The sequence below is a fragment of the Streptosporangium becharense genome, from assembly GCF_014204985.1.
Lineage (GTDB): Bacteria > Actinomycetota > Actinomycetes > Streptosporangiales > Streptosporangiaceae > Streptosporangium > Streptosporangium becharense.
Genome location: NZ_JACHMP010000001.1, coordinates 2,410,628 through 2,525,718, shown reverse-complemented (window position 1 = coordinate 2,525,718; position 115,091 = coordinate 2,410,628). Strand labels below are relative to the sequence as shown.

Annotated in this window: 109 protein-coding genes, 1 tRNA gene, 1 pseudogene and 2 riboswitches (1 of these 113 cut by a window edge); of the genes and pseudogenes, 75 read left to right on the top strand and 36 right to left on the bottom strand. The window is 71.4% G+C overall.

Annotated features, from left to right (window positions below):
* Together F4562_RS10860 and F4562_RS10855 are read left to right on the top strand one after the other, a co-directional pair.
* Positions 1-301: the final stretch of a glycosyltransferase family 2 protein gene (locus tag F4562_RS10860; RefSeq protein WP_184539044.1), read on the top strand. 854 nt of this gene lie to the left of the window's left edge; 301 of the gene's 1,155 nt are visible here — the last part of the coding sequence; its start codon lies beyond the left edge, outside the window; it ends in the stop codon at positions 299-301.
* Positions 298-2,061 carry a glycosyltransferase family 2 protein gene (locus F4562_RS10855; protein ID WP_184539046.1) on the top strand — a complete coding sequence of 588 codons (1,764 nt, stop codon included), beginning with the start codon at positions 298-300 and terminating at the stop codon, positions 2,059-2,061. The genes F4562_RS10860 and F4562_RS10855 overlap by 4 nt, the downstream gene beginning before the upstream one ends.
* Here the strand turns inward: F4562_RS10855 and F4562_RS10850 are convergent.
* A complete protein-coding gene (locus tag F4562_RS10850; protein ID WP_184539048.1) occupies positions 2,045-2,842 on the bottom strand; it encodes an SAM-dependent methyltransferase in 798 nt (265 codons plus the stop codon). The genes F4562_RS10855 and F4562_RS10850 overlap by 17 nt on opposite strands.
* A 94-nt stretch (positions 2,843-2,936) precedes the next feature.
* Here F4562_RS10850 and F4562_RS10845 point away from each other — a divergent pair, with 94 nt between their 5' ends.
* On the top strand, positions 2,937-4,316 hold the full coding sequence (locus F4562_RS10845; RefSeq protein WP_184539050.1) for an MFS transporter: 1,380 nt from the start codon (positions 2,937-2,939) through the stop codon (positions 4,314-4,316).
* 25 nt (positions 4,317-4,341) lie between these two features.
* On the opposite strand, the gene F4562_RS10840 is transcribed toward F4562_RS10845, so the two are convergent.
* Entirely contained in the window at positions 4,342-5,991 is a 1,650-nt protein-coding gene (locus F4562_RS10840; RefSeq protein ID WP_246473403.1) for a glycosyltransferase, read from the bottom strand.
* 170 nt (positions 5,992-6,161) lie between these two features.
* On the opposite strand from F4562_RS10840, the gene thrC reads away from it, so the two are divergent.
* The 25 genes from thrC (at position 6,162) to F4562_RS10715 (ending at position 31,581) form a co-directional block, all read left to right on the top strand.
* Positions 6,162-7,220, top strand: a complete 1,059-nt coding sequence (thrC, locus tag F4562_RS10835) for a threonine synthase (RefSeq protein ID WP_184539052.1) — start codon at positions 6,162-6,164, stop codon at positions 7,218-7,220.
* 236 nt (positions 7,221-7,456) lie between these two features.
* Positions 7,457-8,455, top strand: coding sequence for a homoserine kinase (locus F4562_RS10830; RefSeq protein WP_184539054.1), 999 nt, complete (start codon positions 7,457-7,459; stop codon positions 8,453-8,455).
* Positions 8,456-8,920: 465 nt separating this feature from the next.
* Positions 8,921-10,951, top strand: coding sequence for a transcription termination factor Rho (rho, locus tag F4562_RS10825; protein WP_184539056.1), 2,031 nt, complete (start codon positions 8,921-8,923; stop codon positions 10,949-10,951).
* A 393-nt stretch (positions 10,952-11,344) separates the two neighbouring features.
* The gene (locus F4562_RS10820; protein ID WP_184539058.1) at positions 11,345-12,661 is read left to right on the top strand and encodes a sensor histidine kinase; all 1,317 of its coding nucleotides are present in this window, start codon (positions 11,345-11,347) and stop codon (positions 12,659-12,661) included.
* Between the two features lie 12 nt (positions 12,662-12,673).
* A complete protein-coding gene (locus tag F4562_RS10815; protein WP_184539060.1) occupies positions 12,674-13,318 on the top strand; it encodes a response regulator transcription factor in 645 nt (214 codons plus the stop codon).
* Between the two features lie 246 nt (positions 13,319-13,564).
* Entirely contained in the window at positions 13,565-13,783 is a 219-nt protein-coding gene (rpmE, locus tag F4562_RS10810; protein ID WP_184539062.1) for a 50S ribosomal protein L31, read from the top strand.
* Positions 13,784-13,894: 111 nt separating this feature from the next.
* Positions 13,895-14,947, top strand: a complete 1,053-nt coding sequence (prfA, locus tag F4562_RS10805) for a peptide chain release factor 1 (protein WP_184539064.1) — start codon at positions 13,895-13,897, stop codon at positions 14,945-14,947.
* Between the two features lie 8 nt (positions 14,948-14,955).
* Entirely contained in the window at positions 14,956-15,810 is an 855-nt protein-coding gene (gene prmC / locus F4562_RS10800) for a peptide chain release factor N(5)-glutamine methyltransferase (protein ID WP_184539066.1), read from the top strand.
* A gap of 130 nt (positions 15,811-15,940) precedes the next feature.
* Positions 15,941-16,606 carry an L-threonylcarbamoyladenylate synthase gene (locus F4562_RS10795; protein WP_184539068.1) on the top strand — a complete coding sequence of 222 codons (666 nt, stop codon included), beginning with the start codon at positions 15,941-15,943 and terminating at the stop codon, positions 16,604-16,606.
* 112 nt (positions 16,607-16,718) lie between these two features.
* Positions 16,719-18,536, top strand: a complete 1,818-nt coding sequence (locus F4562_RS10790) for a hypothetical protein (RefSeq protein ID WP_184539070.1) — start codon at positions 16,719-16,721, stop codon at positions 18,534-18,536.
* Entirely contained in the window at positions 18,536-18,916 is a 381-nt protein-coding gene (locus F4562_RS10785) for a hypothetical protein (protein WP_184539072.1), read from the top strand. Before F4562_RS10790 ends, F4562_RS10785 begins: the two co-directional genes overlap by 1 nt.
* Before the next feature lie 104 nt (positions 18,917-19,020).
* Positions 19,021-20,286: a serine hydroxymethyltransferase gene (glyA, locus tag F4562_RS10780; protein WP_184539074.1), complete on the top strand. Its 1,266-nt coding sequence runs from the start codon at positions 19,021-19,023 to the stop codon at positions 20,284-20,286.
* A 57-nt stretch (positions 20,287-20,343) separates the two neighbouring features.
* Positions 20,344-22,245, top strand: a complete 1,902-nt coding sequence (locus F4562_RS34800) for a hypothetical protein (protein WP_184539076.1) — start codon at positions 20,344-20,346, stop codon at positions 22,243-22,245.
* A gap of 152 nt (positions 22,246-22,397) precedes the next feature.
* Positions 22,398-22,823: a Cg1360 family ATP-synthase-associated protein gene (locus tag F4562_RS10770; protein WP_184539078.1), complete on the top strand. Its 426-nt coding sequence runs from the start codon at positions 22,398-22,400 to the stop codon at positions 22,821-22,823.
* A gap of 70 nt (positions 22,824-22,893) precedes the next feature.
* A complete protein-coding gene (locus F4562_RS10765) occupies positions 22,894-23,109 on the top strand; it encodes an AtpZ/AtpI family protein (protein WP_246473402.1) in 216 nt (71 codons plus the stop codon).
* Positions 23,110-23,176: 67 nt separating this feature from the next.
* Entirely contained in the window at positions 23,177-23,965 is a 789-nt protein-coding gene (atpB, locus tag F4562_RS10760) for a F0F1 ATP synthase subunit A (RefSeq protein ID WP_184539082.1), read from the top strand.
* A gap of 64 nt (positions 23,966-24,029) precedes the next feature.
* On the top strand, positions 24,030-24,254 hold the full coding sequence (atpE, locus tag F4562_RS10755; RefSeq protein WP_184539084.1) for an ATP synthase F0 subunit C: 225 nt from the start codon (positions 24,030-24,032) through the stop codon (positions 24,252-24,254).
* Positions 24,255-24,285: 31 nt separating this feature from the next.
* The gene (locus F4562_RS10750; protein ID WP_184539086.1) at positions 24,286-24,831 is read left to right on the top strand and encodes a F0F1 ATP synthase subunit B; all 546 of its coding nucleotides are present in this window, start codon (positions 24,286-24,288) and stop codon (positions 24,829-24,831) included.
* A complete protein-coding gene (locus tag F4562_RS10745) occupies positions 24,831-25,640 on the top strand; it encodes a F0F1 ATP synthase subunit delta (protein WP_184539088.1) in 810 nt (269 codons plus the stop codon). Before F4562_RS10750 ends, F4562_RS10745 begins: the two co-directional genes overlap by 1 nt.
* Before the next feature lie 23 nt (positions 25,641-25,663).
* A complete protein-coding gene (atpA, locus tag F4562_RS10740) occupies positions 25,664-27,313 on the top strand; it encodes a F0F1 ATP synthase subunit alpha (RefSeq protein WP_184539090.1) in 1,650 nt (549 codons plus the stop codon).
* Positions 27,314-27,316: 3 nt separating this feature from the next.
* On the top strand, positions 27,317-28,216 hold the full coding sequence (locus tag F4562_RS10735; RefSeq protein ID WP_184539092.1) for a F0F1 ATP synthase subunit gamma: 900 nt from the start codon (positions 27,317-27,319) through the stop codon (positions 28,214-28,216).
* A gap of 1 nt (position 28,217) precedes the next feature.
* Positions 28,218-29,645 carry a F0F1 ATP synthase subunit beta gene (gene atpD / locus F4562_RS10730; protein WP_184539094.1) on the top strand — a complete coding sequence of 476 codons (1,428 nt, stop codon included), beginning with the start codon at positions 28,218-28,220 and terminating at the stop codon, positions 29,643-29,645.
* Between the two features lie 65 nt (positions 29,646-29,710).
* Positions 29,711-30,115, top strand: a complete 405-nt coding sequence (locus tag F4562_RS10725) for a F0F1 ATP synthase subunit epsilon (RefSeq protein WP_184539095.1) — start codon at positions 29,711-29,713, stop codon at positions 30,113-30,115.
* Between the two features lie 41 nt (positions 30,116-30,156).
* Positions 30,157-30,570 carry a DUF2550 domain-containing protein gene (locus F4562_RS10720; protein ID WP_221206164.1) on the top strand — a complete coding sequence of 138 codons (414 nt, stop codon included), beginning with the start codon at positions 30,157-30,159 and terminating at the stop codon, positions 30,568-30,570.
* A 300-nt stretch (positions 30,571-30,870) separates the two neighbouring features.
* The gene (locus F4562_RS10715) at positions 30,871-31,581 is read left to right on the top strand and encodes a DUF642 domain-containing protein (protein ID WP_184539097.1); all 711 of its coding nucleotides are present in this window, start codon (positions 30,871-30,873) and stop codon (positions 31,579-31,581) included.
* 58 nt (positions 31,582-31,639) lie between these two features.
* Here F4562_RS10715 and F4562_RS10710 read toward each other — a convergent pair whose 3' ends face one another.
* Positions 31,640-32,230, bottom strand: coding sequence for a cob(I)yrinic acid a,c-diamide adenosyltransferase (locus F4562_RS10710; protein WP_184539099.1), 591 nt, complete (start codon positions 32,228-32,230; stop codon positions 31,640-31,642).
* 66 nt (positions 32,231-32,296) lie between these two features.
* Between F4562_RS10710 and F4562_RS10705 the strand changes: the two genes are divergently transcribed.
* The 6 genes from F4562_RS10705 to F4562_RS10680 all read left to right on the top strand — a co-directional run bounded on the left by F4562_RS10705 (position 32,297) and on the right by F4562_RS10680 (position 40,002).
* Complete coding sequence (locus F4562_RS10705) at positions 32,297-35,461, top strand: S41 family peptidase (protein WP_184539101.1); 3,165 nt, start codon at positions 32,297-32,299, stop codon at positions 35,459-35,461.
* A gap of 95 nt (positions 35,462-35,556) precedes the next feature.
* Positions 35,557-36,639: an ABC transporter ATP-binding protein gene (locus F4562_RS10700; RefSeq protein ID WP_184539103.1), complete on the top strand. Its 1,083-nt coding sequence runs from the start codon at positions 35,557-35,559 to the stop codon at positions 36,637-36,639.
* A 166-nt stretch (positions 36,640-36,805) separates the two neighbouring features.
* Entirely contained in the window at positions 36,806-37,603 is a 798-nt protein-coding gene (locus F4562_RS10695; protein ID WP_184539105.1) for an ABC transporter permease, read from the top strand.
* Positions 37,604-37,616: 13 nt separating this feature from the next.
* Positions 37,617-38,834, top strand: a complete 1,218-nt coding sequence (locus F4562_RS10690) for a sensor histidine kinase (RefSeq protein ID WP_184539108.1) — start codon at positions 37,617-37,619, stop codon at positions 38,832-38,834.
* 43 nt (positions 38,835-38,877) lie between these two features.
* The gene (locus F4562_RS10685) at positions 38,878-39,489 is read left to right on the top strand and encodes a response regulator transcription factor (RefSeq protein ID WP_221206167.1); all 612 of its coding nucleotides are present in this window, start codon (positions 38,878-38,880) and stop codon (positions 39,487-39,489) included.
* 195 nt (positions 39,490-39,684) lie between these two features.
* Positions 39,685-40,002 (top strand): STAS domain-containing protein, encoded by a 318-nt coding sequence (locus F4562_RS10680; RefSeq protein WP_184539110.1) that lies wholly within the window; start codon positions 39,685-39,687, stop codon positions 40,000-40,002.
* A 69-nt stretch (positions 40,003-40,071) separates the two neighbouring features.
* Here F4562_RS10680 and F4562_RS10675 read toward each other — a convergent pair whose 3' ends face one another.
* From F4562_RS10675 to F4562_RS10645, 7 genes are all read right to left on the bottom strand, one after another.
* Positions 40,072-41,073 carry a polysaccharide deacetylase family protein gene (locus tag F4562_RS10675; protein WP_184539111.1) on the bottom strand — a complete coding sequence of 334 codons (1,002 nt, stop codon included), beginning with the start codon at positions 41,071-41,073 and terminating at the stop codon, positions 40,072-40,074.
* Between the two features lie 480 nt (positions 41,074-41,553).
* Positions 41,554-42,159 carry a TetR/AcrR family transcriptional regulator gene (locus tag F4562_RS10670; protein ID WP_184539113.1) on the bottom strand — a complete coding sequence of 202 codons (606 nt, stop codon included), beginning with the start codon at positions 42,157-42,159 and terminating at the stop codon, positions 41,554-41,556.
* A 443-nt stretch (positions 42,160-42,602) separates the two neighbouring features.
* Complete coding sequence (locus tag F4562_RS10665) at positions 42,603-43,226, bottom strand: response regulator (protein WP_184539115.1); 624 nt, start codon at positions 43,224-43,226, stop codon at positions 42,603-42,605.
* A gap of 2 nt (positions 43,227-43,228) precedes the next feature.
* The gene (locus tag F4562_RS36275; RefSeq protein WP_184854774.1) at positions 43,229-44,467 is read right to left on the bottom strand and encodes a sensor histidine kinase; all 1,239 of its coding nucleotides are present in this window, start codon (positions 44,465-44,467) and stop codon (positions 43,229-43,231) included.
* A complete protein-coding gene (locus F4562_RS10655) occupies positions 44,425-45,276 on the bottom strand; it encodes an ABC transporter permease (RefSeq protein WP_184539118.1) in 852 nt (283 codons plus the stop codon). The genes F4562_RS36275 and F4562_RS10655 overlap by 43 nt, the downstream gene beginning before the upstream one ends.
* Positions 45,273-46,118, bottom strand: coding sequence for an ABC transporter ATP-binding protein (locus F4562_RS10650; RefSeq protein WP_184539120.1), 846 nt, complete (start codon positions 46,116-46,118; stop codon positions 45,273-45,275). Before F4562_RS10650 ends, F4562_RS10655 begins: the two co-directional genes overlap by 4 nt.
* 177 nt (positions 46,119-46,295) lie before the next feature.
* On the bottom strand, positions 46,296-46,553 hold the full coding sequence (locus tag F4562_RS10645; protein WP_184539122.1) for a hypothetical protein: 258 nt from the start codon (positions 46,551-46,553) through the stop codon (positions 46,296-46,298).
* Between the two features lie 220 nt (positions 46,554-46,773).
* On the opposite strand from F4562_RS10645, the gene F4562_RS10640 reads away from it, so the two are divergent.
* Positions 46,774-47,277: a hypothetical protein gene (locus F4562_RS10640; RefSeq protein WP_184539124.1), complete on the top strand. Its 504-nt coding sequence runs from the start codon at positions 46,774-46,776 to the stop codon at positions 47,275-47,277.
* A 214-nt stretch (positions 47,278-47,491) separates the two neighbouring features.
* Here the strand turns inward: F4562_RS10640 and nucS are convergent, their stop codons facing one another.
* Entirely contained in the window at positions 47,492-48,154 is a 663-nt protein-coding gene (gene nucS, locus F4562_RS10635) for an endonuclease NucS (RefSeq protein ID WP_184539126.1), read from the bottom strand.
* 173 nt (positions 48,155-48,327) lie between these two features.
* Between nucS and F4562_RS10630 the strand changes: the two genes are divergently transcribed.
* The 4 genes from F4562_RS10630 to F4562_RS10615 all read left to right on the top strand — a co-directional run bounded on the left by F4562_RS10630 (position 48,328) and on the right by F4562_RS10615 (position 51,849).
* Positions 48,328-49,806 (top strand): 3-hydroxyacyl-CoA dehydrogenase family protein, encoded by a 1,479-nt coding sequence (locus tag F4562_RS10630; RefSeq protein ID WP_184539128.1) that lies wholly within the window; start codon positions 48,328-48,330, stop codon positions 49,804-49,806.
* On the top strand, positions 49,803-50,123 hold the full coding sequence (locus F4562_RS10625; RefSeq protein ID WP_184539130.1) for an Rv1322 family protein: 321 nt from the start codon (positions 49,803-49,805) through the stop codon (positions 50,121-50,123). The genes F4562_RS10630 and F4562_RS10625 overlap by 4 nt, the downstream gene beginning before the upstream one ends.
* 8 nt (positions 50,124-50,131) lie before the next feature.
* Positions 50,132-50,845: an alpha/beta hydrolase gene (locus F4562_RS10620; protein WP_184539132.1), complete on the top strand. Its 714-nt coding sequence runs from the start codon at positions 50,132-50,134 to the stop codon at positions 50,843-50,845.
* Between the two features lie 212 nt (positions 50,846-51,057).
* A complete protein-coding gene (locus F4562_RS10615; RefSeq protein ID WP_184539134.1) occupies positions 51,058-51,849 on the top strand; it encodes an alpha/beta fold hydrolase in 792 nt (263 codons plus the stop codon).
* Here F4562_RS10615 and F4562_RS10610 read toward each other — a convergent pair.
* From F4562_RS10610 to mce, 3 genes are all read right to left on the bottom strand, one after another.
* Positions 51,809-53,191: an AI-2E family transporter gene (locus F4562_RS10610; protein WP_221206168.1), complete on the bottom strand. Its 1,383-nt coding sequence runs from the start codon at positions 53,189-53,191 to the stop codon at positions 51,809-51,811. The genes F4562_RS10615 and F4562_RS10610 overlap by 41 nt on opposite strands.
* Positions 53,192-53,327: 136 nt before the next feature.
* Positions 53,328-54,641 (bottom strand): DivIVA domain-containing protein, encoded by a 1,314-nt coding sequence (locus F4562_RS10605; RefSeq protein ID WP_184539136.1) that lies wholly within the window; start codon positions 54,639-54,641, stop codon positions 53,328-53,330.
* A 196-nt stretch (positions 54,642-54,837) separates the two neighbouring features.
* Positions 54,838-55,260, bottom strand: a complete 423-nt coding sequence (mce, locus tag F4562_RS10600; protein ID WP_184539138.1) for a methylmalonyl-CoA epimerase — start codon at positions 55,258-55,260, stop codon at positions 54,838-54,840.
* Positions 55,261-55,344: 84 nt separating this feature from the next.
* Between mce and F4562_RS10595 the strand changes: the two genes are divergently transcribed.
* Entirely contained in the window at positions 55,345-56,532 is a 1,188-nt protein-coding gene (locus F4562_RS10595) for an acetyl-CoA C-acetyltransferase (RefSeq protein WP_184539140.1), read from the top strand.
* Positions 56,533-56,737: 205 nt separating this feature from the next.
* Here F4562_RS10595 and F4562_RS10590 read toward each other — a convergent pair whose 3' ends face one another.
* Positions 56,738-57,412: a DUF4230 domain-containing protein gene (locus F4562_RS10590; protein WP_184539142.1), complete on the bottom strand. Its 675-nt coding sequence runs from the start codon at positions 57,410-57,412 to the stop codon at positions 56,738-56,740.
* An 85-nt stretch (positions 57,413-57,497) separates the two neighbouring features.
* A complete protein-coding gene (locus F4562_RS10585; protein ID WP_184539143.1) occupies positions 57,498-58,931 on the bottom strand; it encodes a hypothetical protein in 1,434 nt (477 codons plus the stop codon).
* 288 nt (positions 58,932-59,219) lie between these two features.
* Here F4562_RS10585 and F4562_RS10580 point away from each other — a divergent pair, with 288 nt between their 5' ends.
* From F4562_RS10580 to F4562_RS10540, 9 genes are all read left to right on the top strand, one after another.
* On the top strand, positions 59,220-59,753 hold the full coding sequence (locus tag F4562_RS10580) for a MarR family winged helix-turn-helix transcriptional regulator (protein ID WP_184539145.1): 534 nt from the start codon (positions 59,220-59,222) through the stop codon (positions 59,751-59,753).
* Positions 59,754-59,933: 180 nt separating this feature from the next.
* Positions 59,934-60,860, top strand: a complete 927-nt coding sequence (locus F4562_RS10575; RefSeq protein WP_184539147.1) for a tetratricopeptide repeat protein — start codon at positions 59,934-59,936, stop codon at positions 60,858-60,860.
* A gap of 216 nt (positions 60,861-61,076) precedes the next feature.
* Entirely contained in the window at positions 61,077-62,489 is a 1,413-nt protein-coding gene (locus F4562_RS10570) for an NAD-dependent malic enzyme (RefSeq protein ID WP_184539618.1), read from the top strand.
* Between the two features lie 236 nt (positions 62,490-62,725).
* Positions 62,726-63,304 (top strand): YqgE/AlgH family protein, encoded by a 579-nt coding sequence (locus F4562_RS10565; protein ID WP_184539149.1) that lies wholly within the window; start codon positions 62,726-62,728, stop codon positions 63,302-63,304.
* A 330-nt stretch (positions 63,305-63,634) separates the two neighbouring features.
* Entirely contained in the window at positions 63,635-63,886 is a 252-nt protein-coding gene (locus tag F4562_RS10560) for a DUF3039 domain-containing protein (protein WP_184539151.1), read from the top strand.
* Between the two features lie 96 nt (positions 63,887-63,982).
* Positions 63,983-64,954 (top strand): zinc metalloprotease, encoded by a 972-nt coding sequence (locus F4562_RS10555; RefSeq protein WP_184539153.1) that lies wholly within the window; start codon positions 63,983-63,985, stop codon positions 64,952-64,954.
* Positions 64,951-66,339 (top strand): MFS transporter, encoded by a 1,389-nt coding sequence (locus F4562_RS10550; RefSeq protein WP_184539155.1) that lies wholly within the window; start codon positions 64,951-64,953, stop codon positions 66,337-66,339. Before F4562_RS10555 ends, F4562_RS10550 begins: the two co-directional genes overlap by 4 nt.
* A gap of 98 nt (positions 66,340-66,437) precedes the next feature.
* Positions 66,438-67,301: a hypothetical protein gene (locus tag F4562_RS10545; RefSeq protein ID WP_184539156.1), complete on the top strand. Its 864-nt coding sequence runs from the start codon at positions 66,438-66,440 to the stop codon at positions 67,299-67,301.
* Between the two features lie 94 nt (positions 67,302-67,395).
* A complete protein-coding gene (locus tag F4562_RS10540) occupies positions 67,396-69,147 on the top strand; it encodes a DEAD/DEAH box helicase (RefSeq protein WP_184539158.1) in 1,752 nt (583 codons plus the stop codon).
* 193 nt (positions 69,148-69,340) lie between these two features.
* Here F4562_RS10540 and F4562_RS10535 read toward each other — a convergent pair whose 3' ends face one another.
* The 3 genes from F4562_RS10535 to F4562_RS10525 form a co-directional block, all read right to left on the bottom strand.
* A complete protein-coding gene (locus F4562_RS10535) occupies positions 69,341-69,862 on the bottom strand; it encodes a hypothetical protein (RefSeq protein WP_184539160.1) in 522 nt (173 codons plus the stop codon).
* Between the two features lie 128 nt (positions 69,863-69,990).
* Positions 69,991-70,566 carry a nicotinamidase gene (locus F4562_RS10530; RefSeq protein WP_184539161.1) on the bottom strand — a complete coding sequence of 192 codons (576 nt, stop codon included), beginning with the start codon at positions 70,564-70,566 and terminating at the stop codon, positions 69,991-69,993.
* 4 nt (positions 70,567-70,570) lie between these two features.
* A complete protein-coding gene (locus F4562_RS10525; protein WP_184539620.1) occupies positions 70,571-71,854 on the bottom strand; it encodes a nicotinate phosphoribosyltransferase in 1,284 nt (427 codons plus the stop codon).
* A 46-nt stretch (positions 71,855-71,900) separates the two neighbouring features.
* Here F4562_RS10525 and clpS point away from each other — a divergent pair, with 46 nt between their 5' ends.
* The 6 genes from clpS to F4562_RS10495 all read left to right on the top strand — a co-directional run bounded on the left by clpS (position 71,901) and on the right by F4562_RS10495 (position 74,813).
* A complete protein-coding gene (gene clpS / locus F4562_RS10520; protein ID WP_184539163.1) occupies positions 71,901-72,188 on the top strand; it encodes an ATP-dependent Clp protease adapter ClpS in 288 nt (95 codons plus the stop codon).
* 46 nt (positions 72,189-72,234) lie between these two features.
* Complete coding sequence (locus F4562_RS10515; RefSeq protein ID WP_184539165.1) at positions 72,235-72,759, top strand: DUF2017 domain-containing protein; 525 nt, start codon at positions 72,235-72,237, stop codon at positions 72,757-72,759.
* A 9-nt stretch (positions 72,760-72,768) separates the two neighbouring features.
* Complete coding sequence (locus F4562_RS10510) at positions 72,769-73,185, top strand: M67 family metallopeptidase (RefSeq protein WP_184539167.1); 417 nt, start codon at positions 72,769-72,771, stop codon at positions 73,183-73,185.
* A gap of 83 nt (positions 73,186-73,268) precedes the next feature.
* Positions 73,269-73,406, top strand: a complete 138-nt coding sequence (locus F4562_RS10505; RefSeq protein WP_184539169.1) for a hypothetical protein — start codon at positions 73,269-73,271, stop codon at positions 73,404-73,406.
* A gap of 87 nt (positions 73,407-73,493) precedes the next feature.
* Entirely contained in the window at positions 73,494-73,772 is a 279-nt protein-coding gene (locus tag F4562_RS10500; protein ID WP_184539171.1) for a MoaD/ThiS family protein, read from the top strand.
* 93 nt (positions 73,773-73,865) lie between these two features.
* On the top strand, positions 73,866-74,813 hold the full coding sequence (locus F4562_RS10495) for a PLP-dependent cysteine synthase family protein (RefSeq protein WP_184539173.1): 948 nt from the start codon (positions 73,866-73,868) through the stop codon (positions 74,811-74,813).
* Positions 74,814-75,044: 231 nt separating this feature from the next.
* On the opposite strand, the gene F4562_RS10490 is transcribed toward F4562_RS10495, so the two are convergent.
* A complete protein-coding gene (locus F4562_RS10490) occupies positions 75,045-76,895 on the bottom strand; it encodes a DUF3352 domain-containing protein (protein WP_184539175.1) in 1,851 nt (616 codons plus the stop codon).
* A 190-nt stretch (positions 76,896-77,085) separates the two neighbouring features.
* Here F4562_RS10490 and F4562_RS10485 point away from each other — a divergent pair, with 190 nt between their 5' ends.
* From F4562_RS10485 to F4562_RS10450, 8 genes are all read left to right on the top strand, one after another.
* Positions 77,086-77,877 (top strand): thioesterase family protein, encoded by a 792-nt coding sequence (locus F4562_RS10485; RefSeq protein WP_184539177.1) that lies wholly within the window; start codon positions 77,086-77,088, stop codon positions 77,875-77,877.
* A 160-nt stretch (positions 77,878-78,037) separates the two neighbouring features.
* On the top strand, positions 78,038-78,859 hold the full coding sequence (gene murI / locus F4562_RS10480) for a glutamate racemase (RefSeq protein ID WP_184539179.1): 822 nt from the start codon (positions 78,038-78,040) through the stop codon (positions 78,857-78,859).
* Positions 78,860-78,982: 123 nt separating this feature from the next.
* The gene (locus F4562_RS10475; RefSeq protein ID WP_184539181.1) at positions 78,983-79,735 is read left to right on the top strand and encodes an MBL fold metallo-hydrolase; all 753 of its coding nucleotides are present in this window, start codon (positions 78,983-78,985) and stop codon (positions 79,733-79,735) included.
* 5 nt (positions 79,736-79,740) lie between these two features.
* Entirely contained in the window at positions 79,741-80,457 is a 717-nt protein-coding gene (gene rph / locus F4562_RS10470; RefSeq protein WP_184539183.1) for a ribonuclease PH, read from the top strand.
* Complete coding sequence (rdgB, locus tag F4562_RS10465) at positions 80,454-81,065, top strand: RdgB/HAM1 family non-canonical purine NTP pyrophosphatase (RefSeq protein ID WP_184539185.1); 612 nt, start codon at positions 80,454-80,456, stop codon at positions 81,063-81,065. Before rph ends, rdgB begins: the two co-directional genes overlap by 4 nt.
* A 104-nt stretch (positions 81,066-81,169) precedes the next feature.
* Complete coding sequence (locus F4562_RS10460; protein ID WP_246473401.1) at positions 81,170-82,897, top strand: molybdopterin-dependent oxidoreductase; 1,728 nt, start codon at positions 81,170-81,172, stop codon at positions 82,895-82,897.
* A gap of 120 nt (positions 82,898-83,017) precedes the next feature.
* On the top strand, positions 83,018-83,773 hold the full coding sequence (locus F4562_RS10455; RefSeq protein WP_184539187.1) for a toxin glutamine deamidase domain-containing protein: 756 nt from the start codon (positions 83,018-83,020) through the stop codon (positions 83,771-83,773).
* Positions 83,770-84,039 carry an SUKH-4 family immunity protein gene (locus tag F4562_RS10450; RefSeq protein ID WP_184539189.1) on the top strand — a complete coding sequence of 90 codons (270 nt, stop codon included), beginning with the start codon at positions 83,770-83,772 and terminating at the stop codon, positions 84,037-84,039. Before F4562_RS10455 ends, F4562_RS10450 begins: the two co-directional genes overlap by 4 nt.
* Positions 84,040-84,096: 57 nt before the next feature.
* Here F4562_RS10450 and F4562_RS10445 read toward each other — a convergent pair whose 3' ends face one another.
* The 7 genes and pseudogenes from F4562_RS10445 to bcp all read right to left on the bottom strand — a co-directional run bounded on the left by F4562_RS10445 (position 84,097) and on the right by bcp (position 90,918).
* Positions 84,097-86,619, bottom strand: coding sequence for an ABC transporter permease (locus F4562_RS10445; protein ID WP_184539190.1), 2,523 nt, complete (start codon positions 86,617-86,619; stop codon positions 84,097-84,099).
* 1 nt (position 86,620) lies between these two features.
* On the bottom strand, positions 86,621-87,391 hold the full coding sequence (locus F4562_RS10440) for an ABC transporter ATP-binding protein (protein ID WP_311733855.1): 771 nt from the start codon (positions 87,389-87,391) through the stop codon (positions 86,621-86,623).
* A gap of 204 nt (positions 87,392-87,595) precedes the next feature.
* A complete protein-coding gene (locus F4562_RS10435) occupies positions 87,596-88,249 on the bottom strand; it encodes a response regulator (protein WP_184539194.1) in 654 nt (217 codons plus the stop codon).
* 20 nt (positions 88,250-88,269) lie between these two features.
* Positions 88,270-89,466, bottom strand: a complete 1,197-nt coding sequence (locus F4562_RS10430; protein ID WP_311733856.1) for a sensor histidine kinase — start codon at positions 89,464-89,466, stop codon at positions 88,270-88,272.
* Between the two features lie 372 nt (positions 89,467-89,838).
* A tRNA-Leu gene (locus F4562_RS10425) sits at positions 89,839-89,912 on the bottom strand.
* 30 nt (positions 89,913-89,942) lie between these two features.
* Positions 89,943-90,380: pseudogene (locus F4562_RS36635) on the bottom strand (hypothetical protein); the annotation flags it as partial.
* A 73-nt stretch (positions 90,381-90,453) separates the two neighbouring features.
* The gene (gene bcp / locus F4562_RS10415; protein ID WP_184539196.1) at positions 90,454-90,918 is read right to left on the bottom strand and encodes a thioredoxin-dependent thiol peroxidase; all 465 of its coding nucleotides are present in this window, start codon (positions 90,916-90,918) and stop codon (positions 90,454-90,456) included.
* Between the two features lie 110 nt (positions 90,919-91,028).
* Here bcp and F4562_RS10410 point away from each other — a divergent pair, with 110 nt between their 5' ends.
* The gene (locus tag F4562_RS10410) at positions 91,029-91,358 is read left to right on the top strand and encodes a DUF3618 domain-containing protein (RefSeq protein ID WP_184539198.1); all 330 of its coding nucleotides are present in this window, start codon (positions 91,029-91,031) and stop codon (positions 91,356-91,358) included.
* A 127-nt stretch (positions 91,359-91,485) separates the two neighbouring features.
* On the opposite strand, the gene F4562_RS10405 is transcribed toward F4562_RS10410, so the two are convergent.
* Positions 91,486-92,679: an amino acid deaminase/aldolase gene (locus tag F4562_RS10405; protein WP_184539200.1), complete on the bottom strand. Its 1,194-nt coding sequence runs from the start codon at positions 92,677-92,679 to the stop codon at positions 91,486-91,488.
* A gap of 148 nt (positions 92,680-92,827) precedes the next feature.
* Here F4562_RS10405 and F4562_RS10400 point away from each other — a divergent pair, with 148 nt between their 5' ends.
* Positions 92,828-93,484, top strand: coding sequence for a DUF6286 domain-containing protein (locus F4562_RS10400; RefSeq protein WP_184539202.1), 657 nt, complete (start codon positions 92,828-92,830; stop codon positions 93,482-93,484).
* Positions 93,485-93,711: 227 nt separating this feature from the next.
* Here F4562_RS10400 and F4562_RS10395 read toward each other — a convergent pair whose 3' ends face one another.
* The 4 genes from F4562_RS10395 to gcvT all read right to left on the bottom strand — a co-directional run bounded on the left by F4562_RS10395 (position 93,712) and on the right by gcvT (position 98,565).
* Positions 93,712-95,466, bottom strand: a complete 1,755-nt coding sequence (locus F4562_RS10395) for a hypothetical protein (protein WP_311733857.1) — start codon at positions 95,464-95,466, stop codon at positions 93,712-93,714.
* A gap of 115 nt (positions 95,467-95,581) precedes the next feature.
* Complete coding sequence (locus F4562_RS10390) at positions 95,582-96,958, bottom strand: L-serine ammonia-lyase (RefSeq protein WP_184539204.1); 1,377 nt, start codon at positions 96,956-96,958, stop codon at positions 95,582-95,584.
* A gap of 129 nt (positions 96,959-97,087) precedes the next feature.
* Positions 97,088-97,477 (bottom strand): glycine cleavage system protein GcvH, encoded by a 390-nt coding sequence (gene gcvH / locus F4562_RS10385; RefSeq protein WP_184539206.1) that lies wholly within the window; start codon positions 97,475-97,477, stop codon positions 97,088-97,090.
* The gene (gene gcvT / locus F4562_RS10380; protein ID WP_184539208.1) at positions 97,474-98,565 is read right to left on the bottom strand and encodes a glycine cleavage system aminomethyltransferase GcvT; all 1,092 of its coding nucleotides are present in this window, start codon (positions 98,563-98,565) and stop codon (positions 97,474-97,476) included. Before gcvT ends, gcvH begins: the two co-directional genes overlap by 4 nt.
* Before the next feature lie 33 nt (positions 98,566-98,598).
* Positions 98,599-98,693, bottom strand: a riboswitch (glycine riboswitch).
* Positions 98,694-98,792: riboswitch (glycine riboswitch) on the bottom strand.
* A gap of 175 nt (positions 98,793-98,967) precedes the next feature.
* Here gcvT and F4562_RS10375 point away from each other — a divergent pair.
* Entirely contained in the window at positions 98,968-100,515 is a 1,548-nt protein-coding gene (locus tag F4562_RS10375; RefSeq protein WP_184539210.1) for an APC family permease, read from the top strand.
* Between the two features lie 15 nt (positions 100,516-100,530).
* Here F4562_RS10375 and F4562_RS10370 read toward each other — a convergent pair whose 3' ends face one another.
* The 4 genes from F4562_RS10370 to F4562_RS10355 form a co-directional block, all read right to left on the bottom strand.
* Positions 100,531-101,235, bottom strand: a complete 705-nt coding sequence (locus F4562_RS10370) for a gamma-glutamyl-gamma-aminobutyrate hydrolase family protein (protein ID WP_184539212.1) — start codon at positions 101,233-101,235, stop codon at positions 100,531-100,533.
* Between the two features lie 101 nt (positions 101,236-101,336).
* Positions 101,337-102,101 carry a 3-oxoacyl-ACP reductase gene (locus tag F4562_RS10365; protein ID WP_184539213.1) on the bottom strand — a complete coding sequence of 255 codons (765 nt, stop codon included), beginning with the start codon at positions 102,099-102,101 and terminating at the stop codon, positions 101,337-101,339.
* A 4-nt stretch (positions 102,102-102,105) separates the two neighbouring features.
* Positions 102,106-103,452, bottom strand: a complete 1,347-nt coding sequence (locus F4562_RS10360; RefSeq protein ID WP_184539215.1) for an aldehyde dehydrogenase family protein — start codon at positions 103,450-103,452, stop codon at positions 102,106-102,108.
* Between the two features lie 2 nt (positions 103,453-103,454).
* Complete coding sequence (locus F4562_RS10355) at positions 103,455-104,861, bottom strand: glutamine synthetase family protein (RefSeq protein WP_184539217.1); 1,407 nt, start codon at positions 104,859-104,861, stop codon at positions 103,455-103,457.
* 203 nt (positions 104,862-105,064) lie between these two features.
* Between F4562_RS10355 and eat the strand changes: the two genes are divergently transcribed.
* The 9 genes from eat (at position 105,065) to F4562_RS10310 (ending at position 114,943) form a co-directional block, all read left to right on the top strand.
* Positions 105,065-106,513: an ethanolamine permease gene (gene eat / locus F4562_RS10350; protein WP_184539219.1), complete on the top strand. Its 1,449-nt coding sequence runs from the start codon at positions 105,065-105,067 to the stop codon at positions 106,511-106,513.
* 100 nt (positions 106,514-106,613) lie between these two features.
* Complete coding sequence (locus F4562_RS10345; RefSeq protein WP_184539627.1) at positions 106,614-107,336, top strand: FadR/GntR family transcriptional regulator; 723 nt, start codon at positions 106,614-106,616, stop codon at positions 107,334-107,336.
* 160 nt (positions 107,337-107,496) lie between these two features.
* On the top strand, positions 107,497-108,297 hold the full coding sequence (locus F4562_RS10340; RefSeq protein ID WP_184539221.1) for a hypothetical protein: 801 nt from the start codon (positions 107,497-107,499) through the stop codon (positions 108,295-108,297).
* A 23-nt stretch (positions 108,298-108,320) separates the two neighbouring features.
* On the top strand, positions 108,321-108,644 hold the full coding sequence (locus tag F4562_RS10335; RefSeq protein WP_184539223.1) for a hypothetical protein: 324 nt from the start codon (positions 108,321-108,323) through the stop codon (positions 108,642-108,644).
* Positions 108,641-109,327, top strand: a complete 687-nt coding sequence (locus F4562_RS10330) for a nucleotidyl transferase AbiEii/AbiGii toxin family protein (protein ID WP_311733858.1) — start codon at positions 108,641-108,643, stop codon at positions 109,325-109,327. The genes F4562_RS10335 and F4562_RS10330 overlap by 4 nt, the downstream gene beginning before the upstream one ends.
* Positions 109,328-109,489: 162 nt before the next feature.
* Complete coding sequence (locus tag F4562_RS10325; protein ID WP_184854773.1) at positions 109,490-109,750, top strand: hypothetical protein; 261 nt, start codon at positions 109,490-109,492, stop codon at positions 109,748-109,750.
* Positions 109,751-110,138: 388 nt separating this feature from the next.
* Complete coding sequence (locus F4562_RS10320; protein WP_184539227.1) at positions 110,139-111,866, top strand: ABC transporter ATP-binding protein; 1,728 nt, start codon at positions 110,139-110,141, stop codon at positions 111,864-111,866.
* 480 nt (positions 111,867-112,346) lie between these two features.
* Positions 112,347-114,002: a urocanate hydratase gene (gene hutU, locus F4562_RS10315; RefSeq protein WP_184539229.1), complete on the top strand. Its 1,656-nt coding sequence runs from the start codon at positions 112,347-112,349 to the stop codon at positions 114,000-114,002.
* 116 nt (positions 114,003-114,118) lie between these two features.
* Positions 114,119-114,943 carry a MurR/RpiR family transcriptional regulator gene (locus tag F4562_RS10310; protein WP_311733859.1) on the top strand — a complete coding sequence of 275 codons (825 nt, stop codon included), beginning with the start codon at positions 114,119-114,121 and terminating at the stop codon, positions 114,941-114,943.
* The last annotated feature ends 148 nt before the right edge of the window (positions 114,944-115,091 follow it).

The window sequence follows — 115,091 nt, the reverse complement described above, 5'->3', positions numbered from 1 at the left end:
CACCGACTACACCGGCGAGGTCTGGTCCGACCACGTGGCCGGGGGCACGATCCTGCTGGAGCGGTCCCGGCTCGCGGAGGTCGGCGGATTCCCGCCGCTGGCCGGCGGGGTCGACGCCGGGCTGCTCAAGGCCGCGCACGCCGCGGGAGCGCGCATCTACCGCACCCACGGCCTGGGCTACGTGCTGCGGCGCTCGGTCGGCGCCGACCACACCTGGCGGCTCCCGCTCGCCCACTTCCTGCGCGTGGCCTCGAACCAGTGGCGCGGCTTCCGCCCGAGCCTGATCCTGGAGGCGTCATGACGGTGCGGATCACCGGCAACGACTACCGGACCCTCACCCCGCCGCCCCTGGGTGAGTGGACCCCGTCGCTGCGGGTCAGCGTCGTCGTGCCGGCCTACGGGGGCCAGGACAAGCTCGACCTGGTGCTCGCCGGGCTCGCCGTGCAGACCTACCCGGCCGCGCTGACCGAGGTCGTCGTCGTCGACAACGGCAGCGAGCCGCCGCTGCGGCTGCCGGAGCTGCGGCCCGGGAACACCCGGCTGATCACCTGCTCCGTGCCGGGCCGGGCCCACGCCCGCAACGCCGGGCTGGCCGCGGCCACCGGCGATGTGATCCACTGGCTCGACTCCGACGTGATCCTCGACCGCAGGTCGGTCGAGGCGCACATGCGCTGGCACCACGCCGCGCCGTACCTGGTGGTGACCGGGTATCTGCGGTTCACCCCGGCGAAGCCGCCCGCGCCGGACGTGGTGGCCGCCACCGACGACCTGGCCGGGCTCTTCGAGCCCGCCGAGCCGCACGCCTGGCTGGTCGATCTCATCGAGCGCACCGACGGCCTCACCACCCGCCCGCACCGCGCGTTCAGCCTGCACGTCGGCGGTGCCACCTCGGTCAACGCCGCGCTGCTCGCCCAGGCGGGCCCGATGGACACCGAGCTGGTCCTCGGCCAGGACACCGAGATGGGTTACCGCCTCGCCCAGGCGGGTGCCGTCTTCGTGCCCGAGCCGCTCTCCCGGGCCTTCCACCTGGGCCCGACCATGCGGATGCGTGACAAGGCCTCGATCGACCGGGTGAGCCACGCGTTCGTCGCCGACCGGATCCCGTCCTACCGCTGGCTCCGTTCCCACCCGGCCCGGCAGTGGAAGGTGCCGTACGTGGAGGTGGTCGTCGAGCCACCGGCCGGCGGCGCGGGCGGGCCCGCCGCGGCGGACGCGGACGGGCGTACCGCCGCCGGTGGTACGCCCCCCGCCGGGGACCCGGGCGGTCGCACCGCCGGCTACGCCTACGACGAGGTCCGCGCCACGGTCGACGCCGTGCTCGCGGGCACCGTGCCCGACGTCGTGGTCACCCTAACCGGCCCGTGGGACCGCGTCGGAGCCGAGGGACGCGCTCCCCTGGACGACCCCGACCTGGACCTGGTCCTCGTCCGCGGCCACTACGCCCACGAGCCCAGGGTCCGCTTCGTGCCCGGCGAAGCACCCCCGGCGGGAGCGGTGCCCTACCGGTTGCGGCTGCCCGTCGGCTGGGTGCCGGGAGAGGACACCCTGGCCCGGCTGCTCGACCTGGCCGGGGACGAGGAGTACGGCCTGGTCTGCGTGCTGCTGTCCGAGGGCGGCGGGGACGCGGTCCCGGGCGTCGTCGCGGCGCGGCTGGAGCGCACCGCTGCGTTCGCCCGCGCCGCGATCGTGCGGGAGGAGGGCGAGGACCTCGACGACGCCGTGGAGAACACCTTCGGGGTGATCTGGGTGGACGGCGAGAGCCACGGGTTCACCCGTGAGGCCCGGCCGCCGGCCGGACGCCGGAGCGCCTACCGGGCCCGGGCCGAGGCGGAGGCCGAGGTGGCCCGCCTGACCAAGGAGGCCGAGCGCCTGCGCGGGCAGGTGGCCAGGTGGCGCGAGGAGGCGGGACGATGGCGCAGAAGCGCCGTCGAGTTGCGGCGCGAGGTCGGCGAGCTGCGGCGCGAGGCCGCCGCTCTGCGCAAGGAACTGGCCGCCGCCAGGAAGATCGTGCAGTACGGGCTGCTGACCTCGGTCAAGCGGGCCATCACCCGCCGTCGGTGACCACGCCGACGCCGCCGAGGAAGTAGTTGCCGATGCCGCGGTACGGCACCGCGGCACCGGGTTCGGGACGCCACTCGGGAAGGTTGACGATGCCGGGCTCGACCACGTCGAAGCCGTCGAACATGCGGATGATCTCCTTGCCCGTCCGGGCGACGAAGGGCGAGGAGGCCCGGTCGTACACCTGGGTGACCCCGTCCGCGGCCTCCGGGCGGGCGTCGATCGCCACGTGCGACAGGGCCAGATGGCTGCCGGGCGCCATGGCCGCGCGCAAGGTGGCGATGACGCCGTCCGGATCGTCCTCGTCGGGGACGAAATGCATGATCGCCAGCAGGAGGACCGCCACGGGCTGGTCGAAGTCGATCGCGGCCCGGACGTCCGGGTTCGCCAGGATCTCCGCGGGGCGGCGCACGTCGCCCTCGACGATGGTGACGTTCTCGTTCTTGCCGAGGATCGCCCTGCCGTGGACCAGGACGGTCGGGTCGTTGTCGACGTAGACGACCCGGGCGCCGGGTGCGACCTGGTGCACGTTGTTCTGGGTGGGCAGACCGGCGCCGATGTCGAGGAACTGGCGGATGCCCGCCTCGGCCAGGTAGGCGACCGCCCGCCCGAGGAACGCGCGGTTGGAGCGCGCGCTGTACCGGATCTCAGGGACGACCTTCAGCACCTGCTCGGCCGCCTCCCGATCGGCCGGAAAGTTGTCCTTGCCGCCCAGGTAGTAGTCGTACATGCGCGCGACATTGGGAATATGCGGCTGAATGCCGGTGGGTATCTGGTTGGTCACACGCCGCTCCCCTGTAACGCCATTTCCGGAATTGCGTAGATCATATACATCCGAAACGCTGGAGAAGCGTTTCGGGAGCTGACAAGATCGCGCTATGGCCGCCTCCCCCTCGTGTCGCGTTCTCGGCCTCCACCTCGCCGACGGCATCGGCCGCGGCAACATGTGGGCCTGCCTGTCGATGGCGTTCGCCGCAACTATGATCATTTCGTTCGTGCCCGCCGCGCAGCCCTACATCCTGGGCGGCGTCCTGGGGGTGGCGGGCGCCGACCAGGGCAAGGCCGTCGGCCTCCTGGGTGTGGCGGCCGAGATCACGATGATCGCCAGCCTGGCCTGGTACGGCGCGCTGGCCGACCGGCTCGGCCGCAGGCCCGTCGTGGTGGCCGGGTTCGCGCTGTGCGCGCTGGGCACCGCGCTCTTCCCGTTCGCCACCGACACCGGCGTGCTCGTCGCGCTGCGCGTCGTCTTCGCCCTCGGCGTGGCCGCGCTCAGCGCGATGCTGTCCACGGTGGTGATCGACTACGTCCGCGACGGCTCCCGGGGCCGGTCGTACGGGATGATCGGCCTGTTCAGCGGCCTGGGCGCGATGGTCGCCGTGCTCGGCCTCGTCCGGCTGCCGAAGGTGTTCGAGGACGGCGGGATGACCCCCGCGGGCGCCGCACGCGTCTCGTTCCTGGTCATCGCGGCGGCCCTCCTCGCGGTCGCCGCGCTGATGTGGTTCACCCTGTCCGGGGCCGGGCCCGCCGGTGCCGGGGACGTCTCGCGGCTGCCGCTGACCCGGCTGGTCAGGGAGGGCGTCAGGCTCGCCCGCGACCCCGGGGTGGCGCTGTCGTACGCGGCGGTGTTCGTCGCCCGCGCGGACCTGGCGGTGGTCGCCGGCTTCCTGTCCCTGTGGGTGGTCGACTACGCCACGAGCGAGCGCGGCATGTCCGCCGCCGAGGCCCTGGCCCGCGCGGGGGCCGTGGTCGGCATCGCGCAGACCGTGGCCGTGGTGGCCGCACCGCTCTTCGGCTGGCTGGGCGACCGCATGCGGCGGCAGGACGTGGTCATCCTTGCCCAGGCCGTGGCGGCCGTGTCGTACCTGTCGACGCTGCTGGTCGGCGACCCGCTGGGCACCGGCATGATGCTGGTGGCCGTGCTCATCGGCCTGGGCGAGATCGCCGGCATCACCACCGCCGGCCCGCTCCTGGCCCAGCAGGTGCCCGCCGCCGTCCGCGGTTCCGCCTACGGCGTGCAGACTCTCTGCGGCGCCGTCGGCATCCTCATCGTCTCCGGACTGGGCGGCCTGCTCTACGACTCCTGGCGCCCGGCCGCGCCGTTCGTGGTGTCGGGCACCCTCGGTCTGCTGGTCGTCGCCTTCGGCCTGGCCGTGCGGCGGCTTGTCACGCCCCTTCCCGAGGCGCCGGAGGACGAGGCGCCGGAGGGGAGCGGGGGGCCGCAGGAGGACGACCCCGCGAGGACCGCCGCCCGGCCCTGACCCGGTTCCGAGCGGAGCCGGATGCTCAGTCGCGGAGCGCGTCGCGGAGCCTGCCCAGCAGGGATCCGCGTCCGGACGGCGCCTGCCGCGTCCGGCCCGTCCCGGCTGCCTGCCGCTGGACCGCGGGAGCAGGTCGCCGTTCGGGTTCCGCCGCGGACGCCGCGGGCTTCGCGGACGCCGTGGGCTTCGCCGGAGCCGGTGACGAAGCGGGCCGAGTGGGCCGCGCGGACTGCGCGGAGCGGGCGGGAGCCGGGGCGGGCCAGAACTCCGACCGGTCGGCGTGCCGCACCCCGTGGGTGGCCTCGATCGAAGCGGCGACGTCGTCCGCCCCCAGCAGCAGCGCACGGCCCAGCGCCTCGGTCCGCTCCAGCGTCGCCGTGCCGTCCTCACCGAGGTCGACGACGAGCATGCCCGACCGGTCCTCCTGCATCGCGGCGATCATCCGCTCCAGCGAGTCGTGCCCCAGCGGCACCGACACCGGGCCGGTGTAGCGGAACGGGACCGGGGCGGGGGTGGCCGCGACCTCGTCCACCGGCCGTATCCGCTCGTCGTGGGAGAAGTGCTCGCGCAGCAGCAGCAGGTCGAACGAGGGGTCGTCCGGCGCCGGGGGACGCCCCTGCGGCAACCGGGACCAGGGGGCGACCAGGGCGACCCTCACGTCGCCGACCGTTCCGCGCAGCGCCGCCCCCACCGCCTCCCGCACCTGGTCCTGCGGCCCGTCGGCGCGCAGCACCACCTCCACGTACGGCACCAACCAGTGGCGACCCCGGTCCTTGCGCAGGTCCCGGCGGAGCGGCACGCGGTGGGCGAGATACGGGGCGACCGCGCGCACCACGCCCTCCCGGTCGCGACGCTGCGCGGGAAGCCCCAGGTGCACCGCCTGGGCGGCCATGTCGGGGACGAACACGACACCGTGCGCGGCCAGCCGGTAGGCGAACTCGGTGTCCTCGCCGCGCAGCACCCCGGCGTCGAGCCCGCCCACGGCGTGGAAGATCTCGCGGCGCATCGACACGGTCGGCCCCGTGCACACGTGGTACGGGTTACGGCTGGCGCGCAGGCCGTCGGTGCGGGCGATCGTCTCCTCGGTGGAGCTGGGCAGGGCCCCCGACAGGTCGAGGACCGACTCCAGCGCACCCGCTTCCACCGCGTCGCGCACCCGCGCGGGCTCCGCCGCCGGCGGCTCCTCGATGAACTTCTTCGCACCGATGGCGACCAGGTAGCCGGCCAGGTGGTGCCAGCGGGCGAGGGCCTCGATGTGCTCGCGGCAGACGACCATGTCGGCGTCGAGACGCTGGATGATCCGCCCTTCGGCGAGCGCGGCGCCGGTGTTGACGGCGTGCGCGATGCCCCACCCCGGCGGGGCGGCCGGCACGATCCTGGTGTTCGGCGGGACGATCTCCGGCAGGCGCAGCGGCGGCTCGCTGCCGTCGTCGACCACGATCACCTCCAGCAGGTGGCCGGGATAGGTCTGCGCGGCCAGTGAGGCGAGGGCCAGATCGAGTTTGCGCTGCCCGCCGCGCGCCGGGACGACCACGCTGACCGGCAGGTGCGGGTCCCACCCGCCGAGCGGGGGCACCTCGAGGGGGGAGTAGTCGTTGTGCCTGATCGGTGGTAGGTTCCCCGTCGCACCGCCCGTCATGATGTGGCACCCCTTGTCCGTTTCATCGCTTGTCAAGCCCTGCCGACCATAGCGGGCGTTTCTGAGGGTTGCCTGTAGACCTCGATATCCGGATTTGTCCAGCAGGTGGACGGCGCATCCCGGGCCGGGGTGCATTGCCCGTAGACTCGTTGCCCAACACCGCAGGTAGAACGCGCGCGGATGGCCCGTGTGCGGGAGGAGCAATCATGACCAGGGCGTGGCGTGGCCTCATCGAGGAGTACCGTGACCGACTTCCGGTGACCACGGCGACGCCCGTCGTCACGCTTCTGGAGGGCGGCACCCCGCTGGTTCCGGCGAACCGGGTCTCGGCGCTGACCGGCTGCGAGGTCTACCTCAAGGTCGAGGGCCTCAACCCGACCGGCAGCTTCAAGGACCGCGGCATGACCATGGCCATCAGCAAGGCCGTCGAAGACGGGGCGAAGGCCGTCATCTGTGCCTCCACCGGCAACACCAGCGCCTCCGCCGCGGCCTACGCCGTACGCGCCGGCCTGACCTGCGCCGTGCTGGTGCCCCGCGGCAAGATCGCGATGGGCAAGCTCGCCCAGGCCCTGGTCCACGGGGCGAGGCTGCTGCAGGTCGAGGGCTCCTTCGACGACTGCCTGGAGATGACCAGGAAGCTGTCGGAGAACTACCCGATCGCCCTGGTCAACTCGGTGAACCCGTTCCGGCTCCAGGGGCAGAAGACCGCCGCCTTCGAGATCGTCGACGCGCTCGGCGATGCCCCCGACATCCACTGCATCCCCGTCGGCAACGCGGGCAACATCTCCGCGTACTGGATGGGCTACGACGAGTACGCCTCCGACGGCGTGGCGACGCGCCGCCCCCGGATGTTCGGCTTCCAGGCCAGCGGCTCCGCCCCCATCGTCAACGGCGCGCCGGTGACCCACCCGCACACGATCGCCACCGCGATCCGCATCGGCAACCCGGCCTCCTGGAAGCTCGCCGAGGCCGCGCGCGACGAGTCCGGCGGCGTCATCCAGGCCGTCACCGACCGCCAGATCGCCGCCGCCTACAAGCTGCTGGCCCAAGAGGAGGGCGTCTTCGTCGAGCTCGCCTCCGCGGCCAGTGTGGCGGGTCTCCTCCAGGCCCACCAGCAGGGTCTGGTCGAGCCCGGTCAGCGCATCGTGTGCACGGTCACCGGCAACGGCCTCAAGGACCCCGACTGGGCCATCTCGGGGGCTCCCACCCCTGTGACGATCCCGATCGACGCGCACGCCGCGGCCACCGCGCTCGAACTCGCCTAGGTGCCGTCCCGCGCCCGCCGCACCGGCCCGGCCACCGCCGTCCGGTACCCGGCGGGCGTCCGGCGGGCACGTGACGGCCATCGGCGGGTGCCCGCCGGGCCGTCCTGACGGATTCCGGGGCCGTCGCCGTGCCGCCGAGCATGACAGGCATCGCAATGTGGAACACGCAGGCAAGGTAGACAGGAGGAGGGGTTTGCCCCTTATGGCCAGCCCAGGGACCATGTTCCGGAGCGCCGATGACCGGTAGCGGCAAGGTGGTCGTCCGGGTCCCGGCGACGTCGGCCAACCTCGGTCCCGGCTTCGACACGCTGGGGCTCGCCCTGAGTCTCTACGACGAGGTCGAGGCCGAGCTGTTCGAGCCGCCCGGAGGTCCCGGCTCCCGGAGCGTCGTCATCGAGGTCGAGGGAGAGGGCGCCGGACGGCTCGACACCGGGGAGGGGCATCTCATCGTGACGACGATGCGCGCCGCCTTCGACCGGATGGGCCTCCCACAGCCGGGCGGCATCCGGCTGCGCTGCCTCAACCGCATCCCGCACGCCCGCGGTCTCGGCTCCTCCTCGGCGGCGATCTGCGCGGGCATCCTCGCGGCCCGTGCCCTGGCCGCCCGCCCGTACGCGGCGGAGGGCTCCTCCGGCGACGGCGGTCCCGCCCCCGGCTCCCCGCCGGCGTCGTCCGCCTTCACCGACGACGACGTGTTCGCGCTGGCCAACGAGATCGAGGGACACCCCGACAACGTGGCGCCGTGCCTGGCGGGAGGGCTGACCGTCGCGTGGACCGACGCCGCCGGCGCACCGCGCATGGTGCGGCTGCTCCCGCACGAGGACGTCAGACCCGTCGTCCTCGTCCCCGGCCACCGGTTGTCCACCGAGGTCGCCCGCGGACTGCTGCCCGACAGGGTGCCGCACGCCGACGCCGCCGCGAACGCAGGGCGGGCCGCGCTGCTGATCGCGGCGCTGACCGCCAGACCGGAGCCGGAACTGCTTCTGGCCGCCACGGAAGACCGCCTGCACCAGGATTACCGCGCGCCGGCGATGCCGCAGACCGCGGACCTGGTGCGGCGGCTGCGCGGGGCGGGCGTCGCCGCGGTCGTTTCCGGGGCGGGGCCGACGGTTCTTGCGTTTTCGACGGCGGATACGCAGGATTTGATCGCGGCAGAAGTGGGTAATGACTGGCACATCCAGTCACTGGATGTCGAAACCCACGGCGCCCGCGTTGTTTCTCCCGAGACACGCTGATCCTCTTCGACCTTCAGGGAATAGCTGTGTGCGCTGGTGATGTTAGGCTGATAGCCGCACCAGGTGCCCCGCGTTGGGTGCGTGCTTGTCAGCCACACATCGCTGCGTCGTGTCTCACCCCGTGAGGCGTGACCGCCGCAGTGGCCTCCCCGAATCCGCCGCCTCCGAATGCGCCACATTCGGTTGGGGCAGCGAGAGGCGGCGTTTAAGGGGACCTGCGCGTTCGATCTACCTCGACATCTGGTTGCCGGTAGCAATCCGGAGGGGTGTCCTCCAAGCCCCGCCGTCGATGACTCTCGACGGTGACGGCCTGGGCGTGCCCTTCTCCGAATGTGGCGGCGGCCCTCGATGGGCCGTCGAGGATCGCGACGTGCAACCCGACCCGGTCTGTCCCACCGGGTCGATCGCACCACCGGGACGATTGGCTGATCATGGCCACGCCCGACCCCTGGGAAGGACCCATTAGTGAGCGACACCACCGAACTCCTCTCCGACGTCACCGGCACGACGCCGGCGGCCGGCGATGCCCCCGCCCGCCCCGCGGCCAAGCCGCGCCGTCGCTCCGGCACAGGCCTGTCCGCCATGGTGCTGCCCGAACTGCAGGCGATCGCCTCCGGCCTCGGCATCAGCGGGACCGGGCGGATGCGCAAGAGCCAGCTCATCGCGGCCATCCAGGAGAAGCAGGGCGTATCCACCGAGGGCGCCCCCGCCTCCACCGCCGTCAAGGAGACCCAGACCGCTCCGGTCGCCACGGCCGAGACGGTCTCCGAGCGCCCGGCGCGCACCCGCCGGGAACGTTCCCGCACCGCCACGCCCGCCACCGAGCAGGCACCCGTGGCGGCCGAGCCCGTGGCCGCCGCCGTCGTGGCCGAGCCGGTCGTCGAGCAGCAGCCGGTCATCGAGGCCGCCCCCGCCGAGAGCCGCCCCGAGCGCGGTGAGAGCCGCCGTGAGCGGCGCGCCCGCAACGGCGAGCGTGGCGAGCGCACCCGCGACCGCGGTGAGCGCGGCGACCGTGGTGAGCGCGGCGAGCGCGGTGACCGCGGCGACCAGCGCGCCGCCGACGCCGGGCAGACCCGTGGCGAGCGCACCGACCGGAGCGAGCGCACCGACCGTGGCGAGCGCACCGACCGCGGTGAGCGCGGCGAGCGCAACGACCGCGGTGAGCGTGGCGAGCGCAACGACCGGGGTGACCGCGGCCCGCAGAACCGCGGCCCGCAGGACCGTGGCCCGCAGGACCGCAACGACCAGCACGGCGTCGGCGACGACGACGACCGCCGCGGGCGCCGCGGCCGGTTCCGCGAGCGCAACCGTCGTGGCCGCGACCGCTTCGACAGCAACGAGCCCGTGGTCGGCGACGACGACGTCCTCATCCCGATCGCCGGCATCCTCGACATCCTCGACAACTACGCGTTCGTCAGGACGAGCGGCTACCTTCCGGGTGCCAACGACGTCTACGTCTCGCTGGCGCAGATCCGCCGGCACGGCCTGCGCAAGGGCGACGTCGTCACCGGCGCCGTCCGCCAGCCGCGCGAGGGCGAGCGCCGCGAGAAGTTCAACGCCCTGGTCCGCCTCGACACCGTCAACGGCATGGACCCGGAGCAGGCCCGCCAGCGGCCCGACTTCAACAAGCTCGTCCCGCTCTACCCGCAGGAGCGTCTGCGCCTGGAGACCGAGCCGAACATCCTGACCACCAGGATCATCGACATGGTCGCCCCGATCGGCAAGGGCCAGCGCGGCCTCATCGTCTCCCCGCCCAAGGCCGGAAAGACGATGGTGCTCCAGTCGATCGCCAACGCGATCACCCGCAACAACCCCGAGTGCCACCTGATGGTCGTCCTCGTCGACGAGCGTCCGGAAGAGGTCACCGACATGCAGCGGTCGGTGAAGGGCGAGGTCATCCACTCGACCTTCGACCGCCCGGCCGAAGACCACACCACCGTCGCCGAGCTCGCCATCGAGCGCGCCAAGCGTCTGGTCGAGCTGGGCCACGACGTCGTCGTGCTCCTCGACTCGATCACCCGCCTCGGCCGCGCGTACAACCTGGCGGCCCCGGCCTCCGGCCGTATCCTGTCCGGCGGTGTCGACTCCACGGCGCTCTACCCGCCCAAGCGCTTCTTCGGCGCCGCCCGCAACATCGAGAACGGCGGCTCGCTGACGATCCTCGCCACCGCGCTGGTCGAGACCGGCTCCAAGATGGACGAGGTCATCTTCGAGGAGTTCAAGGGCACCGGAAACCTGGAGCTCAAGCTCAACCGCCAGCTGGCCGACAAGCGGATCTTCCCCGCGGTGGACGTCGACGCGTCCGGCACCCGCAAGGAGGAGATCCTCATGTCGAAGGACGAGCTCCAGATCATCTGGAAGCTCCGCCGCGTGCTCCACGCGCTCGACATGCAGCAGGCGCTGGAGCTCCTCCTGGAGAAGATGAAGGAGACCAAGTCCAACGCGGAGTTCCTGCTCCAGGTGCAGAAGACGACGGTCAGCTCCGACCGCGACTGATCACCCGCAGTGCGCCGAGCGCCCCGGTCCCCGGAAAGGGGGCCGGGGCGCTCGGCGTTCCGCCGCGGTGCCCGTCTCCGGCCGGGAACGGCCGCACCCGCCGCGGTGCCCGTCTCCGGCCGGGACGCCGCCGCGTCCGCCGTCATGCCCGCCATCGTTCCTGGCCTGCTGTGATACCCGCCGGTGTCCCGGCCGGGGACGGCCGCACGACCGGACCCCGGCGTTTCGGCGAACCGCTTGCCCGGCCCCCGGCTTCGGGATATCCCTACCCCGGGACGCCCTGCCCGCCCCATTCCGGCCCGTCCTCGCCCGCGGCATGCTGGACGACCGGGAACGGCGACGGACCGGTGGTGACCAGGGCGTACGAGACGGATGTACGAGACGGAGGAACGCATGACGGTCGAGACGGCGGGCACGCACGCGGGGCGGACGCCGCTGCGCCGGCGCGTGCCCCTTGGGCCGTACGGCCCGCTGGGGGTGATCGTCGACCCGGTGACCTGGCGTGCCCTGCCGTACCTGCTGGTGAGCCCGCTGTACGGCCTGGCCTGCTTCGTGTTCCTCGTGACGGCGATCCCGGTGTCGCTGGTGCTGACGGTGGTGTGGGTCGGGCTGCCGCTGCTCGCGCTGACCGTGCTGGCCTGGCGGGCCGCCGCGATGGTGGAGCGCCGGCTGCTCCGCCTGGCCTTCGCCGTCCGCATCCCCGACCCCTACCGGTCCACCGGTGGCCGCAACCTCCTGCTGCGCTGCAAGGACATGGCCGGTGACCCGGCGACCTGGAAGGACCTGGTCTACCTGTCGCTGCTCCTGCCGATCGGCCTGGCGGAGCTCACGGTCGTCGTGGTGCTGTGGGTCATGGCGTTCGGCCTGACCGTGGTACCGCTGCCCCTGGTGCTCGGCGGGAACACGCTGACGGTTCTCGGCGGGGTGCCGATCGCCACGGTGCCCGAAGCGCTGCTGTGCCTGCCGGCCGGGATCGCGTTCTTCTTCGTCGCGGTCTACGCGACCCGGGGGACGGCGTGGCTGCACGGTGCGCTCGCCACCGCGCTGCTGGGCGTCGGCAGGAACGACCGCCTGGCCGCCCGCGCCGCGCACCTGCGGGCCAGCCGGGCGAGAGGAGTGGACGCGGCCGAGGCGGAGCGGCGCCGGATCGAACGCGACCTGCACGACGGCGCCCAGCAGCGGCTGCTGTCCGTCGCGATGGACCTGGGCCGGGCCCAGGCCAAGCTGGACTCCGACCCCGAGAGCGCCCGGGAGCTCCTCGCCCAGGCGCACACCGGCACCAAGGCGGCCATCGCCGAGCTGCGTGACCTGGCCCGGGGCATCCACCCGGCCATCCTGACCGACCGGGGACTCGGCGCGGCCCTGTCCTCCCTCGCCTCCCGCGCGCCCGTGCGGGTGGACCTGTCGGTGGAGATATCCCACCGCCCGCCACCCGCGGTGGAGAGCATCGCGTACTTCGTCGTGGCCGAGTCGCTGACCAATATGGCCAAACACTCCGGCGCCACCGAGGGATCCGTCCGGGTCGGCCGCCACGGGCAACGGGTGATCGTCGAGATCGTCGACAACGGGGTCGGCGCCGCCGTGCCCCGCCCCGGGGGCGGCCTCGCCGGGCTGGCCGACCGGGCGGCGACCATCGACGGCACGCTGAGCGTCGACAGCCCGCCCGGCGGCCCCACGACGGTCCGGGCCGAACTGCCCTGTGAATGGTGAAGACTTGACCGCATGCGAGTGGTGATCGCCGAAGACTCGGTCCTGCTGCGTGAGGGGCTGGCCAGGCTCCTCGCCGACGGCGGGATCGACACGGTTGGGTTCGCCGGTGACGGCCCGGGGCTGGTCGCGGCCGTCGCCGAGCACGAGCCCGACCTCGCCGTCGTCGACGTGCGCATGCCGCCGACCCACACCGACGAGGGCCTGCGCGCCGCCCTGGAGGCGAGGGCCCGGCGTCCCGGGCTGCCGATCCTCGTGTTGTCGCAGTACGTCGAGCAGCAGTACGCCACCGAACTGATCGGCGGAGGCGCCGAGGGAGTGGGTTACCTGCTCAAGGAGCGGATCGCGGACGTGGCCGAGTTCCTCGACGCGGTGCGTCGGGTGGCGGCCGGGGGCACCGTCATCGACCCCGACGTGATCGTGCAGCTGCTGAACCGGCGGCGTCACGACGACCCGCTGGAGTCGCTGACCACGCGGGAGAACGAGGTGCTGGCCCTGATGGCGGAGGGCCGCTCCAACACGGCGGTCGCCGCGCGCCTGCGCGTCACCGAGGGTGCGGTGGAGAAACACATCTCCAACATCTTCGGCAAGCTCGGCCTCGAACCCGCCGCCGACGACCATCGCCGGGTCCTCGCCGTCCTCGCCCATCTCGGCCGCTGACCGCGACTGCGCGTCCGCCGGGAAACCCCGCCGGAGCAGGTGGTCCGGCGCCGGACGCGGACGCGGACCGGCGGGGCGGGGAATGTCCGGTGGCCTGTGATGGTTGGAGGATCTGGCACACTGGTAGCCGAACCGCAGCGGTTCCGGTTCCCGCCCGCGCGCACCCCGGTGTGCATCGCGCGCGACGCCGCACAGGCGAGAGAAAGTGGCGACCCGGCGACCGCGCTCTGGAGAGGAACACGACGAATGAAGCCCGACATCCACCCGGAGTACGTCACCACTCAGGTGACCTGCACCTGTGGCAACTCCTTCACCACCCGTAGCACCGCCAAGAACGGCGCGATCCACGCCGACGTGTGCTCGGCCTGCCACCCGTTCTACACGGGCAAGCAGAAGATCCTCGACACGGGCGGCCGGGTGGCGCGCTTCGAGAAGCGCTTCGGCAAGAAGTCCGCGGGCCAGTAGCCCCGTCCCGACGCCGGCTCGGAGTGCGTCCCTCGTCGCCGAGGAGCACCCCGGGTCGGCGTTCGTGATGATGAGGCAGGCTTACAGGGCTTTGTGAAGGAAGGACGCACGGTGAACCTCGACGAGCTGCTCAGTGAGTACGCCGAGCTGGAACTCAAGCTCGCCGACCCCTCCGTGCACGCCCAGGCGAACCAGGCGCGCACCCTGGGCAGGCGTTACGCGGAACTGACCCCGATCATCGCCGCCTACCGGGAGCTGGAGGGCGTCCGGGCCGACCTCGTGACGGCCAGGGAGCTGGCGTCGGAGGACCAGGCGTTCGCCGCCGAGGCCAAGGAGCTGGAGGCGCGGATCCCCGAGCTGGAGGAGAAGCTCCGGCACCTGCTGGTCCCGCGTGATCCCAATGATGACAAGGACATCATCATGGAGATCAAGGCGGGCGAGGGCGGTGACGAGTCGGCGCTGTTCGCCGCCGACCTCCTGCGGATGTACCAGCGTTACGCCGAGCGGGCCGGTTGGAAGACCGAGATCATCAGCGCCACCCACACCCCGCTGGGCGGCTACAAAGACGTCACGATCGCGCTGAAGGCCAGGGGTGACGAGGGCGTCTGGTCCAGGCTCAAGTTCGAGGGCGGCGTCCACCGCGTCCAGCGGGTCCCGGCGACCGAGTCGCAGGGCCGCATCCACACCAGCGCGGCCGGCGTGCTGGTCTACCCGGAGGTCGAGGAGGTCGACATCCAGATCGACCCGAACGACCTGCGCATCGACGTCTACCGCTCCAGCGGCCCCGGCGGCCAGAGCGTCAACACCACCGACTCGGCGGTGCGCATCACGCACCTGCCGACCGGCGTGGTCGCCTCCTGCCAGAACGAGAAGAGCCAGCTCCAGAACAAGGAGTCGGCCATGCGCATCCTGCGGGCCCGCCTGCAGGCCATCGCCGAGGAGGAGGCCAACGCCGCCGCCATGGCCGAGCGCAAGTCGCAGGTCCGCACGGTCGACCGCTCGGAACGCATCCGCACCTACAACTTCCCCGAGAACCGCATCTCCGACCATCGCGTCGGCTTCAAGGCCTACAACCTGGACCAGGTGCTCGACGGTGATCTCACATCCGTCATCCAGGCCCTGCTCGACGCGGAGATGGCGGAGAAGCTCGCCGAAAACACATAGAACCCGCCATGACATTCCTGCTGGACGAGATCGCCCTCGCCACCGCCCGGCTCGCCGAGGCAGGTGTCCCGTCGCCGCGCACTGACGCCGAGGAGATCGCCGCGCATGTCCACGGCGTACGCCGTAGCGAGCTGCACACGGTCAAGGACTCCGAATTCGACGCCCTGTTCTGGGAGGGCGTCGCCCGCAGGGAGTCTCGCGAGCCTCTCCAGCACATCACCGGGCGTGCCTACTTCCGTTACCTGTCCCTGGAGGTCGGGCCGGGGGTCTTCGTACCCCGTCCCGAGACGGAGATGGTGGCGGGGTGGGCCATCGACCGGCTTCGGGAGATGGACGTCGCCTCGCCGGTCGTCGTGGACCTGGGCACCGGCTCCGGCGCCATCGCGCTGTCCATCGCCCAGGAGGTCGCCCTGGCCACGGTGCACGCGGTCGAGATCGACCCGGGCGCCTACCGCTGGGCCAAGCGCAACATCATCGAGCACGGCCAGGGCCGCGTTCACCTGCACCCGGAGGACCTGGCCGACGCCCTGCCCGAGCTGGACGGACAGGTCGACCTGGTGGTCTCCAACCCGCCCTACATCCCGCCGGGCGCGATCCCGCGCGATCCCGAGGTCCGCGACTACGACCCGCACCGGGCGCTGTACGGTTCGGGCAACGACGGCCTCGACGAGGTCCGGGCGGTCGAACGCACCGCCCGGCGCCTGCTGCGTCCCGGCGGCTTCGTCGCCGTGGAGCACGCCGACCAGCAAGGCACCCAGGTCTACCTGGTCTTCTCCGAGGAGAACGGCTGGCGTGACGTCCGCAACCGCCAGGACCTCACGCGCAGAGACCGCTTCGTGACCGCTCGTTTCGGTCAGGAGTGAGAGCCGGAATAAGATGGCACGCCGCGGCCGGGAGTGGGCCGGCGGACACCCGCTCCGCCTGTCACGGGCCGGTCGGCGACCACAGTGGTCTGCGGCCCGCCGATGTCGAGCCGCCGGGTGAGGAGGCAAAGTGAGCCGACGTTATGACTGCGCCGACGCAGAGCAGCGGGCCGCCGGCCTGAGCGAGGCCGTGTCCGCCGTGCGGCGGGGCGAACTCGTGGTGCTCCCGACCGACACCGTCTACGGCATCGGCGCCGACGCCTTCACGCCCTCGGCGGTGACCGCGCTGCTCGAGGCGAAGGGACGCGGCCGTGACATGCCGGTGCCCGTGTTGGTCGGCACCGTACGCGCCGCCAACGCCCTGGTGGAGAATCTCGGCCCGTACGGCCAGGACCTCGTCGACTCCTTCTGGCCCGGCCCGCTGACGATCATCTGCCGGGCCAACCGGTCGCTCTCCTGGGATCTGGGCGACGCCAAGGGCACCGTCGCCCTCCGGATGCCGTTGCACGCGGTGGCCCTCGACCTGCTCAAGGAGACCGGGCCGATGGCCGTCTCCAGCGCCAACCGCTCCGGTGCGCCCGCCGCCACCACCGCCGCCGACGCGGAGAAGCAGCTCGGCGACTCGGTCTCCGTCTACCTCGACGCCGGGCCGTCCGGCGACGACGTGCCCTCCACCATCCTCGACCTGACCACGGCGGTTCCGCGTCTGCTGCGGCAGGGGGCCATCCCGGTGGGGAAGCTGCGCGGGGTCATCGGCTACGTCGCGACCGACGCCGACCCCGGCTCCGACGACTGACCGGGCCTCCCGTTCCAAGACGGCCACATGATCCATACCGTCTGATTATCACCGTGACGCGCGGCTGCCTCCCCGGTACCGTGAGGTGGGCCGACACTTCCGGGAGACCTCCATGGGCAAGTTCGAAGGAATGGACCCCCAGCTGGTTCGCGACCTGTTATCCGAGGTGAAGCGGGCGGCGGAGCAGATGCGGAGCGTCGAGGGCAAGGTCGTCCGCGTGATGAGCGGAGCCGGCCTGTCCTCCCAGTCCACCCACCGGCCAGCTCAGATCGCCGACGCGTGCGACGTGATGGTCCGTGACGTGCTGGCCCGGGTCGACCTGCTGGAGAAGAAGATCGAGCAGCAGACCGGGGCCCCCGCCGGCGGACCGAAGGCCGCGGGGCCCCTGGCGCAGGCGCCCGGATCCGACGGGGCCACCCCGGAGACCGCGAAGCCCGGGGATGTCAGGAGTTCGGGGGCGGACGACCCCGTCCCCGCGTCCCCAGGGGCGGACGACAAGCCCCGGACCGGTGACCAACCGGCCGACACCACCCCGCGCGACGCCAGGGGGGAGCGCGGCGGTGGTGACGACGCGGGGTCGAATGGCGGTTCCGGGGGTGAGGAGCGTAAGCCGGAGACCGGGGCGAAGGGCGACGAGACCAGGCCGGAGGAGCGTTCCGGCAGGCAGCGCGGTGAGGGCGGCGAGACCGGGTCCGAGGAGCGTTCCGGCAGGCAGCGCGGTGGAGACGGGGATGCCTCCTCGAATGGCGGGCCCATAGAGATCCTCAAACCGGGCGCCGGTTCGGAGGGCGTCGTCGAACCCAAGCCGGAGACGGGTTCGAAGGGGGACGAGATCTCCCCACGTGACGGAACCGGCTCCGGGGGCTCGCCGGACGCGGAGAACCCCGTCGAGCCGCGGGCCGTGGAGCCCGAGCCGCTCCCCGAGGCGCCCAGGTCCGACGAGAGCCGTCCGGAGCCGCCCCAGGACAGTGTCCCCGGCCCGTCTCTGCCGGAACCTGATGAGCGTGCTCAGGGCGGTGGAGGGGCCGTTGACGCACCGTCGAGGCAGACGCCGGGGCCCGGCCCGGTCCCCGAGGCCCCCGGAGCCGGTGGGAGCCAGGGCCTTCCGGAGAGCGGCGACCGCCCGGACACCCCCAGGACCGAGGATCTGAAGCCGGCGGTTCCGGGGCTCGGCGACGACTCCGCGGGCGACCGGCGGCACCCCGACGTCACACAGCCGGACATCGCCCAGGTCAACGACAGATCCATGGACGCGGGCGACACCGGGCCGGATGCCCAGGCCGGTCCGGAGGCGAAGGGGGAGACCGGGGCCAAGGGGGACGAGCGGTCGCTCCGGGACGGTGCCACCGGGCCGGATGCCCAGGCCGGTCCGGAGGCGAAGGGGGAGACCGGGGCCAAGGGGGATGAGCGGTCGCTCCGGGACGGTGCCACCGGGTCGAATGCCCCGGTGAGTGGCCCGGGTCCGGGGGATGGCACGGGGCCGGATGCCCAGGCCGGTCCGGAGGCGAAGGGGGAGACCGGGGCCAAGGGGGATGAGCGTTCCCCCCGGGAGGGGGGCGGCACGGCCGGCACCGGCGACGTCTACGACACCCCGCGCAAGGACCACTCCGACGACATCGACCAGACCGGTGCCTCCAAGGCGAGGATCGTGGAGGTCGACGGGGTGAAGGTGCTGCAGATCCCGCTCGACTCGCCCACGGCGGCCGAGGTGGGGGAACTGCTCGAGAACATCGAGGACATCCCGCCGCTGGACACGCCCTCGGCCGACGGCGTGTCCGGCACCGCCGGAGGCCCCGGCCAGGTGGAGCCGCATGGGCCGCTGCCGTCGGCCAGGCCCGACCACCCCCTGCTCGACACCGCCGGGCCCACCACCGACCAGACCGTCCAGCCACCGGGTACCGGTGACGCCGCGAGCGCAGGGAGAGCGTGATGTTCGCAGACCCACCCGCACCGCAGCCGTTGCAGCCCGGGGAGACCCCGCCGTCGTCGGCGACCGCCGGGATACCGTCGCCGGACACCGCCACGGCGTGGGAGTTCAACCCCGACTACCAGCGGCTGGTCATGGCGTGGCGGCAGGTCCTGCCCGAGCTCGACAGGCTGACCGGCAGCCTCGATCGGGCATATCACCTGGCCAAGAGCAAGGATGTCTGGGACGCCCCCGTCTCCGGCCGCTACGTCGAGGACATGGGTGAATGGCGCACCCGCCTCAGCCTGTACCGGCAGGCGATCCTCACCTCGATCAGCGACCAGGCGGCCGACACGCCGAGATGGGTGCCGACCAACGCCGGGGCGCCGCACGCGTTCTCCTGACGCCTTTCCCGTGACCCGCCCGCCGAAGCGGAGCGGCCCTACATGGGAGAAACCATGTGGCCGGGCTTACAGTGGGGTGGAGTCGTCATCCCGAGGTGTGAGCCATGGGCACAGAGCCGTACTACGGGCCTGATTTCCGTCTCCTCAGCAGCGAAGATCCCGAGATCGCGGGTGTGCTCCTCGACGAGCTCGACCGGCTCCGCGGCGGGATCCAGCTGATCGCGAGCGAGAGCTTCACGTCCCCCGCCGTGCTCGCCGCGCTCGGCTCGACGCTGACCAACAAGTACGCCGAGGGCTATCCCGGCAGGCGCTACTACGCGGGGTGCGAGGTCGTCGACCGGGCCGAGCGGATCGCCGTCGACCGGGCCAAGCGGCTTTTCGGCGCCGACCATGTCAACGTCCAGCCCCACTCGGGTGCCTCGGCCAACTTGGCGGCCTACGCGGCGCTGCTCCAGCCGGGCGACACCGTGCTGGCGATGGCGCTGTCGCACGGCGGGCATCTCACCCACGGCTCCAGGGTCAACTTCTCCGGCCGCTGGTTCGACGTCGTCGCCTACGGGGTGCGCAGGGACACCGAACTGATCGACTACGACGAGGTCAGGGAGCTGGCGCTGCGGTACGAGCCAAAGATGATCATATGTGGTGCCACCGCCTACCCCAGGGAGATCGACTTCTCCGCGTTCCGGGGCATCGCCGACGAGGTCGGTGCCTGGCTGATGGCCGACGTCGCGCACACCGTGGGTCTGATGGCGGGCAAGGCCATCCCCTCCGCGGTGCCGTACGCCGACGTGGTGACCTTCACCACGCACAAGGCGCTGCGCGGTCCGCGGGGCGGCGGCATCATGTGCACGGCGGAGCTGGCGGCGAAGATCGACCGGGCGGTCTTCCCGTTCGTCCAGGGCGGTCCGCTCATGAACGCGGTCGCGGCCAAGGCGGTGGCCTTCGGCGAGGCGCTGCGGCCGGAGTTCGCCGAGTACGCGCGGCGGGTCGTGAGCAACGCCCGGGTGCTGGCCGACGCCCTGGCGGCGGAGGGCATGCGGCCGGTCTCCGGCGGCACCGACAGTCACCTGGTCCTGGTCGACCTGCGGGATCTCGGCGTCTCCGGCGCGGTGGCGGAGCAACGGTGCCAGGCCGCGGGGATCACGTTGAACCGCAACGCGATTCCGTACGACCCCGAACCCCCCACGGTGACCTCCGGCATCAGGGTCGGCACCCCTTGTGTCACGACGCAGGGGATGGGGCCGGAGGAGATGAAGGAGGTGGCGTCGATGACCGCACAGGTCATCCGTGATCCCGACGCGGTGCCGGAGACCCGCCGGCGGGTCGCGGAACTCACCCGGGCCCACCGGATATATCCGAGCGAACTATGAGCGGTTCTGTGTTGATTTCCGGTCACAGTCGGCCGGACTATCCGCGAAACTAGGTCCGTGCGCGAATACCTACTCATGGCACTGGTGGCGGCGGCGGCGACCTATCTGCTGGTCCCGCTGGTCCGTGTTTTCGCCGTCCGTATCGGTGCCATGCCCGAGGTCCGTGACCGCGACGTGCACACCACGCCGACCCCCCGGCTCGGCGGGCTGGCGATGTACGGCGGGCTCGTCGCGGGCCTGCTGATCGCGGGCAAGCTGCCCTACGCGGGCGGCAAGCTGGCGGCGGAGGGCGACGGCAAGACGGTGATCGCGCTCATCGTCGCGGGCGGCATCATCACGGTGACGGGCTTCCTGGACGACTGGTGGGGGATGGACGCCCTCATCAAGCTGGCCGGCCAGGTCGGCGCGGCAGGCGTGCTCGTGGCCTTCGGCGTCAGCCTGCCCTGGCTTCCGTGGCCCTCCTCACTGGGCGGGACCGTCGTCCTCGACCCCACGCTCGGCGCACTGATCACGATCATGATCGTGGTCGTCATGATCAACGCGGTGAACTTCGTCGACGGTCTGGACGGCCTGGCGGCCGGCATCGTCGGCATCGCGGCCATGGCCACGTGGACGTACTCCGTCGCGCTGTCGAGGGACTTCGGGGACACCAGCATCAACGTCACCGCGGCGATCACCTCGGTGCTCATCGGGGTCTGCCTGGGCTTTCTGCCGCACAACTTCCATCCGGCGAAGATCTTCATGGGCGACACCGGGGCGATGCTGATCGGTCTGGTCCTCGCCTCCACGATGATCACGGTGACGCCGCTGGAGACCAGCAGCATCAACAGCTTCCCGGTCATCCTGCCGCTGCTCGTGCCGGTCGCGATCCTGGTGCTCCCGCTGCTCGACCTGGTCATGGCGGTGATCCGGCGCACGTCCAAGGGCCTGTCGCCGTTCGCCCCCGACCGCGGGCACCTGCACCACCGCCTGCTCGACATCGGCCACTCGCACCGCCGCAGCGTCCTGATCATGTACGCCTGGACGTTCCTGTTCGCCTTCGCGGTCGTGGCGTTGTCCATCGAGGGTGTGCCGCTGATCCTGTTCCCGTTGACCGTGCTGCTGGCCGTCGGCGTCCTGGTCATGATGGCGCTGCCCCGCTGGCGCGCGCGTCGCGACGTCGTCGGCGTGGCCGGAGCCGGGGAGCCCGGCGCCGACCCGGCCACGACCGCGGCCACCAGTGCGGCCACGACGCCGTCCCAGGCCCCCCGGCAGCCGGCCGCTCCGGGTCACCCCGACGACCGGGCCTCCTTCGGCCGCGAGGCTCCGGGCGGCCCCGCCGGCGCTCGCCCGGCTCCCGGCCGGCCCGCTCCCGGTGGTGGCGGTGCCGATCATCCCGGTTCCGGCCGTCCTCCGGCCGATCGTCTCGTCGCCGGTCGCCCTCCCGCGGATCGTCTCGTCGCCGGTCGCCCTCCGGCCGACCATTCGGCGGCCGGTCGCCCTCCGGTCGGCGGCCGTTCCATCTTCGAGCGGCCCGCGGACCGGCCCGCCCCCAACCGCCCGGTCGACCGCCCGGCTCCCGACTGGCCTCCCGCCGACCGCCCGGCTTCCGGTCGTCCTCCCGCCAGCCGTCCCGCCGGCGGCCGTTCTCCCGCCGACCGCCCGGCTTCCGACTGGCCGCCCGCCGACCGCACCGCCGCCGGGTGGCCTGCCGCCGACCGCGCCGCCTCCGGCCGTCCGGCTTCCGGCCTTCCTCCCGCCGACCGCCCGGTGCCCGACCGGCCCGCCGACCAGGCGAGACCCGATCGCCGGGACCGTCCCGCGGACGGCCCGCCGCAGGTCCGCCCGCATCCGTACCCACCGGAGGACCCTGCCGCCCGCCCGGTCGTCGGTGATGACGCGACCAAGGTCTCGGGGCTGCCCGACCTGTCACTCAGCGCGCCACGCCCGGGCTTCTCGAACCCTGAGACGCCGATCTGAACACTCCCCGGTCACCTCTTGATCGTTTACTTGAAACGGCAGGTAAAGGCACTCTTCCTTGGGCTTGTGATAGCTTTCACTAGCAGGTGGCCGGTCGACTGCGACCTGCAAGGTAGCAATCGCTCGTTTGACAACAGTTGCTTGGAGTGCCGATGCAGGCCAATGACGTGCGTGTGCTGAAAGGGGCAGTGGTGCCCACCGCCGTCGCGGGCGCGGCCGTCATCCTCGCGGCGACCCTGCTCTCGGGGGGTACGGGAGCGCTGGGTGCCGTGATCGGCCTGCTGGTGGTCGTGGCCTTCTTCACCGTCGGCCTGGTGGCGGTCTCCTACGCCAGCCGGATCTCCCCCGCGATGATGATGGTCGCCGCGATCGTCACCTACGCGGTGAAGGTCCTGGTCATCATGGCGCTCCTCAAGGCGTTCGAGGACGCCACCGCCTTCGAGCCGCGGGCCTTCGGCTGGTCGGCGATCATCTGCACCGTCGTCTGGACGGCCGGCGAGATGCGGGGCTTCGTGAAGACGAAGATGCTCTACGTCGATCCGGGGGCCGCGGTTCCCGGGCGGGGTGACACCCGATGAGGCGTATCATGACGTCCAGCGAGGCCTGATATGACTAGTCATCGCCCCGACTGCTATTGTCATGCCCGCAATGAGCGAACAAGAACGCAGGCCCGAAGACGATGGCCGCGACTTCGCCAACGCCGCATGGTCGATTCCCAGCTACATCCTCTCCGGGATCATCCTGTACGGCGGGGGCGGCTGGTTGCTGAGCCGTTGGACCGGCGTGGCCGCGTTCACACCGATCGGAGTGATCATCGGTGTCGTTCTCGCCATCTACCTGGTCTACCGGAAATACGGTCGCTGACCTCGCGCGGCGGTCGCTTCGCTGAGGAAGCAGTCTTGATCCATTACCACGTTGAAGGGAACGCCGCGTGAAGGCGCTGACGGTCCTCGCCGCCGACGAGTTCAAGGCCCCGGGGCTTGAACTGTTCGATCTCCCCCCGATCATTCCCGGCGTCACCTGGTTCACCAAGCCGGTCCTGCTCGCCCTGCTGAGCTCCCTCGTGGTCGTGATCTTCTGCTGGTCGGCCTTCGCCAACCCGAAGCTCGTGCCCCGGGGGGTCCAGAACGTCGGCGAGATCGGCTACATGTTCGTCCGCGACCAGATCGCCCGGCCCTTCCTCGGTAAGGACTCCGACCGCTGGATGGGCCTGCTGCTCAGCTTCTTCTTCCTGGTCTGGATCTGGAACCTGATCGGCGTCGTACCGTTCCTGCAGTTCCCGGTCGCCTCGCACATCGCCTTCCCGATCGTCCTCGCGCTCAGCGTCTACATCCTGAAGATCTACCTGGGCATGAAGCACCAGGGAGCGGTCGGCTACTTCAAGAACATGATGTTCCCCCCCGGCCTGCCCAAGCCGATTTACCTGCTGCTCGCGCCGATCGAGTTCCTCTCCAACATGATCGTGGCCCCGTTCACGCATGCTGTGCGACTGTTCGCCAACATGTTCGCGGGCCACATCATCCTCGCCTTCTTCAGCGCGGTCGGTTTCTGGTTCCTCTTCGAGCGGCTCACCCCGCTCGGCGCCCCGGTCGGTGTCATCGGCGTCGTCATGACGATCGCCATGACCGGGTTCGAGATGTTCATCCAGTTCCTGCAGGCCTTCCTGTTCGCGCTGCTCGCCGCGATGTACATCGGCGGCTCGCTGCACGCCGAGCACTAAGACCCTTCCCCTCTCAGTTCAGATCGGTGAGACCCGTCACCGGCTATCCGTAAAGGAAACAGAAATGAACATCCTCGCTGAGGTTTCCGGCAACATCGGTTCCATCGGCTACGGACTCGCCACGCTCGGCCCCGGCATCGGCGTCGGCCTGATCTTCGGCAACGGCCTGCAGGCGATCGCCCGCCAGCCCGAGGCCTACGGCATGATCCGCCAGAACATGCTGCTGGGCTTCGTGCTCGTCGAGGCGCTGGCCCTGATCGGCCTTGTCGCGCCGTTCATCTACGGCTGATCGAAAACACCCCTGACGGAAGGCTGCATCGATGACAATCGCAGCTAAGTTCCTGGCGGCCGAGGGCAGCAGCCCGATCATGCCGCATCTCTACGAGCTGGTCGTCGGCGGTTTCGCGTTCCTCGTCGTCCTCTTCGTCGTCGGCAAGATCCTCACCCCGCGCATCCAGAAGACTCTGGCTGAGCGGACCGAGGCGATCGAGGGCGGCATCCAGCGCGCCGCGGACGCCCAGGCCGAGGCCCAGGCACTGCTCAAGCAGTACAAGGACCAGCTCGCCGAGGCTCGTCACGAGGCTTCCCGCCTGCGTGAGGAGGCTCGCGAGCAGGGTGCCCAGATCAAGGCCGAGCTGCGCGAGGAGGCACAGGCCGAGGCCCGTCGCCTCATCGAGGCCGCGCACCTGCAGATCGAGGCCGACCGCCAGCAGGCGTTCGCCCAGCTCCGCAGTGAGATCGGCCGGTTGTCGACGGATCTCGCCAGCCGCATCGTCGGGGAGTCCCTTGAGGACGAGGCCCGCCAGCGCCGCACCGTCGACAGGTTCATCGAGGAGCTCGAGTCGAGCAGCGCGGTGGTCCGTTGATGAAGGGTCTGAGCAGGGCTTCGCTGGCCGAGGTCGAAGAGCGCTTCAACGCGGTCGCGGGAAGCGCCGACCTCGGCACGCTGGCCGACGAGCTCTTCGCGATCGCCGATCTGCTCGACCGTGAGCACGGCCTCCGTCGCAGCCTGTCCGACCCCGCCCGGCCCGCGGGCCAGAAGGCGCAGGTCGTGCAGGTCCTGCTGGAGGGCAAGGTCAGCGTCGCGGCACTGGAGACGGCCGTCGCGGCCGTCTCCGCCAAGTGGACGCGCGGCGGCGACCTGGCCGACGCCCTGGAGCGTCTCGGCGTGGTCGCCGCGGCGGCCGAGGCCGAGGCGCAGAGCAGGCTCGACGACGTCGAGGACGAACTGTTCCGGTTCGGCCGCATCGCCGCCTCGAACCTGGACCTGTCCCGGGCTCTGACCAACCCGGCCTCCCCGGAGGCGGCGAAGCGGGAGCTCCTCGTCTCGCTGCTCACGGGCAAGGTCGCCCCCACCACCCTCCGCCTGGTCACGCAGGTGGTGCTGCATCCGCGAGGACGTAGTCTGGAGAACGGCCTCACGGATTTCGGCCAGCTGGTCGCGGCCCAGAGGCAGCGCCTGGTCGCGGTGGTGCGCAGCGCCATCGCCCTCTCCGAGGTGCAGAAGCAGCGTCTGGCCGCATGGTTGCGCACCTCGTACGGCCGAGACGTTCATCTGAACGTCGAGGTGGACCCGCAGGTGATCGGTGGGTTCTCCGTCCGCATCGGGGACGACCTCATCGACACCACCATCGCGGGACGAATCGAAGAAGTCCGCCGCCGGTTGGCCGGCTAGGCGAATAGGGAGACTGAAGAGAGATGGCGGAGCTTACGATCCGGCCGGATGAGATCCGGGACGCCCTTGAGCGCTTCGTCCAGGCGTACGAGCCGGAAGGCGCCGCGCGTGAGGAGATCGGGACCGTCGTCGACTGCGGCGACGGCATCGCCCATGTCTCCGGCCTTCCCTCGGCGATGGCGAACGAGCTGCTTGAGTTCGAGGACGGCACGCGTGGCCTGGCACTGAACCTGGACGTCCGGGAGATCGGTGTCGTTATCCTGGGCGACTTCAGCAAGATCGAGGAGGGCCAGTCGGTCCGCCGGACGGGCGAGGTCCTCTCCGTTCCGGTCGGCGACAACTTCCTCGGCCGCGTGGTCGACCCGCTGGGCGTCCCGCTGGACGGCAAGGGTGCCATCGAGGCCGAGGGGCTGCGGGCCCTGGAGCTCCAGGCCCCCTCGGTGGTCCAGCGTCAGCCGGTGAAGGAGCCTCTCGCCACCGGCATCAAGGCGATCGACGCCATGACCGCGATCGGCCGGGGCCAGCGTCAGCTGATCATCGGCGACCGCGGCACCGGCAAGACCGCGATCGCCGTCGACACGATCCTCAACCAGCGGGAGAACTGGCTCTCCGGCGACCCCAACCGGCAGGTCCGCTGCGTCTACGTCGCGGTCGGCCAGAAGGGTTCCACGATCGCCCAGGTCAGGGCCCGCCTGGAGGAGGCGGGCGCGATGGAGTACACCACCATCGTCGCCGCCCCGGCCTCCGACCCGGCCGGTTACAAGTACCTGGCTCCTTACACCGGTTCGGCCATCGGCCAGCACTGGATGTACCAGGGCAAGCACGTCCTCATCGTCTTCGACGACCTGACCAAGCAGGCCGACGCCTACCGCGCCGTCTCCCTGCTGCTGCGCCGCCCGCCGGGCCGTGAGGCCTACCCCGGCGACGTCTTCTACCTGCACTCCCGTCTCCTGGAGCGCTGCGCCAAGCTCTCCAACGACATGGGCGGCGGTTCGATGACGGGTCTCCCGGTCATCGAGACCAAGGGCAACGACGTGTCGGCGTTCATCCCGACCAACGTCATCTCCATCACCGACGGCCAGGTCTTCCTCGAGACCGACCTGTTCAACGCCGGTGTCCGCCCCGCGATCAACGTCGGTGTGTCGGTCTCCCGAGTCGGTGGCTCGGCGCAGACCAAGGCGATGAAGAAGGTCGCCGGCACGCTGCGTCTCGCCCTCTCCCAGTACCGCGACCTGGAGGCGTTCGCCTCCTTCGCCTCCGACCTGGACGCGGCGTCCAAGGCGCAGCTGGAGCGTGGCCAGCGCCTGGTCGAGCTGCTCAAGCAGCCGCAGTACAGCCCCTTCCCGGTGGAGAAGGAGGTCGTCTCGATCTGGGCCGGCACGACCGGTGAGCTCGACGACGTCCCGGTCGAGGACATCCGCCGCTTCGAGACGGAGTTCCTCGACTACATCGGCCGCGACCACAAGGGCATCCTCGACGGCATCCGCGAGACGAAGGACCTGTCGGGCGACACGGTCACCGCGCTCAAGGACGCCATCACCGAGTTCAAGAAGAGCTTCGAGACCTCCGCCGGTGAGCTGCTCGTCCGTGACGAGCCGGTCGCCGCGCTCGGCGCCGAGTCGGTCGGCCAGGAGAAGATCACGAAGCAAGTCCGCGCGTCCGAGAAGAAGTAGCCGATGGGTGCCCAGCTAAGACTGCTGCGGCGGCGGATCAAGTCGGTCAAGTCCACCGCGAAGATCACGCGTGCCCAGGAGCTCATCGCCTCGTCGCGCATCGTGCGGGCGCAGCTGCGGATGCAGGCGGCCGTGCCGTACGAGCGGGAGATCACCCGCGCCGTGACGGGCGTCGTCAGCAACACCGCGAGCGTCGACCACCCGCTGACGGTGGCGAAGGAGCGGCCGGCCAAGGCGGCGGTGCTCATCGTCACCAGCGACAGCGGGTTCTGCGGCGGCTTCAACGCCAACCTCCTGCGTGAGGCCGAGGCGCTCGCCGGGCTGCTGCGGAGCAGGGGCGTCGAGCCCGTGCCCTTCGTGACGGGACGCAAGGGTGTCGCCTGGCACTCCTTCCGCAACCGCGCGATGGGCGGGCAGTGGACCGGGTTCTCCCGTAAGCCCTCGTACTCCGACGCCAAGGAGATCGCCGGCGCGCTGATCGACGCGTTCTCGGCCGACGACGGGGTGGACGAGATCCACATCGTCTCCACCGAGTTCGTCTCGATGCTGACGCAGGAGGTCGTGGTCAAGCGGATCCTTCCCCTGGTGGTGGAGGAGAGCCCGGAGAAGGGCGGCACCCCGCTGCCCTACTTCGAGTTCGAGCCCGCGGCGGGCGAAGTGCTCGACAAGCTGCTGCCGCGCTACGTGGAGTCGCGCATCTTCACCGCGCTGCTCCAGTCGGCGGCCTCCGAGGAGGCCGCGCGTCGCCGGGCCATGAAGTCGGCGACCGACAACGCCAACGAGCTCATCCGCGTGTTCACCCAGCAGATGAACCAGGCTCGCCAGGCCGAGATCACCCAGGAAATCAGCGAGATCGTCGGTGGCGCCAACGCGCTGGCTGACGCCGCAGCGGGGAAAGAGTGAAATGACTGCACAGACTGTTGAGACCGGCGTGGGCCGCGTCGCGCGGGTCACCGGTCCCGTCGTCGACGTGGAGTTCCCCGTCGAGGCGATGCCCGATATCTACAACGCCCTCCAGATCGAGGTCACCCTCGGCGGGGAGACCAAGGTCCTGACCCTGGAGGTCGCCCAGCACCTGGGTGACAACCTCGTCCGCGCCATCTCCATGCAGCCCACCGACGGCGTGACCCGGGGGGCCCCGGTGCGCGACACCGGTGCCGCCATCTCGGTGCCGGTCGGCGACGTCGTCAAGGGCCACGTGTGGAACGCCCTCGGCGAGTCGCTGGACGTCGAGACCGCCTCCCTCAAGATCAATGAGCGCTGGGGCATCCACCGCCCGTCGCCGTCCTTCGACGCCCTCGAGTCGCGCACCGAGATGCTCGTCACCGGCATCAAGGTCATCGACCTGCTCACCCCGTACGTGCAGGGCGGCAAGATCGGCCTGTTCGGCGGCGCGGGCGTCGGCAAGACCGTTCTGATCCAGGAGATGATCCGCCGGGTCGCCCGCAACTTCGGTGGCACCTCGGTGTTCGCCGGCGTCGGCGAGCGCACCCGTGAGGGCAACGACCTGTGGCTGGAGATGGAGGAGGCGGACGTCCTCAAGGACACCGCGCTCGTCTTCGGCCAGATGGACGAGCCCCCGGGCACCCGTCTGCGCGTCGCGCTCTCCGCCCTCACCATGGCGGAGTACTTCCGTGACGTGCAGAAGCAGGACGTGCTTCTGTTCATCGACAACATCTTCCGGTTCACCCAGGCCGGTTCCGAGGTCTCCACGCTGCTCGGCCGTATGCCGTCCGCGGTGGGTTACCAGCCGACCCTGGCCGACGAGATGGGCGTTCTGCAGGAGCGCATCACCTCCACCCGCGGTCACTCGATCACCTCGATGCAGGCGATCTACGTCCCCGCGGACGACATCACCGACCCGGCCCCGCACAACGCCTTCGCGCACCTCGACGCGCAGACCGTTCTGTCGCGGCCGATCTCGGAGAAGGGCATCTACCCCGCGGTGGACCCGCTCGACTCCACCTCGCGGATCCTCGACCCGCTGATCGTGGGCGAGGAGCACTACCGCGTGGCCCAGGAGACCAAGCGGATCCTGCAGAAGTACAAGGAACTGCAGGACATCATCGCGATCCTCGGTATCGACGAGCTCTCCGAAGAGGACAAGGTCACCGTCAACCGGGCCCGCCGCATCGAGCGCTTCCTGTCGCACCCGATGTACGCGGCCGAGGCGTTCACCGGTCAGCCGGGTGAGAACGTCCCGCTGGACGAGACGATCGCCTCGTTCAAGGGTCTGTGCGCCGGTGAGTACGACCACCTGCCCGAGCAGGCGTTCTTCATGGTCGGCGGCATCGACCAGGCCGTCGCCAAGGCGAAGGAACTCGCCCGCTAGTCACCTTCGGTGCCGGTGCGGCCCTGCCGCACCGGCACCTGGTTCGACAAGGAACTGGAGAGAAAGTGGCGAAGCTGCGAGTAGGCGTCGTCTCCCCGGAACGTGAGATCTGGTCCGGCGAGGCCGACATGGTGATTGCCAAGACCGTCGACGGCGAGATCGGTATCATGCCGAAGCACGCGCCGGTGATCGGTGTTCTGGTCGAGGGCGGGCTGCTGACGGTCAAGCGCGGCAACGGCGAGGCCGACCTCGTCGCCGCCGTCCACGGAGGCTTCCTGTCGGTGGCCAACGACGAGGTGTCCATCCTGGCCGAGCTGGCCGAGCTGGGTTCCGAGGTCGACATCCCGCGGGCCAAGAGCGCGCTCGACCGGGCCCAGGCCTCGGTCGAGGCCGGTCAGGAAGAGGCGGACGCGGCCAAGCGGGCCCGGGCCCGGGCCCGGCTGCGCGCGGCCGGCGAGGAAGTCAGGTAAGTTCTGCTTCTCGGCGTCGGGTTTCTTGGGGGCGGGCGGACATGGTGGTGCTGGACGTACTCATCGTGGTGGGGCTGCTCGTCGCCCTCCTGGCGTTCCGTGTGCTCTTCCTGACCCGATCCCGGGGGTCGGTGCTGTGTTGCCTGCGTCCCCTGCCGGGCGGACGAGGCTGGCGGGTCGGGGCGGCCCGCTACGCCGACGGTCATCTCAACTGGATTCCGCTCATAGGTCTGCTGCCAAGGCCGCGCCACGTCATCGTGAGGCGCGGCCTTGTCATTTCCAGCCGTCGCCGGATCGGGCCCGGCGAGTTCTACGGGTTCCTGGAGGGCGTGACCGCGCTGGAGGTCCGCAACGGTGACAGCGCCTTCGAGCTCGCCATGGGGTACCGGGCGCTGACCGGGTTCGTGGCCTGGCTGGAGTCGGCCCCCCCGAGCGCCTATCTCGACGTGGCCTGACCGGATACCGGGCGCCTACCGGCCGGGTGTCTCCCCCCTGCCTGTGAGCGGGCGTTCTCCAGGGTCCTTCCCCCTGCCTGTGAGCGGGTCCTCTCCGGGGCCTTCCCCGTCCGCGGGCGGGCGTGCGTGAGTGTTTTTCTCCGGCCGTGCGCCGGGCGTGCCACCGTGGCGGGAATCGATCTCTCGGCTACTTTTGTCTTCCGACGACTACTGTGAGCAGCGACTCGTGTGCGTTCGGTGCACCGTCCGCCGCGTGCGCTGCTCCTTCAGCGCGCGGAAACGCGCGGCAGGAGGAAGATCATGACTGTTATGTTGGCTCACGCCGCCGGGCTCTCCCGGCTGGCCGTGGCACTTCCGGCGGCCTGCGCTCTCGCCCTGACCGTCGGGGCGGCCGCCCCCGTCCCGTCGGAAGGCCGGACGTCGGCCAACGCTCCGCTGGTGAGCAACGGCAGCTTCGAGTCACCGTGGAGCCCGGGCAGCACGCAGATCAACGCGGGGAACACCATCGGAGCGTGGCAGGTCACCGGCGGTTCCGTCGACCTGGTCGGCGTGAACAGCTTCTGGCCGGCCTACAGGGGCCGCCAGTCCGTCGACCTCTCCGGCACCAGCGGTGGGACGATCCAGCAGGTCATTCCCACCCTTCCCGGACGCTGCTACAACGTGGTCTTCGCCCTGGCCGGCAACACCTACGGCGGCCCGACGATCAAGCGCGGGTACGCCCGGATCAGCCAGGGGCCGCTCATCGTGCACAAGAACTTCGCCTTCGACATCACCGGCCGGTCGCCGCAGAACATGGGCTACAAGAAGGAGGGCTTCGCCTTCTGCTCGCAGAGCGACCGGGCGATCCTGCGGCTCGTCTCGGCCACCTCGGGGGCGTACGGCCCGGTCGTCGACGACGTGGTCGTGACCCCGAGGTTCCACCCCTACGACATCACCGCGGGCACCATCAAGCTCGGGCCCGAGACCGCTGACCTCGACAACCACGTCGCGGTTCCCGACAGCGACGACTGACACCGGTGACACCCCGCGGGCTCCGGAACGCGCGCCGGGGCCCGCGGGCCGGGAACCGTCAGCGGGTGCCGCCCGGCTTCCAGAGGATCTCGTCGCCGCCGGCGACGACCCGGCAGAGGATGAACATCAGGTCGCTCAGCCGGTTGAGATACGTGGCGGTCAGCGGGTTGACGTCGTCGTGGGCCTCCAGCGCCGCCCAGACGGTCCGCTCGGCCCGGCGGACGACGGTCCTGGCGACGTGGAGCTGGGCGACGACCGGGGTGCCACCCGGCAGGATGAAGCTGCGCAGCGGCTTGAGACGTTCGTTGAACTCGTCGCAGCGCGCCTCCAGCCACTCGATGTAGGAGGGTTCGACCCGCAGCGGCGGGAACTCCGGATCGGCCGTGACGGGGGTGCTCAGGTCGGCCCCGACGTCGAACAGCTCGTTCTGCACGCGCGCGAGCACCGCGGCGACGTCCTGCTCCAGTGCCCCCGTGGCCAGGGCCACGCCGATGGCCGCGTTCGCCTCCTCCACGTCCGCGTACGCGGCGAGACGGGGGTCGGTCTTGCGGGTGCGACTCATGTCGCCGAGCGCGGTCGTGCCGTCGTCCCCGGTGCGGGTGTAGATCTTGGAGAGCACCACCGGGTTGTCTCTGTCTGCTCGCGTCATGGACCCCAGCGTATCGACCTCGAAAACGCTTGAGATCGATCCGATGGCAGACAATATGCTTTACCGATGGCTTCTGGTTTCTACCTGCGTTTCCCCCACATTTCCCGCGAGACATTGACATTCGTCGCAGATGACGATGTCTGGGTCGCCCCGGTGGATGGCGGCCGTGCCTGGCGCCTGTCCGCGGACCGCGCTCCCGCGAGTCACCCCCGCCTGTCACCCGACGGTACGAAGGTCGCCTGGACCGGCGTCCGCGACGGCGCACCCGAGGTCTACCTGGCCGACCTGGAGTCGGGCTCGGCCGAGCGGCTGACCTACTGGGGAGACGCCCGGACCCGCACACGCGGCTGGACGCCGGACGGCAAGGTGCTCGCGGTCAGTGCAACCGGCCGCCCGTTCGCCTCGCACACCTGGGCCTACGAGCTGAGTGGAGGACTCGCCGAGCGGCTGCCGTACGGGCCCGTCACGGACCTGTCGGTCACCGGGGAGGCGCTGGCGCTGCTGACCGCCGGGCTCTCCCGCGACCCCGCCGTCTGGAAGCGCTACCGGGGCGGCACGGCCGGACGCATGTGGGTCCGGCGGGACGGCGGTGACTTCACCCGGCTGCTGGCGGACCTGGGCGGTCACCTCGCCGGCCCGATGCTCGTCGGCGGACGCCTCGTCTTCCTCTCCGACCACGAGGGCGTGGGCAACCTCTACTCCTGCGAGCTGGACGGCACCGGCCTGCGCCGGCACACCGACCACGACGTCTTCTACGCCCGGCACGCCACCACCGACGGGACCAGGATCGTCTACCAGAACGCCGGTGACCTCTACCTCCTCGACGGCCTGGACGCCGAGGCCCGCAAGCTCGACGTCACCCTCGGCTCCCCGGTCCGCGGGCGGCAGCCGTACCAGGTCAACGCCGCCCGGCGGCTGCACGACCTGGCGGTGGACGCCACCGGCCGGGCCAGCGCGATGGAGGTCCAGGGCACGGTGCATTGGGTGACCCACCGGGACGGCCCGGCGCGCCAGCTCAGCACCGGCCTGTCGGCGGGCCTGCCGCGCACGCTCGGCGCCGACCGGGTGGTGTGGGTCTTCGACGACGGCCGGGAGCAGGGGCTGGAGATCTGCCCGGCCGGGGGCGGTGAGCCACGCAGGATCGCGGCCGGCCGGCTGGGCGAGGTCGAGGACCTCGCCGTGGCGCCGGACGGGAACACGATCGCGGTGACGGCCAGGGACGGGCGGCTGCTCCTGGTGGACGTGGCCTCCGGGGAGGTCACCGAACTGGCCCGGGCCGAGGGCCAGATCACCGACCCGGCCTGGTCGCGCGACTCGGCCTGGTTGGCCTGGTCGCACCCGGACGGTGTGCAGCTGCGCCGGATCCGGCTGGCCAGGCTGGCGGACCGGTCGGTGACCGACGTCACCGACGGCCGGTTCATGGACATCTCACCCGCGTTCGCGGGCGACTACCTGGCGTTCCTGTCGCGCCGCGGCTTCGACCCGGTCTACGACGCGCACTCCTTCGACATGTCCTTCCCGCTCGGCTACCGCCCCTACCTGGTGCCGCTGGCCGCGGCCACACCGTCCCCGTTCGCACCCAGCGCCGAGGGCCGGGCCGTCGAGGGCGGGAGCGGGGGCGATGACGACGACGAGCAGCGGGACGCCGCGCTCGTCGTCGACCTGGACGGCATCGCCGCCCGGGTCGTGCAGGTTCCGGTGCCCGAGGGCCGCTACTCGGACCTGCGGGCGGTCAAGGGCGGCTTCGTCTGGCTGCGCGAGCCGCTGGCCGGTGAACTCGGCGAAGACCGGGACCAGGTGGGCGGTGAGGCGCCCCGGCCCGCGCTGGACCGCTACGACCTGGTCAAGCGCAAGTGGGAGGAGGTCGTCGACAAGCTCGACTGGTACCGGGTGAGCGGAGACGGCACGCAGCTCGTCGTCAGCGACAAGGGCACGCTGTCGGTCCGCCCGGCGACCGGCAAGGCGGGCGGCAAGAACGGTGACGACACGACCGTCGACCTGTCCCGGGTCCGGGTCACCGCCGACCCCCGGGAGCTCCGGCGGCTCGCCTACGCCCAGCTGGGCCGGCGCGTGCGCGGCGACTTCTGGGTGGAGGACATGGCGGACGTCGACTGGGACGGGGTGCTGGAGGAGTACCGGCCGCTGGTGGACCGGGTCGCCACCGCCGACGACTTCGCCGATCTGCTCTGGGAGGTCGTGGGGGAGCTGGGCAGCTCGCACGCCTACGTCATACCCGCTCCGGGGGGACACCCCGACTCCGCCCCGGTCGGCCTGCTCGGCGCCGACCTGTCCAGGAACGCCGACGGCCGCTGGCTGGTGGACCGGGTGCTGCCCGCGGAGACCTCCGACGTGCACGCCCGCTCGCCGCTGGCCGCGCCCGGGGCGGGGGTCCGGCCCGGTGAGGCGCTGCTCGCGGTCGACGGCCGCCCGGTGCCCCCGGAGGGGCCCGCGCGGCTGCTGGTGGGCGCCGCGGACAAGCCGGTCGAGCTGACCCTGGACGGCGGACGCCGGGTGGTCGTCACGCCGCTCGGCGACGACCGGCGCCTGCGCTACCAGGACTGGGTGGCCGGTCGCCGGGCACAGGTCAGGGAACTCAGCGGCGGCCGGCTCGGCTACCTGCACATCCCGGACATGGTCGCCGAGGGCTGGGCACAGTTCCACCGCGACCTGCGCAGGGAGATGACCTTCGAGGGGCTCGTGGTGGACGTGCGGGGCAACCGCGGCGGGCACACCTCCGAGCTGGTCATCGAGCGGCTGATCCGCCGGGTCATCGCCTGGGACCTGCCCCGGGGCATGGCGCCGATCACCTATCCCGAGGACGCGCCGCGCGGGCCGCTGGTCGCGATCGCCGACCAGAACGCCGGGTCCGACGGCGACATCGTCACCGCGGCCTTCAAAATCCACAAACTGGGGCCCGTGGTGGGCACCCGCACGTGGGGCGGGGTCATCGGCATCGAGGACGATCACCGGCTGGCCGACGGGACGTCCATCACCGTGCCCAAGTACTCCTTCTGGTTCGAGGGTCTCGGCTGGGGGGTGGAGAACTACGGTGTCGACCCGGACGTCGAGGTCGACATCTCCCCGGACGACTGGGCCGCCGACCGTGACCCGCAGATCGAGGAGGCGGTGCGGCTCGTCCTCGCCGCGCTCCAGGAGCGTCCGGCGGCGACCCCGCCCGACCGGTCCACCCGGCCCTCCCGGCGCCGTCCGGTCCTTCCGCCCCGGCCGTAGGTGACATTTGTCATCCGTCATTACTGACAGTTCGCTATTTTTCCGGTGATATCAGCGACTACCTGGTAAAACGCGGCAACACAAAGATTGTCGCCATGAGAACACCTCAGTCAGCGGACACGTCCGGTACGGCGACCGCCGGCCTCGACAATGTGATCGAGGTCGGCGGTCTCCGGCAGGTGTACGGCGACTTCGAGGCCGTACGCGGTGTCTCCTTCGACGTTCCGCGGGGCGAGCTGTTCGCCCTGCTCGGTACGAACGGCGCCGGCAAGACCACCACCATGGAGGTCCTGGAGGGTTTCCGGGCCGCGACCGGCGGCACCGTCCGGGTGCTCGGGCTCGACCCGATCCGGCAGCGGCGCGAGCTGCGGCCCCGCGTGGGGATCATGCTCCAGGAGGGCGGTTTCATCGGCGACCTCACGGTGGCCGAGACCGTCGCCCTCTGGAAGGGACTGAGCGAGGACGCCGGCCGCCCGGTCACCCTCAGCGGCACCGCCCAACCGCCCCGGGGATCGGCCCTCTTCGGCACGGTCAAGGGCGTGGACCGGCACGTCATGGGCGCGCTGGAACTGGTCGGGCTGGAGAAGAGGACGCGGACCCGCATCCGGCAGCTCTCCGGCGGCCAGAAGCGCAGGCTCGACCTCGCACTCGCGGTGCTCTCCCGCCCGGAGGTGCTCTTCCTGGACGAGCCGACCACCGGGATGGACCCCGAGGCGCGGCACGCCACCTGGAAGGTGATCGAGGACCTGCGGGCCGGGGGCAGCACCGTGCTGCTCACCACGCACTACCTGGAGGAGGCCGAACGCCTGGCCACCAGGCTGGCCATCATGCACGAGGGCCGCATCCACGTCCACGGCACGGTCGAGGAGGTGGTCGCCGGGTCGGGCGACCGGCTCTCCTTCCGGCTGCCCGGGGTCTCCTGGTCCTTCGGAGACCTGCCCACGCTGGACGGGGCCGCCCCCCTGCTGACCTACGGCAGCGACACGGAGGTCGTCTACACCCTGACCGGCGAGCGGGCCGAGAGCCGCGCGCACGCCGCGACCCGGCTGCTGCTGGACTGGGCCGACGAACGGGGTGAGACCCTGGGCCGGCTGACCGTGCGCCGGGGCACCCTGGAGGACGTCTTCATGCGCGTGGTCGGAGAGGCACTCGGCGGGACGTTCGGAGAGGTGCGATGAGGCGGCACGACACCGGTTCGGTGGGCGGTGCGGGCCGGTGTGCCGTCGGTTCGGCGGGTGGTGTGGGGGGTGCGGGCCGGTGCGGCGCCGCCCGGAGGAGCGGCGCGGCCCGTTGTGGCCGTGCCCGGGACGCGGTCGCAGGACCGGCGAGGAGTGGTGAGCGATCATGAGAACCGACGTCCTGCACGCGGTGCGGCTGGCCAGGCTCGATCTGACGTTGATGGGACGCAACACCACGGTGATGGTCAACGTGCTGCTGCTGCCGCTGCTGATGGCGTGGATGTTCACCAACGCCGCCGCCGGACAACAGGTCTCCGGCGTGGACGGGAGCCTCTTCGCGCTGACCGGGGCACCCGGGATGATGCTGGGGTTCGCGGTCTTCGTCAACCTGGTGAACTCCTTCACCGCCCGACGCGAGGAACTGGTGCTCAAGCGGCTGCGCGGGGGGCAGCCGTCCGCGGCGGCGGTCCTCGGTGGCAGTGCCCTGGGTGCGCTCGCGCTCTACCTCGGCCAGGTGGCGATCATCGCCGTCTGGGCCAACCGGTCCCACGGGATCGTCCCGGTCAACGTGCCGCTGCTGGTGGTCGCAGCCGTCCTCGGCGTCGCGCTGTTCTGCCTGCTCGCCGCGGCGTTCTCCGGCGTCACGCCGAACGCCGAACTCGCCCAGGTCACCGTGCTCCCGCTGCTGCTGGTCATGCTGCTGGGAGCGCCGATCGCCTTCCCCGCCGAGGCGCTTCCCGGAGCGCTGGGCACGATCTCCGGGCTGCTCCCGGTGACCCCGATCGTGGAGATCATGCGTACGGCCTTCCTCGGCGGCGACCACGTCTCGGGGAACGGCGAGGCGCTGGGCACCGCCGCGCAGTGGGTGGAGGTGCTGCCCTCGCTGGGAATCCTGGTGGCCTGGATCGCGGTGGCGGCGGTGCTGGCCAGGTGGCTGTTCCGCTGGGAGCCCCGGCGCGGCTAACGTCTGTCACGACATGTCTGTTGAATACTCCCGCGCGGGGGCGAAGCGCCTGATGGGCCTCGTCCCTTCGCGGCTTCCCCGGCGGAAGCGGCGTTCCCAGTTCCAGCGGGTCCGCCGGATGACGGTCCTCTCGCTCTGCATGGGCATCTTCTTCGCCTGGTTCGGCCCCGTCGCCGACCTCGCGGAGAACGGCTGGCGGGCCGGGCCGCTCCTGCCGGCGGTGGGGGTGCCGGGTGTGGTGGCCTTCAGCGTGCTGTACCTCAGGATGGTCAGGGCCGCCGTGGCCGGGGTGCCCGCGACGGCCGACCTCCTCGCCTCCGCCGCGGTCGTGGTGGTCCTGCTGCTGACCCAGGGCGGCCACCTGTGGTCGTGGGGGATGCTCGCCCCGGCCTGGGCGGCGGGCGCCGCCCTCCTGCTGAGCAGGTCCGGTACGGTCGCCGTCTGTCTCGTCTCGGTCGCCGTCGGCATGCTCCTCCCCGCGGAGGGGGCGAGCACCGCCACCACGCTCCTTCCGTCGTCCGCGATCGACGCCCGGCTGGTCACCTACCTCATGCTGACCTGGCTCATCCCATGGGCGAACCGGTTCCAGCTCTGGTTCTGGGAGGTCCTCAGGAGCGCGGAGGAGGGCAAGGAGGCGCAGGCCCGGCTGGCCGTTACCGAGGAGCGGCTCCGCTTCTCCCGCGACCTGCACGACCTGGTCGGGCACAGCCTCTCCACGATCGCCGTCAAGAGCGAGGTGGCCGTCAAGCTGTCGGCGATGGACGCCGGGCGGGCGGCGGCGGAGATGGACCAGGTGCGCGGCCTGGCGCGGCAGGCGCTCAAGGAGATCCGCGCGGCGGTGCGCGGCTACCGGACGGTCGACCTCGTCGCCGAACTGAACAGCATGACGGCGGTGCTGGAGGCGGCCGACATCCGCTGCACGCTCCACATCCCGCGCGAGCCACTCCCCGAGGAACCGGCGACCCTGCTTGCCTGGGTCGTCCGGGAGGGCACCACCAACGTGCTGCGGCACAGCTCGGCCACCCGGTGCCGTATCGCGATCACGCTTCACGACGGGATCGCCGCGGTGGAGATGACCAACGACGGGGCGGGTGCGGCGGACGGGCGCGGTACCGGTCTCGTCGGCCTGTCGGAGCGGGTGACCGCCACCGGGGGCACCCTGACGGCGGGCCCCGCGAACGCGGGGGAGTTCACATTGCGGGCCGTGATCCCGCTGGGGGGAGAGCGATGAGTGCGGCGGGTTCGGTGGTCCGGGTGCTGCTGGAGGAGGTGCGATGAGTACGGCGGGTTCGGTGGTCCGGGTGCTGCTGGCCGACGACGAGCATCTCATCCGGGAAGCCGTCGCGACCCTGCTCGGCCTGGAGCCGGACATCGAGGTGGTGGCGCAGGTGGCCAGGGGCGACCTGGTGGCCGATGCCGTGCGGGAGCACCGGCCGGACGTGATCGTGCTCGACATCGAGATGCCGGGAATGGACGGGCTGAGCGTCGCCGAGAGGCTGCCCGGCCAGGCGGTGCTGATGCTCACCAGCTTCGGGCGCCCCGGCTATCTGCGGCGGGCCCTGTCCGCGGGGGTACGGGGTTTCGTCCCCAAGGACGCCTCCGCCGCGGAACTGGCGGCGGCGATCCGCCGGGTCCACTCCGGCGGGCGTTACCTCGACCCGGAGATGGCCGCCTCGGCGATGATGGCGGGGGAGAACCCGCTGACCGAGCGTGAGCGCGACGCCCTGCGGCTTGCCGCACAAGGCGCACCGGTGGCGGAGATCGCCGCCTCGCTCCATCTGACCGAAGGCACCGTACGCAACTACCTGTCCAGCGCCATCGCCAAGCTGGGCGCCACCAACCGGATCACCGCGATTCGGGCGGCTCAGGAAAAAGGTTGGCTCTAAACGGCATTTTCTCCTTTGATACGGGCAAGAGACTCCCATGGTCGTAAGAAGTGTGAATTCGGGGGCGGGGGAAGGCCACGTCCCCTTTCGCGCTGTGGCACCGTAAGAATGCGGTGCGTGACCGACTGGCTGTGGTGACGCACCGCCGTTGGGCCCGGCCGTGCCTCGGCGCGCGGCCGGGCGTGAGGAGGAGGCATGCGCGTCCCTGGTAACCCCAAGGCTCAGGTCGTCGACGTCGGGAACCGTCTCGACGCGGGTACCGTGGCCGGAGTGCGCCCGCGGCTGCACGAGGCAGTCGACTCCGGACGTGACGATCTCATCGTGGATCTCTCCGGGCTGGAAATGATCGACGCCACCGGTCTCGGGGTGCTGGTGGGCACGCATCGCCGCGCCGTGGGTGCGGGACGCCGCCTCATTCTCCGGGGGGTGCCGCCAAGGATCATGCGGGTGCTGGCGGTGACCCGGCTCAACCGGATCCTCACCGTCGAACTGCCCATGGCCGCGGTGGCCTGATCCGGTTCACCGCCGGCCGTACGCGGGGCGGTCGCGGTGCCGGGCTCGTCCCCTCCTGTATCGGGGGTCTCAGCCTTCGGCGCGGCCGCGCAACCGCTCCACGGTGCCCGGCGCCTGGGCGTCGAGCCAGTCGGAGAGCTGCTCGAACGACACGCAGCGCACCTGGGCCCGGGTGCAGACCTCGTCCATCAGGCTGATCAGCGCGCGCATGTAGATGCCACCGTTCCAGCTCTCGAAGTGGTTGCCGACGAACACCGGAGCCCGATCGCCGGTCAGCGACTCCTGCACGGCGGCCACGTAGGCCGAGACGGTCTGCCGCTTCCAGTGCGGCCACATGTGCGGTCGGCGGGTCTTCGCACCGCTGTGCAGGGTGAAGAAGCCGTAGTCGGTGCCGAGCACCCGGCGGTCGGTGCCGGGGACGCTCAGGATCGGTAGCGGGAACTGCCACAACCCCGCCCGTTTCTCGGGCCATGCCACCCGGCCGGACCCGCTGGCGTCGTAACGCCAGCCATGGTCGGAGAAAGCCCGGAACATCTCGTCACGGTCACCTTCGAGACAGGGCGTACGCCCGCCGATCACCGTTTCCCGGACCCGGAACGGCAGGTCGGGCAGGTGGGTGAGTGAGGCGTTCTCCCGCCAGCGTTCCACCATGCCGTAGAACTGCTCCAGTTCCTGCCGCCAGTCGCGGGCCGTCCACGTGCGTACTCCCCGGGCGCCGCAGAAGTGGCCGTTGAAGTGGCTGCCGATCTCGTGCCCTTCCCGCCAGGCGGCACCCAGTTGCGCGGCCTGCGCGGCGATCCGGGAACGGCGCTGGAAACCGATCCGGGAGCTGCCCGGCGGGTGGCGGGGCGGGAGGTAGAGCCGGCGGCGGTCCTCGGGCAGCAGGTAGACCCCCGACAGGAAGAACGTGAGTCTGGCACCGCTGCGCCGGGCCGCCTGCCGGAAGATGGGGAACCAACCCTGGCTGTCCACCCCCGCGCCGTCGAAGGAGATCACCACGAACTGCGGGGGCCGCTCGCCGGGGTACAGCCGGCACCGCCCGGAGCCCGGTGCGGCGAGCTGTCCGCGCAAGGCGGCCGGGATCACGCCGCCCCGCAGCTCCGGACACCAGGGGGCCCCGCCCGGCGGCCGCCCGATCACCGCGCCGGCCCCTGTGCCGGTCTTGGGGGCAGCTCTCGTGCCGGTCTCTGTGCCGGTCTCTGAGGCAGTCCCCGGGGCCGTCTCTGTCCCCGCGCCTGTGCCGGTCTCCGGGTCCGCCCTGTGTCCGCCCGGCCGGCCTGATGCCTCCGGACCGGGTTCCCCGCCCGTCTTACCGCTGCTCTCCCACCCGGCGTCCTCGCCCGCCTTCCGTTCGGCGTCCCGGGCCGCCTCCCGGGTCGTTTCCCGCCCGGTGTCCCGGAGCTCCCTCGCCCCGGTGCAGGCCGTGACGCCCAGCGCCACCGAGATCCCCAGCGCCGAGATTCCCAAAGCCGCCGTCGGCATCCCGCGTGTCATGGGGTCAGGAAATCACGCTGTGTGACCACAGCCTCGGTGGATCACCTCAAGGAACGGTCATGTTACGAAAGATCGGTAGAAGACATGCGTGGCAGTACTGATCAGATGGTCGATCGCAGGTGCCTCGTCGGCCACCACCCACTCGATCAGCAGCTCCTGGAGCGCTCCGATCATGCTCAGCGCGAGCAGATGCCGGTTGGCCTTGACGGCATCCGGAAGGTCGGTGATATTCGACTCGATCATGCGCGTGAAAGCCGTCACGGCTCGCTGCCGTGAGGTGATCAGGCAGTCTCCCGCCCGGCGCACCTCCAGGTGCATGATCCGTGCGCGTCGCCGATCCTCGGTGACGAAGGTGACGTATCCGGTGATCCCCGCTCTGATCCGGTCGATCAGTGTGTCGGGAGCCTGCTCGATCGACTTGGACACCGACTGGAGCGTCTCCTGCACGCAACGGTCGTACACCGCCTGCATCAGCTCGTCCCGCCCGGAGAAGCACTCGTAGAACGCACGGTTGGAGATGCGGGCCGAGGCGCACAGTCTCTCAATCGTGGTGTCCGGGAAGCCGGGGTCGGAGTAGAGGGTGTACGCCGCGGAGAGCAGGCGTTCCCGGCGTTCCGCCAGCCGCTCCTCCGCGGACATTCCCCGGTACGACCGGCCGCTCATGTCAAGCCCCCGATGAGCGGTTCAGATTTGACAAGTCCTCGCTTTATCACTTCCACCTCATGATCCTGGCCCCCGGAATCCACCATTATGGGTGCAAGATCCTTTTTGTGGAAGAGTCAAGATGTCGCCGCTTGCGTCTCCCATGCAAGGAGGTCACAATCCTGACTGGCCGGTCAAGCTCCTATCGGTCCGGATCCGCGAAGGGAGTGGCTTCGCAGAGACCGGGGCCCTGCGGAGGCGGGCCCTGCGGACACCGGGGTCTTGCGGAGGCGGGCCTCGGCGGACACCGGGGCGGACACCGGGGCCCTGCGGACACCGGGGTCTTGCGGAGGCGGGCCTCGGCGGACACCGGGGCCCTGCGGAGACCGGGGCCTGGAAAGTCAGAGTCCTGCGGGGGGTCGAGATTCCGTGGAGGCCGGGACGTCCGACGGCACAGCCGGCGCCTACCGGGTGAGCAGGCCACGGTCGAGGGCGGTGGTGACGGCGGCCGTACGGTCGGAGACACCGAGCTTGCCGAAGACACGCAGCAGGTGGGTTTTGACCGTGGTCTCACTGATGAAGAGGGCACGACCGATCTCGGAGTTGGTCAGCCCTCTGGCCACCAGGGAGAGCACCTCGCTCTCGCGCGGCGACAGTGACTCGGCCGCCGGGGCCCGCATCCGGGTGACCAGCCTGGTCGCCACCGAGGGCGACAGCACGGTCTCCCCGCGCGCCGCGGAGACGATCGCGGCCAGCAGGTCGGCTCTGGAGGTGTCCTTCAACAGGTAACCCGCGGCGCCCGCTTCGACCGCCCGCACGATGTCGGCGTCGGTCTCGTAGGTGGTCAGCACGATCACCCGGCTTCCGGGCCGGTTCACGAGGATACGGGAGACGGCGCTCACCCCGTCGCCGCCGGGCATGCGCAGGTCCATGAGGATCACGTCCGGAGTCAGGTCACCGGCCCGTACGACGGCCTCGTCTCCCGAGGCCGCCTCGCCCACGACGGTGATCCCGGGGTCGGCCTCCAGCATTCCGCGCAGTCCTTCACGGACCACCGGGTGGTCATCGACGATCATCACACGTAGCACGTTCACACTCCCTGGTCCGTGGGCTCGGTGGGGATGACGACCTCCAGTGAGGTGCCTCCACCCGGGGAGCCGGTCACGGCGAGGGTTCCGCCCACCTGCTCCACACGGGCTCGCATGCCCCGAAGACCGTAACCCCGGGCGCCGGACGGGTCGAAGCCGCACCCGTCGTCGCGGACCTCCAGTCGCACCGAGCCGTCCCGGTAGGCGATCGACACGATGACGGTGCCCGCCGCCGCGTGCTTGCGCACGTTGGCCAGGCCTTCCTGGGCCGCGCGGACGAGCACCACCTCGACGGGCGGGCTCAACGGCCGGGAGCCGCCGGAGACCTCGAAACGGGCGGCCAGCCCCGTCTCCTCGCCGAGCCGGTTCGTCAGCCGTTCGAGCGCCTCGTCGAGGGTCGAGCCGTCCAGCGGTGCCGGGCTCAGCGTGGTCACCAGCAGGCGGGCCTCGGCCAGATTCTCCCGCGCGGTTCGCACGGCCAGCGTCAGGTGACGGGACGGGTCGGCCTGGGCCTCCGCGGCCTGAAGCAGCATGATGATGCTGGTGAAGCCCTGGGCCAGGGTGTCGTGGATCTCTCCGGCGAGCCGCTCGCGCTCGGCCTGGGCCCCGCGCTCGGCTGAGAGGCGGGCCACCTCGGCCCGGCTCCTCTCCAGCTCCCGGATGAGGACCGCCCGCTCCTCGCTCTGTGTGGTGATCCGTTCTATCCAGCCCCCGAAGACGGCGGAGAAGAAGATGATGACGGTGATCACCATCAGGAAGTTGAACGGCTGCGGTTCGTCGGACAGGACCGTGTAGCGGATCGCCGGCGGGAGATTCAACGCGATCACCGCGATCATCGCCCGCCTGGCCGGGAAGACCATGAAGCACTGCGGGCAGAGCCCGAACAGGGCGTACGTCGTCTGCGGCGCGAGGAGCCCGGCAGGAGCGAACAAGGCGACCATCAGGACGATGTAGACCGTTCCGCGCCGCCGGTCGTCGGAGAGGATCGCCGGTCTACCGAGCAGGAAGTAGAGGGGCAGGATCCCGATGAGGCAACCCACCACGACCGTCTTGTCGCGCGCCGGCATGTCGGAGACCAGCATGAAAGCGGCGGGGACGAGCGTGGTGGCAGTCAGCAGCACCTCCCAGACGTGCAGTGACTGCCAGGCGTTCGGCCCGGCCCCGTCGATCAACGGGCCGGGCACATGCGAGCGCGTCGTCATCCGTCGCGGCGGCTCTTCCAGCGGAACGTCATCAGGCACAGCACCAGTCCTCCGACGACCCAGGCTCCCAGCACCAGGGCGACCCGGTCCAGTTCGTAGGATTTCGTGAGCTCCAGGGCGGCACCGGAATCCCCGAGGAAGACCGAGCGGAAGCCCTGGCACATCCACTTGAGCGGGAACACGGCGGAGGCGTTCACCAGCCAGGACGGCAGGCTGGCGGCGGGGATGAACACTCCGGAGATGAACTGCAGCACCACGAACGGCATCGCGATCACTGGGGTGGCGCTCTTATGTGTCCGGGGCAGGCTGCTGATCGCGATGCCGAGCAACGCCGAGCCGAGCACACCGAGTGTGAACACCCAGGCGAAGGTGGCCCATCGGGACGCCTCCGACGGCAGCTCCAGCTCGAACATCGCGACCCCGATGGCCAGCAGGATGACGACCTGGAGGAAGGAGACGAGGAGGGTGACGAGGGCCTTGCCCACGAAGTAGGAGGCGGGAGGCAGCGGGGTGCCCCGCAGCCGCTTGAGGGTGCCGTCGTCGCGTTCCCCGGCGATGTTGATCCCGAGGCTCTGGAAGCCGGTCATCGTGGCGGAGCCGATCAACCCGGCCACGTAGAGCTGGGAGACGCTGATCCCCGTCCCCTCCAACTCGTCCGCGAAGATCGAGCCGAAGATCACAAGCAGGATGATCGGGAAGGCGAAGGTGAAGATGACCGCGTCCTTCTCGCGGAAGAACATCCTGATCTCGATGGCCGCACGCGACAGCCCCAACCGGACGACGGAGGGCTGCGCCGCGGCGCGAGGGGCGGTCGGGATCTCGGCCGCGGCGGTCTGGGTCTGGGTCATCGGGCACCTGTCTCGATGAGGCGGAGGTAGATGTCTTCCAGGGAGGGGCGGGTCACGGTCAGCTCGGGCACCTCGCCGTCGAAGCGGCCGGTCAGCTCCAGAACGGTCTCGGTCGGCGTGCCGGTCTCCAGGGAACGCTGCTCGCCCCCCTCGGACCAGCTCACCGTGGCCTTGGCGGTGGCCCGGCCGCCGAGGGTGCCGGGCTCGCCCTCGGCCACCACCCGCCCCCCGGCGACCACGGCCACCCGATCGGCCAGTGCCTCGGCCTCGTCCAGATAGTGGGTGGTCAGCACGATCGTCGTGCCGTCGTGGGCCAGGCTCTCGATCAGCTCCCAGAACTGCCTGCGGGCCTCCGGGTCGAACCCGGTGGTCGGCTCGTCGAGGAAGAGCAGCTCCGGATCGCCGATCACGCCCAGCGCGACGTCGACCCGGCGCCGCTGGCCGCCGGAGAGCTGCCGGACGCGCTTGCCCGCCTTTTCCATCAGGCCGACCTTGGCGATCACCTCGTCCGGGTCTTTCGCATGGGGGTAGTAACCCGCGAAGTGGTGCACGAGCTCGCGCACGGTCACCTCGGAGGCGTCCTCGGCGGTCTGGAGCACGATGCCGATCCGGGAGCGCCACCCCCGGGTGGCCTTGGCGGGGTCGACGCCGAGGACGCTGACCTCACCGGCGTCTCGGGTGCGGTATCCCTCCAGGATCTCCACGGTCGTCGACTTACCCGCCCCGTTCGGGCCGAGGATCGCGAAGATCTCGCCCTCACGGATGTCGAGGTCGATCCCCTTGACGGCCTGGACGTCGCCGTAGCGCTTCGTCAGGCCCCTCACTCTCACTGCTGTCGTCACGTTTCAAGCGTCGTGCCCGGGGGGTTTTCGCGGTACCGACGTTCGATGGAACCGGGGGTCCACCGTTCGGAGGACACTGCTCGGGTCGCCGGCGCATGCCGGCCGGCACTGGGGCGGAGGAGGCCGGGATCGTCGTCATCCGGCACACCGGCCGGTACGGAAACCGCGGGGCGACCGCTACCGGTCGAACCAGGAGCGGAAACGCACCGGGTGAGCCAGGACGGCAGCCGAAATCCCCAGAATGAACAGATCGAACAGCTCGAAATTATTCCTCCATGCGAGTCCACAGCCGTAGGCGAGGCGCATATGGCCCTCGGCGCCGAGAGTCGCCCGGCGCACCCGGCGCCGCCGAGTGGCGTGACCGAGAGCGATCACGCCCACCCGGACGGCGGCGGAACCACCGTTGACGGCACACTCGATCAGGAGGTCGTCCACGGTCGCGGTGATCCTCGTGGGAAATGCTCCACCACAGGAAAATCACTCATTCAACCGATTGATAAATGGGAGGATGATCCCTTTTTGTTATATTTGAAGTGCTTTATAACTTAAATGGCTGCATATCTTGAGTAAGAGAGTATGCTCGCGAGTAAGGTCATGAATGACCACTGTTCAAAGCAGGGTTAATGCCCTCACTGTCTGCCGGAAGGGGGTAATCATGTCTGGCAGACACTCATCCGTCATCCTCAGGTCAGCGCTCGTCGTCTCCCTCGCCCTCCCCCAAGGTTTCGCCGCGGAGGTCTTAGCCGCCCCGTCCCCGGCGGGTGCCGGGGTGACGACCCGGCCGGCGCAACCGGAGGACCCCTGCCACGGCAGGGGGCACGGCTGCGCGAAGGGCGTTTCCGACGGCAGGGCCGACGGGGCACGCTGCATCGCCGAAAGCCCGGGGAGTCATCCGGACTCGGGCCAGCCGGACTACGGGCACGGCTACTCCATAGGCCACGCGGCCGGATGGGCACAGAGCAAGTGCGGCGAGAGGGCGCCGGCCCAGCCCCAGAATCCGGCCGAGCCCCAGCAGTCCAGGAGAGCCCAGCAGAGGGCGGCGGGAGAGGCCCGGGGCGCGGACGACGCGGCGACGTTCCACCGGTGCAAGAGGTCCAGCTACCGAGGGCAGTCGAGGGCGTACAAGCGCGGCTACCGGGCCGCCAACCAGTACTGCTGACCGACCTGGACCCCGGCGCCGTCGGCTCCGGCGGACGAGGCGGGTGAAAGCGCGCAGCGCCTCACCCGCACACCGCCGGGTGAGGCGTCGAGCCGGGTGCCGGAGCAGGCGCGGAAGGGGACGAGGCGAAGGACGGTGCCCCGGCCGGGGGGACGGTCTCCGGCGAACACGAGGAACGCGGCCAGAACGAACGCGGGGAACGCGGGGAACGCGGTCAGAACAGGGTCGGGTTCTCCGGCTCGATGCCGCGCAGGGCGTCGTAGTCGAGGGTGACGCACCCGATGCCGCGGTCGGCGGCGAGCACGCGGGCCTGCGGCTTGATCTCCTGGGCGGCGAAGACCCCCCGGACCGGGGCCAGCAGTGGGTCGCGGTTGAGCAGCTCCAGGTAACGGGTGAGCTGCTCGACCCCGTCGATGTCACCGCGCCGTTTGATCTCCACGGCCACGGCCGCGCCGTTCTGGTCGCGGCAGAGGATGTCGACCGGGCCGATGGCCGTCATGTACTCGCGCCGGACGAGCGTGTAGCCCGCACCCAGCGTGGTGATGTGCTCGGCCAGCAACTCCTGCAGGTGGGCCTCGACACCGTCCTTGATCAGGCCCGGGTCGACGCCCAGCTCGTGCGTGGAGTCGTGGAGGATCTCCTCCATGGTGAGGACGAGCTTCTCGCCGGTCTTGCCGTGGGTCACCGTCCAGGTGCCCTCCTCCTCGCGGAGCTTGCACGGCGGGTTCATCCAGTTCAGCGGCTTGAAGGCGCGGTCGTCGGCATGGATCGACACGCTGCTGTCGGCCTTGATCAGGATGAGGCGGGGCGCCATCGGGAGATGGGCGGTGAGCTTTCCGACGTAATCCACGCTGCACCGCGCGATGACCAGACGCATGCTCGAACCCTACCGGCCGTCCGCGGCCCCGATCTCCCGATCGGCACAGGGCCGCCGGTGCCTCTGCTGCCTTTTGGGGTAGTCGGACCCTCTCTGGGACACTGTTGCCGGTGCCGGAGCAGGCGGTGCCGGCCCGGATTTCACGGCCGTGACGCGGTGTGGTGGGGAGAGTCATGACGAGCACTTTTGAGACCGTCGGAGTGGTCGGCCTCGGCACGATGGGTGCCGGGATCGCCGAGTCCTTCGCCAGGGCCGGGCTGGGCGTCATCGGAGTGGAGGCCGGCCCGGAGGCGCTGGCGCGCGGGCGCGGGCACCTGGAGGGCTCCGTCGGCCGCGCCGTGGCCAAGGGCAGGCTGACCGAGGCCGAGAGCGCGGAGATCCTCGGCCGGGTGACCCTCACCACCTCGCTGGAGGACCTCGCCGACGCGGATCTGGTCATCGAGGCCGTCCCCGAGGTCATGGAGTTCAAGCGAGCGCTCTTCACCGACCTGGACCGCGTCTGCAAGCCGTCGGCGGTGCTCGCCACCAACACCTCCTCGCTCTCGGTCACCGCGATCGCGGCCTGCACCACCCGCCCCGGGCGGGTGGTCGGCATGCACTTCTTCAACCCCGCCCCGGTCATGCGCCTGGTCGAGGTGATCCACACGCTTCTCACCGAGGAGGGCCTGGCCGAGGAGGTGGCCGGTCTCGCCCGGCGGCTCGGCAAGTCACCGGTGACCGTCGGCGACCGTGCCGGATTCGTGGTCAACCGCCTGCTGCTGCCGTATCTCAACCACGCCGCGGTCCTGCTGGAGAGCGGCCTGGCCACCCGCGACGGCATCGACACCGCGATGCGGCTCGGCGCCGGCCTGCCGATGGGTCCCTTCGCCCTGCTCGACCTGATCGGCCTGGACACCTCCTACGAGGTGATGAGCGTGCTGTTCCAGGAGAGCCGCGACCGCCGGCACGCTCCGGCGCCGATCCTGCGCGAGCTGGTCAGCGCGGGACTGCTCGGCCGCAAGACCGGCGGCGGTTTCCACACCGCCGCGGACGACGGCCGGGACGCGGCCCGGCCCCCGGCGGGCAAGTCGTCGGCCGGCACGGTCGCGATCCTGGGCGAGGACGGCGACGACTTCGGCGACCGGCTCACCGGGGCGGGCTTCAAGATCGTGCCGGTGGAGGACGCCGAGGTCGTCGTCGCGCTGTCCAGCACCCCGGTGATCGAGCTCGCCGCCACCCTGCCGCACCCGGAGCGCCTGGTCGGCCTGCACCTGGCCGGTGACCGGGTGGCCGAGGTCGCCTCCACCGTGCTCACCGCGCCGGGCGTCGCGCAGGCGGTGGAGGGCCTGGTGCGGGTCACCGGGCGGGTGCCGGTGCCGTGCAGGGACCGGGCCGAGTTCGTGGTCGACGCGCTGCTGTACCCGTACCTCAACGACGCCGTGCGCATGTACGAGTCCGGTTACGCCTGCGCCGACGACATCGACACGGCCATGAGGCTCGGCTGCGGCTACCCGGCCGGGCCGTTCGAGACCCTCGACCGGCTGGGTCTCGAGACCGTCCGCGACGGCCTGCGCGCTCTGTACGCCGAGTACCGGGAGCCGTACCTCGCGCCGGCGCCGCTGCTGGAGCGGCTCGTCGCCGCCGGGGTGCGAAGCTTCCGAGACCTGCCGTGAGCCCTCGCAGGTCCCGTCGGCTGACTCCTTTCGACCGGGGTGGCAACCGCGGCTCGTCACGGCCCGTCGGCGGCTTCGCGCCGGGGATCGACCGGGTCGAGGAGTGGCCCGACGGCGACTGGCGGGTGCGTCCCGTCACCGGCGCCGAGGGGGGCAAGGTCTATCGTTGCCCGGGTTGCGACCAGGAGATCAGGTCCGGGCTGCCGCACCTGGTCAGCTGGCCGGCCTGGCCGGGTGGCGAGGACGAGCGCAGGCACTGGCACACCGCGTGCTGGCGCAACCGGGTCAAGCGTGGTCCCGGCAGAAGCAGATACTGAGGAGAGACATGGAGATCAGGGCCTCCAGCGTGCTGCCCGCGCGCCGCGAGCCGATCGAGCTACACACCGGTGACGGGTTGACGCTCGTCGGCGAACTGGCCCTCCCCGCGGACCGGCCGCCGGCGGCCACGCTGGTCTGCCTGCACCCGTTGCCCACCCACGGCGGCATGATGGACAGCCACGTCTACCGCAAGGCCGCCAACCGGCTGCCCGCGCTCGCGGACCTGGCCGTGCTGCGTTTCAACACCCGCGGCACCACCTCCGAGCGCGGCACCTCCGAGGGCGCCTTCGGAGGCGGTGAGGACGAGCGCCTGGATGTGGCCGCGGCCCTGGAGTACGCCGACTTCCACGACCTGCCCCGGGTCTGGCTGGTCGGCTGGTCCTTCGGCACCGAGCTCACCCTCAAGTGGGGCCGTGACCCGCTGGTGGAGGGCGCCGTGCTGCTCTCCCCGCCGCTGCACCGGGCCACCGACGCCGACCTGGACGGGTGGGCGGAGTTCGGCCGGCCGCTGACCGTGCTGGTTCCCGAGTTCGACGACTACCTGCGGCCCGAGCAGGCCCGTGAGCGCTTCGCCCGGGTGCCCCAGGCGGAGGTCATCGGGGTGGACGAGGCCAAGCACCTGTGGGTGGGGGAGCCGTACGTGCGGATCGTCCTCAACGAGATCGTCCGCCGGGTGAATCCGGCCGCGCACCCCCTCCCCACGGAGATCCCCGGCTCGTAGACCTCGGCGCCGCCGAGTGCCCCCGGACCCCGGCCTCCGGCCTGGACACCCCGCCCCCGGTCCCCGGTCCCCGGATCCCGGTCCTCGAGCGGGCCGCCGGTTCGGGGGTGCCGGGCCGGTGGTCCGACGGTGCCGGGGAGCCGCCGATTCAGGGTGTCGGGATCGCCGGTTCGGGGGTGCCGGACGGTGGAAGCGGGATTACCGTGGACGGCGTGCAGCTGTACACACGATCGGCGGGCGGGGGACTTCCGGTCGTCCTCCTCCACGCCTTCCCCCTGTCGTCGGCCATGTGGCTGGCCCAGCGCGAGGGTCTCTCGGCCGTCTGCAAGGTCATCACCCCTGACCTGCGGGGTTTCGGCGGTTCGGCGCTCGGCGACGACGAGCCTTCCGTGGACGTGATGGCCGACGACGTCGTCCGCCTGCTCGACCGCGAGGGCGTCGACCGCGCGGTCGTCGGAGGGCTGTCCATGGGCGGCTACGTCACGATGGCCCTGTGCCGCCGTCACCCCGACCGGGTGCGCGGGGTGATCCTCGCCGACACCAAGGCCGAGGCGGACCCGGAGGCCGCCCGGGCCAACCGGGAACGGATCGCCGCCGCCGTCCTCGACTCGGGTACGTCCGTGCTGGTGGACGAGGTACTTCCCGCACTCGTCGGGCGGACCACCGCGCAACGCCGGGCGATGGTGTTCGGGCGGGTGCGCGGGCTGGTCCAGTCGGCCCCGCCGGGGGCCGTCGCCTGGGCACAGCGTGCCATGGCCGCCCGTCCCGACTCCTTCGACACCCTGCGCGGGCTCAAGGTGCCCGTTCTGGTGATCGTGGGGGAGGAGGACGAGCTCACCCCTCCCGCCGTCGCCGAGGCGATGGTCGAGGCCGTGCCCGACGGGCGGCTGGCCGTGATCGGCAAGGCGGGGCACCTGAGCGCGGTCGAGCAACCCGAGGCGTTCAACCGGGCGGTGTCCGGCTTCATAGCCGAGCTTGCCGCGGGATCACCACCTCACGGATGATCAGTGCCAGCGCGGCGGCCACCGGGATGGCCAGCAGTGCTCCGACGATGCCGAGCAGGGTGCCGCCGAACAACGCCGCGATCACCGTGACCGCCGGGGTGACGTCCACCGAGTGCTTCATCACGCGCGGGTAGACGAGGTAGTTCTCGATCTGCTGGTAGATCAGGAAGAAGATTCCGCAGGCGATGCCGAGCGTGCCCGACTGGAGCAGGGCCACCACGGTCACCAGTACCGCGCCGATGGTCGCGCCGACCAGCGGGACGAGGTCGGTGACCGCCACCACCAGTGCCAGGGCCAGGGCGTAGTCGACGTCGAGCACCGCGAGGAACACCCAGGTCACCACGCCCGCGATCACGGAGATCAGCAGGTTTCCCGCGACGTAGCCGCCGATGCCGTTGATGATCTCGTCGCCCAGCGCCCGGGTGCGCGCCCGGCGGCTGTTCGGCACCAGGGCGAAGAGATAGTCCTTGATCGAGGGCAGCGAGCCGAGGAAGTACAGCGTCAGTACCAGCAGCGTGACGCCGGAGAAGAACGCGTTGAACACCACCGCACCCGCGCCCACCAGACCGCCGGCCACGGCCTGGGCCAGCCCGCCGCTGGTGATGTAGTCGCCGATCCTGGTCAGGATCTGGTAGTCGGTGTCGAGCTGTTTGAGTGTGGGGTTGGCGAGCAGTTCCTGGACGTAACCGGGGACCGCGCTGACGAACGACGCGGCCTCCTGGCTCACCGGCGGGACGATCGCCAGGCCGAAGAGCACGAAGAAGAGGATCACCCCTCCGAAGACGACGGAGATCGCTCCCCGCCGGGGCACCCGCCGCCGTTGCAGCGTCTCCACGGCCGGGTTGAGTCCGAAGGCGAGGAACATCGCCACCACGATGAGCACGATCACACTTCGCACGGTGACCAGCGCCTGGGAGAGCGCCCACGCGGTCAGCAGGCCCATCCCGGCGGTCAGGCCCACCATGAACGGGCTCCTGGCCAGCGGCTTGCCCGGTTGCCCGTACGGTTCGCCGTCCTCTCTCCGCATCCGGGCCGGACCATCGGCATCCCGGGCCTTCAGAGGCGGACCGTCCGCATCCCGGGTCTTCGGCGGCGAGTCACCCGGCCGCTGCGCCTCCCGGGGCGGACCGCTCGCCCGCTGCGCCTCCCGGGGCGGACCACCCGGCTGCCGGGAAGCCCGCGCGGTGGTCAGGATCTCGTCGAGGAGTTCCGGGACGTCGGGGGAGGGAGCCGGGTCTTCGGGCCGGCCGTCCGGGATCCGGCGGGCGGTGCCCGCGGGCTCGGCGGGGGAGTGGAGGGCCGGATTCTCCGGGTCGTCGGAGACCGGGGACGCGTCGGACAAGGTGCTGCTCCTGGCGGTCGGGGCGCTGAACCGGGAACGGGCGGACAGCGAAAGAGCCTAGCGACCGTCACGGTCGCCAGGCTCTTTCGTAGCCGCCGTCGTCAACGCCCCGGAGTCGACGTCTGTCCGCTGCTCGTTACTCCTGCCACCACTCCGCGTCGTCGTCCCGGGTCTCGGCCCTGGCGGGTGCCGGAGCCGGGGCCGGGGCGGGAGGCGGGGCGACGGCAGGCTTGTCGGCGACACCGTTGGCGGCGGGGATGGCCGGCTTCGGCGGGGCCGCGGCGATCGCGGGCTCCGGGTCGGCGGCCGGGAGCGGGGCACCACCGAGCAGCTGGCGCAGCTGCGCGAGGTGGCTGGTGATGCTGTCGCGCTGGCGGGTCAGCTCGTCGACCTGGCGCTGGGCGACCGAACGGCTCCGCTCGGACTCCGCCTTGGCCTCGGAGACGATCGACTCGGCGCTCGTCTTGGCCTCGGAGACGATCTGGTCGGCGTTCTTGCGGGCGTTGGCCAGCAGCTGCTTGGCGTGCGTGTCGGCCTCGCGGCGGGTCTGCTCGGCCTGCTGGGTGGCCTTGGTGGCCCGCTGTTCGGCGGTGGCCGCCCGCTGCTCGGCCTCGGCGACCAGCTTCTGGGTGGCCGCCTGGGCGGTGGCGTGCCGCTCGGCCTCCTGCCGCTCGGCCTCCTCGCGGCGGGCGGCGAGCTGGATCTCGAACTCCGCCTCGTCCTGGGCCCGCTTGGCCTCCGACTCCTCCAGCACCCGCTGGGCCTGGGCACGCATCTCGTCGGCCTGGCGCTTGGCGGTGGTGAGCACCTCGTCGCGCTCGCGCTTGGTCGAGGCGCGCAGTTGCGCCACCTCGCGCTCGGTGGTGGTGCGGAGCTTGGCGATCTCACGCTCGGCGTCGGCGCGCTTCTCGGCGACCTCGTGGTCGGCGGTGGCCCGCAGCTTGGAGACCTCGCGCTCGGTGGTGGCGGTCAGCTCCTCGGACTCGCGACGGGCGGTCGAGCGGATCTCCTCGGCCTCACGCTCGGCGGTGGTGCGCGTCTCGTCGGCCTCGCGGGTGGCGAGGGCCCGCTTCTCGGCCGCCTCGTTCTCCGCCGCGGCGCGCAGGTCCGCGGCCTCGACCTTGGCCGTCGCCCTGATCTCGTTCGCCTCGGCTCTGGCGGCCTGGACCAGCTCGGTCGCCTGCTCCTCGGCGAGACGGAGCAACTGCTCGATCCTCGCGCCGAGACCGGAGTAGGTCGGGCGTTCCTGCTCCTGCAACTGCCGATGGGAGTCGGCGAGATCACGTTGCAGGGCCTGAATCTGCTCCCGTGACTGGCGCAGCTCGACGTCGAGCTGCTTCAGGTAGTCGTGGACCTGGTGCCGGTCGTAGCCCCGGAGCACCACGTCGAATTCCCGAGCGGGGGCGTCTTCGAAGAAGTTGTTGAGCTGGGCGTCGATGTCGGACTGCATGGAGGCTCGATCCTGGGTTGGCGAGACGGCTACACGGGCCGGACGGGGAGTTCTGGCATCCGAGGCGGGAGCCGGGGCGGGACCCACGTCCGGTGGTACGCCAGCGTACTCCGCCATTGCCGCGTTGGAGGTCCCGACCGACTTTATGCGCGACTTGTTACGTATGAACGTTTCTTACATTCGACATGATGGCCACTTACCTTTCGGGAGCCTGTACCAGCTCGGTCAGCATTCCCGCCACGTCTTTGGGATGAAGAAACGCGATGGACGAGCCCATCGAGCCGTGACGCGGTTTCTCGTCGAGCAGTCGGACGCCCCGGCCTCCGATCGTCTCCAGAGCTTGGGCGACGTCAGGCACCCCGAAGGCAACATGATGCACGCCTTCTCCGCGCTTTGCCAGGAATTTGCCGACCGGCGTGTCGGGATCGAGCGGTTCGAGCAGTTGAATGTACGATCCCCCACCCTGCCCGTCGGCGATGTGCAGCATCGCCTCCTTGACTCCCTGCTCCTGGTTCACCTCACGGGCCACCACAGTCAGTTCGAAGGTCCGCTCGAAAAACGCGATCTTCTCTTCGAGGTCGTGACATGCGATTCCCACATGATCGATGCGCATGAACATGGTGCCGCCCTCCATGGCGATCGCTCGTGTACTCATGGGTATGGTGGCAAAGTCGCCCCAAGCCCTGTCAGGGAGGCTCCTCACATGTCTGGTTCCGTCATCGTCGCCGGAGCTCGCACCCCCGTCGGCCGCCTGCTCGGCTCCCTCTCCGGCCTCTCGGCCGCGGAGCTGGGCGGTATCGCGATCAAGGCCGCGCTGGAGCGCTCCGGCGTCGCCCCCGAGGCCGTGCAGTACGTCATCATGGGCCAGGTCCTGCAGGCCGGCGCCGGTCAGATGCCCGCCCGCCAGGCCGCGGTCAAGGCCGGGATCCCGATGACCGTGCCGTCCCTCACCGTCAACAAGGTCTGCCTGTCCGGGCTCGACGCCATCGCCCTGGCCGACCAGCTCATCAGGGCCGGTGAGTTCGACGTCGTGGTCGCCGGCGGCATGGAGTCGATGTCGAACGCCCCGCACCTGCTGCCCGGCCTGCGCAAGGGCGTGAAGTACGGCGGCGCGGGCATCGTCGACTCGATGGCCCACGACGGCCTCACCGACGCCTACGACCAGGTCGCCATGGGCGAGTCCACCGAGCGGCACAACGCGAGGCTCGGCCTGACCCGCGAGGAGCAGGACGCCTACTCCGCGAGGTCGCACCAGCTCGCCGCAGCCGCGATCAAGAACGGCACGTTCGACGACGAGATCGTCCCGGTGCCGGTCCCGCAGCGCAAGGGCGACCCGGTGATCTTCTCGGCGGACGAGGGCGTGCGGGGTGACACCACTGTGGAGGCCCTGGCCCGGCTGCGGCCGGCGTTCGACCCGAACGGCACGATCACCGCCGGTTCGGCCTCGCAGATCTCCGACGGCGCCTGCGCGGTGGTGGTGATGTCCAAGGCGAAGGCCGAGGAGCTCGGGCTCGACTGGCTGGCCGAGATCGGCGCCCACGGCAACGTGGCCGGGCCGGACAACTCGCTGCAGTCCCAGCCCGCCAACGCGATCAAGCATGCCCTCGGCAAGCAGGGCGTCTCCGTCGACGACCTCGACCTGCTGGAGATCAACGAGGCGTTCGCCCAGGTCGTCCTGCAGTCGGTGAAGGAGCTGGGCGTCCCGCTGGACAAGGTCAACGTCAACGGTGGCGGCATCGCCGTGGGGCACCCCATCGGGGCCTCCGGCGCCCGCATCGTCCTGGCCCTGGCGCACGAGCTCAAGCGCCGGGGCGGCGGCCTCGGCGCGGCCGGGCTCTGCGGCGGCGGCGGGCAGGGTGACGCCCTCATCCTCCGGGTCCCGCGTTCATAGCGCGAGATTCCCCCGAGGCCGGCGTTCCGGGAGCGTGATCCTTTCGGGGGCGACGCTCCCGGCTCGCGGCGGCTCCCCGGGGCCGGCGTTCCGGGAGCGCGATCCCCGCGGACGCCGCGCCGACGTGAGGCGATCCCTCCGGCCCTCTGGAATCGGGGCCCACGGGCGCGGATTCCGGAGGGAGGGACTCACCGTGGCCGTGCGGTCAGGTCTCGTCGGCGAACTTGACGGTGACCTTCTCGAAGCCCAGGCCCTTGAGCATGCCCTCAAGCATGATCTTGGTGTTCTGGTCGGCCCGGTTGCGCAGGTCGCTGGCCTGGGCAGCCTCGGCGATCTTCTTCTCGGCCAGCAGGTAGAGCTCCTGCTGGTCGGAGGGGGACGATGACAGGAAGTCCTCGACCCGGTCGAAGAGGCCGCGCTGCTGGGCGTAGACGTAGGAGCGTTTGTTGTCGAGGTTGGGCTTCTCCAACTGGGCCCGGGGCAGCTTGACCGTGACCTCGGTGCGGTCGGGGGAGACGGTCAGCGCTCCGTCGGCCAGGCCGCCGAAGTCGACGTAGGCGTCGACGCCGCCGGCTCCGACGAAGAGGGTCCGGCTGCCCTTGACCGCGTCCGGCAGGAAGGCGGCGTCCTTCTCCAGGTCGACCACGACCTGGAAGTTCCCGGTGGCCGCCTCGAAGCGGCTGAGGTTGTGGATCGACTCCAGGAGCACGGGCTGGCTCCGGTCGGTCGCGGTCTCGCCGAACGGGTTCAGCCACGACCATGCCAGGCGGGCACCCACGGCGAGGATGACCAGCACGACGAGCAGCCCGGCGAGCAGACGCCATCGGCGTCCGCGGGACGCCGGGCGTGTCTCGGGCGGAGCTTCTTGGGGGGGCTTCACAGCGCTCTCCTTCCCTGGGCGGCCGCCTTCTCACGCGGAGCCTATGCGGATCTTGCCCGCTCCGCGGCGCGACGACGCGATCCCGTCAGCTCCGCGGCGGGGACACGGCGCGCGACCCGCCGGACGGACCGGGCCCGCCCGTGACGGGCTCGTGCCCCCCGGCCGGCGGGACCGTCTCCGGTGCCTGGTGGGAGACGTCGTCCCGCGGCGGGGAGGTGGCCGGGCCGCCGCCCGTGCCCGGCCCCGGCGGGGTGGGCTGCGGGATCTGCCCTGTCGGGGTGGTCTGCCCGACCTGCCCCCCGAAGTGAGTGCTTTGTAACCGGCAGCCGGTGAAGTCTCCGTAGTGGAGGCGGAGCCAGTCGCGCCGCTGCGCCTCGGTGAGGCCGGAGAACCACGCCGCGGCGTACTGGTGCTCCGGGAACGGACCGCCGGGCAGCGGTTCGCCCCGCAGCCACGCCGCGACGATGTCGCGGTACCCCGCCGCGGGTGTGCCGTCGCACCGGCTGGCCAGGCCGTCGACGAACTCGTCGGCCGCCCTCTCGGCGAAACCGGTGGACAGGTCGTCGACGTGGATCCCGATCACGCCCGGCGCCGGGGAGTCCCGGTCACGCCGGGGGTGCTGCTCCACCCGGGAGAACTCGCCGGGCGTCCCGGCCAGCCGGGACGCGATCTCGACGAACGCCGAACCCAGCTCGGGCAGGCCGTCCTGCATCCCCGGGTGCACGCAGACCATGATCGGCCACTCCTGGCAGCTGTAGACGACCCGCTGCGCGGAGACCGGCCGCTGCTCGGAGAAGAGCCGTGCCATCCCCGTGCCGGCGGCCAGCACCGCCAGCAGCGCGGCGGCCAGCACGAGCGCCTGGCGCGTCACGACCGCGGCCCAGCCGAGCAGCAGCGCGGCGCTGACGCCCACCAGCCAGAGGGTCTGGTCGGTGAAGGCCGCCGCGCTCAACCCCTGGAACGGGTCGTACGGCTCGCTCGTGGCGGGGACCAGCCGGTCGGCCCAGGTCGGCCCGTGCGACAGCGCGCTGAACAGGCCGTAACACCCGATCCCGGCGAGCACCGGCGTGATCGTCCACGGCAGCAGCCAGCCGGTGACCCAGCCGATGACCACGTACAGCGTGATCCCGGCCGCGCCCATGACCAGGCCGCTGGGCAGCAGGCGCCCGGCCTGCTCGGTGAGCATGCTCCCCACGGCCAGGACCAGCGCGGTGGCGGTGAACGCGCCTGCGGTCACCACCACGATCGCCAGCGGCGCCCGCACCGCCTGCCAGGTGGTCAGCGACCGTCTGCCGATCACGCGACGCCTGCGCACCGCCACCCAGGCGGCGAAGGCGGCGGCCACCGGGCCGGTCAGCCGGAGCGAGCCGATCACCGCGACGACGATGTTCTCCCACGCGCTGACACCGGGAACCAGGACGCTCCACGCCGCGACGACCCCGAGCACGAGCAGGACGGCGACCGCCGTCAGCCCGCTCTGCCGGAGCTCCTCGCGTGAAACGCCCCTGCGCTCACGCACCGGCGGGCGTGGCCGCCCACGCCGCGTCGCCGGAAGCCGCGTCCGTATCGTGTCCGGACGCCGTCGAGTTGTCGTTCATCAAGCACCCCCCGTGCCGTGAATGTGCGGGAGCCGGTCCCCTCGGCGCCGGTCCGGCCCGCGTCCCCGGCGGGCCCGACTGAGTCAGCGTGGCCACTTGGCCACGGCCTCACCATTCGATGTGGGAACCATAACGGAGCGTGATGTTTGCCGTCCGGGTTCTTGGTGAAGCCGTGAGGCTGGTCACTCTTCGTATACGGGCGAACCGGGATGAGGCCGCGCTACCGTAGCCCTGTGGTTACAGGTCAGCTGAATCTGCCGTTCGACCCCATCGAACGCGCCGCGGAGAGGTGGCGCGTTCACTTCGGGCCCTCCTCGGCCATGGCCGCCGTCACATCGATCATGAGAGCGCACCAGATCCTGCTCTCGCAACTGGACGCGCTGCTCAAACCGTATGACTTGACCTTCGCCCGCTACGAGGCGCTGGTCCTGCTGACCTTCAGCAGGACGGGGGCCCTGCCGCTGTCCAAGATCGGTGAGCGGCTGATGGTGCATCCCACGAGCGTCACGAACACCGTCAGCCGTCTGGAGCGCGCCGACCTGGTGCGCCGCCTGCCCAACCCCCGCGACGGCCGCGGCGTGCTGGCCGAGATCACCGACCGCGGCCGTGAGGTCGTACGCCTGGCGACCGCCGACCTCATGGCGGCCGGCTTCGGCATGACCATGTACGGCGAGGACGAGCTGGAGCAGATGTTCGACCTGCTCAAGACACTCAGGGTCGCCGCCGGCGACTTCGAGGGGTAGCCGGGGGAGTCACGACGCTCCGCGTCCCCGGCCTCCGCGGGCGGCCACCCGCTCCATCGGCGTCCCGCGCCTCCCCGGGCCCGCGTCCCCGGCGGAGCGCACGGCGCCCGCGGCCGGTCCCGCCCCTTTTCGAGGGCGGCGCGTCGGGTGCAGCGGCCGGGATGCGGCAGGATTGGGGGTATGAGCCCAGCGGACTTCACTCGACCCGGATCGCTCTACGGCGCCGTCGACCTCGGCGCCCGCAAGCAGGCCCTTGAGGCACAGGCGCGGCGGGAGAGCGCCGCACAGGAAACCGGCGGTGTTCCGGCGCCGGTCGTCGACGTCACCGACGCGAGCTTCGCGACCGACGTCGTCGAACGTTCCATGAACAGCCTCGTGTTGCTGGAGCTCACCGTCTCCCGCGCCGAGCAGGCCAAGCAGTACAGCCTGCTGCTGGAGAAACTGGCCGCGGAGAACGCCGGCCGGTGGGTCCTCGCGCGGGTCGACGTCGAGCTCAGCCCGCAGATCGCGCAGGCGCTGCGGGTGCAGAACGTGCCCGCCGTGTACGCCATCTTCCAGGGCCAGCCGGTGGCGGTCGCCCCCGGCATCGCGACCGAGGCACAGCTGCGCGACTGGCTCTCCCAGCTCATGGAGGCCCTGGCGCAGTATCTGCCGCCGCCCGGCGAGGGGGAGCAGGCCAGGCCGCAGGAGCCCCCGGCCGAGCCCGAGATCGTGGCCGCCGAGCAGGCGATCGACGCCGGAGACCTCGACGCCGCCGTGGCCGCGTACGAACGGCTGCTGGCCCGCTCGCCGAACAACCAGGACGCCAAGCTGGGCCTGGCCGGGCTCGGCCTGATCCGGCGCACCCAGAACGTCGACCCCGCTGACGTGCAGCGCCGCCTGGAGGACCCGGCCGACCTCGACGCCCAGCTTTTGGCCGCCGACTTCGAGATGCTCTCCGGTGAGGTCGACCGGGCCTTCGACCGCCTGGTCGGCGTGGTGCGCCGCACCTCGGGCGCGGACCGCGACAAGGCCAGGCTCCACCTGCTGGGCCTGTTCGACACGCTGCCCGCCGACGACCCGTCCCTCGGCAGGGCCCGCAGGAACCTGGCCGGCGCCCTCTTCTGATCCTCACCTCCCGCGGGCCTCCGGGTCGGGGGCCGGTGACCTTCCGTGCCCCGGGCCCGTCCGGCCACCGCGCCGGGCGGGCCCGCGGGAGCGCGGTCCGGCGGGCCGTGACCGCGCCGGCGGCCCCGAGGCGGCCGTCCGGGCGCGTGCACCCGTCCGGTGATGGCACGATGGATGCATCCCACCCAAAGTCAGTCGCAAAGGAGCGGGTTGACTGTGGCCACCGTGCCGAGTGTTTCGTACTCCATCACCGTGCGCCTGGAGGTGCCGGCCGGCGGCAAGGCCGTCAGTCAGCTCACCCACGCCGTAGAGTCCGCCGGAGGCGTGGTCACCGCGCTCGACGTGACCACGGCCGGGCACGAGACGCTGCGCATCGACGTCACCTGCGCCACGCGTGACACCGACCACGCCCAGGCGATCGCGGACAAGCTCGAAGCCGTCGAGGGCGTCGTCATCCACAAGGTCTCCGACCGGACCTTCCTCATGCACCTCGGCGGCAAGATCGAGATGAAGTCGAAGGTGCCGCTGCGCAACCGTGACGAGCTCTCGATGGCCTACACTCCCGGTGTCGCCCGGGTCTCCATGGCCATCGCGCGCAACCCCGAGGACGCCCGCCGCCTGACCATCAAGCGCAACACCGTCGCCGTCGTCACCGACGGCTCGGCGGTGCTCGGCCTGGGCAACATCGGCCCGGCCGCCGCGCTTCCCGTGATGGAGGGCAAGGCCGCGCTGTTCAAGCGGTTCGCCGACATCGACGCCTGGCCGATCTGCCTCGACACCCAGGACGTCGACGAGATCGTGCGCGCCGTCCAGCTCATCGCCCCCGGCTTCGGCGGCATCAACCTGGAGGACATCTCGGCGCCGCGCTGCTTCGAGGTGGAGCGCAGGCTCCGCGACCTGCTGGACATCCCGGTCTTCCACGACGACCAGCACGGCACCGCGATCTGTGTGCTCGCCGCCCTCACCAACGCGTTGCGCGTCGTGGGCAAGGAGATCGGCGAGGTCCGGATCACACTGGCCGGTGCCGGGGCGGCCGGTACGGCCGTGCTGCGCCTGCTGCTCGCGGCCGGCGCTCGCAATGTGATCGTCTGCGACTACCTGGGTGCCGTGCACCGGGGCCGTCAGGACCTGGACGACTCGCTCCAGTGGATCGCCGAGCACACCAACGCCGACGGCTACGCGGGCGACCTGCGCGGCGCGGTCAAGGACGCCGACGTGTTCATCGGAGTGTCCGCGCCGGGCATCCTCAACGGTGACGACATCGCCACCATGGCCGAGGACGCCGTGGTCTTCGCCCTGGCCAACCCCGAGCCCGAGGTCTCGCCCGACGCCGCCCGCGAGCACGCCGCCGTGGTCGCCACCGGCCGTTCCGACTACCCGAACCAGATCAACAACGTGCTGGCCTTCCCCGGTGTCTTCCGCGGTCTCCTCGACGCGCAGGCGAACGTGGTCAACCAGGAGATGCTGCTCGCCGCCGCCCGCGCGCTGGCCGCCGTGGTCACCGACGAGGAACTCGGCCCCAACTACATCATCCCCAGCGTGTTCCACGCGGACGTCTCGACCGCCGTGGCGGCGGCGGTGCGCGAGTCGGCCGGCGGTCGCGCGCGCACGGGTATGACGGAGGCGTGAGAGAGATCTGACGGGCCCGGCGGAGGTCCGGGGGAGCCGGGTGCTTCCCCGGGGCCTCCCGGTGCGGCCGGGGCGGAGACGCCCGGCGGCCGGTGGGCGTCCTCCCTCCGGAGCCGCCCTCCATCTCCGTCGCTCTGGGTGATCGATCGCTCCTTGTCCGATACGTGACATGAAGGTGGACGCCGGAACCGGGGGTGAAGGAGCGCGGCGGGGGGTTCACCCTTCATCATGGATGTATGGCGGAGGCGATCTACGTCGGCGGGCTCCTGGTGGCGACACCTCAACTGGACGACCCCAACTTCCGGCGCAGCGTGGTCCTGGTGCTGGAGCACGACGTCGACGGCGGCACGCTCGGTGTCGTGCTCAACCGGCCCAGCGACATCGCGGTGACGCAGGTGCTCCCGACCTGGGACACCATGGTCACCGGCCCGTCCGTCCTCTTCCAGGGCGGTCCCGTGCAGACCGACAGCGCGCTGGCGCTGGCCGCGGTCCCCAGCGGGCAGGAGCCGCTCGGCTGGCGCCGGCTGCACGCGGGCACCCCGGCGGTCTCCCGGCTGGGCACCGTCGACCTCGACGCCCCGCCGGAGATCCTCGCGGGCGAGATCGCCCAGATGCGGATCTTCGCCGGGTACGCCGGGTGGTCGGCCGGGCAGCTGGAGAACGAGATCGGCGAGGGCGCCTGGTACGTCGTCGACGCCGAGCCGGGCGACACCTTCCACCACGAGCCGCAGTCGCTCTGGCGGGCGGTGCTCCGCCGTCAGCGGGGCGAGCTCGCCTATGTGGCGACCTGCCCGGACGATCCGTCGATGAACTAGACGGACGGACGGGCCGGGCCCGGACCGGGCCGCCGGGGCCGGCGGACGGTCCTGGCCGGGCCGCAGGGAGCGCTCGGCCAGTGCGAGGGCGGTCTCCAGCCGGGCCGCGACGGTGTTGATGTCGTCCAGGGTCGACGGCCTGCAGCGTTCGAAGCCGACCCGGGCCACGGTGGTGAAGAGTGAGACCACGAAGTGGGGCAGCAGGTCGTCGGGGCCGACGCCCATGCGGCGCGGCTCTCGCCCCCCGAGCGGGAGCCGCACCCCGGCGGTCGCGGCGCGCCGCCCGCACCGGCGCCCGGGGCACCGCGGTGCGGGCATAAAATCGTCAGGGTGAGCACGAAGATTCTCCCTGAGAGCGACGTCCGGCCGGACCTGTCGCACGGTGACGGCGACCACGAGCGGTTCGCCCACTACGTCGAGAAGAACAAGATCATGGAGAGCGCGATCAGCGGGGTTCCGGTCCGCGCGCTCTGCGGCAAGGTATGGGTGCCGAACCGGGATCCGAAGAAGTTCCCGGTCTGCCCGGAGTGCCAGGAGATCTACTCGGGGCTCCCGAAGGGTGAAGACAACACCAACGAATGAGTGTTGCGCATGGGTGACCGCCGCGGATGAGACTACGGTCAGGATGCCGCCGGGGGGTGGCGGCCGGTCTGTGGCCGGGATCTGCCGGGGGAGCCCATGGTTCGGCGCGCGATCGCCGTCGTCTCGATATGCCTGTTCACAGCGGGCGCCGTTCCGTACCATCCCGCCCGGGGGTCCGCTGTGCCCGGCCCGCCGAGCGTCGTCGAACCGTCCGGATGCGCGCGAACCGTCCTGGACGCGGCATCCGCGCGCCGGGCCGAGCCGCCCGTCCTGGACGCGGCACCCGCCCGCCGGGCCGAGCCGCACGCCCCGCCTCCGGCGGACGCCGTCGAGATGCTCGCCGATCTCCGGCGCCGTCTGCCGTCGGCGCGCCTGCCCCGGCTTCCCGTCACCGTCCCCACGTGGGTGCACGTCATCACCGACGGCCGCCTCGGGGCGTCCGAGACGGCGGCGCGTGGCCAGATCGCCACGCTCAACGCCGCCTACGGAGGGCAGCTCGGCGGAGCCGACACCGGGATCAGGTTCCGGCTCGACGGCATGACCCGCACGGTCAACGCGACCTGGTTCCGTGACCCGATCACCTTCGAGCGGTCGATCAAACGCATGCGCAAGGGCGGCGCGGAGACGCTCAACCTCTACATCGCCCAGCTGGGCGAGCTGGTGCTCGGCTACTCCACCTACCCCTACCGCTATCGGGACGACCCCAGGCTCGACGGTGTGGTCATCGACTGGCGCACCCTGCCGGGCGGCGCGCTGCGCAGCTTCAACCGGGGGTTCACCGGGGTCCACGAGATCGGTCACTGGCTGGGCCTGCTGCACACCTTCGAGCGCGGCTGCGCGGAGCCGGGCGACGGCATCGCCGACACCCCGCCCGAGGCGCACTCGACCCAGGGCTGCCCCGCCGCCAAGGACACCTGCGCGGGGGACGGACCCGACCCGTTCCACAACTTCATGGACTACTCCGACGACCACTGCATGTCGGGGTTCACCGCGGGTCAGGGGGTCAGGATGCAGGAGATGTGGGCCGTGTACCGGGAGCCGAAGACGGCGACTACCCTTGACGGGTGACAGCACCGAAGACGCTTGACGCTCCGTACCAACCGCCTCGGATCTTCGGTCCCGAGTATCGAACCGCCACCTTCGGCATCCTGCTCGTCGTCACCCTCATCGCCTTCGAGGGCATGTCCGTCAGCACGGTGATGCCCCTGGTCTCCAAGGACCTCGACGCGCTCGACCTGTACGGCGTGAGCTTCTCGGCCTTCCTCATCGCGGGCCTGCTGGCCAACGTCGTGGCCGGGCTCTGGTCCGACCGGCGCGGCCACGCGGTGCCGTTCGTGCTGGGCGTCGTCCTGTTCGCGGCCGGCATGGGCCTGGCCGGGGCCGCGGTCTCCAAGGAACTGTTCATCGTGGCCCGTGCCGTGCAGGGCCTGGGCGGCGGCGCGGTCATCGTGGCGATCTACGTGATGATCGCCCGGGTCTACGTCCCCGAGGTCCGGCCCAGGGTGTTCGCCGCGCTCTCCTCGGCGTGGGTGCTCCCCGCCCTGATCGGTCCGGGCCTCAGCGGCCTCATCGCCGAGCAGATCGGCTGGAGGTGGGTCTTCTACGGGATCGTTCCCCTGGTGGTGCCCGCCCTCGTCATGCTCCTGCCCGCGCTGCGCGGCGGTGAGGAGACGCGGCCCGAGCCGGCGACCGGGCCCCGCTCCCGCCCGCTGGCGATGACCCTGGCCGCCTTCGCCACCGCCTGCGGCGCCGGCGTCCTGCTGTACGGCGTGGACCGGCTGCACGGCACTCCGGTGCCCGGCGCCGTCGCCTCCGTGGCGGGACTACTGGTGATGGCCGTGGGGCTGTCGCGGCTGTTGCCTCCCGGGGCGCTCAAATTCGGGCGGGGCCTGCCCACCACGGTCCTGATGCGCGGGATGCTCGCGGCGGGGTTCTTCGGGGTCAACGCGTTCATCCCACTGCTTCTCACCAAGGTGAACGGCTTCTCGGTCGGCGAGGCGGGGATAGCGCTCACCATCGGTGCCCTGGGCTGGACGACCGGTTCCTACCTGCAGACCCGCTGGAGCGGTGACCGGCCCCTGCTGGTGCGGATCGGCGCCGCGGCGGTCGCCGCCGGCATCCTGCTGACGCTGCCCGCCGCCCTGTGGGGCGTGACCGGCTGGATCACGGTGCCGGCGTGGGTGATCGCCGGGTTCGGCATGGGCGTGGGCACCACGAGCGTCAACGTGACCGCGATGCGCCAGTCGCCCGACGCCGAGCAGGGTGCGAACTCGGCCGCCCTCCAGGTCGTCGACACCCTCGGCAGCGCACTCACGATCGGGTTCGGCGGTGCGCTGGTCAACCTGATCGGCCACGACGACATCGCCGCCGGATACACCTCGATCGTCGCGATGACGGCCGCCGTCGCGCTTCTCGGCGTGGCCGTGGCCGGGCGGATGCGGGACGCCTCCTGACCTGGCGGCCACTTTCGTGATACCGATCACTCATATCCGGGTCACGCCGGGCGATGCGTGGTAGGACGGTATCGCCCTGACCGCCCGGAGGATGCGCCGTGCACGAACGACCTCGCCGTACGCGCCGCCCCTACTCCACGGGGCCCGACGGCCCGCGTCCGGCGCCGCCCGAGCGGCCGGTGAACGAGACCGGCCGGCACGCGGGCGAGACCGGGCGACGGGTGGGCGGGATCGACCGGCATGCGAGTGAGATCGGGCGGCCGGCGAGCGGGGCCGGCCGGCACGCGGGCGAGACCGACCGCTCCCGGCTGACCTGGCCGCCCCGCATCCCCGAGCCGGGCGACGACCTCCCGCCCTCGGCCCGCTGGTACGGCACGCCCATCCCGCCGCCGTCCCGCAGGACCGGCCGCCTGCGCCGCATGGCCCGCGCGCTGCTCGTCGCGGGGATCTACGTCGGGGTGATCACCGGAATCGTCGCCGGGATGGTCGCGGTGATACGGGCGCTGCCCGAGCCGCCGCCACCGGCCCGGGCGAGCGATCCGGCCGCGGGGGTGAGCCATCCGCTGCCGGAGGGCTGGAGCGCCGGGGCGGAACCGCCGGTCACCGCGTTCACGTCGGCGGCGGGAGACGGCAGGACGGTGACCGTCATGGTCAGGCCGGCGGAGCCGGCCGCCGACGCGCGCCAGGCCACCGCCGAACTCGGCGACCTGTACGCGCGGCTGCTGCTCCACGGCGACGAGGTGGACGTCGTGGACGACCGGCCGATCACCGTCGGCGGACGCACCGGGCACAGCCGCGCGGTGCGGGCCGAGTATCTCGACGTGGTGAACCGGCCGGCCTACCTCCGGGTGGTCCTCCTCACCGGGGGCGGAGCGCGTCCGGTCGTCGTGGTCGCCGTCGCCCAGCCGGACGACCCCGCGGTGCGGGCCGAGATCGAGACCGTGATCCAGGGGCTGCGCTGACCGTCCCGGGCCCTTAGCACGTGAAGGTGATCTTGGCGAGGATCTCGGCGGATCGGCACGTCCTGTCGCCGGGGCCGATTACTCTGGTGACACTGTGAGCACTTCCGCCGCATCCCACCTCTCGCCCTCCTTCCCGGACCGTGCCGCCTGGGGCACCGCGCCGAAGCTTCGCGCGTGGCAGCAGGAGGCCTTTGACCTGTACTGCAGGCGTGAACCGCGTGACTTCCTCGCGGTCGCGACGCCGGGTGCGGGCAAGACGACCTTCGCCCTCCGCATCGCCAGCGAGCTGCTCTCCCGGGGGATCGTCCGGGCCGTGACGATCGTCACACCGACCGAGCATCTCAAGCGGCAGTGGGCGGACGCCGCGGGGAGGATCGGCATCCCCATCGACCCCGAGTTCAAGAACAGCCAGGGCGCCACCTCCCGCGACTACACCGGCGTGGCCATCACCTACGCCCAGGTGTCGATGCACCCGGCGCTGCACCGCGCCCGCACCGAGGCGCGCAAGACGCTCGTCATCTTCGACGAGATCCACCACGCCGGTGACGCCAAGTCCTGGGGGGACGGCGTGCGCGAGGCGTTCGAGCCGGCCGCCCGCCGCCTCGCCCTCACCGGCACCCCCTTCAGATCCGACGTCAACCCGATCCCGTTCGTCACCTACGCCGAAGACGGCGAGGGGGTCCGCCGCAGCGTCTCCGACTACTCCTACGGTTACGGCCCGGCCCTCGCCGACGGCGTCGTCCGGCCCGTCATCTTCCTGGCGTACGCCGGGGAGATGCGCTGGCGCACCCGCGCGGGTGACGAGCTGGCCGCGACGCTCGGCACGCCGCTCACCAAGGACCAGCTCGGCCAGGCGTGGAAGGCCGCGCTCGACCCGAAGGGCGACTGGATCCGGCAGGTCCTCCAGGCGGCCGACCGGCGGCTGACGGAGGTGCGCAGGGTCGTGCCCGACGCCGGTGGCCTGGTCATCGCCACCGACCATGAGACCGCCCGCGCCTACGCCCGCCACATCCGGGCCATCACCGGCGAGGGCGCCACGGTCGTGCTCTCCGACGACCCCACGGCCTCCAAGAAGATCAAGGATTTCTCCGCCTCGGAGCAGCGCTGGCTGGTCGCGGTCCGGATGGTCTCCGAGGGTGTCGACATTCCCCGGCTGGCCGTCGGCGTCTACGCCACCAGCACCTCCACGCCGCTGTTCTTCGCCCAGGCCGTCGGCCGCTTCGTCCGCGCGCGCAAGCGCGGGGAGATCGCCTCGGTCTTCCTGCCCTCGGTGCCGACCCTGATGGGGCTGGCGGGGGAGCTGGAGGCCGAGCGCGACCACGTGCTCGACCGCAAGCCCCCGGAGGAGGGGCTTGACGACTTCCTGCTCGAGGACGCCCAGCGGAAGAAGGACAACCCCGACGTCCTGGGCGACGAGCTGCCGTTCGAGACCCTGGAGGCGGTCGCCACCTTCGACCGGGTCCTGTTCGACGGCGGCGAGTTCGGCAGCGCCGCGGAGCCGGGCTCACCCGAGGAGGAGGACTTCCTCGGACTGCCCGGCCTGCTGGAGCCCGACCAGGTCCGCACCCTGCTGAGCAAGCGCCAGTCGGACCAGATGAAGGCCAGGCGGAACAAGCCCCAGGAGAAGGAGCCCGAGCTCGCGCCGCACGAGCTGATCGCCAACCTGCGCAGGGAGCTGAACGGGCTCGTCGGCGCGTGGAACCACCGCACCGGCCAGCCCCACGGCGTCATCCACGCCGAGCTCCGCCGGGCCTGCGGCGGCCCGGCCATCGCTCAGGCCTCCGTCGAGCAGATCCAGCAGCGGATCGACAAGATCCGCCAGTGGGCCACCCAGCGGTCCGGCTGACACCCGTCCCGGTCGGTCCGGCGGGCGCCTGCTCAGCCCGCTCCGGCCGGACGCCCGCTCCGGCGGCGCCCGGCCGCCCGGTCCGGGTGGATCGCCCGGTCCACCCCTGTTGGCCGGCCCCGGCGGTTCCACCTGTGCCGGCCGGCGGGGCCGGTCAGCGGTGCCTGCTGGTGTGGCCGGTCACCTGTGCCGGTCAGCGGTGTCGCGCGCAGGGCGACCTTCGATGCCCGGCCGTCCACGCCCGTTCCGGCGTGGGCGCCGCCGGGCAGGAGGCGGTCCTGCCGTCCCGGGGCCGGGCGTTCCGTGCCGCCCGCGTTCTCCGTTCCGCCCGCTCGGCCCCGGCCGTCTCCGGGCTTCCGCCCGACGGGCGGGCCTGCCCGCCGGCCGCGACCGGCGGGGCCGGAGACGCCGGAGCCGGGGACGGTGTGATCGGGATCCGGGACGGTCCGACCGGGGTGGGTGAGGGCGTGACGGGCGGCGCCGCGGCCGGAACCGGGGGCATCGCGATCGGGGACGGGGCGGCCGGAACCGCCGTCGGGGACGCGGCGACCGGAACCGGGCCGGGACGTGGGAACTGGACGCCGGCCCAGACCGTCGCCCCCTCCAGCGCGACCAGCGCCAGCACGCTCGTCAACCGGACGAGCGTGCCGCCGCGGAACAGGTTCCACAGACACAACGGGGTCAACACCAACCACGACACACCGAGCAGGAACACGCGAGGTCACCACCGCAAGCAGAGGAGTTCGGGCTCTCCGTGATACTCCTGTCGCGTGCCGCGGTGGGGGCGTTTAACCTTTCCTTCCCACCCTGTGATCGTTCGGATGCCGAGCGCCGCCCGACTGCTCAGGCGGAGCGCACGACCGGGGTGCCGGTGAGGTGGGCTCCGGCGGAGCCGAGCTGGGCCAGGGCGGTCTCGGTGGTCGAGGGGGCCACGCCGGCCGTCAGGTCCAGCAGCACCCGGACGGACAGGCCGTGCGCCACCGCGTCCAGCGCGGTGGCCCGGACGCAGTGGTCGGTGGCGATGCCGACGACGTCCACCGTGTCCACGCCGCGTTCGGCGAGCCAGTCGGCCAGGCTCGTGCCGTCGGACGTGGTGCCCTCGAAACCGCTGTACGCGGCGGTGTGGGCGCCCTTGCTGAAGACCTCCTCCACCCCGGAGGTGTCGAGGGCGGGGTGGAAGCCGGCACCGGCGGTTCCGGCGACGCAGTGGGCGGGCCAGGAGTTCACGTAGTCGGGCTCGGCGGCGAAGTGGTCACCGGGGTCCACGTGGAAGTCGCGGGTGGCGACGACGTGGTCGTAGCCGTGCGAGGCGAGGTGACGGGAGATGGCGGCGGCCACCTCGGCGCCGCCGCTCACCGCCAGGCTTCCCCCCTCGCAGAAGTCGTTCTGCACGTCGACGACGATCAGCGCGGTTGCCATGCCACTAGTCAAACACGGTCGGCAGGGCGGCGTCCCCCCGGGACAGCTGGTGGGCCGTGACCGGCAGCTCGGCGACGGACTCGCGGTGCCGGGTGCGGGCCGCCGCCAGGTCCTCCCGGCCGACGACCTCGCCGCCGCCGACCAGCCGGACCTGGAGCGGCCGGGCGTCCGTGGGAGGCTCCGCGGAGACGGCGACCACCTCGGCGACCGCGGTGCCGGAGGCGTCGAGCCGCCGGAAGGCGTGCTTGAGCCCGCCCCTGCTGGGCTTGCCCACCGACTTCTTGGCCACCGGCCGCATGACCCCGTCGGCGTCCTCGCGGGCGACGAGCTTGTAGACCAGGGCCGCCGTGGGCGAGCCCGAGCCGGTGACCAGCGAGGTGCCGACGCCGTAGCCGTCCACGGGGGCGGAGGCCAGCGCCGCGATGGCGTACTCGTCCAGGTCGCTGGTGACGATGATCCGCGTCTTGTGGGCGCCGAGGGCGTCGAGCTGCGCGCGGACCTCCCGGGCGACCTCGCAGAGGTCACCGGAGTCGAGGCGGACGGCGCCGAGGGCGGGACCGGCCAGCTCCACGCCGGTGCGTACCGCCCGCGCCACGTCGTAGGTGTCGACGAGCAGTGTGGTCCCGGTGCCCAGCGAGTCGAGCTGGGCCCGGAAAGCCTGCTCCTCGGAGTCGTGCAGCAGGGTGAAGGCGTGGGCGGCCGTTCCCGCGGTCGGTATGCCGTACACCCGCCCGGCCATGAGGTTGGAGGTGGAGGAGAAGCCGCACAGGTAGGCGGCCCGCGCGGCGGCCACGGCCGCAGCCTCGTGGGTGCGGCGCGAACCCATCTCGATGAGCGGCCGGTTCCCCGCGGCGTGGGTCATCCGGGAGGCGGCGGTGGCGATCGCGCAGTCGTGGTTGAGGATCGACAGGATGACGGTCTCCAGCAGCACCGCCTCGGCGAAGGTGCCCTCCACCGTCATGATCGGGGAGCCGGGGAAGTAGCACTCGCCCTCCGGGTAGCCGCGCACGTCCCCGCGGAACCGGTAACCGGCGAGGAACTCCAGGGTGGGCTCGTCGACCACCCGGTTGTCCCGCAGGAAGGCGAGCTCGTCGTCGCCGAAGCGGAACGCCTCCAGGGCGTCGAGCACCCGGCCGACGCCGGCGACGACGCCGTACCGACGTCCGCCGGGCAGTTGCCGCGCGAAGACCTCGAACACCGCGCGTCTGGAGGCGGCGCCGCTGCGCAGCGCCGCCTCCAGCATCGTCAGCTCATAGTGATCGGTCAGCAACGCACTGCTCATGCTCATTCTCACGTGTCGAAGACTAAGCCCGAGGTAGGGCAGACTGGTGGTTGTGGGTAGCACCGCTCCGGTGGAGGTCGAGCGTCCGGCCGGCGACGTACGGCCCGATCTGCCATGGCTGACCATTGTCTGGAATGACCCGGTCAACCTCATGTCGTACGTCACGTATGTCTTCCAGACCGTCTTCGGATACTCGCGGGAGAAAGCCGAGAAGCTGATGCTCGACGTGCACCACCGGGGTAAGGCCGTGGTGTCCAGCGGCACCCGCGAGGAGATGGAGCGCGACACGCAGATCATGCACTCGTACGGCCTGTGGGCCACCGTCCAGCGGGATTCGTGATCGGGCGGGCTCCGGAGACGGGCCCGCGGACAGTGGTGGGAGAGCGATGAGTTCGGGGTTCAAGCCGGGGCGCGACGGCGGGGTGGTCACGACGTTCGACGCCGCCGAGGTCTCGATCCTGCGCTCGCTGATCTCCCAGATCCTGAGCCTGGTCGAGCCGGGTGAGACCGGCGACGACCCGCTGGAGCGGGCACTGGGCATCGGCTCGGCGGAACCGTCCGACGACCCGGTGCTGGCGCGGCTGTTCCCCGCGGCGTACGAGGACCAGGAGCAGGCCGCGGAGTTCCGCCGCTACACCGAGGTGACCCTCCGCGAGGGCAAGCGGGCCGACGCGCAGACCATGCTCGACAGCGCCGAACCGGGCCGGGTGGAGCTCACCAGGGAGCAGGCGCAGGCGTGGATGCGCGCGCTGAACGACGTGCGGCTGGCGTTCGGCACCCGGCTGGAGGTGACCGAGGAGATCTACGACGAGATCGCCGGGATGCCGCAGGACGACCCGCGCTATCCGGCGTACGTCACGTACGACTGGCTGACCTACCTCCAGGACACCCTGGTCCGGGCCCTTTGGTAACTTCCAGACATGCTCACGATCTCGCGGGAACTGGTTGACAAGATCATCGCTCATGCCCGGGCGGACCACCCGGACGAGGCGTGCGGGGTGATCGCCGGGCCGGTCGGCTCCGACGTCCCGGAGCGGTTCGTCCCGATGGAGAACGCCGAGCGGTCGCCCACGTTCTACCGGTTCGACTCGATGGAGCAGTTGCGCGTCTGGCGGGAGATGGACGACCGCGACGAGGAGCCGGTGGTGATCTACCACTCCCACACCGCCACCGAGGCCTACCCCTCCCGCACCGACATCAGCTACGCCTCCGAGCCGAACGCCCACTACGTGCTGGTCTCCACCCGCGAGGAGCTGGGGGAGAAGGTGGAGCTGCGCTCGTACCGGATCGTCGACGGCGTCGTGACCGAGGAGGAGATCACGATCACCGCGGGGTGACCGGCGTTCCGGCGGCCGGCGCCGGTGTCCGTTGGTTGATACGGCAGTGAGCGGAACGAGGGGCTTTGGGTAAACTGGCGAGCATGCTGACCGCCCGCCCGAGGCCCGAGGACGCCGCGCTGCCGCGTCCCGGTGCGCGGGTGCGGTACGAGGGTGTCGCGCCGGTGCAGAACTTCCTGTTCGCGCACACTCCCTCCGTCGTCGTCTACGACTGTCGCTGACCGGCTTTTCTGGAATCCTCCGGCGCCCGCCGGTGTTCTGATCCGGTGGGCTGCACTCCCATGACGACACAAGGAGATTGACCCGCGATGGCCATCGAGGTTCGCATTCCGACCATCCTGCGCACCTACACCGACGGTGCCAAGGCCGTCGACGCCAGCGGCGCCACGCTCGAGGAGCTGATCGGCGACCTGGAAGCCCGGCACCCGGGGCTGAAGGACCGCCTGATCGACAAGGGTGCGCTGCGCCGCTTCGTGAACGTCTACCTGAACGACGAGGACGTCCGCTTCCTGGGCGGGCTGGACACCCCGGTCGCCGACGGTGACACCGTGACCGTCCTGCCCGCCGTGGCCGGCGGCTCCCGCTAGCCGTGCTGTGCCGTGCCACCCGCCGCCCCCCGACGGGCGGGCGGGTGGCACGCCGCTGTCCCTGGTCTGCTCACACGAGGCGGAAGCCACACCATGCGCTTTGACTCACTGATCGACTCGGTCGGCCGCACCCCTCTGGTGGGCCTGCCCCGGCTCTCTCCCTCGCAGGACGTGCGGATCTGGGCCAAGCTCGAAGACCGCAACCCGACCGGTTCGATCAAGGACCGTCCGGCGTTGTGGATGATCGAGCAGGCCGAGAAGGACGGGCTGCTCCGGCCCGGCTGCACCATCCTGGAGCCGACGAGCGGCAACACCGGCATCTCGCTGGCCATGTCCGCCAGGCTCAAGGGCTACAAGCTGATCTGCGTGATGCCGGAGAACACCTCCGAGGAGCGCCGCCAGCTGCTGCGCATGTGGGGTGCGCAGATCATCTCCTCGCCCGCGGCGGGCGGCTCGAACGAGGCGGTCCGGGTGGCCAAGGGCCTGGCCGCGGAGAACCCCGACTGGGTGATGCTCTACCAGTACGGCAATCCGGCGAACTGGCGCTCCCACTACGAGTCGACGGGCCCGGAGATCCTCCAGGACCTGCCGTCCGTCACCCACTTCGTGGCGGGCCTGGGCACCACGGGCACCCTGATGGGCGTGGGCCGGTTCCTGCGCGAGCACGTCCCCGACGTGAGGATCGTCGCGGCCGAGCCACGCTACGGCGAGCTGGTCTACGGCCTGCGCAATGTCGACGAGGGCTTCATCCCCGAACTGTACGACCCCGGTGTCCTCACCACCCGCTTCTCCGTGTCCTCCGGCGACGCGCTGCGCCGCACGCGCGAGCTGCTGTCGGCCGAGGGCATCTTCGCCGGCGTCTCCACCGGGGCCGCCCTGCACGCCGCGCTCGGCATGGCGGCCAAGGCCGTCAAGGCGGGGGAGCGGGCCGACATCGTGTTCGTGGTCGCCGACGGCGGCTGGAAGTACCTGTCCACCGGCGCGTACGAGGGAACCCTCTACGAGGCGGAGGAACGCCTGGAAGGCCAGCTCTGGGCCTGACGGCCGGCCCGGTGGACCCGCCGGGCGGGGCGGGGACGTCCGGCCCGACGGCCGACGCGGGGATGCCCGGGGTCCGTCCGGGGACGCACCCGGCCCCGGCTCCCGGCGCGCTGACGCCCGGATCCGACCGCCTGCCCGGAGCTGACGCCGACACGGGGATGCCCGGGCCGCCGCAGGGACGGCCCGGGCATCCCCGAGGATCAGTACGCTGCCGCGCGGAGCCGCGCTCCGCTAGTTGAACAGGACCCTCAGCGAGAAGGTGGCGTTGCCGCCGGTCTGGGTGCCGCTCATGCCCACGGCGCGGAACACCTCCAGGTTGGCCTTGTCGTCGCCCTCCAGGCCGCTGAGGTAGAGCTTCTCGATCTTGTCGAGGTCGACGAAGACCGCGTAGGTGGCCTTGTCGGCCTCGGGGATCGCGAGCTGGAAGCTCTCGCTGTCGGCCAGGGTGCCCTGCTTGGCGAGCTCGGCGGCGTACTCCTGCGAGCTGGCCACGACGAGGGTGCCGTCGCCGGGGACCTTGGCGAGCGGGGGGACCGTCGTGCCGGAGTTGACGAGGGCCTGCTCGATCTTGCCGATGACCTCCTGGGCCTTGACCGGGTCGGTGGTGACCTTGGCGCCGAACCTCGGCTGGCCGCCGTCCAGGCCGGTGGAGTCCAGGACCAGGGTGATGTTCTCCCCCAGCAGCGTCGCCAGGTCCGCGGGGAGCGTCAGCCCGTACTGCTGCGCCTGGGTGGCGAACTGCTGGATGACGGCGCTGCTCGGGTCCTGCGCGGCCGACTTCATGACCTTGTCCCACTGCTTGCTGACGGCCTCACCGAGGCCGGAGAACGAGGCCGCGCCGGCGGTGGAGGCGGGGAGGGTGCCGATCCCGGTGGGCTTGGGGGTGCCCAGGCCCGGGTCCTGCGCGCCGCGGCTGAGACCGGCGAGCTCCACGTAGTTGCCGTCGAAGCGGAGCGCGCCCGCCACCCGGACGTTCTTGACCTGCTCGAGCGCGCTCTGGTTCGCGGTGGCCAGCTCCGGCGCCAGCTTCGCGACCTTCTCGACGTCCATCCAGAAGGAGAGCACGCCGGTCTCGCCGAGAGCGGTGAGGTCCTCGGAGAAGGTGGCGTTCTGGGCCAGCGAGCTGGCCTGGGCGGCCTGGTCGGCCTCCGCCTGGGTGGGGGTGAGCAGCGCGTAGCCGTCGCGGAAGGCGATGCCGTACTTCTGGCCGTCGAGCAGCTTGGCCAGGCCCGCCTTGGCCTGCTCCTCGTCGTCGACCTGGACGGCCACCACGAGGCCGGGCTCCTTGGCGTCCTTGGCCGGCGGCAGGACCGCCACGCCGATGCGGGCGCCCAGCCACGGCTGGACGTCGGTGGCGTAGTCCACCTTCTCCAGCTTCGGGCTGTCCTTCTTGAGCATGTCGAAGATCGCCTGCTGCGGGTCGTCGCCGCTGAAGGAGCTCTTGGTGGTGGTGAACTTGCGGGCGATGGTGAACAGCGCCACCTTCTGGTTCGCCGCGGGGTCGAGGTCGAGGCGCACGTAACCGAGCGCGTTGCCGGGCAGTACGTCGTGCGGCTGCGAGCCGCCGCCGCTGAGCAGGTTGACCGCGAAGACGCCGCCGCCGCCGACGAGGACCACGACCAGGGCGGCGATCACCGCGAGGAACCAGCTCTTGCCGCCCCTGCGCTTGGGCGGTGCGCCGACCGGTGAGGCGCCCAGGAAGTCGGCGCCCTGCTGCCAGCCGGACTGCTGGCCGTAGCCGGGCTGCTGGAACGCGGACTGCTGGAACGGGGGCTGCTGCCCGTACCCCTGCTGCCCGTACGCCTGCTGCCCGTACGCCTGCTGCCCGTAGGGCGGCTGGACGGCCTGCTGTCCGTACGGGGACTGGGGAGTCTGCCCGTAGGGCGGCTGGACGGCCTGCTGCCCGTAGGGCGGCTGGGGGTGGCTCTGGTTCTGCGGCGGGTAGGGCTGGTTCGGCTGGGGGTAGCCGTGGCTCTGCGGCTGGCCGCTCTGCGGGGAACCGTCGTTCCGACGGTAGGCGATCGTTCTGTCGGGCTGGGGACCCTGCGAGGGCGACTGGTCGGGGGGATTATTGGCAGGCATGATCACTCACAAGGTGGGCTTCTTGGATAAAGAGACGTTAATGCACATGACTAGCGAAGCGCTTGCAGCGAACTAACTATGTGATCGACGCATCTAATGAAAATCGCCCGATGCCGGATGTAGGGGGGTGTGACGCGGCCCGCGCCGAGTCGGTACAGTTGTCTCTCCAGAACAAGGTTCGGGAGCGTGGATGACGAAGTTCGACGAGGCGACGCAGGCCATCCGGGTGGACGAGAGCACCTATGACGTCTGCCTGGATCCCGGATACTCGATCGGCGGCCCCCTCAACGGGGGTTACCTGATGGCGGTGCTCCTGCGTGCCGTGGTGGACGCCTCCCCGCACGAGCACCCGGTGACCACCAGTGCCCAGTTCCTGCGCGCGCCGCGGCCCGGCCCCGGTCAGGTGCGGCTCGAACAGATCAAGACCGGCCGCACCGCCACGATGACCCGTGCCACCCTCGTGCAGGAGGGCACCTCCTTCATCGAGGCCCTGGTCACGACCGCGACCCTCGGCGACGTCGCCCCCGACTGGACGGACGGCCCGTCGGTGGCCATGCCGCCCGTCGAGCGGTGCCTCAAGTTGCCCGACCCCAGTCCCGGGTCGGGCATCACGCTCAACGCGCAGATGGAGATGCTCTTCGACCCGCCCACCGTCGGCTGGCTCGACGGCAGGCCCACCGGCCGCCCGGAGTCGCGTGCCCACTTCCGGCTGGCCGAGCCGCAGGACCCCGACCCGTACGTGCTGGCCCTGGCCGTGGACGCCCTTCCGCCGGTGGTCTTCTCCGCGGGCATGCGCGGCTGGGCCCCCACGGTCGACCTCACCTGGCATCTGCGCGCTCTGCCCGCCCCCGGCTGGCTCACCTTGATCGGCAGCGGGCGGCTGATCAGCGACGGCTGGTTCGACGAGGACGTCGAGGTCTGGGACTCGGCCGGCCGCCTGGTCGCCCAGTCGCGTCAGCTCGCCCGGGTGGGCCGCGGCTGAGGCCCGTCGCGCCTGGGCCGGAGCGCGTCCCGGCCCCGGCGCGTCCCGGCCGCGCCTCGGCCGGGCACCCGGGCGTCACTCCCGGAAGAGCTGATCAAGGAATCGGCGTTGTGAGTATTCTTACCGTGATCGGCGCCCGCGGGTCCCCTAGCCTGAGGCTGTGTCGCAAGCGAACATCGGAATCTTTGACAGCGGCGTGGGCGGCCTCACGGTGGCCAGGGCGATCATCGATCAGTTGCCCGACGAGTCGGTCCTCTACGTGGCCGACACCGCGCGGCAGCCGTACGGTCCCAAGACCATCGCGCAGGTCCGCGCCTACGCCCTGGAGGTGATGGATCACCTCGTCGAGCACGACGTGAAGATGCTGGTCATCGCGTGCAACAGTGCCAGCGCGGCGGTGCTGCGGGACGCCCGCGAGCGCTACGACGTGCCGGTCGTCGAGGTGATCCAGCCGGCGACGCGCCGGGCCGTGCGGGCCACCCGCAACGGCAGGGTCGGAGTGATCGGGACCAGGGCCACGATCGAGTCGATGGCGTACCACGACGCCTTCGCCGCGGCCCCCGACGTCCGGCTCGTCGGTGTGGCCGCACCCCGGCTGGTGGAGTTCGTCGAGCGGGGGGAGACGATGAGCGAGGAGCTCATCGACGTCATCCGCGGCTATCTGGAACCGGTGCTCACCGCCGGATGCGACACATTGATCCTGGGATGCACGCACTACCCGCTGCTCACCGGGCCGATCTCCTACGTGGCAGGGGACGGCGTCACGCTGGTGTCCAGCGCCGACGAGACGGCGAAGGACGTCTACCGGATCCTGCACGACCGGGGCCTGGCCGCCGTAGGGGGCGAGCCACGGCACCGTTTCCGCACCACGGGCGACGCGAGTCTCTTCGCCGACCTGGGCCGCAGGTTCCTCGGGCCCGAGATCCAGGCAGTCGAGGTCGCCGTGGTGGGAGATGTCTCGAACAACGGACACCGCGTGTGAGCGCGTTCCCGCGTTCCGGACCCCGGAGCGCGGGAACACGGCGGGCAGGGGGCTGAACGGAGGTCGTTCAGCGGTGCCCGGACCGCGACGCGCGGCGCCGCAACCCGAACGTAGGAGGCCGCCGTGAAATTGACGATCATCGGGTGTTCGGGGAGTTTCCCCGGCCCGGACAGCCCCTCGTCCTGCTACCTGCTGGAGGCTGAGGGGTTCCGCATGCTGCTCGACTTCGGCAACGGCGCGCTCGGCGCGCTGCAGAGGCACATCGGCCTGTACGACGTGGACGCGATATGCCTGTCCCACCTGCACGCCGACCACTGCCTCGACATGTGCCCGTACCACGTGGTGCGCACCTACTCCGCGCAGGGCCCGCTGCCCAAGGTGCCGGTCCACGGGCCCGCGGACGCGCGCGGGCGGCTCAACGCGGCCTACGCCATGCCGGCCGAGCCGTCGCTGGACACGGCCTTCGACTTCCACACGCTGACACCGGGGACGTTCGAGGTGGGCCCGTTCGAGGTGACGGCCGCGCCGATGAACCACCCGGTGGAGACCTACGGGTTCCGGGTGTCCCACGGGGGGCGGTCGGTGGTCTACTCCGGCGACACCGGTGAGTCCGCGGAACTGGTCAAACTGGCTGCGGGGGCCGACGTGCTGCTGTGCGAGGCGTCGCTGGTGGACCGCCCCGACCTCCCCACCGGCCTGCACCTGAGCGGACGGCAGGCGGCCGAGCACGCGGCCAAGGCCGACGTGGAGACCCTGGTGCTGACTCATCTGGTGCCCTGGAACGACTCCGGCCGGGTGCTGGAGGACGCCACCCGGGGCGGATTCTCCGGCCAGATGGAGCTCGCGCGGAGCGGGGCCCGCTATGACCTAGGGTGAGCTTCATGGCTCGTGCAGATGGACGTTCTCCCGATCAACTCCGCCCCGTCACCATCACCCGCGGCTGGCTCGCCCACGCCGAGGGGTCGGTGCTCGTCGAGTTCGGCGGCACCAAGGTGCTCTGTGCCGCCTCCGTTCAGGACAGCGTGCCCCGCTGGCGCAGGGGCAGCGGGCAGGGCTGGGTCACGGCAGAGTACGCCATGCTGCCGCGGGCCACGAACACCCGCAACGACCGCGAGTCGGTGCGGGGGAGGATCGGCGGCCGGACGCACGAGATCTCCCGCCTGATCGGCCGTTCCCTGCGCGCCTGCGTCGACTACAAGGCACTGGGGGAGAACTCGGTCGTCATCGACTGCGACGTCCTCCAGGCCGACGGCGGCACCCGCACCGCCGCGATCACCGGGGCCTACGTGGCGTTGGCCGACGCGGTCGCGTGGATGCGCGGGCGGAAGATGTGCCCCGGCGACCCGCTCATCGGGTCGGTCGCCGCGGTCTCGGTCGGTGTCGTCGGGACGACGCCGATGCTCGACCTCTGCTACACCGAGGACGTCGCGGCCGAGACCGACATGAACGTGGTGATGACCGGCTCCGGTGACTTCGTCGAGGTCCAGGGCACGGCCGAGGGCAAGCCGTTCGACCGCGGCGCACTGGACCAACTGCTCGACCTCGGGATCGCCGGGTGCGCGGAGCTCACCCGCGTGCAGCGGGAGGCGCTGGCGTGAGCGGCGGAAGGAAGGTGGTCCTGGCCACCAGGAACACCGGGAAGATCCTGGAACTGCGCCGGATCCTGGCCGACGCGGCGGTCCCGCTGGAGATCGTCGGGCTCGACGCGTTCCCCGGGATCGACGACGTCGCGGAGACCGGCCTGACCTTCGCCGAGAACGCGCTGCTCAAGGCCCACGCGGTGGCCAAGGAGTCGGGGCTGCCCGCGATCGCCGACGACTCCGGCCTGTGCGTCGACGCGCTGAACGGGATGCCCGGCATCTTCTCCGCCCGCTGGTCGGGCACGCACGGCGACGACGAGGCCAACCTGCGGTTGCTGCTCGCCCAGGTGTCCGACGTGCCGGACGGCCACCGCGGCGCGTACTTCGTGTGCGCGGCGGCCCTGGCCCTTCCGTCGGGGGAGGAACGGGTGACCGAGGGCACGCTGCACGGGACGATCATTCGTGCCCCGCGCGGGACCAACGGCTTCGGCTACGACCCGATCTTCGTGCCCGACGGCGAGAGCCGCACGACCGGCGAGATGTCGGCCGGCGAGAAGGACGCCATCAGCCATCGTGGCCGCGCCTTCCGCGCCATGGTCCCCGTCCTGGCGGAGACGATCGGCTGAGCGGCCGACGCGGCGCCACCCGTCCGCCGCAGGAGCCGTCACCGGGCCGGGCTGTAATCGGCGCGTAAGATCCTGCGGCCCGTGACGGGCGTAGCGTCGAAGGCATGCACAGCAACAGGCGCATGCCCTTCTGGGCCGCGGCGCTGATCGGCCTGGTCTCCGGGGCGGTGGCGGTCGGGGTCTCCCTGCTCGCCGCCGGCCTGGTCAAGGCCTCGGCCTTCCCGGTCGTCGCGGTCGGCAACGCGGCCGTCGACCTCACCCCGGCGGCGTTGAAGGACTGGGCGATCCGTACGTTCGGTGAGAACGACAAGGCCGTTCTGCTCACCGGAATCCTCCTCGTCCTCGCCGGTGCCGCCGCGGCGGTGGGCCTCCTGGCCGCCCGGGACATCCGCCGGGGCCTGGCCGGACTGGCCGTGTTCGGCGTCATCGGCGTGGCCGCCGTGCTGACCCGCCCGGACGCCGGCCCGGTGGACGCCCTGCCGACGCTGGTGGGCGTCGGCGCCGCCGCCTTCACCCTGCACCGGCTCACCCGCCGCGCCTTCGCCCCCGCCGGCGTGCCCGCGACCGCGGAGTTCGACGACGCCGGATGGCACACGCCGCAGGAGGACCTCCCGGCCCCGGACGGCACCCGCGCCACGTCGGTGACCCGGGACGCGCACGCCACACGGCCGTCGGACACCGTGCCGCAGGACCGGCCGGAGCCCGCCGGCCGGTACGTCCCGTCGACGCCGCCGGTCATGCGCGCCGGCGCCGACCGGTACGCGTTCGACCGGCGCGGGTTGCTGACCGGTGTGCTCGGTGCCGCGGCCGTCGCCGGGGCGGGCGGGCTGGCCGGCCGCATGCTGTCCGGCCGGGCCGAGGTGGGCGTCGCCCGCGCCGGTATCGCGTTGCCCGGCCCCGCCAAGCCGGCACCCGCCATCCCCGCCGGAGCCGACCTCAAGATCAAGGGGTTGTCGTCGTTCATCACCCCGAACGCCGACTTCTACCGGGTGGACACCGCCCTCGTGGTGCCCCAGGTCGACCCGGCCGACTGGACCCTCACGATCCACGGGATGGTCGACCGGCCGGTGGAGATCACCTTCGCCGACCTGATGAAGCGCACCGTGATCGAGGCCGACGTCACGCTGTGCTGCGTCTCCAACGAGGTCGGCGGCCCCTACATCGGCAACGCGCGCTGGCTGGGCGTCAGCCTCGCCGACGTGCTGCGTGACGCGGGTGTGCAGAAGGGGGCCGACATGCTGCTCAGCACCTCCGCCGACGGCTGGACCTGCGGCACCCCGGCCGACGTCGTCCTCGACGGCCGCAACGCGCTGCTCGCCTTCGCGATGAACGGCGAGGCGCTCCCCGTCGACCACGGGTTCCCGGTCCGCCAGGTCGTCCCCGGCCTCTACGGCTACGTCTCGGCCACCAAGTGGGTCACCGACATCAAGGTGACCCGGTTCGACCAGGACGAGGCCTACTGGACGCCCCGGGGCTGGTCGGCCAAGGGACCCGTCAAGACGCAGTCACGGATCGACCTGCCGAAGGAGGGCACCACGATCCGGCCGGGACGCACCGTCATCGCGGGCGTCGCCTGGGCACAGCACAAGGGCATCGACGCGGTCGAGGTCCGCGTCGACCGGGGCCCGTGGCGCCAGGCCAGGCTGGCCGAGGCGCCGACGGCCGACACCTGGCGGCAGTGGGTGATCGACGACTGGGAGGCCACCCCGGGCACCCACACCATCGAGGTGCGGGCCACCGACGCCACCGGCTACACCCAGGTGATCGACCGCACCCCGATCGACCCCGACGGCGCCACCGGTTGGCACACCGTCAGCGTCGAGGTCGCCTGAGCCCGGTCCGCGACCGCGTGTCCGCGGCGCGGGCGAGTTCCTCCATCTGGTCAACTCACCCGCGCGGCGCGCGGGGCCGCCCTAACATCTGCCTCGCAGAAGCTCGGCGATGGGGGACCTGTGAACGACTGGAGTTTGCCCACGGGGGTGTACAACCCCGTCGTGACCGTGGACGGGCAGCGGTGGCGCGACTTCGAGCTGGAGATCCAGACCTCGGTCGTGGTGGCGCCGCCGCGCGAGCGTCCACGGGAGCGGGGACGCTGGGGGCCGCCCCGCCTGGATCTGTGCAGACCCTATGGCGTGGCCGGCGGGCTGGCCAGGCCCGACCCGCAGACCGAGGACGACATGGTGCGGGCCGTGCCGGTCACCGAGCAGGGAACGCCGCGCCGCTTCCCCGACCCACGCGGCATGTGGATCAGGATGATCAACGGTACCGGGCCCGCGGACGACCCGTTCCGGGCGACCAACGCCGTCGACTGCGCACTGGCGGTGCTCTCCACCTGGTACGGGGCACCGGCCGTGGCCGCACCCCGGCGCCCCGAGTACGACCGGCTCGGCAAGCCGCTGCTCAGCGGTGAGACCGGTGGCGTGCTACGGGCGGAGCGGTGGCTGGGCCAGCGCTTCCAGTACGTCGGGCAGGGGCGCCACTCCTACGTCCCCATCGCGCAGGCGCTGCTGGCCGGCGGGCACGGCTCCGCCGCGATCATCATCAACCGGTGGCCGGCCGGCGGCAGTCACGCGTGGAACGCGGTGAACTTCAACGGAGAGGTGATCTGGATCGACGCGCAGCGGGGCCACATGGCCGTCGAGCCGCCGTACGAATCGGTGACCGGCGTCTTCTGCGTCGTGATCGACAGAGAGGGGCGGCGGCTGTGAACCCCGACCAGGCCAGGGCGGTGGCGGAGGAGTACTTCAACGGGGTGCGAGGCCCGGGCTCCACCGCCGAGATCAGGATCTACGCCTTCGCGGAGGGCTACGTCGCCTGGTGCGGGGAGCCCGAGCCCGACGACCCCGGGGTCCTCCCCGACACGGTGGGCGCCGGGTGCGTCGTCATCGACCGGGCCACCGGCGAGATCGTCATCCGGCCGCTGCTCAACCCCGAGACCGTGGCCGAGCAGTGGCCGGGGCACCGTCCTCGCTGACGGCACCCCGGTCGTCGCCGCACGGTCGTCGCCGCACGGGCTCACCCGCTCACCCGCTCACCCGCTCGCGAGTGAGTCCACGATGGAGGCGCGTGCCGCGCGCCGGGCGGGCAGCACCGCGGCGAGCACCCCGGCCAGGCCGGACAGCGCCATGAACGCCAGGATCTGCGGGACCGGCAGCCGGAACGCGACGTCGTCGCTCATCGTCTGCGTCGCGACCCAGCCGAACACGATGCCCAGCACCACGCCGACCAGCGCGCCGATGAGGCCCAGGATCAGCGCCTCGACCGAGAGCATCCGGCGCAGCTGGGGTCTGGTCAGGCCGAGCGCCCGCAGCAGCGCCGACTCACGGGTCCGCTCGTGCACCGACAGTGACAGCGTGTTGGCGATGCCCAGCAGGGAGATGAGGACCGCCAGGCCCAGCAGGCCGGTGATGATCATCAACATCATGTCGAGCGCCTCGTCGAACTGGCCCCGCACCTCGGTGGAGCTGATGACCTTGGCCGTCGGGTAGGGCTGCGCCACCGCCTCGATCGCCTTCAGCGCCCGGTCGGGGTCGATGCCGTCGCGATAGTTGACCATCACCCGGCTGTCGCCGACGCCGGTGAAGTAACGGTCGAACTCCTGCTCGGCGAGCGTCACCGCGGGCAGGCCGGAGTCGCGGTCGGAGACGCCCACGATCGAGAGCTCCACCCGGCCCGCCTCGGCCGTCCGCACCGCGATCCGGCCGCCGGCGCCGACCTTGAGCACCTCGGACAGCTCGTCGGAGACGAACGCGGTACCCGGCTTGAGCAGGTCCGGCGAACCGGCGTCGAGCTTCGGGACGTAACCCGAGTCCGCGCTGAAGGCTCCCACCCCGTGTTTCCTGCCGCGCTCACCGGCCTTGCCGACCTCGGCGGAGGTCTCGCGGAACGCCACGACCGAGGCCAGCTCGGGCCGGGCCCGCAGGCTCTCGGCGATGGACCGGGGCAGACTGGAGTCACGCTCCTGCGTCTGGACCATGTAGTCGACGGGGAACTGCTCGTCGAGCTGGCGGGTGTAGGTCTCCCGCGCGGTGACGGTGACGACGGAGATGACCGTCATCAGCGTCACCCCCACGGTGAGCGCCACGGTGGTGGTGGCGGACCGCTTCGGGTTGCGCCGGGAGTTGTCCACGGCCAGACGGCCGGGCACGCCGAAGAGCCTGGCCGGCACCCAGCCCGCGAAGGCGGACAGCGGCCTGACGATCACCGGTCCGAGGACCAGCACCCCGAGGAAGACGAGCGAGCTGCCGGCCATGACCACCACCAGGGCGGTCTCACCGGCCTCCATGGTGAGCCCGGCCACCGTGGTGCCCGCCCCCGCGAGCGTGAACAGCGCCGCGGCGATCATCCGCAGCAGACCCGCCCGGAACGTCTGCTCCTCGACCTGCGAGCGCAGCGCCGCGATCGGGGCGACCTTCGTCGCGGACCGCGCGGGCAGCAGCGCCGCGCCGACCGTGACCACCAGGCCGACGAGCAGGCCGATGCCGATCGTACGCGGGGTCAGCTCCGCGGCCGCCGCGGGCAGCGGCGCGTCGAACGCGGCCAGCACGCCGAGCGCCCCCGCCCCCATGCCGTAGCCGAGCAGCAGGCCCAGCACCGACGAGAGCAGGCCGACCACGGTCGACTCCAGCAGGATCGAGCCGAACACCTGCCCCCGGGTCGCCCCGATGCAGCGCAGCAGCGCCATCTCGCGCGTCCGCTGCGCCACCAGGATGTTGAAGGTGTTGTAGATGACCAGCGTGGCCACGAACATCGCCACCACGCCGAACAGCAGCAGACCCATGGTGAGGAACGCGGTGTCGGCACCGTTGGCGTCGGCCATGGCCGTCGCGTACTCCTCGCCGGTGGCCACCCGGTAACCCGGGCCGGCGACCGCGGCCACCGCGTCGCGCAACCTCTCCTGGGTGACGCCCTCGGCGGCGGCGACGTCGACCTCGCGGTATCCCTGCTCGCCGGTCATCGCCTTGGCCGTGGCGGTGGTGTAGCCGACCGCGCCCGTGTAGCCGAGCTCCTGGTCCAGGCCGACGTCGAACAGGCCGACGAGCGTGAACCGGTGCTGGGTGTTCTCGTGGTCGAGCACCGTTACGGTGTCGCCGACCTTGAACCCGCGGGTCCTGGCGGTGCCCTCGTCGAGCACGACCTGCGTGGGGGTCGCCGGAGCGGCGCCGCTGACGATCGCGGTACGGTTCAGCCGGCCCTGCGGCAGCGAGATGCCCGCCGTGGGGAAGTCACCGGCGGCCTTGCCGTCCTTGCCGATCAGCGCCGAGGTGCCCCGCACCAGTCCCTGGGCGTCGGCCACGCCGTCGACGGCGCGGATCTTCTCCAGGGTGGCCTCCGGGATGGCCGGCACCTTCCCGGCCGTCCCGTCCGCGGGCGGGAGCACGGCGACGTCGATCTTGTCGGCCGCCGCGGAGAACGTCTGGGTGAACCCCTTCTCGATGGTGTCGGTGAGTACGAACGTGCCCGCGATGAAACCCACCCCGAGCGCGATCGCCAGGGCGGTCAGGGCCAGGCGCAGCCGGTGCGCACGCAACCCGGCCAGGGTCGTCCTCAGCACCTCACGCCTCCAGCTTCATCAGCGTGTCCAGCACCGACTGCGGCGTCGGCGCGGAGAGCTCGTCGACCAGCAGACCGTCGCGGAGGAAGACCACGCGGTCGGCGTAGGAGGCCGCCACCGGGTCGTGGGTGACCATCACGATCGTCTGGTCCAGCTCACGCACCGAGGTGCGCAGGAAGGACAGCACCTCGGCACCGCTGCGCGAGTCGAGGTTGCCGGTGGGCTCGTCGGCGAAGATGACCTGCGGCTTGCTGATCAGAGCGCGAGCCACCGCGACACGCTGCTGCTGCCCGCCCGACAGCTGGGTCGGCCGGTGGCCGAGCCGGGCACGCAGGCCCACGGTCTCCACGACGCGGTCGAACAGGCCCTGGTCGGCCTGGCGTCCGGCGATCTCCAGCGGGAGCCGGATGTTCTGCTCGGCCGTCAGTGTCGGCAGCAGGTTGAACGCCTGGAAGATGAAGCCGATCCGGTCGCGGCGGAGCAGGGTGAGCTGCTTGTCGCCGAGCCCGGTCAGCTCCACGTCACCGATGTGCACCCGGCCGCCGCTGACCGTGTCCAGCCCGGCCAGGCAGTGCATCAGTGTGGACTTCCCCGACCCGGACGGCCCCATGATCGCGGTGAAGGCGCCCGTCGAGAACGAGACGTCGACTCCGCGAAGCGCGTGTACGGCCGCGTCCCCCTGGCCGTACACCTTGGTGACACCATCGGCCGTCACGGCCGGGGCCGTCGTCGTCCGGGTGTTCCAAGCTCCGGCTTCTCCGGTGATGGTCACGTCAGCTCTCCTCGGCAACGTATGCGCTATGACGGGAAAAACGCTATTGCTGGGAGAACTGGGATTCATCGGACTGGGGGACGGGCTTTCCATCAGCCCCCGGGCGCCCCGGAACCGATCACCGCTACCGGCGTCGTACCCCCGCCTCGGCCGAATGGCCGACAGACGGGGTACGACCACCCGGCGACGGCGGCCGACCGCGGGCTACCCGCCCGAATGCGGGGTCACCAGCCCCGACTCGTAGGCGTACACCACGACCTGAGCCCTGTCGCGCAGGTTCAGCTTGGCCAGCACCCGGCCCAGGTGCGTCTTCACCGTCGCCTCCGCCAGATCCAGCCGCCGGGCTATCTCCAGGTTCGACAGACCGCGGGCCACCAGCACCAGCACCTCCCGCTCCCGGGCCGTCAACCCCGACAGCGCCACGGGCTCGGGCGCCCCGGGGGCGGGCAGATGCACGGCGAGCCGCTCCAGCAGCCGCCGCGTCGTGCTCGGCGCCACCACCGCGTCCCCGCTGTACACCGAACGGATCGCGCTCACCAGGTCGGCGGGGGGGACGTCCTTCAGCAGGAAACCCGAAGCCCCCGCCTTCAACGCGGCGAACGCGTAGTCGTCCAGGTCGAACGTGGTGAGGATCAACACCCTGGGCCCGCCGGGCGTCGCACAGATCAGGCGCGTCGCCTCCACCCCGTCCATCACCGGCATGCGCACATCCATCAGCACCACGTCGACCGGGGTCACCCGGACGGCCTCCACGGCGGCGGCCCCGTCACCCGCCTCCGCGACCACCTCGATACCCGGCTGCGCGCCGAGCACCATGCGGAAACCGGTACGCAACAGCTCCTGATCGTCGACCAGCATCACGCGGATCGTCCCGTCGTTCAAGCCGCCCTGCCCGTCCCGACCCCGCCGATCGGCAACCGCGCCACCACCCGGAACCCACCGCCGGCCAGCGGACCCGCCTCCACGCTCCCGCCGAACATCGCCGCCCGCTCCCGCATGCCGATCAGCCCGTGCCCGCCCTCGCGCGCAGGGGCCGCCGCCCCGCGGCCGTCGTCGGTCACCCGCAAGAGCACCTCCCGCACGCCGTACTCCATCTCCACGGTGGCGCTGCTTTCCGGACCACCATGCTTGAGGGTATTGGTCAGCGCCTCCTGCACGATCCGGTAGACCGTCAACTGCTCGCCCTCCGGCAGCTCCTGCGGCGCTCCCGTCACCCGGAAGTCCACCGGCAGCCCCGAGCCGCGCACCTGCGCCACCAGGTGGTCCAACTGGGACAGCCCCGGCTGCGGCGCGTACTCCTGAGGCGCGTCGCCGGTTCGCAGCACACCCACCAGTCGCCGCATCTCCGCCAGTGCCCTGCGGCCCGTGACCGACACCGCCCGCATCGCCTCACGGGCCTGCTCCGGACTGTGATCGATCGCGTAGGCCGCCCCGTCGGCCTGAACGATCATCACGCTCACGTTGTGCGCCACCACGTCGTGCAGTTCCCGGGCGATTCTGGCCCGCTCGGCCGCCGCGGACAACCTGGCCTGCTGGTCACGTTCGTGCTCGGCCCGCTCGGCCCGCTCCTCCAACCCCTCCAGGTAGCGGCGCCTGGTCCTCGCGTAGATCCCGGTGATCCATATCGCCACCACGAACACCGACGAGCTGACGAAGTTCCGCAGGCCGAGGTCGGTCTCGATCCGCCCGAATGCCAGCAGCAGCCCCAACTCGACCACCAGGCCCGCGCTCACCGCCCAGCGCGTCGCGCACCGCGCCGCCACCCCGTACATGGCGATCAGCACCGAGACGTTGAAGAACAACGGCTGCACACCCAGCAGCCACTGGACGAAACAGGCCAGTGACACGAACACGAACACCGGGATGGGGTGCCTGCGCATCCAGAACAGCGGCACCGTGAGCACACAGCTCAGCGCCAGGAACCCCACGACCCCCAGCTGCGGGACGCCCGTGCCGGGATTGCCGGTGCCCATGGCCCACGCGTTGAACAGTGACAGGAGGATGAACGGCGCCAGCCACAGCGCCTCCACGATCTCGGGGTGGCGCCGGCTCCAGGCGCGTACTCTGCCGAACACACCACCACACTACGAAAGGGGACGATCGGTGGCCTTCCCCCCTGAGAGGGAGGCGGTGTACGACCCAGGTCGCACACCGGGTACGACTTGCAGTGCTCCCACCGATGTGCTGAGGAGATCGTTCCCGGGGACGCCGCCGATCTCGTCTCTCACGGTGGCGCCCCGCACTCCCTCTCCCGTGACGGGGAAGAGGCGGTGCGGTCTTCCCGGGAGGACTGGCGGAGCAGCCGGATCGCCTCGCGCACCGCCGCGGACCTCGATCCGGCGTGCTTCCGGCTCACGTGTTCTTCCAGAAAGAAGGCGTCCTGCGGCGACAGCGTTATGCTGACGGTCACCGACCTGAGGTTTATCGCGTTCTTCCTGGGACGTTTGTGGGGCCGATGGGATTCGAACCCATACTGTGCGCCACCTAAAGACGCTGCCTCCTGCCGTTGGGCTACGGCCCCTCTGTTCTTTCCTGCGAAGTTCTCTGTCTGAGAATGGCAGTTCGGACAGAGGAATCGCAAGTTGTTTATTCTATTGTCAAGCCAATCACCATTGAGGTGGTCCACGTGCAACGTGAGCGGCCCGCCCTCCCAGGTGCCCTCGATCTTACAGCCACTGCACCGGTAGGGCACTCCTGCCTCCTGGAGCGCCCGCCGGAGTGTCGGGGGCTTCGTCCTCGGCGAGCCCGCCGGGCGGACACGAAGAACTTCGGCCGGTGACAGGCGTCTGTTCGAAGGCCGCCCCCGGTGATGTGCTTGGCCGAGAAAATGCGAGGTGTCGATCCCGAAACGCTTCAGCTGGCGGCTGATGTGGGCGTGGTTGCCGCCCGCGACGGTGATGCCCAGGCGGCGCAGGACCTCGGCGACGCTGAGGGACGCGGCGGCGGCCTCCGCCAGTGTTTCGGGGGTGTACTTGTACTTGGGGGGCATGCCTCAAGTCTGCGGAACGGGTGTGACAATTCTTGAGGCATGCGCATGTCGTGCTAAATGGCAAAAAGGGTGTTCAGTCCAGGCCGAGTTCCCGGCGGAGGCGGGCCACGTGGCCGGTCGCCTTCACGTTGTAGAGGGCTTTCTCGATCTTTCCGTCGGGGTCGATGACGAAGGTGGAGCGGATGACCCCGACCGTGGTCCTGCCGTACATGGTCTTCTCGCCGTAGGCGCCGTAGGCCTTGTGGACCTCCAGGCCGGGGTCGGACAGCAGCGGGAAGGTCAGCGCGTCGCGTTCGGCGAACGTGGCGAGCCTGTCCGGGCTGTCCTTCGACACGCCGAGCACCGCGAGGCCGGCCGCGGTCAGCGAGGCGAGGCTGTCGCGGAAGTCGCACGCCTGCTTGGTGCAGCCCGGCGTCATGGCGGCGGGGTAGAAGTAGAGGATGACGCGCCTGCCGCGGTACGACTCCGGTGATACGGTGCCGCCGTCGGCGGTGGGGAGCGTGAAGTCGGGGGCGGCGTCGCCCGGCTCGAGTTTCATGTGGTTCCTCCGAGGAATCGTTCCCGGGTCAACCTACCGGCCGGGCCCGCGTGCCGTGGGAGGCGGGACCTGACACACTGATCGATGTCAAGGGGTACGAGAGGAGAACCATGGCGGACACCGATCCGGCTGAGTTGGAGCGGCAGATCGAGCGCACGCGCGCGGAGCTGGCCCAGACGGTGGACGCCATCGTGGACCGGGTCAGCCCCAAGCGGGTCAAGGAGCGTGGGGTGGCCAAGGTCAAGGCGAACGCGGAGCACTTCGTCGCGCAGGTCGGCGACCTGGTGGCGGGCGCGGCGGCTCCCCGGCCGGCCAGGCTCGACGGCGAACCCGACGACCTGTGGGTGGACGACCGGCCCGACCTGGCGCCGATCCTGATCGGTGTCGGGGTGGCGCTGGCGCTGGGTGCGGTGGTCATGCTGTGGCGCCGCCGCCGGTGACGGCGGTCGCGCGCGGCGGGCTTGACGGTACGACGACACGACGCGCGGTAGCGGTGCGCGAGGTCTCTAGAGGGCGGTGCGGGGCCTCTGCAGGGTGGTGCGGGGTCTCTATGGCGGTGCGGGGCCTCTACAGGAACGTGCGGCCCTCGCCTCGGTAGGTGGGAACCTCCGCCACGATCTCGTCCCCTTCGATCAGGTGCAGGCCGGCGAAGCGCTCGCACAGCTCACCGGCCTTGGCGTGCCGGAACCAGACGCGGTCGCCGACGCGCAGGTCCTCGGCGGCCTGGCCGACCAGCGGGGTCTGCACCTCCCCGGCGCCCTCGTCGGGGTCGTAGCGCAGCCCGCACGGCAGGTAGGGCTGGGGCAGGCGGTCGGGGCCGGGCTTGCCCGAGGCGGGGTAGCCACCGCCGAGGACGGTCACCACGCCCGCGGCGGGGCGGCGGACGACCGGCAGGGCGAACAGGGCGGCGGGTCTGCCGGTGAAGCCCCGGTAGAAGTCGAACAGGCGGGGGTGGTAGAAGCCCGACCCGGCGGCGATCTCGGTGATGGCCCGCTCCCGGGCGGTCTTCTCGATGCTGCCGGTGCCGCCGCCGTTGACGAACTCCAGGTCGGCGATCTCGCGTACGGCCTGGACGATCCGGCCCCTGCGGACGGTCAGTTCCCGCTGGGAGCGGGCCTGCATCCACCGGATGGCCCGGGTGAGCGCCGGGTTGCCGGGTGCGTCGTCGCCGACCCCGGCGATCTGCGCCTCGTACGCCATCAGGCCGGCCAGGCGGAACCCGGGACGTTTGGCGATGTCGGCGGCGAGGTCGGCGACCTGGTCCGGCTCCCGGACGGGGGAGCGGCGGGCGCCGGCGCGGAACCGGCCGCCGAGGGCGACGAAGCCGGCGTCGATGTCCATGCAGACCCGGATCTCGTGGCGGTTGCGGACGCCGGCGATGGCCGACTCGACGACGTCGAGGTGCTCGGCGCGGTCGACCATGACGGTGATCTCCTGCGCGGCGCGGGGGTCCGCGGCCAGCTCGGCCAGCGCGGCCCGGTCGGCGGTGGGGTAGGCGAGGAGTACGTCGCGCATGCCGGTGGAGACCAGCCAGAGGGCCTCGGGAAGGGTGAAGGCCATGATGCCGGAGAAGCCGTCCATGGCGAGGATGCGTTCCAGCACGGCGCGTGACCTGATGGACTTGCTGGCGACTCTGATCGGCTTGCCCGCGGCGCGTGCGACCATCGCCTCGGCGTTGGCCCGCAGCGCCCGCAGGTCGAGGATGGCGAAGGGCGGGTCGAGGTGGGCGGTGGCGTGGTCGTAGCGGCGGCGGTCGTCCATGTGGGCAGGATAACCCCGCGCGATTTAATATGAGTTGAGTTCATATTTTCTGGCCGGCGGTCAACGCTCCGCCAGAAGGGCACCAAGATCGGGCAGGGGCGTGGGGGAGACCCGCCCCCCTCCCGCCGGAACGCGTACACATGATCGAATGACGACTACTCTCCATGACACCGTCACGGGTACGGGGAGCGGCGCAGGCGCCACCGGCGGGGCGGGCCGGGCGGGCCGGGCGAACGGTGAGAGCCCGCACGCGGCACGCCGCAGGTCGGTGCGGTTGCTCAGAGCGGCGCGGACCCCGGCGGCCGTGCCGGTCGCCCTCGTCGTGTCCGCCGCGCTGTGCTCCGCCGCGGTGGTGACCGTCGGCCTGCTGACGGGCTCACCGGCCGGACGGGTGCCCTACCGCCGGCTGGCCACCCGGGCCGGTGAGTGGCACTGGTCCGACCCCGCCACGTTCGTCGCGGCGGTGCTCGCGATCTTCGCGGGACTGGTGCTGCTCGGGCTCGCCGCGCTACCCGGCCGGCCCAGGCTGGAACCGCTGGAGTCCGCCGACCCGCTGACGGTGATCGGCATGACCAGGTCCGGCCTGCGCCGCACGCTCCGGGCGGCGGCCGAGTCGGTGGACGAGGTGGACCGGGCCCGGGTCCGGCTCGCGTCCAGGATCGTCGAGGTCACCGTGTTCACCGGCACCGAACGGACCGGGCCGTTGCTGCGGCGGGTCGGGGCGGCCGTGGGCGATCGGATGGCGGCGCTGGGCGTGACGGGCGCGGGCGAGGTCGTGGTACGGCTGCGCAGGCGGGGGGCGTGATGCGGCCGTACCTGGGCAACCGGATCGGCCTGGCGCTCACCGGCGCGGTGCTCACCGGGGCGGGCGGCTACGCGTTCCTGCGCGGGCGGGGCGACATCCCCGGCCATCCGCGCGGCGACCGGCTCGTGAGCGGAGGGCTGCCCGCCTGGGCGGCCGGCCACCCCTGGGCGGGATGGCCGGCCGCGCTGCTGCTGGTGCTGCTGGCGCTGCTGGCCCTGCGGTGGCTGCTACACGCCCTGGGCTGGGGGCGGTGGGGGCGGCGGACCGGGACGGGCACCGCGGTGCTCGGTGTCTGTCTCAAAGAAGTCGAGGGGCTCACCCGGATCCGTGTCCGGCACATACCGAACGAGCGGCTGCGTGTCACGGTGAGCTGCGCGCCCGGGGACGACGTCGGCAGACTCGTGGCGCGGCTCAACCGGGACGCCGTAGGGAAGGTCCGCCGGGCGCTGGGCGACCCCGAGCTCGGCGTGATGGTTCGCCTGCACGTCCGGCGCCGCTGACCACCCGCCCGGCTCGTCCCGCAGCCCTCCGGGATCCGGCCGCGTCGCCGGCGGCTCCGCCTCGCGTGGTACGCCGAACGCCAGCCCGGCGGCCAGGCAGAGCAGGGGGAGCGCGGGGACGACGTAGCGGTGGTCGAAGGCCGCGATGAAGGGCGGCAGGACCAGCAGCACGACGCCCGCCGCCCACGGCAGCAGCCCCGGGCCGCCGAACCGCCGGATCCGGAGCAGCACGCCGACGAGGCCGACCAGCATGATCACCGCGAGGAACGGGCCGCGCACGAACCCGTGCTCCTGGTAGGCGCGCAACCAGCCGACGTACGGCTCGACCAGGGTGGGGGCCCCGGAGACGCCCTGGTAGGCCACGGTCAGCTCCTCGGCGGTCCTGCCCTGCGAGGCGCCGCCCTTGGGGAAGGGCCGGGCGGTGTCGGGGAAGACGTAGGCGCTCTGCGGGCCGGGGGACGGATAGACCCGCCTGGTCCAGTCGAAGATGTACGCCACGTCCGTCAGGCCGGCCCGGAGGAAGTCGAGTGGCTGGGCCAGGATGGCCTGGGTGGCGAAGGCGCCGGCGAGCCGGTCGCGCTCGGCCCAGCTTCCCTTGACCTTGTTCAGGGGGGAGGAGCCGTCCCAGATGTAGACCGGCGGCGCCGCGCGTTCGCTCACCGGCTCGGTGGGGCACAGCGCCGCCTCCGGGCCGGCCGGCCTGATCACGGCGCAGTCGGCGAAGGTCATCGTGCGTGCCCACAGGAACGCGTTGCCCCGGGTCAGCCCGAAGGTGCCGTGCTCGGAGTGGAACCAGGCGGCGTACGAGCCCAGGCCGATCACCGCGGCCAGGGCGGCGGCGATGACCGCGCGCCAGGAGGCCCGGCGGAGCAGCAGGCAGACCAGCACCACGGCGATCAGCGGCAGCCCGATCGTCCGGGTGACGGTCGCCGCGGCCAGCAGCAGTCCGGCGAGCGCCGCGACCCACGCCCGCGGACGCTCGCGCAGGAGCAGCAGCGTGACCGCCAGCACCGTCAGGAACTGGAAGAGCAGGTCCGCCATGACGAGGTGTTCGAGCTGGATCTGGTGGGCGTCCAGCAGCACCGGCAGCGCGGCGAGCGTGGCCCCCCAGCCGGGCAGCCTGCCCAGGCGGCGCAGCAGCAGGTAGACGCAGACGGCCACGGCCAGCCCCAGCAGGTGCTGCAGGACGACCACCGCCTGGACGCTCGACAGCGGACGCAGTGCCCACAGCAGGAGCGAGTAGCCCGCGGGGCGGGATTCCAGAGGGCGGGGTGCGAGCCCGGCGTTCAGGTAGACGAAGGAGTCGGCCCAGAACCACAGGGCGGGCCGGTAGCCCAGCACCGCCAGGGCCCGCAGCGCGCCGCCGGCCAGCAGCGCGACCAGGAACACCCAGTGGGCGTGGAGGAAGCCGGACGCGCCGCGCCGGCCGGAGGGCCTCCGCCGGCGGCCGGACCGGCTCACCGGATGCGCTGCCGTCGCCACCACGACCTCCCGAGTCCCGTGAACACGGCCACCCAGCATAGGCGCGGGACCCCGGAATCCTGTACGAGATGAGTGATTTGCCGGGAAATGGAGCCGGGTGACGGCTCCGGTCCGGTCAGCACTCGATGACGTTGACCGCGAGGCCGCCGCGGCTGGTCTCCTTGTACTTGTCGAGCATGTCGCGGCCGGTGTCACGCATCGTCTTGATGGCCTTGTCCAGCGAGACGAAGTGCCGGCCGTCGCCCCGCAGCGCGATCCTGGCCGCGGCGATCGCCTTGATCGAGGCGACCGCGTTGCGTTCGATGCACGGGATCTGGACCAGCCCGCCGATCGGATCGCAGGTCAGGCCCAGGTTGTGCTCGATGCCGATCTCGGCGGCGTTCTCGACCTGTTCGGGGGTGCCGCCCAGCACCTCGGTGAGCCCGGCGGCGGCCATCGAGCAGGCCGAGCCGACCTCGCCCTGGCAGCCGACCTCGGCACCGGAGATGGAGGCGTTCTCCTTGAACAGCACGCCGATCGCGCCGGCGGTCAGCAGGAAGCGGACCGCTCCCTCGTCGTCGGAGTCGGCGACGAAGCGGTCGTAGTAGGTGAGCACCGCGGGGATGATCCCCGCGGCCCCGTTGGTGGGGGCGGTGACGATCCGGCCGCCGGCGGCGTTCTCCTCGTTGACCGCGAGAGCGAACAGCGAGACCCAGTCCATGGTCTGGAGCGAGTCCTTCTCCTGCGACTCGGCGCGCAGCTGCCGGTGAAGCTGGTGTGCGCGGCGCCGGACCTTCAGGCCGCCGGGCAGCACGCCCTCCTTCTCCACGCCCCGCCGCACGCACTCCTTCATGACCCGCCACAGGTCGAGCAGCCGGGCACGGATCTCGGCCTCGGTGCGGCCGAAGGCCTGCTCGTTCTTCAGCATCAGCCCGGAGATCGACAGGCCGGTCTCCGCGCAGTGGCCGAGCAGTTCGGCCGCCGTGGTGAAGGGGTGGGGCAGGACGGTGTCGTCGGCCTTGATGCGGTCGGCCCCGGTGGCGTTCTCGTCGACGACGAACCCGCCGCCCACCGAGTAGTAGACCTTCTCACGGAGGGGCTCGCCGTTCTCCGCGAAGGCGGTGAAGCGCATGCCGTTGGGGTGGTGCGGGAGCGACACCTTGCGCTCGAAGACGAGGTCGTCGCCGACGACGAACGGGATCTCCCGGGTGCCGTACAGGCGGACGGTGCCGGACTCGCGCATGGCGGCCAGCCGCTCGTCGACCGTGTCGACGTCGACGAGCTCGGGCTTGTCACCGGACAGGCCCAGCAGCACGGCCTTGTCGCTGCCGTGCCCCTTGCCGGTCAGGCCGAGCGAGCCGTACAGGACGGCACGGACCCGGCAGGTCTTCTCCAGCAGGCCGTCGGCGTCGAGGCCGCGGGCGAACTTGTGCGCGGCGGCCATCGGGCCGCCGGTGTGCGAGCTGGACGGACCGATGCCGATCTTGAAGAGATCGAAGACGCTGATCGTCATCGAGTACCTCCGGCGTGGGGTCCCCGGCGTCGGCCGCGGGACGGAAGTCGATAGTCGATACGTCCGCTCTCGACCCGCCCGGGCCGCGCGCTCGGAAGGGACGCGCGGCTCGGGCGGGAGAGGGATGTGTTACGCCTCACCTGAGGTGAGCGCGGTGTACTCCGCGGCCGACAGCAGGTCGTCCGCGGAGCCTTCGAGGCGGACGCGGAACAGCCAGCCGTCCCCGTACGGGTCGCTGTTGATCAACGCGGGGTTGGCGTCAAGGGTCTCGTTGACCTCGACGACCTCACCGCCGACGGGGGCGAAGACATCGCTCACCGACTTGGTCGACTCGACCTCACCGATCGGGGTGCCGGCGGTGACGGCCTCGCCCACCTCGGGAAGCTTCACGTAGACCACCTCACCCAGCGCGTCGGCCGCGTGGGCGGTGATGCCCACGGTGAGGGTGATGCCGTCCTCGGCACCGGAGACCCACTCGTGTTCCTTGGTGTACTGCAGGTCCTCGGGAATGCTGCTCACTTTTTCCTCCTGTAGAAAGGCAGTTCGACCACGTCGACCGGCTCATGGGTGCCCCGGATGTCGACGGCCAGTCCTGAGGTTAGGCCGTTGTCCACATACGCCATGGCGATGGGCCTGCCCAGGGTCTGGGAGGGGGCCCCGCTGGTGACCGTCCCGACGATGGTGCCCTCTCCGGCGACCACCACCGAATAGCCGTGCCGGGGCACCCGGCGGCCGGTCGCGACCAGGCCGACCAGGCGGCGGGCCGGCGGGACGTCCTTGCGCGCCTCCAGGGCGGCCCGGCCGACGAAGTCACCCGGCTTGTCGAACCGCACCACGCGGCCCAGCCCGGCCTCGAACGGGGTGTGGTCGGCCGACAGCTCGTTGCCGTAGAGCGGCATGCCCGCCTCCAGGCGGAGGGTGTCGCGTGCGGACAACCCGGCGGGGACCAGCCCGTGCGGGGCGCCCGCCTCGGTGAGGGCGGCCCACAGCGGCTCGGCGTCCTCGGCGGCGACGAACAGCTCGAAGCCGTCCTCCCCGGTGTAACCGGTGCGGGCGATCAGCGCCTCGCGGCCGGCGACGGTGGCGGGCAGGCCCGCGTAGTACTTCAGGCCGTCCAGGTCGGCGTCGGTGAGCGCGGCGAGGATCTCGGTGGAGCGCGGGCCCTGCACCGCGACCAGCGCGTATCGCTCGGAGCGGTCGTCCACCGCGGCGTCGAAGTCCTTGGCCCGCTCGGTCAGCTCGGCGGCGACACGCGGGTAGTTGGAGGCGTTGGCGACGACCATGAACTCCTCGGGCGCCAGCCGGTAGACGATCAGGTCGTCCAGCACGCCGCCCTCGGCGTTGACGATCATCGTGTAGCGGGCCCGGCCGGGCTCCAGGGCGGACAGGTGACCGACCAGCGCGTAGTCGAGCGCCTCGGCGGCCTGCGCGCCGGTCACGAAGATCTCCCCCATGTGGGACAGGTCGAACAGGCCCGCAGCCTGGCGGACCGCGTTGTGCTCGGCGGACTCGCTGCCGTAGCGGAGCGGCATCAGCCAGCCCGCGAAGTCGGTCAGCGTCGCGCCGAGTGACTCGTGGACGCCGCGCAGCGGCGTGGGTCGGGACATGTTCGCACCTCAGACAAGGGTCAGATGAGAGCATCCTCCCCCTCTGTCATTGATGCCTGAGAGCTTCACCCGGTTTTTGCCGGACTTTCACCTTCGGCGAGGTCGCGGGACCTGCTTTCCAGAGGGCACCTACCCGCACGGTCCTTTGCCTTGAGAGGTTCGCGGGGAGGGCTTGCTCCTTCAGGGGTCCTGGCCTGGATGTCAGGACGCTCTCCCGCACGGGTTCACCGGTGTCGCGACCACCCTAACCGCCCGGCCCGGTCTCGCGAAATCCCCCAGTCGTCCTCTCCTCCCGGGTCGCGGATCGCCGTGCGAGCCCGATGGCGCCCCAAGGTGGGTTTGTCAATTTATGTCCGTTTCCCGTGGTAGCGTCCGACAACTTGCACGTTTCGGAGGTGATTGATGACGACCGAGGTGGGTTCCCGGCCGCGACCGGGGGCCGGTTCCGGTGACGACCCTCGGGACAAGGGGCTCAGCCGGAACTCGGTCGGCCTGTGGAGCAGCGTGGCGCTCGGCGTCTCGACGGTGGCCCCCGTCTACTGCCTGACGGCCACCCTCGGCCCCACGGTGGGGGAGGTCGGGCCGCAGATGCTCGCGGTGTTCGTCGCGGGTTTCCTGCCGATGTTCCTGGTCGCCTACGCCTACCGGGAGCTGAACCGGCGCTTCCCCGACTCCGGCACCTCCTTCACCTGGACGGTCAAGGCGTTCGGCCCCTGGGTGGGCTGGATGTGCGGCTGGGGCCTGGTGGTGGCCACGATCATCGTGCTGTCCAACCTGGCGGGGGTCGCGGTCACCTTCTTCTACGTGCTGCTGGCGGACGTGACCGGGAACCCGGCGCTGGCCGACCTGGCCGGTGACAAATGGGTCAACGTGCTGACCTGCCTGGTCTTGGTCGCCGCCGCCACCGCCGTCAGCTACCGGGGCATCACCGCCACCCGGCTGCTCCAGAACGTGCTGGTGCTCTTCCAGCTCGCGGCGCTGGTGTCGTTCGCGGTGATGGCGATCGGCAAGGCCGTCTCCGGAGACGTGCCCACGGCGATGGCCTTCGACCTGGCGTGGTTCGACCCGTTCGCGGTGGCCACCTTCAGCGCCTTCACCGCGGGCCTGTCCCTGTCGATCTTCATGTTCTGGGGCTGGGACACCTGCCTGACCCTGAACGAGGAGACCGAGGGCAGCTCCAGGACGCCGGGCAGGGCGGCGCTGCTCACCGTGCTGACCATCCTCGGCAGCTACCTGCTCGTGGGGGTGGCCGCCGTCATGTACGCCGGGGTCGGCGACACCGGCGTCGGCCTGGGCAACCCCGAGACCGAGGACAACGTCTTCGCGACCCTGGCCCACCCGGTGATGGGCGGGTCCGGGGTGATCCTGATCCTCGCGGTGCTGGCCAGCTCCGCGGCCAGCCTGCAGAGCACCTTCATCCCGGTCGCCCGCACCGTCCTCGCCATGGGCTTCTACGAGGCGCTGCCGGTCAGGTTCGCCCGGGTCCACCCCCGCTTCCGCACGCCCTCCTACGCCACGCTCTGGGCCGGGATCGGCACCGGGGTCTTCTACTCGGTCATGACGGTGTTCAGCGAGGACGTCCTGGTGGACACCATCTTCACGCTCGGGTTGATGATCTGCTTCTACTACGCGCTGACCGCCTACGCCTGCGTCTGGTACTTCCGGCGCGAGCTCACCGCGAGCGTGCGGGACCTGCTGTACAAGGGCCTGCTCCCCGGGCTCGGCGCGGTGGCGCTGACCGCCGTCTTCGGCAAGACGGTCGTGGACATGTGGGACCCCGCCTACGGCACCGGAAGCTCGGTGTTCGGGGTCGGCGGGGTCTTCGTCATCGGGGTGGGCGTGCTGCTGCTGGGTGCTGTCCTGATGGTCGTCCAGAGCCGGATCGACCCGCGGTTCTTCCGCGGCGAGACCCTCCGCCCCGACACCGGGGCACTGGTCGTCCCCGACTGAGGACGCCCCGGCGCGCTACCGCGCGACCGGGACGGTGTGCCGTACCAGGGCCTCGAACAGGGCGGATTCCTCGTCGGCCTCGGGGTGCCACTGGACGGCCAGGGCGAACGGGTGACCGTCCACTTCGACGGCCTCGACCGTGCCGTCCTCGGCGCGGGCGGTCACGGTCAGCCCGGCGCCCAGGCGCTCGACGGCCTGGTGGTGGTAGTGGGCCACGTCCACCGTCTCGGCGCCGAGGATCTCGCCGAGGCGGCTGCCCGCGGCCGTCCGCACCGGCATCCGGCCGAACCGGCCGGGGGCCGGTGCGTGCCCGTGGTGGCCGACCACGTCGGGCAGGTGCTGGTGGAGGCTGCCGCCGAGGGCGACGTTGAGGATCTGCATCCCCCGGCAGACCCCGAGGAACGGCACGCCCCGCTCCAGCGCCGCGCGGACCAGGTCCAGCTCCGCGTCGTCGCGGAACGGCCGGACGTACCCGGTCCGCTCGTGCGGTTCCCGCCCGTACCGCTCCGGGCCGACGTCCCCGCCGCCGGCCAGGATCAGCCCGTCCAGTCGCTCCACCAGCGGGCCGGTCTCGCCCGCGGGCGGCAGGATCACCGGCTGCCCGCCCACGCGGGCCACGTGCTCGACGTAGGTGTACGGCAGCAGGGCGGCGGTCATCTCCCACACGGTGAACCTCGCGGGTTCGACGTAACAGGTGATGCCGATGACGGGACGGGACATGATCTCTTGCCTTGCCTTGCCTTGCCTTGCCTTGCGTGTTTCCTCTGCCCGGTGCCGCGCCGGGGCCGCGGCCTTCCCGCCCCGCCCCGGCGCGGCACCGGCTACAGCGGGGTGACGTACGCGCCGGAGATGCCGCCGTCCACCAGGAACTCCGACCCGGTGATGAAGCTGGAGTCGTCGGAGGCGAGGAACGCCACCGCGGCGGCGATCTCGGAGGCCTCGGCGAAACGGCCCAGCGGGATGTGCACCAGGCGGCGCTGGGCCCGCTCGGGGTCCTTGGCGAACAGCTCCTGGAGCAGCGGCGTGTTCACCGGCCCCGGGCACAGGGCGTTCACCCGGATGCCCTCGCGCGCGAACTGCACGCCCAGCTCACGGGACATGGCGAGCACCCCGCCCTTGGACGCGGTGTAGGAGATCTGGCTGGTGGCCGAGCCCATCACGGCGACGAAGGACGCGGTGTTGATGATCGAACCCTTGCCCTGCCGCCGCATGTACGGGATGGCGTGCTTACAGCACAGGTAGACCGAGGTGAGGTTGACCTCCTGCACCCGGCGCCAGGCGTCGAGGCCGGTCTCCAGGATCGAGTCGTCGTCCGGCGGTGAGATGCCCGCGTTGTTGAACGCCACGTCGACGCTTCCGTAGGTCTCGAACGCCGTCCGGAACACCCGGGCGACGTCGTCCTCGTCGGTCACGTCGGCCCGCACGAACAGGCCGCCGGCCTCTTCCGCGGCCTTGGTGCCGGTCACCTCGTCCAGGTCCACGCACACGACGCGGGCACCCTCGTCGGCGAACCGGCGGACGGTGGCCAGGCCGATGCCGCTTCCCGCGCCGGTGACGACGGCCACCCGGTCCTGCAAACGCCGCATGTCTCTACTCCTCGGAAATGAAGACGTTCTTGGTCTCGGTGAACGCGGACAGGGCGTCGGGGCCCAGTTCGCGGCCGAGGCCGGACTGCTTGAAACCACCGAACGGCGTCCAGTAACGGACGCTCGAGTGGGAGTTGACGCTCAGGTTGCCCGCTTCGACCGCCCGCGCCACCCGGAGTGCCCGGCCGACGTCGCGCGTCCAGATGGACCCGCTGAGGCCGTACGGAGTGTCGTTGGCGATCCGCACGGCGTCGTCCTCGCCGTCGAACGGCACCACCGACACCACCGGGCCGAAGATCTCCTCGGTGAAGGCCCGGTCGTCCGTCGAGCGCGGGGTCAGCACCGTCGGCGGGAACCAGAAGCCCGGCCCGGTGGGGCACGTCCCCTGCAGATGGGGCGGCTCGGTGACGAAGGAGGCCACCCGCTCCCGGTGCGCGGCGCTGATCAGCGGGCCCATCTCGGTCGCCTCGTCACGCGGATCGCCGACCCTGACCTTCAGCACCGCCTCGTCGAGGCGGGTCAGGAACTCCTCGTGCACCGACCGCTCGACGAGGATGCGGGAACGCGCGCAGCAGTCCTGCCCCGCGTTGTCGAAGACGGCGTACGGCGCGCTCGCCGCGGCCTTGGCCAGGTCGGCGTCGGCGAAGACCACGTTGGCGCTCTTGCCGCCCAGCTCCAGTGTGATCCGCTTGACCTGGCCCGCGCACCTGGCAGCGATCTCCTTGCCCACCTCGGTGGAGCCGGTGAAGACGATCTTCGCCACGGCGGGGTGCCCGACCAGCCGGGCGCCCGCCACCTCACCGGCGCCGGGCAGGACCTGGAACACCCCCTCGGGCAGGCCGGCGGCCAGGGCCAGCTCGGCCAGGCGAAGGGCGCTCAGCGGGGTCCACTCGGCGGGTTTGACCACCACCGTGTTCCCCGCGGCCAGCGCCGGGGCCACCCCCCAGGTCATGATGACCATCGGGAAGTTCCACGGCACGATCACGCCGACGACGCCCAGCGGCTCCTGGAAGGTGACGTCCAGCCCGCCGGGCACCGGGATCTGCTTGCCGTGGTTGCGTTCCGGCGCTCCCGCGTAGAAGTCGAGCACGTCGGCGACGTTGCCCGCCTCCCAGCGGGCGTTGCCGATCGTGTGTCCCGCGTTGGCGACCTCCAGCAGGGCCAGTTCCTCGGCGTGCTCCCGCACCAGCGCGGCGAAGCGGCGCAGCAGCCGCGCCCGGTCTCCCGGGGCGACCCGCCGCCAGTCGGCGAAGGCCCGTCCGGCGCGTTCCACCACCCTGTCGGCCTCGGTGGCGTCCGCCGCCTCGATGTCGGCGATCACCTCTTCGGTCGCCGGGTTTACGATCTTCACATTCACATCCGTTCGAATCCCCGGAACAGTTCCCAGTCGGTGACCGCCGCGTCGAAGGCGGCCAGCTCGACCCGGGCGTTGTTCGCGTAGTGCGCCACGACGTCGTCGCCGAAGGCGGTCTTGGCGTGCTTGGAACCCTCCCAGAGCTCCAGAGCGTCGCGAAGTGTGTGCGGCACGGTCTCCGCGCCCGAAGCATAGGCGTTCCCGGTGAGTGCCTCCGGCAGGGAGAGCTCGTTCTCGATGCCGTGCAACCCGGCCGCGACCAGCGCGGACACCGCCAGGTAGGGGTTGACGTCGCCGCCGGGCACCCGGTTCTCGATCCGCAGCGACGGCCCGTGGCCGACCAGGCGCAGCGCGCACGTCCTGTTGTCCGGGCCCCACGCGACCGCGGTGGGGGCGAAGCTGCCCGGCTGGTACCGCTTGTAGGAGTTGACGTTGGGGGCGTACAGCAGGGTCAGCTCCCGCAGGAGGGCGAGCTGACCGGCGATGAACCGCTCACCGAGGGGCGAGAGGCCGTAGGGTCCCGGTCCGGCCATCACCGGCTCGCCGCCGGTGTCGCGCAGCGAGATGTGGATGTGGCAGGAGTTGCCCTCGCGCTCGTTCGGCTTGGCCATGAAGGTCAGCGACATGCCCTGCTGGGCGGCGATCTCCTTGGCGCCGTTCTTGTAGACGGAGTGGTTGTCGCAGGTGGCCAGGGCCCGGTCGAAGCGGAAGGCGATCTCGTGCTGGCCGAGGTTGCACTCGCCCTTGACCGACTCGGGGTACATCCCGGCGCCTTCCATGCCGAGCCTGATCCTGCGCAGCAGCGGCTCGACCCTGGCGGTGCCGAGCATGGAGTAGTCGACGTTGTAGAGGTTGGCGGGGGTCAGGTCGCGGTAGCCGCGGCGCCAGGCGTCCTCGTAGGTGTCGTTGTAGACCACGAACTCCAGCTCGGTGCCGACGAACGCCTCCCAGCCCCGTTCGGCCAGCCGCGCGAGCTGCCGGCGGAGGATCTGCCGGGGTGAGGCGATCACGTCGGAGCCGTCCTCCCAGACCAGGTCGGCCATGACCAGGGCGGTGCCCTCCTGCCAGGGGATCGGTCGCAGGGTGGACATGTCGGGACGCATCACGAAGTCGCCGTAGCCGCGCTCCCATGACGACATCGCGTAACCGCTGACCGTGTTCATGTCGACGTCGACCGCCAGCAGGTAGTTGCAGCCCTCGGAGGAGTGTTCGAGGACCTCTTCCAGGAAGTAGCGAGCGGACAGCCGCTTGCCCTGGAGCCGGCCCTGCATGTCGGCGATCGCCAGCAGGACGGTGTCGATCCGGCCCGCCTCGGCGTCCCTGCGGAGTTGCTCCACGGTGAACGGCACGTGAGAGGTCACGGGCGCCCCTTCCTTAAAAGTCTGGAAACAGACCAATGAACGCATGCAAACACCGGGGAGGTCGGATGTCAATGGCTACGCTGCGTCAGAACGGGGCCACTGTCCAGTTTTGAGGTTCTTTACTGGGTCATCGATGGCACGGTCTTGACGCGGAAGCCATGTCAGGCGAAATATCACGCCAAACACCTATGGTTCGGCCGTAGACCATTGGGTCGGAGGCCGACCTGCGCACCCAGGGGGTGGCGAGCATGGCGGACGGCAAACGACATGTCCACGGTGTCGACTACGAGAAGGTGACCGCCGACTACATGCGTCGGCGGCAGCTGAAGTCCGGAACGGCCGGATGGGTCCTGCTGGCGGGCCTCGGCGTGGCGTATGTGATCTCCGGTGACTTCGCGGGCTGGAACTTCGGCCTCGCGCAGGGCGGCTGGGGCGGCCTGCTGATCGCGACCGTCCTGATGGCCGTGATGTACACCTGCATGGTCTTCGGCCTGGCCGAGCTGTCCTCCAGCATCCCGGTCGCGGGAGCCGGGTACGGCTTCGCCCGCCGGGCCCTCGGCCCGTTCGGCGGGTTCGCGACCGGGACCGCGATCCTCATCGAGTACGCCATCGCCCCCGCCGCGATCGCCGTCTTCATCGGCAGCTACGTGGAGGCGCTGGGACTGTTCGGGCTCAAGAGCGGCTGGCCGGTGTTCCTGGCGGCCTACGTGATCTTCGTCGGTGTGCACCTGTGGGGCGTCGGCGAGGCGCTGCGGCTGATGTTCGTGATCACGGGGGTGGCGCTGGTCGCGCTGGTGGTGTTCATCATCGGGATGATCCCCAAGTTCAGCGCGGCGAGGCTGTTCGACATCCCCGCGACGGACGCGTTCGGCGCCAGCTCGTTCCTGCCGTTCGGGATCTTCGGCGTGTGGGCGGCGCTCGTCTACGCGATCTGGTTCTTCCTCGCCATCGAGGGCGTCCCGCTGGCCGCGGAGGAGGCCCGCGACCCGCGGCGGGACATGCCCCGGGGCATCATCGCGGGCATGACCGTGCTGCTGCTGACCGCCGCGCTGATCCTGGTGACCGCGCCGGGCGGGGCAGGGTCGAACGCGCTCAAGGAGTCGGGCAACCCCCTCCCGGAGGCGGCCAGGCGGGCCTTCGGCGGCGACAACCTCCTGGCGGACTTCGTCAACTACGTCGGCCTCGCCGGACTGATCGCCAGCTTCTTCTCCATCATCTACGCCTACTCCCGGCAGCTGTTCGCCCTGTCGCGGGCCGGATACCTGCCCCGTTGGCTCTCGGTGACCGGCCGCCGCCACACCCCGTACCTGGCGCTGATCGTTCCCGCCACCGTCGGCTTCCTGCTGGCCTCGCTCACCATGGACGGCGACCTGCTCATCCAGATCGCGGTGTTCGGCGCCACGGTCTCCTACGTCCTGATGATGCTCTCCCACATCGTGCTGCGCAGGCGCGAGCCGGACATGCCTCGCCCGTACCGCACCCCCGGCGGTGTGGTCACCACCGGCGTCGCGCTGGTGCTGGCCCTGGCCGCGGTGGTGGCCACCTTCCTGGTGGACGTCAAGGCGGCGCTCATCACGGCGGGGATCTTCGTCGTGTGCCTGGCCTACTTCTGGTTCTACAGCCGGCACCGGCTGGTCGCCAACGCCCCCGAGGAGGAGTTCGAGGCGATCGAGCGCGCGGAGGCGGAACTCGCCTGAACGCGCCGGAATCCCGGTTCCCCGGCCCCCGGCGGAGGTCAATAAGCTGGGTCCCCGGTCGGTGGCGGGTCGAGGAGCTTCGGTGACGGAAGGCGGCACCATGGGGGAGGCGGGCCTCGACGTCGCGTTCCGCCCGGTGCGCGCGGGCAACGCCTTCGAGGAGACCGTCGAGCGGCTCCTTCAGGTGATCAAGCTCGGCGCCGTCCCCCACGGGGAGCGGCTCCCTCCCGAACGGGAGCTCGCCACCCGGCTCGGCATCAGCCGCGTGACCCTGCGGGAGGCCATCAGGGCGTTGCAGGAGGCGGGCTACCTCGACGTGCGGCGCGGCCGTTACGGCGGCGCGTTCGTGACCTACCGGCCCGCGCCGCCGCACCGGGAGGACCTGCGCAGGGTGGTGGCCGACATGGGCACCGCCGACCTGGACGACGCGTTCACCTTCCGGCTGGCCGTCGAGTGCGGAGCCGCGCAGGTCCTGGCCGGCGCCGAGCTGTCCCAGCAGCAGCGGCGGGTGCTGCGACGGCGCCTGGCGGAGGTCAACTCCGCCGGTCCCGACGACTACCGCCGCCTCGACACGGCCTTCCACCTGGCCATCGCCGAGCTGACCGGCTCCTCGCTGCTGGCCGCCGCCTGCGCCGACGCCCGGCTGCGGGTCACCGACCTGCTCAACGCCATCCCGGTGCTCCAGCGCAACATCGAGCACGCCGCGGTCCAGCACGAGGCGATCGTCACGGCCATCCTCGCGGGCGATCCCGACGCGGCCCGGCAGGCCGTCACGGAGCACCTGGAGGGGACCGCGGCGCTCCTGCGCGGCTTCCTGACGTGAGCCGGGCCCGCGCGAGCCCACCGCCCGTGCGGCGAGGTTACCCGTGTCGCGGGTCGCCTCGCGGTGGGGCTTCTCACGCGGCGGGTCGCCTCGCGTGGTGGGGCTTCTCACGCAACGGGTCGCCTCAGCGGTGGGGCTTCTCGCATAGCCTGGGGAGGTTGTGGGGGATCTGTTCTACCAACGCATCATCGACGCGGGACGGCTGCCGCTGTTCTGCTTCTTCGTCGCGTTGATCGTGGCCTTCGTCTTCACCAGGATCAACGTGCGGCTCATCCGCGCCAGGATCGGCTGGTTCCGCAACGTCAACATCGGTGAGATGCACATCCACCACGTGGTGTTCGGCGTGGTGCTCACCCTGCTCGGCGGCGTGTCCGGCCTGATCGTCTCGGGTGTCTCGCAGGGATGGTACGCCGTGACGGCGGCCCTCTTCGGCGTGGGGGCCGCCCTGATCCTCGACGAGTTCGCGTTGATCCTGCACCTGCACGACGTCTACTGGGAGGAGGAGGGCCGCGCGTCGGTCGACGCCGTGTTCGTCGCCGTCGCGGTCACCGGGCTGCTGCTGCTCGGCCTGCGTCCCCTCGGCTGGGAGAACTCCGACGGAACGGCCCAGGGGGCGTGGCTGACGGCCGGCGTCATCGTGGTCAACCTCGTCCTCGCGGTGATCACCCTGCTCAAGGGCAAGATCTGGACCGGCCTGGTCGGGTTGTTCGTCCCGGTCCTCCTGGTGCCCGGCGCGCTGCGGCTGGCCCGTCCCGGATCGCCCTGGGCACACTGGTTCTACGCCCCCGGCTCGCGCCGCCCCCAGCCCCGCAAGATGGCCGGCGCCGAACTCCGGGAGAAACGCTGGCGCCGGCCGGTGATCCAGGCCAAGATCGCCTTCCAGGAGTTCGTCTCCGGCCGCCACGACCTCCCCTCCACCCGCGGGCGGCGCCGCCACGGAGCGGCCTCCCGGGAGCGGTGAGCGGGCAGCGGCATACTGGGGGTGTGAGTGCGCTTCCGTCACGCTGGGACGGTGTGGAGCGGCGGGTCCCCGACTCCCTGGACGACCTGCGCGGGCCGGCCGTGGGAGTGGTCGCCCTGCCCGCCCACCTCTGCTGGTCCGGGCTGACCGCCTTCGACCTGACGGACCGGCGGCTGCGGATGAGCCTGTACCGCACGATCATCACCGGCGGCGGCCGGACCGACGCCGAGTCATACCTGAACGCCGGCATCCTCGTCGCCGACTGGCCCACCCTGCGCCGGGGCATCGGCCCGAGTTACCGCAGGGCCTGGGAGAGCAAGATCGACCTGCTGGGAGGAGCCCGGTGATCCTGCCACCCTTCCAGCAGCGGATGCTCCAGGCCGCGCTGCCCGCCTGTTCCCGGTTCGGCCTGGTGCTGGCCGGCGGCTACGCGATGAACGCGCACGGGTTCACCGAGCGGCCCAGTGACGACCTCGACTTCGCCACCGCGGCCGAGACACCGCTGCCCGAGGTCGCCGACGGGGTGGCCGAGGCGTTCCGGGCCGCCGGGCTGGACGTCACCCTGGTGGAGGTGACGCCCCGGATGGGCCGCCTGGTGGTCAGCGACCCGGTGACCGAGCAGAGCTGCGAGTTCGACCTGCTCAGAGAGGCGTTCCAGCAGCAGCCTGTGATCGTCGGGGACGTCTCCGTCGTCTCCCTGGACGACGCGGTCGGCCTGAAGATGCGAGCCCTGCATGAGCGCAGCCTCGCCCGCGACGTCATCGACGTCGCGGCGGTCTCACACCTGTACGGGTTTCGCGAGCTGGAGCATCTCGCCCGCCTGCACAACGAGGAGTTCTCCCTCGCCGAACTGGTGATGCGCCTGGAGTTCGTCGACCTGATCGCCGACGAGGACTTCGAGGCCTACGGCCTCGACGAGGAACGCATCATGGAGATCCGGCGGTTCGCCTGCGCGTGGGTGGAGGACATCCGGCTCCGCCGGGCCGAGGAGGGCGACATCGAGTACGACGACGTACCCGGCCTCGACTGAACGGATTCGGCCGGGCGGACTCACAGCGAGTGGCCCCCGCCGGGTGGGCTCGCGCCGGGTGGATTCGGCCGGGTGGATTCGGCCGGGTGGATTCGGTCGGGCGGCCTCGCGCCGGGTGGCCTGTGCGGGCCGCTCAGCGGGGATCGCCCGACGATCCCCGTGATGACGCATACCCGGCCGGTTCGCGGGAAGCTGACGATCCTTCCTCCCGAAGGAGTGTGGATCGTGGGCCTGTTGGAGAAGCTGAACCTGCGCGAGATGAAGGCCAGGGCCAAGAGGAGCCTGGGCAGCCGGATGGGCGACCGCCGGATGGTGGCCGCGGCCCGGACCGAGGAGGCCGAGGCGAAGCTGCTGAAGACCCAGGACGAGATCCTCGATACCGTGGCCAGGGCTCGCAGAGAGCACGGCGCGCGCCGCCACTGACCTCCCGGCGGCCCGCCCGAATGCCGGTGTCCCGCCGATCGGCCCGTCCAGGGCCGACTCCGGATCGGCGGGACACCGGCGCCTCCGGCTCACCGGAGGTGAGCCGCGCTCTCCCGGCCGGGCGCCTGCGGCCGCTATCCGCGCAGGGCGTCCTCCCCCTTCTCCGCGCAGGCCGCGTCCTCCCCCTTCTCTCCCCGCAGGACGCCTGTGGCCCCTCTCCCGGCCCTCCCGGCCCTCCGTCCGGGTTCGGCGACACCTCGTTGCGTCAATCTATGTTGACGCAATCGACTTTCGTCTATGAAATCGCGCGAGACGCCTGTGCCGAGCGCGTGCGCGGTAGACAGGAGGGGCGGCCGGAGGCCGATCATGTCGTTTCAGGGGAGGTCCCGTGCCCGAGACCGCGTCATGGCGGTTGTTGCTCGACCACATCCGGCCCCACCGCGCGACCTTGTTGCTCGGCGGTGTGCTCAGCCTCCTCGGCTCCGCCGCCGGGCTGGCCATGCCGCTCCTCGCGAAGACGGTGGTCGACGCCTTCGGCGAGGGGAGTTCCCTGGTCGGGCCGGTGCTCGGCCTGACCGCGGCCGTGCTGGCGGGCGCCGCGATCGGCGCGCTGGGCAGCTATGTGCTGGAGCGGATGGGCGAGGGTGTCGTCTTCGCCGCGCGCCGCAACCTCGTCGAGCGGATGCTCCGGCTGCGGGTCTCCGAGGTCGACCGGCTCAGGCCCGGCGACCTGATGTCCAGGGTGACCTCCGACACCACGCTTCTGCGGTCGGTGTTCACCAACGGGTTGGTCGAGACGGTCAGTTCGCTGTTCGTGCTGGTCGGCGCCATGGTGATGATGGCGGTCATCGACGGTGCGCTGCTGCTCATGACGCTGGGGGTGCTGGTCCTGGTCGGCGCCGTGGTGAGCCTGATCATGCCCCGCATCCAGCGGGCGTCGCTCCAGGCGCAGACCGCGGTCGGTGAGATGGGTGCGGTGCTCGACCGGACGCTCCAGGCGTTCCGTACCGTCAAGGCCAGCGGTGCCGAAGACCGGGAGATCGCCGCGGTGGGCGAGGCCGCCCGCGAGGCGCGTGACCGGGGGATCGCGGTGGCGTGGCTGACCGCCGTCTCAGGAGTCTCGGCGTGGGTCTCCGCGCAGCTCGCCTTCGTGGCCGTGCTCGGAGTGGGCGGCGCGCGTGTCGCCTCCGGTTCTCTGGAGGTCTCCGCCCTGATCGCGTTCCTGCTGTACCTGTTCTATCTTGTCGCCCCCGTCGGCCAGCTGGTCCAGGGCTTCACCGAGGTGCAGAACGGCCTGGCCGCGGTCAGGCGCATCCGCGAGGTGGAGGAGCTGCCGGGCGAGGTGGCCGGCACCACCGGTCACCTGGCCGGCGGGGCTCCGGCGGGGGTCGTCTTCGAGGGGGTGGCCTTCCGGTACGGGGACGACCGGCCCGCCGTCCACGACAGCGTCTCCTTCGAGGTGGCCGCCGGCGGGCTGACCGCTCTGGTGGGGCCGTCGGGTGCGGGCAAGTCGACGGTCTTCGCTCTGATCGAACGCTTCTACGACCATCAGGCCGGGACGATCGCGATCGACGGTCGCGACATCCGCGAATGGCCGCTGGCCGGGCTTCGCGCCTGTCTCGGCTACGTCGAGCAGGACGCGCCGGTGCTCGACGGCACGCTCAGGGAGAACCTGGTCTTCGCCGCGCCGGATGCCACGGAGACCGGCATCGCGCGGGTGCTCGAACGCACCCGCCTGGAGGATCTGGTCGCCCGACTTCCCGAGGGTCTGGACACCCGGGTCGGTCACCGCGGTGTCATGCTCTCCGGTGGTGAACGGCAGCGGGTCGCCATCGCGCGAGCCCTGTTGCGCGGCCCGCGCCTGCTGCTGCTCGACGAGGCCACCTCCCAGCTCGACGCGGTCAACGAGTCGCGGTTGCGAGAGGTGGTCGCCGAGGTGGCGAAGGAGACGACCGTGCTGGTGATCGCCCATCGTCTTTCCACCGTCACCGGCGCCGACCGGATCGTGGTGATGGAGGCCGGCCGGGTGCGGGCCGTCGGCACCCACGACGAACTGCTGGCCGGCGACCCCCTCTACCGAGAGCTCGCGGCCACCCAGTTCCTGCTGCCGACCTGACCCGGGCCGCCCGGTCGCACCGCGGGTCCATCACCGGGCCGTGTGATTCGCGCCGCCGTCCGGCGCCGGGGGCGTCTGGTGCCCGCCGACGACCCGATCCGGGCCGGCGGAGCGCGGTTTCCGCCTTCCCAGGAGTGGATGTCTCTTCGCGCTTTGGGCTGAATCATGCAAATTCACATCGACCATAGGGGAATGATTCGGACATAAGGTCGATTACCTGGTTCGTCGCTCAGTGGATCGGGGCATCCCCGCCTGTGCGGAGCCTCTCCTTCGCACGGGGCGCCCATCGGGCGCGTGCCGAATCCGATCTTCCGATCCCCGTCCGTGCGGGGCGAGGATCGGGTGTGTTGATCGTGACGGCTCCCGCGAGGGGGGTGTCCGGGCCTGTCGCCCGCGGCACCCCCCTTGCTCCGGGTTGACCTGTGGCCTCCAGGTGACAAATATGAATGCGTTCATTCATTCCTGATGGGGAGGTCGGGCATGACCGGCAACCGGGTTGTGCGCGCGCCGCGCGGTACCACGCTCACCGCCAAGGGGTGGCCGCAGGAGGCGGCGCTCCGGATGATCCAGAACAACCTGGACCCGGAGGTGGCCGAGCATCCGGAGCAGCTCGTCGTCTACGGCGGTTCGGGGAAGGCCGCGCGTGACTGGCGCTCCTTCGAGGCCATCACCCGCACCCTGACCACCCTTGAGGGCGACGAGACGCTGCTGGTGCAGTCGGGTCGTCCCGTCGGGGTGTTCCGCACGCACGAGTGGGCGCCGCGGGTGCTCATCGCCAACTCCAACCTGGTGCCCGACTGGGCCGACTGGGAGGAGTTCCGGCGCCTGGAGGCCGCCGGCCTGACCATGTACGGGCAGATGACGGCCGGATCATGGATCTACATCGGCACCCAGGGCATCCTGCAGGGCACCTACGAGACCTTCAGCGCGGTGGCCGCCAAGCGGTTCGGCGGCAGCCTGGCCGGGACGATCACGTTGACCGCCGGCCTCGGCGGTATGGGCGGTGCCCAGCCGCTCGCCGTGACCATGAACGGCGGCGTGGTGATCTGCATCGACTGCGACCCCAGGTCGATCGACCGGCGGATCGAGCACCGTTACCTCGACGTGCGGGCCGCCGACCTCGACGAGGCGCTCCGCCTGGCGTACGACGCCCGCGACCGGCGTGTTCCGCTGAGCATCGGTGTGCGGGCCAACGCGGCGGAAGCCGTGCCCGAACTGCTGCGCAGGGGTGCCGAGATCGACATCGTCACCGACCAGACCTCCGCGCACGACCCGCTGATGTACCTTCCGGCGGGCATGGCCTTCGACGACATGGCCGACGAGCGAGAGAAGGACCCGGCGGGGTTCACCCACAGGGCCCGCGAGTCCATGGCCAGGCATGTGGAGGCCATGGTCGGCTTCCGGGACGCCGGGGCCGAGGTCTTCGACTACGGCAACTCCATCCGGGGCGAGGCCAAGCTGGCGGGTTACACCCGGGCCTTCGACTTCCCGGGCTTCGTGCCCGCCTACATCCGGCCGCTGTTCTGCGAGGGCAAGGGTCCCTTCCGGTGGGCCGCGCTGTCCGGGTCGGCCGCCGACATCGCCAGGACCGACCAGGCGATCTGCGAGCTCTTCCCGGACAACGAACCGCTGACCCGGTGGATCCGCCTGGCCGGGGAGAAGGTCCACTTCCAGGGGTTGCCCGCCCGCATCTGCTGGCTCGGCTACGGCGAACGGCACCTGGCCGGCGAGCGTTTCAACGACATGGTGGCCTCCGGGGAGATCGAGGCACCGCTGGTGATCGGCCGCGACCACCTCGACTGCGGCAGCGTCGCCAGCCCGTACCGCGAGACCGAGGGCATGGCCGACGGCTCCGACGCGATCGCCGACTGGCCGCTGCTGAACGCGATGCTCAACGTGGCCTCCGGCGCGGCCTGGGTCTCCATCCACCACGGGGGCGGTGTCGGCATCGGCCGGTCCATCCACGCCGGTCAGGTCACCGTGGCGGACGGCACCAGGCTCGGCGCCGAGAAGCTCAACCGGGTCCTCACCAACGACCCCGGCACCGGTGTGATCCGCCACGTCGACGCCGGCTACGACGAGGCCGTCAGCGTCGCGGAGGAGCGGGGCGTCCGCGTCCCGATGCGCGAGTCCTGACCCCGCCGGAGGTGAATCCGCACCCCTCGCTCCCGTTCCGTCCCGTCCCGGTGTATGAACGACACCGGGGCGGGACGGCGGGAATGCCCGTGGGCGGCCGGGAGGTTGGAGGGGGCGTGGGGGACGGACTCGATCAGCTTCTGGAGGGCCGGCGGCTCTCGCCCGTGCAACGGCGCATCGCCCGTTACATCGGCGACCACCTGTCGGAGGCCGTCTTCCTGTCCAGCGTGGAGCTGGCCGACCGGGCCGGGGTGAGCCAGCCGTCGGTCACGAGGTTCGCCATGTCGCTCGGTTTCGCCGGGTACCCCGAGCTCAAGCAGGCGCTGCGGCCTCTCGTCGTGGGCGGACGCGGCCCGTCGGGGGCCAACGACCTGCAGGCCGCGATCGACGTCGAGATCGAGAACCTGCGTGCGGTGCGCGAGAGCCTGAACGACCCCTCCGATGTCACGGACCTGGGCACCAAGCTGGCCGGGTGCGAACCGCTGCCGGTGCTGGGCCTGCGGGTGTCGAGCGGGCTGGCCACCACGTTCGCCTACTTCGCCCGCCGCATCCACCCCGACGTCCGGCTGCTGACCCACGGTGGCTCCGAGCTGGCGGACGGCCTGCACGCCGCCCGCCGGGCGGGGGCCGGCTGGCTGGTCGCGGTGATCCTGCCCCGCTACCCGGCCGAGGCGGTGCAGGCCCTGCGGACCTCGCGTGACCTCGGCCTGCGCACAGCGGTGATCACCGACCGGCGGGACGTGCCCTTCGAGGCCGACGAGATCCTCGCCGCACCCGTCGGCGAGCGCCTGGTCTTCGACTCGCACGCCGCACCGCTGGCGCTGGCCATGGTGCTGGTGGAGGCGATGGCCGACGCGGCGCCGCTGCGGACGCAGGCCCGGCTGGAGGAGTACGAGCGGATGATCGACCAGGCCGGGGTCTTCACCGACCATCTCGACTGACGGCGAGGACGCGCGGGAGCGCCTTCCGGGGGCCCGGCCCACCGACCGGCAGCCCGTCCAGCCCGTCTGGCCCGTCCAGCCCGGCTGGCCGGCGCCCCGTTCGATCGAGCCCACCGGTCGGCGCAGGGCCGTCGCCGTCGCCGTCGCC

Bases quoted from the DNA above. Each gene is read 5' to 3' on its own strand.
- F4562_RS10715 (WP_184539097.1), top strand. From the start codon at position 30,871: ATGACTGTTATGTTGGCTCACGCCGCCGGGCTCTCCCGGCTGGCCGTG.
- F4562_RS10700 (WP_184539103.1), top strand. From the start codon at position 35,557: ATGAGAACACCTCAGTCAGCGGACACGTCCGGTACGGCGACCGCCGGC.
- nucS (WP_184539126.1), bottom strand. From the start codon at position 48,154: ATGCGTCTGGTCATCGCGCGGTGCAGCGTGGATTACGTCGGAAAGCTC.
- F4562_RS10345 (WP_184539627.1), top strand. From the start codon at position 106,614: ATGGGGGAGGCGGGCCTCGACGTCGCGTTCCGCCCGGTGCGCGCGGGC.
- thrC (WP_184539052.1), top strand. From the start codon at position 6,162: ATGACCAGGGCGTGGCGTGGCCTCATCGAGGAGTACCGTGACCGACTT.
- F4562_RS10830 (WP_184539054.1), top strand. From the start codon at position 7,457: ATGACCGGTAGCGGCAAGGTGGTCGTCCGGGTCCCGGCGACGTCGGCC.
- F4562_RS10515 (WP_184539165.1), top strand. From the start codon at position 72,235: ATGAGTTCGGGGTTCAAGCCGGGGCGCGACGGCGGGGTGGTCACGACG.
- F4562_RS10375 (WP_184539210.1), top strand. From the start codon at position 98,968: ATGACGACCGAGGTGGGTTCCCGGCCGCGACCGGGGGCCGGTTCCGGT.
- atpA (WP_184539090.1), top strand. From the start codon at position 25,664: ATGGCGGAGCTTACGATCCGGCCGGATGAGATCCGGGACGCCCTTGAG.
- F4562_RS10500 (WP_184539171.1), top strand. From the start codon at position 73,494: ATGGCCATCGAGGTTCGCATTCCGACCATCCTGCGCACCTACACCGAC.
- glyA (WP_184539074.1), top strand. From the start codon at position 19,021: ATGGGCACAGAGCCGTACTACGGGCCTGATTTCCGTCTCCTCAGCAGC.
- F4562_RS10640 (WP_184539124.1), top strand. From the start codon at position 46,774: ATGTCTGGCAGACACTCATCCGTCATCCTCAGGTCAGCGCTCGTCGTC.
- F4562_RS10435 (WP_184539194.1), bottom strand. From the start codon at position 88,249: ATGCTGGTCGACGATCAGGAGCTGTTGCGTACCGGTTTCCGCATGGTG.
- F4562_RS10785 (WP_184539072.1), top strand. From the start codon at position 18,536: ATGTTCGCAGACCCACCCGCACCGCAGCCGTTGCAGCCCGGGGAGACC.
- F4562_RS10405 (WP_184539200.1), bottom strand. From the start codon at position 92,679: ATGGACGACCGCCGCCGCTACGACCACGCCACCGCCCACCTCGACCCG.
- F4562_RS10525 (WP_184539620.1), bottom strand. From the start codon at position 71,854: ATGAGCATGAGCAGTGCGTTGCTGACCGATCACTATGAGCTGACGATG.
- F4562_RS10630 (WP_184539128.1), top strand. From the start codon at position 48,328: ATGACGAGCACTTTTGAGACCGTCGGAGTGGTCGGCCTCGGCACGATG.
- hutU (WP_184539229.1), top strand. From the start codon at position 112,347: ATGACCGGCAACCGGGTTGTGCGCGCGCCGCGCGGTACCACGCTCACC.
- F4562_RS10365 (WP_184539213.1), bottom strand. From the start codon at position 102,101: ATGCGGCGTTTGCAGGACCGGGTGGCCGTCGTCACCGGCGCGGGAAGC.
- F4562_RS10710 (WP_184539099.1), bottom strand. From the start codon at position 32,230: ATGACGCGAGCAGACAGAGACAACCCGGTGGTGCTCTCCAAGATCTAC.
- F4562_RS10705 (WP_184539101.1), top strand. From the start codon at position 32,297: ATGGCTTCTGGTTTCTACCTGCGTTTCCCCCACATTTCCCGCGAGACA.
- gcvT (WP_184539208.1), bottom strand. From the start codon at position 98,565: ATGTCCCGACCCACGCCGCTGCGCGGCGTCCACGAGTCACTCGGCGCG.
- F4562_RS10605 (WP_184539136.1), bottom strand. From the start codon at position 54,641: ATGCAGTCCGACATCGACGCCCAGCTCAACAACTTCTTCGAAGACGCC.
- F4562_RS10400 (WP_184539202.1), top strand. From the start codon at position 92,828: ATGACGACTACTCTCCATGACACCGTCACGGGTACGGGGAGCGGCGCA.
- F4562_RS10370 (WP_184539212.1), bottom strand. From the start codon at position 101,235: ATGTCCCGTCCCGTCATCGGCATCACCTGTTACGTCGAACCCGCGAGG.
- F4562_RS10565 (WP_184539149.1), top strand. From the start codon at position 62,726: ATGGCGGAGGCGATCTACGTCGGCGGGCTCCTGGTGGCGACACCTCAA.
- mce (WP_184539138.1), bottom strand. From the start codon at position 55,260: ATGTTCATGCGCATCGATCATGTGGGAATCGCATGTCACGACCTCGAA.
- F4562_RS10595 (WP_184539140.1), top strand. From the start codon at position 55,345: ATGTCTGGTTCCGTCATCGTCGCCGGAGCTCGCACCCCCGTCGGCCGC.
- F4562_RS10790 (WP_184539070.1), top strand. From the start codon at position 16,719: ATGGGCAAGTTCGAAGGAATGGACCCCCAGCTGGTTCGCGACCTGTTA.
- F4562_RS10680 (WP_184539110.1), top strand. From the start codon at position 39,685: ATGCGCGTCCCTGGTAACCCCAAGGCTCAGGTCGTCGACGTCGGGAAC.
- F4562_RS10580 (WP_184539145.1), top strand. From the start codon at position 59,220: ATGAGGCCGCGCTACCGTAGCCCTGTGGTTACAGGTCAGCTGAATCTG.
- F4562_RS10735 (WP_184539092.1), top strand. From the start codon at position 27,317: ATGGGTGCCCAGCTAAGACTGCTGCGGCGGCGGATCAAGTCGGTCAAG.
- atpE (WP_184539084.1), top strand. From the start codon at position 24,030: ATGAACATCCTCGCTGAGGTTTCCGGCAACATCGGTTCCATCGGCTAC.
- F4562_RS10690 (WP_184539108.1), top strand. From the start codon at position 37,617: ATGTCTGTTGAATACTCCCGCGCGGGGGCGAAGCGCCTGATGGGCCTC.
- rpmE (WP_184539062.1), top strand. From the start codon at position 13,565: ATGAAGCCCGACATCCACCCGGAGTACGTCACCACTCAGGTGACCTGC.
- eat (WP_184539219.1), top strand. From the start codon at position 105,065: ATGGCGGACGGCAAACGACATGTCCACGGTGTCGACTACGAGAAGGTG.
- prmC (WP_184539066.1), top strand. From the start codon at position 14,956: ATGACATTCCTGCTGGACGAGATCGCCCTCGCCACCGCCCGGCTCGCC.
- atpD (WP_184539094.1), top strand. From the start codon at position 28,218: ATGACTGCACAGACTGTTGAGACCGGCGTGGGCCGCGTCGCGCGGGTC.
- F4562_RS10815 (WP_184539060.1), top strand. From the start codon at position 12,674: ATGCGAGTGGTGATCGCCGAAGACTCGGTCCTGCTGCGTGAGGGGCTG.
- F4562_RS10655 (WP_184539118.1), bottom strand. From the start codon at position 45,276: ATGACCCAGACCCAGACCGCCGCGGCCGAGATCCCGACCGCCCCTCGC.
- F4562_RS10505 (WP_184539169.1), top strand. From the start codon at position 73,269: ATGCTGACCGCCCGCCCGAGGCCCGAGGACGCCGCGCTGCCGCGTCCC.
- F4562_RS10355 (WP_184539217.1), bottom strand. From the start codon at position 104,861: ATGCGTTCATTGGTCTGTTTCCAGACTTTTAAGGAAGGGGCGCCCGTG.
- F4562_RS10325 (WP_184854773.1), top strand. From the start codon at position 109,490: ATGACGCATACCCGGCCGGTTCGCGGGAAGCTGACGATCCTTCCTCCC.
- F4562_RS10820 (WP_184539058.1), top strand. From the start codon at position 11,345: ATGACGGTCGAGACGGCGGGCACGCACGCGGGGCGGACGCCGCTGCGC.
- F4562_RS10555 (WP_184539153.1), top strand. From the start codon at position 63,983: ATGGTTCGGCGCGCGATCGCCGTCGTCTCGATATGCCTGTTCACAGCG.
- F4562_RS10770 (WP_184539078.1), top strand. From the start codon at position 22,398: ATGCAGGCCAATGACGTGCGTGTGCTGAAAGGGGCAGTGGTGCCCACC.
- F4562_RS10695 (WP_184539105.1), top strand. From the start codon at position 36,806: ATGAGAACCGACGTCCTGCACGCGGTGCGGCTGGCCAGGCTCGATCTG.
- F4562_RS10490 (WP_184539175.1), bottom strand. From the start codon at position 76,895: ATGCCTGCCAATAATCCCCCCGACCAGTCGCCCTCGCAGGGTCCCCAG.
- F4562_RS10485 (WP_184539177.1), top strand. From the start codon at position 77,086: ATGACGAAGTTCGACGAGGCGACGCAGGCCATCCGGGTGGACGAGAGC.
- F4562_RS10530 (WP_184539161.1), bottom strand. From the start codon at position 70,566: ATGGCAACCGCGCTGATCGTCGTCGACGTGCAGAACGACTTCTGCGAG.
- F4562_RS10670 (WP_184539113.1), bottom strand. From the start codon at position 42,159: ATGAGCGGCCGGTCGTACCGGGGAATGTCCGCGGAGGAGCGGCTGGCG.
- F4562_RS10855 (WP_184539046.1), top strand. From the start codon at position 298: ATGACGGTGCGGATCACCGGCAACGACTACCGGACCCTCACCCCGCCG.
- F4562_RS10720 (WP_221206164.1), top strand. From the start codon at position 30,157: ATGGTGGTGCTGGACGTACTCATCGTGGTGGGGCTGCTCGTCGCCCTC.
- F4562_RS10765 (WP_246473402.1), top strand. From the start codon at position 22,894: ATGAGCGAACAAGAACGCAGGCCCGAAGACGATGGCCGCGACTTCGCC.
- F4562_RS10685 (WP_221206167.1), top strand. From the start codon at position 38,878: ATGAGTACGGCGGGTTCGGTGGTCCGGGTGCTGCTGGCCGACGACGAG.
- F4562_RS10750 (WP_184539086.1), top strand. From the start codon at position 24,286: ATGACAATCGCAGCTAAGTTCCTGGCGGCCGAGGGCAGCAGCCCGATC.
- rph (WP_184539183.1), top strand. From the start codon at position 79,741: ATGGCTCGTGCAGATGGACGTTCTCCCGATCAACTCCGCCCCGTCACC.
- F4562_RS10575 (WP_184539147.1), top strand. From the start codon at position 59,934: ATGAGCCCAGCGGACTTCACTCGACCCGGATCGCTCTACGGCGCCGTC.
- F4562_RS10410 (WP_184539198.1), top strand. From the start codon at position 91,029: ATGGCGGACACCGATCCGGCTGAGTTGGAGCGGCAGATCGAGCGCACG.
- F4562_RS10460 (WP_246473401.1), top strand. From the start codon at position 81,170: ATGCACAGCAACAGGCGCATGCCCTTCTGGGCCGCGGCGCTGATCGGC.
- F4562_RS10495 (WP_184539173.1), top strand. From the start codon at position 73,866: ATGCGCTTTGACTCACTGATCGACTCGGTCGGCCGCACCCCTCTGGTG.
- F4562_RS10745 (WP_184539088.1), top strand. From the start codon at position 24,831: ATGAAGGGTCTGAGCAGGGCTTCGCTGGCCGAGGTCGAAGAGCGCTTC.
- F4562_RS10390 (WP_184539204.1), bottom strand. From the start codon at position 96,958: ATGACGATCAGCGTCTTCGATCTCTTCAAGATCGGCATCGGTCCGTCC.
- F4562_RS10510 (WP_184539167.1), top strand. From the start codon at position 72,769: ATGCTCACGATCTCGCGGGAACTGGTTGACAAGATCATCGCTCATGCC.
- F4562_RS10620 (WP_184539132.1), top strand. From the start codon at position 50,132: ATGGAGATCAGGGCCTCCAGCGTGCTGCCCGCGCGCCGCGAGCCGATC.
- F4562_RS10845 (WP_184539050.1), top strand. From the start codon at position 2,937: ATGGCCGCCTCCCCCTCGTGTCGCGTTCTCGGCCTCCACCTCGCCGAC.
- bcp (WP_184539196.1), bottom strand. From the start codon at position 90,918: ATGAAACTCGAGCCGGGCGACGCCGCCCCCGACTTCACGCTCCCCACC.